The organism is Staphylococcus devriesei (assembly GCF_002902625.1).
Taxonomy (GTDB): Bacteria; Bacillota; Bacilli; order Staphylococcales; family Staphylococcaceae; genus Staphylococcus; species Staphylococcus devriesei.
Map to the genome: position 1 here is coordinate 1 of NZ_PPRG01000002.1, position 88,485 is coordinate 88,485.

Annotated in this window: 79 protein-coding genes and 5 pseudogenes; 21 read left to right on the top strand and 63 right to left on the bottom strand. The window is 32.9% G+C overall.

All coding sequences use genetic code 11. The features are described 5' to 3' along the window. The 7 genes and pseudogenes from CD147_RS00110 to CD147_RS00145 form a co-directional block, all read right to left on the bottom strand. Window positions 1-655 (bottom strand): mobile element-associated protein (locus CD147_RS00110; protein ID WP_103165435.1); only part of this gene is annotated, 655 nt, incomplete at its 3' end. Between the two features lie 123 nt (window positions 656-778). Beyond that, complete coding sequence (locus tag CD147_RS00115; protein WP_103165436.1) at window positions 779-1,087, bottom strand: hypothetical protein; 309 nt, start codon at window positions 1,085-1,087, stop codon at window positions 779-781. 10 nt (window positions 1,088-1,097) lie between these two features. Then, complete coding sequence (locus CD147_RS00120; RefSeq protein ID WP_103165437.1) at window positions 1,098-1,277, bottom strand: hypothetical protein; 180 nt, start codon at window positions 1,275-1,277, stop codon at window positions 1,098-1,100. Window positions 1,278-1,527: 250 nt separating this feature from the next. Then, window positions 1,528-1,724: pseudogene (locus CD147_RS00130) on the bottom strand (antA/AntB antirepressor family protein); the annotation flags it as partial. Window positions 1,725-2,003: 279 nt separating this feature from the next. After that, window positions 2,004-2,093: pseudogene (locus CD147_RS00135) on the bottom strand (antA/AntB antirepressor family protein); the annotation flags it as partial. Window positions 2,094-2,202: 109 nt separating this feature from the next. Next, on the bottom strand, window positions 2,203-2,469 hold the full coding sequence (locus CD147_RS00140) for a DUF771 domain-containing protein (protein ID WP_103165439.1): 267 nt from the start codon (window positions 2,467-2,469) through the stop codon (window positions 2,203-2,205). An 84-nt stretch (window positions 2,470-2,553) separates the two neighbouring features. Next, the gene (locus CD147_RS00145; RefSeq protein ID WP_103165440.1) at window positions 2,554-2,757 is read right to left on the bottom strand and encodes a helix-turn-helix transcriptional regulator; all 204 of its coding nucleotides are present in this window, start codon (window positions 2,755-2,757) and stop codon (window positions 2,554-2,556) included. A 121-nt stretch (window positions 2,758-2,878) separates the two neighbouring features. Between CD147_RS00145 and CD147_RS00150 the strand changes: the two genes are divergently transcribed. Then, entirely contained in the window at window positions 2,879-3,496 is a 618-nt protein-coding gene (locus CD147_RS00150) for a helix-turn-helix domain-containing protein (RefSeq protein ID WP_103165441.1), read from the top strand. A gap of 14 nt (window positions 3,497-3,510) precedes the next feature. Next, window positions 3,511-4,560, top strand: coding sequence for a site-specific integrase (locus tag CD147_RS00155; RefSeq protein ID WP_103165442.1), 1,050 nt, complete (start codon window positions 3,511-3,513; stop codon window positions 4,558-4,560). A 345-nt stretch (window positions 4,561-4,905) separates the two neighbouring features. On the opposite strand, the gene whiA is transcribed toward CD147_RS00155, so the two are convergent. The 19 genes and pseudogenes from whiA to fakB1 all read right to left on the bottom strand — a co-directional run bounded on the left by whiA (window position 4,906) and on the right by fakB1 (window position 28,494). Then, window positions 4,906-5,850, bottom strand: a complete 945-nt coding sequence (gene whiA / locus CD147_RS00160) for a DNA-binding protein WhiA (RefSeq protein ID WP_103165443.1) — start codon at window positions 5,848-5,850, stop codon at window positions 4,906-4,908. A gap of 135 nt (window positions 5,851-5,985) precedes the next feature. Continuing rightward, complete coding sequence (locus CD147_RS00165; RefSeq protein ID WP_103165444.1) at window positions 5,986-6,972, bottom strand: gluconeogenesis factor YvcK family protein; 987 nt, start codon at window positions 6,970-6,972, stop codon at window positions 5,986-5,988. Next, window positions 6,969-7,883 carry an RNase adapter RapZ gene (gene rapZ, locus CD147_RS00170; RefSeq protein ID WP_103165445.1) on the bottom strand — a complete coding sequence of 305 codons (915 nt, stop codon included), beginning with the start codon at window positions 7,881-7,883 and terminating at the stop codon, window positions 6,969-6,971. The genes CD147_RS00165 and rapZ overlap by 4 nt, the downstream gene beginning before the upstream one ends. Window positions 7,884-8,136: 253 nt before the next feature. Further along, a complete protein-coding gene (gene trxB / locus CD147_RS00175) occupies window positions 8,137-9,078 on the bottom strand; it encodes a thioredoxin-disulfide reductase (RefSeq protein WP_103165446.1) in 942 nt (313 codons plus the stop codon). Between the two features lie 63 nt (window positions 9,079-9,141). Then, window positions 9,142-10,581, bottom strand: coding sequence for a tetratricopeptide repeat protein (locus tag CD147_RS00180; protein WP_103165447.1), 1,440 nt, complete (start codon window positions 10,579-10,581; stop codon window positions 9,142-9,144). A 17-nt stretch (window positions 10,582-10,598) separates the two neighbouring features. After that, window positions 10,599-11,078 (bottom strand): acyltransferase, encoded by a 480-nt coding sequence (locus CD147_RS00185; protein ID WP_103165448.1) that lies wholly within the window; start codon window positions 11,076-11,078, stop codon window positions 10,599-10,601. Further along, entirely contained in the window at window positions 11,078-11,923 is an 846-nt protein-coding gene (gene lgt, locus CD147_RS00190) for a prolipoprotein diacylglyceryl transferase (RefSeq protein WP_103165449.1), read from the bottom strand. The genes CD147_RS00185 and lgt overlap by 1 nt, the downstream gene beginning before the upstream one ends. A gap of 3 nt (window positions 11,924-11,926) precedes the next feature. Next, complete coding sequence (gene hprK / locus CD147_RS00195) at window positions 11,927-12,862, bottom strand: HPr(Ser) kinase/phosphatase (RefSeq protein WP_103165450.1); 936 nt, start codon at window positions 12,860-12,862, stop codon at window positions 11,927-11,929. A 277-nt stretch (window positions 12,863-13,139) separates the two neighbouring features. After that, window positions 13,140-15,974, bottom strand: coding sequence for an excinuclease ABC subunit UvrA (gene uvrA, locus CD147_RS00200; RefSeq protein WP_103165451.1), 2,835 nt, complete (start codon window positions 15,972-15,974; stop codon window positions 13,140-13,142). A 6-nt stretch (window positions 15,975-15,980) separates the two neighbouring features. Further along, entirely contained in the window at window positions 15,981-17,966 is a 1,986-nt protein-coding gene (gene uvrB / locus CD147_RS00205) for an excinuclease ABC subunit UvrB (protein WP_103165452.1), read from the bottom strand. 289 nt (window positions 17,967-18,255) lie between these two features. Then, entirely contained in the window at window positions 18,256-18,483 is a 228-nt protein-coding gene (locus tag CD147_RS00210; RefSeq protein WP_103165453.1) for a CsbA family protein, read from the bottom strand. Window positions 18,484-18,488: 5 nt separating this feature from the next. Next, a complete protein-coding gene (locus CD147_RS00215) occupies window positions 18,489-19,130 on the bottom strand; it encodes a YfbR-like 5'-deoxynucleotidase (RefSeq protein ID WP_103165454.1) in 642 nt (213 codons plus the stop codon). 197 nt (window positions 19,131-19,327) lie between these two features. Further along, window positions 19,328-20,464 carry a CHAP domain-containing protein gene (locus tag CD147_RS00220; RefSeq protein WP_103165455.1) on the bottom strand — a complete coding sequence of 379 codons (1,137 nt, stop codon included), beginning with the start codon at window positions 20,462-20,464 and terminating at the stop codon, window positions 19,328-19,330. A gap of 262 nt (window positions 20,465-20,726) precedes the next feature. Beyond that, window positions 20,727-21,843, bottom strand: a protein-coding gene (gene prfB, locus CD147_RS00225) for a peptide chain release factor 2 (RefSeq protein WP_103165456.1) whose coding sequence is annotated in 2 segments (ribosomal slippage) — window positions 20,727-21,770 and window positions 21,772-21,843 — 1,116 coding nt in all. Because the reading frame shifts where the segments join, the coding sequence is not laid out codon by codon here. Between the two features lie 212 nt (window positions 21,844-22,055). Then, window positions 22,056-24,593, bottom strand: coding sequence for a preprotein translocase subunit SecA (gene secA / locus CD147_RS00230; RefSeq protein WP_103165457.1), 2,538 nt, complete (start codon window positions 24,591-24,593; stop codon window positions 22,056-22,058). Between the two features lie 310 nt (window positions 24,594-24,903). Continuing rightward, a complete protein-coding gene (hpf, locus tag CD147_RS00235; RefSeq protein ID WP_103165458.1) occupies window positions 24,904-25,482 on the bottom strand; it encodes a ribosome hibernation-promoting factor, HPF/YfiA family in 579 nt (192 codons plus the stop codon). A 62-nt stretch (window positions 25,483-25,544) separates the two neighbouring features. Further along, window positions 25,545-26,219 carry a ComF family protein gene (locus tag CD147_RS00240; protein WP_103165459.1) on the bottom strand — a complete coding sequence of 225 codons (675 nt, stop codon included), beginning with the start codon at window positions 26,217-26,219 and terminating at the stop codon, window positions 25,545-25,547. Beyond that, window positions 26,212-27,469 (bottom strand): annotated as a pseudogene (locus tag CD147_RS00245) (DEAD/DEAH box helicase family protein). The gene CD147_RS00240 and the pseudogene CD147_RS00245 overlap by 8 nt, the downstream one beginning before the upstream one ends. Before the next feature lie 158 nt (window positions 27,470-27,627). After that, a complete protein-coding gene (gene fakB1 / locus CD147_RS00250) occupies window positions 27,628-28,494 on the bottom strand; it encodes a fatty acid kinase binding subunit FakB1 (protein ID WP_103165460.1) in 867 nt (288 codons plus the stop codon). Window positions 28,495-28,638: 144 nt separating this feature from the next. On the opposite strand from fakB1, the gene CD147_RS00255 reads away from it, so the two are divergent. Then, window positions 28,639-29,280, top strand: coding sequence for a YigZ family protein (locus CD147_RS00255; RefSeq protein WP_103165461.1), 642 nt, complete (start codon window positions 28,639-28,641; stop codon window positions 29,278-29,280). Between the two features lie 82 nt (window positions 29,281-29,362). Here the strand turns inward: CD147_RS00255 and CD147_RS00260 are convergent, their stop codons facing one another. Then, window positions 29,363-30,442 carry a glycosyltransferase family 4 protein gene (locus CD147_RS00260; protein WP_103165462.1) on the bottom strand — a complete coding sequence of 360 codons (1,080 nt, stop codon included), beginning with the start codon at window positions 30,440-30,442 and terminating at the stop codon, window positions 29,363-29,365. 389 nt (window positions 30,443-30,831) lie between these two features. Here CD147_RS00260 and gdpS point away from each other — a divergent pair, with 389 nt between their 5' ends. From gdpS to pepT, 4 genes are all read left to right on the top strand, one after another. Further along, window positions 30,832-31,902 (top strand): GGDEF domain-containing protein GdpS, encoded by a 1,071-nt coding sequence (gdpS, locus tag CD147_RS00265; protein WP_103165463.1) that lies wholly within the window; start codon window positions 30,832-30,834, stop codon window positions 31,900-31,902. A 210-nt stretch (window positions 31,903-32,112) separates the two neighbouring features. Next, the gene (locus CD147_RS00270; protein WP_103165464.1) at window positions 32,113-32,874 is read left to right on the top strand and encodes a threonine/serine exporter family protein; all 762 of its coding nucleotides are present in this window, start codon (window positions 32,113-32,115) and stop codon (window positions 32,872-32,874) included. Between the two features lie 15 nt (window positions 32,875-32,889). After that, on the top strand, window positions 32,890-33,384 hold the full coding sequence (locus tag CD147_RS00275; protein WP_103165465.1) for a threonine/serine exporter family protein: 495 nt from the start codon (window positions 32,890-32,892) through the stop codon (window positions 33,382-33,384). A 14-nt stretch (window positions 33,385-33,398) separates the two neighbouring features. After that, window positions 33,399-34,628, top strand: coding sequence for a peptidase T (gene pepT, locus CD147_RS00280; RefSeq protein WP_103165466.1), 1,230 nt, complete (start codon window positions 33,399-33,401; stop codon window positions 34,626-34,628). A gap of 179 nt (window positions 34,629-34,807) precedes the next feature. On the opposite strand, the gene CD147_RS00285 is transcribed toward pepT, so the two are convergent. The 3 genes from CD147_RS00285 to CD147_RS00295 form a co-directional block, all read right to left on the bottom strand. Further along, a complete protein-coding gene (locus tag CD147_RS00285) occupies window positions 34,808-35,920 on the bottom strand; it encodes a glycerate kinase (protein WP_103165467.1) in 1,113 nt (370 codons plus the stop codon). 195 nt (window positions 35,921-36,115) lie between these two features. Continuing rightward, window positions 36,116-36,436 (bottom strand): bacillithiol system redox-active protein YtxJ, encoded by a 321-nt coding sequence (gene ytxJ, locus CD147_RS00290; RefSeq protein ID WP_103165468.1) that lies wholly within the window; start codon window positions 36,434-36,436, stop codon window positions 36,116-36,118. Window positions 36,437-36,571: 135 nt separating this feature from the next. Continuing rightward, window positions 36,572-37,444: an EMYY motif lipoprotein gene (locus tag CD147_RS00295; RefSeq protein ID WP_103165469.1), complete on the bottom strand. Its 873-nt coding sequence runs from the start codon at window positions 37,442-37,444 to the stop codon at window positions 36,572-36,574. Window positions 37,445-37,555: 111 nt separating this feature from the next. Here CD147_RS00295 and CD147_RS00300 point away from each other — a divergent pair. The 3 genes and pseudogenes from CD147_RS00300 (at window position 37,556) to CD147_RS00310 (ending at window position 39,449) form a co-directional block, all read left to right on the top strand. Continuing rightward, window positions 37,556-38,072, top strand: a pseudogene (locus CD147_RS00300) (GrpB family protein). Between the two features lie 106 nt (window positions 38,073-38,178). After that, window positions 38,179-39,102, top strand: a complete 924-nt coding sequence (gene murB / locus CD147_RS00305) for a UDP-N-acetylmuramate dehydrogenase (protein WP_103165470.1) — start codon at window positions 38,179-38,181, stop codon at window positions 39,100-39,102. Between the two features lie 31 nt (window positions 39,103-39,133). Further along, window positions 39,134-39,449 (top strand): annotated as a pseudogene (locus CD147_RS00310) (CHY zinc finger protein). Window positions 39,450-39,652: 203 nt separating this feature from the next. On the opposite strand, the gene CD147_RS00315 reads toward CD147_RS00310, so the two are convergent. The 7 genes from CD147_RS00315 to nrdI all read right to left on the bottom strand — a co-directional run bounded on the left by CD147_RS00315 (window position 39,653) and on the right by nrdI (window position 47,555). Next, the gene (locus tag CD147_RS00315) at window positions 39,653-40,699 is read right to left on the bottom strand and encodes a ferrated catecholamine ABC transporter substrate-binding lipoprotein SstD (protein ID WP_103165471.1); all 1,047 of its coding nucleotides are present in this window, start codon (window positions 40,697-40,699) and stop codon (window positions 39,653-39,655) included. A gap of 125 nt (window positions 40,700-40,824) precedes the next feature. After that, window positions 40,825-41,595 carry an iron ABC transporter ATP-binding protein gene (locus CD147_RS00320; RefSeq protein ID WP_103165472.1) on the bottom strand — a complete coding sequence of 257 codons (771 nt, stop codon included), beginning with the start codon at window positions 41,593-41,595 and terminating at the stop codon, window positions 40,825-40,827. Further along, on the bottom strand, window positions 41,592-42,551 hold the full coding sequence (locus CD147_RS00325; RefSeq protein WP_103165473.1) for an iron chelate uptake ABC transporter family permease subunit: 960 nt from the start codon (window positions 42,549-42,551) through the stop codon (window positions 41,592-41,594). The genes CD147_RS00320 and CD147_RS00325 overlap by 4 nt, the downstream gene beginning before the upstream one ends. Then, the gene (locus CD147_RS00330; RefSeq protein WP_103165474.1) at window positions 42,535-43,509 is read right to left on the bottom strand and encodes an ABC transporter permease; all 975 of its coding nucleotides are present in this window, start codon (window positions 43,507-43,509) and stop codon (window positions 42,535-42,537) included. The genes CD147_RS00325 and CD147_RS00330 overlap by 17 nt, the downstream gene beginning before the upstream one ends. A 409-nt stretch (window positions 43,510-43,918) precedes the next feature. Next, window positions 43,919-44,887 carry a class 1b ribonucleoside-diphosphate reductase subunit beta gene (gene nrdF, locus CD147_RS00335; protein ID WP_103165475.1) on the bottom strand — a complete coding sequence of 323 codons (969 nt, stop codon included), beginning with the start codon at window positions 44,885-44,887 and terminating at the stop codon, window positions 43,919-43,921. Between the two features lie 201 nt (window positions 44,888-45,088). Beyond that, entirely contained in the window at window positions 45,089-47,194 is a 2,106-nt protein-coding gene (gene nrdE, locus CD147_RS00340) for a class 1b ribonucleoside-diphosphate reductase subunit alpha (protein WP_103165476.1), read from the bottom strand. After that, entirely contained in the window at window positions 47,157-47,555 is a 399-nt protein-coding gene (nrdI, locus tag CD147_RS00345; protein WP_103165477.1) for a class Ib ribonucleoside-diphosphate reductase assembly flavoprotein NrdI, read from the bottom strand. Before nrdI ends, nrdE begins: the two co-directional genes overlap by 38 nt. Before the next feature lie 787 nt (window positions 47,556-48,342). Between nrdI and CD147_RS00350 the strand changes: the two genes are divergently transcribed. From CD147_RS00350 to CD147_RS00365, 4 genes are all read left to right on the top strand, one after another. Continuing rightward, entirely contained in the window at window positions 48,343-49,227 is an 885-nt protein-coding gene (locus CD147_RS00350; RefSeq protein ID WP_103165478.1) for a DMT family transporter, read from the top strand. A gap of 5 nt (window positions 49,228-49,232) precedes the next feature. After that, complete coding sequence (gene queF, locus CD147_RS00355; RefSeq protein ID WP_103165479.1) at window positions 49,233-49,733, top strand: preQ(1) synthase; 501 nt, start codon at window positions 49,233-49,235, stop codon at window positions 49,731-49,733. A gap of 311 nt (window positions 49,734-50,044) precedes the next feature. Continuing rightward, window positions 50,045-51,550 carry an S-Cys-Gly-3M3SH uptake peptide MFS transporter gene (locus CD147_RS00360; RefSeq protein ID WP_103165480.1) on the top strand — a complete coding sequence of 502 codons (1,506 nt, stop codon included), beginning with the start codon at window positions 50,045-50,047 and terminating at the stop codon, window positions 51,548-51,550. Between the two features lie 373 nt (window positions 51,551-51,923). Then, the gene (locus CD147_RS00365) at window positions 51,924-52,847 is read left to right on the top strand and encodes a diacylglycerol/lipid kinase family protein (RefSeq protein WP_103165481.1); all 924 of its coding nucleotides are present in this window, start codon (window positions 51,924-51,926) and stop codon (window positions 52,845-52,847) included. An 87-nt stretch (window positions 52,848-52,934) separates the two neighbouring features. Here CD147_RS00365 and CD147_RS00370 read toward each other — a convergent pair whose 3' ends face one another. The 7 genes from CD147_RS00370 to CD147_RS00400 form a co-directional block, all read right to left on the bottom strand. Then, entirely contained in the window at window positions 52,935-53,471 is a 537-nt protein-coding gene (locus tag CD147_RS00370) for a 5' nucleotidase, NT5C type (RefSeq protein WP_103165482.1), read from the bottom strand. Window positions 53,472-53,644: 173 nt separating this feature from the next. Next, window positions 53,645-54,700 (bottom strand): histidinol-phosphate transaminase, encoded by a 1,056-nt coding sequence (gene hisC / locus CD147_RS00375; RefSeq protein WP_103165483.1) that lies wholly within the window; start codon window positions 54,698-54,700, stop codon window positions 53,645-53,647. Window positions 54,701-54,827: 127 nt separating this feature from the next. Then, window positions 54,828-56,342, bottom strand: coding sequence for a peptide MFS transporter (locus CD147_RS00380; protein ID WP_103165484.1), 1,515 nt, complete (start codon window positions 56,340-56,342; stop codon window positions 54,828-54,830). Between the two features lie 225 nt (window positions 56,343-56,567). Continuing rightward, a complete protein-coding gene (locus CD147_RS00385; protein ID WP_103165485.1) occupies window positions 56,568-58,082 on the bottom strand; it encodes an ABC transporter permease/substrate-binding protein in 1,515 nt (504 codons plus the stop codon). Continuing rightward, entirely contained in the window at window positions 58,079-59,041 is a 963-nt protein-coding gene (locus tag CD147_RS00390) for an ABC transporter ATP-binding protein (RefSeq protein WP_103165486.1), read from the bottom strand. The genes CD147_RS00385 and CD147_RS00390 overlap by 4 nt, the downstream gene beginning before the upstream one ends. Window positions 59,042-59,225: 184 nt before the next feature. Further along, window positions 59,226-61,004, bottom strand: coding sequence for a DNA helicase RecQ (gene recQ / locus CD147_RS00395; protein WP_103165487.1), 1,779 nt, complete (start codon window positions 61,002-61,004; stop codon window positions 59,226-59,228). Window positions 61,005-61,017: 13 nt separating this feature from the next. Continuing rightward, the gene (locus CD147_RS00400; protein WP_103165488.1) at window positions 61,018-62,898 is read right to left on the bottom strand and encodes an ABC-F family ATP-binding cassette domain-containing protein; all 1,881 of its coding nucleotides are present in this window, start codon (window positions 62,896-62,898) and stop codon (window positions 61,018-61,020) included. A gap of 118 nt (window positions 62,899-63,016) precedes the next feature. Between CD147_RS00400 and CD147_RS00405 the strand changes: the two genes are divergently transcribed. Continuing rightward, the gene (locus CD147_RS00405) at window positions 63,017-63,835 is read left to right on the top strand and encodes a ZIP family metal transporter (protein WP_103165489.1); all 819 of its coding nucleotides are present in this window, start codon (window positions 63,017-63,019) and stop codon (window positions 63,833-63,835) included. A gap of 130 nt (window positions 63,836-63,965) precedes the next feature. Here CD147_RS00405 and ltaS read toward each other — a convergent pair whose 3' ends face one another. From ltaS to CD147_RS00440, 7 genes are all read right to left on the bottom strand, one after another. Further along, the gene (gene ltaS, locus CD147_RS00410; RefSeq protein ID WP_103165490.1) at window positions 63,966-65,903 is read right to left on the bottom strand and encodes a polyglycerol-phosphate lipoteichoic acid synthase LtaS; all 1,938 of its coding nucleotides are present in this window, start codon (window positions 65,901-65,903) and stop codon (window positions 63,966-63,968) included. 533 nt (window positions 65,904-66,436) lie between these two features. Then, a complete protein-coding gene (locus tag CD147_RS00415; protein WP_103165491.1) occupies window positions 66,437-67,441 on the bottom strand; it encodes a 5-oxoprolinase subunit C family protein in 1,005 nt (334 codons plus the stop codon). After that, window positions 67,438-68,145: a 5-oxoprolinase subunit B family protein gene (locus tag CD147_RS00420; RefSeq protein WP_103165492.1), complete on the bottom strand. Its 708-nt coding sequence runs from the start codon at window positions 68,143-68,145 to the stop codon at window positions 67,438-67,440. Before CD147_RS00420 ends, CD147_RS00415 begins: the two co-directional genes overlap by 4 nt. A 52-nt stretch (window positions 68,146-68,197) precedes the next feature. Continuing rightward, entirely contained in the window at window positions 68,198-68,404 is a 207-nt protein-coding gene (locus CD147_RS00425; protein WP_103165493.1) for a hypothetical protein, read from the bottom strand. Between the two features lie 108 nt (window positions 68,405-68,512). After that, window positions 68,513-69,121, bottom strand: a complete 609-nt coding sequence (locus CD147_RS00430; RefSeq protein ID WP_103165494.1) for an aminotransferase class IV — start codon at window positions 69,119-69,121, stop codon at window positions 68,513-68,515. Next, on the bottom strand, window positions 69,122-70,264 hold the full coding sequence (locus CD147_RS00435; protein WP_103165495.1) for an anthranilate synthase component I family protein: 1,143 nt from the start codon (window positions 70,262-70,264) through the stop codon (window positions 69,122-69,124). Then, window positions 70,248-70,841, bottom strand: coding sequence for an anthranilate synthase component II (locus tag CD147_RS00440; protein ID WP_103165496.1), 594 nt, complete (start codon window positions 70,839-70,841; stop codon window positions 70,248-70,250). The genes CD147_RS00435 and CD147_RS00440 overlap by 17 nt, the downstream gene beginning before the upstream one ends. A gap of 365 nt (window positions 70,842-71,206) precedes the next feature. Here CD147_RS00440 and queC point away from each other — a divergent pair, with 365 nt between their 5' ends. From queC to CD147_RS00460, 4 genes are all read left to right on the top strand, one after another. Beyond that, complete coding sequence (gene queC, locus CD147_RS00445) at window positions 71,207-71,878, top strand: 7-cyano-7-deazaguanine synthase QueC (protein ID WP_103165497.1); 672 nt, start codon at window positions 71,207-71,209, stop codon at window positions 71,876-71,878. Between the two features lies 1 nt (window position 71,879). Further along, a complete protein-coding gene (gene queD / locus CD147_RS00450) occupies window positions 71,880-72,299 on the top strand; it encodes a 6-carboxytetrahydropterin synthase QueD (RefSeq protein WP_103165498.1) in 420 nt (139 codons plus the stop codon). Beyond that, window positions 72,299-73,015 carry a 7-carboxy-7-deazaguanine synthase QueE gene (gene queE, locus CD147_RS00455; protein ID WP_103165499.1) on the top strand — a complete coding sequence of 239 codons (717 nt, stop codon included), beginning with the start codon at window positions 72,299-72,301 and terminating at the stop codon, window positions 73,013-73,015. The genes queD and queE overlap by 1 nt, the downstream gene beginning before the upstream one ends. 103 nt (window positions 73,016-73,118) lie before the next feature. After that, entirely contained in the window at window positions 73,119-73,730 is a 612-nt protein-coding gene (locus CD147_RS00460) for a hypothetical protein (RefSeq protein WP_103165500.1), read from the top strand. A gap of 390 nt (window positions 73,731-74,120) precedes the next feature. Here CD147_RS00460 and CD147_RS00465 read toward each other — a convergent pair whose 3' ends face one another. The 9 genes from CD147_RS00465 to norA all read right to left on the bottom strand — a co-directional run bounded on the left by CD147_RS00465 (window position 74,121) and on the right by norA (window position 84,209). After that, the gene (locus tag CD147_RS00465) at window positions 74,121-75,113 is read right to left on the bottom strand and encodes a glycosyltransferase family 2 protein (RefSeq protein ID WP_103165501.1); all 993 of its coding nucleotides are present in this window, start codon (window positions 75,111-75,113) and stop codon (window positions 74,121-74,123) included. A gap of 160 nt (window positions 75,114-75,273) precedes the next feature. After that, complete coding sequence (locus tag CD147_RS00470; protein WP_103165502.1) at window positions 75,274-76,113, bottom strand: aldo/keto reductase; 840 nt, start codon at window positions 76,111-76,113, stop codon at window positions 75,274-75,276. 98 nt (window positions 76,114-76,211) lie between these two features. Further along, window positions 76,212-77,588, bottom strand: a complete 1,377-nt coding sequence (locus CD147_RS00475) for a hemolysin family protein (protein ID WP_103165503.1) — start codon at window positions 77,586-77,588, stop codon at window positions 76,212-76,214. Between the two features lie 383 nt (window positions 77,589-77,971). After that, complete coding sequence (locus CD147_RS00480) at window positions 77,972-79,933, bottom strand: PTS fructose transporter subunit IIABC (protein ID WP_103165504.1); 1,962 nt, start codon at window positions 79,931-79,933, stop codon at window positions 77,972-77,974. Window positions 79,934-79,938: 5 nt separating this feature from the next. Further along, a complete protein-coding gene (gene pfkB, locus CD147_RS00485; RefSeq protein ID WP_103165505.1) occupies window positions 79,939-80,859 on the bottom strand; it encodes a 1-phosphofructokinase in 921 nt (306 codons plus the stop codon). After that, window positions 80,856-81,617: a DeoR/GlpR family DNA-binding transcription regulator gene (locus CD147_RS00490; RefSeq protein WP_103165506.1), complete on the bottom strand. Its 762-nt coding sequence runs from the start codon at window positions 81,615-81,617 to the stop codon at window positions 80,856-80,858. Before CD147_RS00490 ends, pfkB begins: the two co-directional genes overlap by 4 nt. Window positions 81,618-81,785: 168 nt before the next feature. After that, window positions 81,786-82,265 carry a Cys-tRNA(Pro) deacylase gene (ybaK, locus tag CD147_RS00495; RefSeq protein ID WP_103165507.1) on the bottom strand — a complete coding sequence of 160 codons (480 nt, stop codon included), beginning with the start codon at window positions 82,263-82,265 and terminating at the stop codon, window positions 81,786-81,788. A gap of 93 nt (window positions 82,266-82,358) precedes the next feature. Beyond that, window positions 82,359-82,844 (bottom strand): hypothetical protein, encoded by a 486-nt coding sequence (locus tag CD147_RS00500; RefSeq protein WP_103165508.1) that lies wholly within the window; start codon window positions 82,842-82,844, stop codon window positions 82,359-82,361. A gap of 192 nt (window positions 82,845-83,036) precedes the next feature. Further along, entirely contained in the window at window positions 83,037-84,209 is a 1,173-nt protein-coding gene (gene norA, locus CD147_RS00505) for a multidrug efflux MFS transporter NorA (RefSeq protein WP_103165509.1), read from the bottom strand. A gap of 429 nt (window positions 84,210-84,638) precedes the next feature. Between norA and CD147_RS00510 the strand changes: the two genes are divergently transcribed. Together CD147_RS00510 and CD147_RS00515 are read left to right on the top strand one after the other, a co-directional pair. After that, on the top strand, window positions 84,639-85,256 hold the full coding sequence (locus CD147_RS00510; RefSeq protein ID WP_103165510.1) for a DUF1361 domain-containing protein: 618 nt from the start codon (window positions 84,639-84,641) through the stop codon (window positions 85,254-85,256). Continuing rightward, a complete protein-coding gene (locus CD147_RS00515; RefSeq protein ID WP_103165511.1) occupies window positions 85,253-85,531 on the top strand; it encodes a hypothetical protein in 279 nt (92 codons plus the stop codon). The genes CD147_RS00510 and CD147_RS00515 overlap by 4 nt, the downstream gene beginning before the upstream one ends. A 91-nt stretch (window positions 85,532-85,622) precedes the next feature. On the opposite strand, the gene CD147_RS00520 is transcribed toward CD147_RS00515, so the two are convergent. From CD147_RS00520 to CD147_RS00530, 3 genes are all read right to left on the bottom strand, one after another. Next, on the bottom strand, window positions 85,623-86,996 hold the full coding sequence (locus CD147_RS00520; protein WP_103165512.1) for a cryptochrome/photolyase family protein: 1,374 nt from the start codon (window positions 86,994-86,996) through the stop codon (window positions 85,623-85,625). A 237-nt stretch (window positions 86,997-87,233) separates the two neighbouring features. Continuing rightward, a complete protein-coding gene (locus CD147_RS00525; RefSeq protein ID WP_103165513.1) occupies window positions 87,234-87,539 on the bottom strand; it encodes a hypothetical protein in 306 nt (101 codons plus the stop codon). Window positions 87,540-87,632: 93 nt separating this feature from the next. Beyond that, a partial coding sequence (locus CD147_RS00530; RefSeq protein WP_169926892.1) for a CobW family GTP-binding protein occupies window positions 87,633-88,485 on the bottom strand: 853 nt, incomplete at its 5' end.

An 88,485-nucleotide genomic window follows, 5' to 3' on the forward strand; every position in this document is an offset into this window, starting at 1 on the left:
AACTACGTTTCATAGGTGTTTTAACTATAATAGATTTATTCTTTTCTACATATAGTTTTGATAATTTAATCAATTGCTCTACTTTAATTATTGGAGCGTCATTATAAACTTTAAGAAAAACATTCTTTTTACTTTTAACAACTGGCAATGCCATAACCCTTGAAGGTTGATAACTTCCCTCATCAACTTTAAAACCAATTTCCTTAGCTATTAATTTTGAATACTTTCTATATTCATCTGGGCTTATTTTTTTATTTAAAGGGATAAACAAGCGTATTCTAGGGCTATCAGTATAATGATTAAATGTAGTATGCCAAAACCATGAAATGTTGCCTAGCGTGGTTTTAAATGCGTCATTTAGTCGTTTTAAATCATCAATTTCATCATAATCCAGTACTATAATATTTCTATATAAAATGTTTTTGTCTTTACGGTATCTTTGATGTATTTTACCATCAATATTAGTTTCATCTGCTACATCTCCATATAAAGCAACACCTCTTATATACTTGTTTGTATCATATTGAGGAATAGATAAAAGTTCTACTAAATCACTCCATTTACACTGAATAAACTTTATAAATGACGTAGCGTCTAAATTTTCATACCAAACCATACTAATTTGAGTGTCATTTTTAAAATTTAATTTTTCCATTATATCAACCTCTAATGTAACTTTAGGAAAAATATGTTATATTATATACAATATTAATATAAATATTTTTCCTAAAATCAATATTTTTTCTCTTATTTCTGTTATCTGAACTAGTTATTCAACCTATTTCAGATAACTTTTTTCTTTAATTCTTAGATAATTGTTTACTAGTTTTGTCGTTATAGTGGGCATGTCGTTTTGAATATTTTGTTCAAATTTTTTATCTAACTTTTTCTTTAATTCTTTTTTTGACATGTCACATTTTTTAATAGAAAGTGTTAAATGCTTAATATATATATTTAACTCTTCAATAGCATTATCCGCTTCTACTATATTTTCTAATTCACTTAGAGCATTTCTATGCAATTCACTTTCTATATATTTAAATAAATATTCGGTTAAAACTAATTTTTCCTTTAATTTATTTTCCATTCATAATCCCTCACTTAATTGTTTTACCTTTATTAAATAACATTGGTTCTAATTCTTTTTCATCATAATTAATCAGTGCAATTAAAGATCCTAAAAAATAAATTGTTAAACCTGTATGAAAATTAATATATCTAGTAACTAGATAAGTTAAAATAATAATTAATAAAAGTTGCATTGTTAATTTAATCATTTTTACACCCTTTCTTTAATTTTCTGTCTATCATAAATTTCTTTTGCCTCGATTAAACTTTCTAAAGTTTTGCAACAATATTTAATAACTTCTAGCTCTTTGCTATTAAATAAACTTAAGTCACATTGTCTATTCAAAATAATTTCTTCATTATGTGCTATTATCCAAAATATTGCTTTCATTAAATTTTGCTTATTAAAACCGATTTCCTTTTTTATTTAAACCACCTCTTTTATTAGCAACCCTTTCGTGACATCATAGCTATATATCTAGCAATATCTAAGGTTAATGCAAAATCGTCAAGTTGTCTGATAGCCTTATTATTTACAACCGTGCTTGTAAGTACACTTGTAAAATCTCTGTTTTCTCTAAAATGTTTTAAATTAATTTCTGCCCATACTTTAAAACGTTTTTAACTTCTAAATCTCTATAAAGCTTTCTCACACTTTTTTTAGTATCCAAAGTTAACCATGGTCTAAATAATTAATAGAGTCTCTTGAGCTGTTGCTCTTATTTGAGTAAGAGCTATATAATCAATATTTTCTTCTAAAACGTAATTAACCGTTTTTCGAACCTATCGTTATATCTTGTCTTAATTTCTAAAGCTCTATAAAGCTCTCTCACACTTATTGCAGTGTCGAGTGTTAGAATTTGGTTAACTTGTTCGTAAGTACGCGACCTTTTTTGACCATGTACTTTTTCAACTTACTCAATTTTGGGCGGGTTAAAATCAACGTCTTCTTCAAATCTATATTTCAACATTCGAGAAAACCAATCTTTATATTCTCTCTTAACCTCTAATGCTTGAGGAAGTTTCGACCAATTATCGTAATTTCTTTAGTAATATCTAAATTTAGTGCGTGGTCAGTCATGTTTTGATATCCGCCTTGGCTAAGACATTTTAGGGACACCCTTTATTCGTATTTTAGTAATCATGGTATTGATTAAAAATTTTATTAAAGTTTAATTTCAAATATTCACGCATAGGCTCCGCACAAAATAGCCATTTATTGTTATGTTCATCTGGATAATGTACAAAAGCTTTTAAATCTTCTTTAAATCTAGGGTTATAAAGTAAAATTTTAGTAGCTGTATTCCATGAAATTCCAATATGTTGTAAAAACATTTTACGTGTCCAAACTGTCCGATTTTCAAACTTTACGTTTTCATATTCATTATCTTTAGCATTCATATTTTTAACACCTCTTATTTCATATCTAAAAATACTTTAAATGTAATATTTTAAATTATTAACTGAAATCTGTAATTTCTGTAATTAAGGGTAAAAAATTTTTGATAATTCTATTTTAATTCCATTTTCTTCTAAAATACTTATATATTTCTGCATTTCCTTTCTAGTAAAATCTCGTTTACCATTTTCTTTATCAGCATATGTATTTATTGAAACTCCAATTTCCTTTGCCATAGATTTTTGAGTTATTCCTAAAGCACAACGGTAACCTTTAACTAAGTTAAACATTTCACTACTCACCTTTCTGTAATTTCTGTAATTAATATATACTGTAATTAATGAATATGTCAATAAATTTTGTGTAATTTCTGTAATTAGGTTAAAATTATTATGAGAAGGAGTGTATTAAATGAGAACGCAAAAAAATGTAGGAAACATTATAAGGAAAATTAGAATTATTAGCGGTCTAGATCAAAAAACATTTGCTAAGCGAATAAATACCACTGTTTCTGCCTTAAGCAATTGGGAAAATGGTCGGAATTATCCAAAAGAAGATTATTTAGTAAGAATTAATAGAGAATTTAATATACCTATAGATTTTATATTATATGAAACACACGAACGAGTTTTTAAAGTTATTGAACTTTTGAAAAATGATATAAATTTTGAAAAAAAATACAAATTCCTCTATAACGAAGAAATTAATGCTAATATTATTGAAATCGTCACGAATGAAATTAATGATTTTTCTAATCAACTGGGTAAAGGAACGTCAATATATATACCTGATGATAGTGATATATATGATTTAGTAAAAAAAGAATTATCTAAATACGATAAACTAAGTAAATATGAACATTTTGATGATAACGAGGCGATTGTATTTATATCTGAACATCTCTCTACTTTTATAAAAGAAAATTCAACTACTCTTAAAGAAAATGATATTTCTAATGATTTAGTAAACTATATAGAAAAAATTCTATATAAAGCATTACATGACATCCAAGAATATAACAACCAATGACAAAGGTGATGTATATGGCAAGTTACGAAAAACGAGGAAATAAATGGCGTTACATTATTTCATATAAAGATGAGGAAGGAAAGTTCAAAAAAATTCAACAAGGTGGGTTTAGAACTAAAAAAGAAGCACAAGTACATGCTAACGATTTAGAATACAATTTAAAGAACGGTTATAACATAAATAATAATGTAGTTTTTTCGGAATACTTTAAAACATGGTATGAATTGAATAAAAAAGGACACATTACAGATAAAACCTTAGAACGGTATAAAGTAGCATATAAAGACATAAAGCAATATTTTAATAATACATACATCAAGAATATTAAACGAAGTGACTACCAACGTTTTTTAAATAACTATGGTGAAAATCATGCTTATGATACTGCTAAAAAATTAAATAGTTATATCAAAAATTGTTTTGACTATGCTATTCATGAAGGTCTTATTTTACGTAATCCAACATTTAAAGCTAGTATAAAGGCATGTAACCCTACTAAATCTGAAGATACTAAATTTATTAGTGAAACTGAATTCAAACGCTTGAAACGTTATTTTGAAAATAAAGATACTACTTCAGCCTTAGTTATTTTAATGACTATGGCAACTGCTGGACGTTTCTCTGAAGTGGCTAATATTAAAGTTGAAGATTTGAATTTTAAAGATAACACTGTACACTTACGTGGAACTAAAACAAAAACATCAGATCGTATAGTAAGTGTAGATTTAATTACAATGCAACGAGTTAAACATTTTATGAACTCTCGACCTAAAAATATAAATGGTTATATATTTACAACATACGGCACACCTATAAGTAATCAGAAAACAAATAAAGCCCTTTTAATAGCTTGTAGAAAATGTAATACAAAACCTATTACCGTACATGCTCTACGTCATACTATGGCATCTATTTTAATTAGACATGGATATTCAATTTATTTTATAGCTAAAAGATTAGGTCATAAGTCTATAAAGACTACATATGAAATTTACGGTCATCTATTAGAAGAAACATATGAAGAAGAAAATGCAAAAGCTTTACAATTAATTAGTGAATTATAATGTATTAAATGGGGGAAATTGGGGAAATTTATTTCAAAAGTAATGAAAAGTTATTACAAACATATACCTATAAACACTGTTATTAAGCCATATTGATACATTATAAAACCATATTATAAACTCTTTTCTTCCTCTCGAGGGGGTTATGACACATTAATTAAATACTATGAGGAGAAAAAAGCCTGTTATGACGGTCTTTTTTCTATATCCACTATTAATAACACACTCTGTAGGGCTCATCTTAAGAGAATTAAAAAGACTCTAACTACAAACTACCATTATAATAATAAACACCCAAAATTTTTGAATTGATACGCAACAAATTTTTAGGTGTCTTCAATTTATCTATAATTCTACTTTCTCACCACTACGCAGTTTATCAGCAAGTTCATTTAGCTTTCTTAAGCGGTGGTTAACACCTGACTTCGAGATGGCACCCGTTGATAACATTTCTCCGAGCTCCTTTAACGAAATCTCTTGATGCTCAACGCGTAATTTAGCAATTTCTCTCAAACGATCTGGTAAGTTATCTAAACCAATTTCTTGATCAATCAATTGGATACTTTGAACTTGTTTCATTGCAGCACTAACTGTCTTATTTAAATTAGCCGTCTCACAATTAACTAAGCGATTAACCGAGTTTCTCATATCTCTAACAATACGTACGTCCTCAAATTTTAATAACGCTTGATAACCACCTATTAAACTTAAAAATTCAGAGATTTTTTCCGCTTCTTTTAAATAAGCGATACTTCCTTTTTTACGTTCCAAGTGTTTAGCATTTAAACCATAGCTATTCATTAGTTTGGTTAAACCTTCTGAGTGATTCTCATATTGTGAGAAAATTTCTAAATGGTATGAGGAGGTTTCTGGATTGTTAACTGAACCACCAGCTAAGAAAGCGCCGCGTAGATAGCTCCGGCGCATTTCATCATCCGTAATCATACTGGCATCAATGTCATGTACGAAAATTCCATTCTTTAAAATACCAAGTTGATCAAGTATTTCCCTCGCGCGTACCTTAGTTCGACAAATATAAATATTGTTCTTTTTAAGTTTCATTTTTTTACGCACTAATATTTCTACTTCGACATTAAATACACGTTTAATTAACGAATAAATTCGTCTTGCCGTTGTAGCATTCTCAGTTTGAACGTTAATTACAAATTGCTGATTAGATAGGCTGAGTGCACCGTTCATGCGTATTAATGCGCTAAGCTCTGCTTTAGCGTTACTTTCATCTACTTCAATACGCGTTAATTCATTTTTCATATCTGAGGCAAAACTCATCACACATTCCTCCTTCTCTAATCATTGTTATAAATACATGTAATTAACATCTCTAGTACTTTAATTTAGGTTAATCCTATTTTAAGAGACATATGATTAATATCTTATCATAATTTAATACATGATAAGTAATATTTATTTCTTGGGTTGAAATTGAATTGTACTTGTTAATTCAAGTGCTAAATCATAAATTAATCTTGCTAAAACTTTCGTATTATGACGGACTAAATGTTCATTAGATACTTCAACCAAATTGTTAGAAGTAATAATTTTAATATTATTATCGGTTAATTTATCCATGTTCATTTCTACAGGTTTCGCATTACGTTCTTCATAACGTTTTAAGACTTTATCATCATATTTATCACCACTGCATATTACAAAATCAATAAAGTCTTTTCCAGCATGGTCATGAAGAGCTTGAATATGATCTAACACATCATAGTCTGTTGTTTCACCAGGTTGAGTCATTATATTAGATATATATAACTTAGGTGCTTGAGAATTTAAAATTGCGTCAGACATCCCTTTCACACATAAATTAGAAATAACGCTTGTATATAAAGAGCCAGGGCCCAATACAATTAAATCAGCTTCTTCCAACGCATCAATTGCTTCTTCCATTGGTTCAACATTGGGTGGTTCTAAATACACACGCTCAATTTTTTTATTTTTTTTAGGAATTTTAGATTCGCCTCTCACAATTTCGCCATCTTCTAGTACTGCATTAAGCATTACATTGGTGTTTGTTGAAGGAATCACTTTGCCTTTAATATTTAATATTTTACTCAACTCTTTCACCGCATGACCGAAATCATCTTTAATATTAGTTAAGGCTGCTAATAATAAATTACCTAGCGAATGTCCTTCAATTTGATTCTCTTCAAAACGATATTGAAATAATTCCTCTAAAATAGGTTCAACGTCACTTAAAGCAGCAATTACATTTCTTATGTCTCCCGGAGCAGGTATATCCATTTCACTACGGATTTTACCCGTACTTCCTCCGTCGTCTGCCACTGTCACGATTGCTGTTATATCTATAGGGTATTCTCTTAACCCCCTAGCTAATACTGATAAGCCGGTTCCTCCGCCTATAAGCACAATTTTTAATTGTTTCATTTTTTCACGCCACTTTCGATATGCGCATCTCTATGATGGACATAAACATTATAATCAAAAATATCTTCTAACTCTTCGCCAATGCGTTTAGCTAAAGCTACTGAACGGTGTTGACCACCTGTACAACCAATCGCAATGACTAATTGAGATTTACCCTCTTTTTTATACCCTGGTATCATAAAACTTAATAAATCCATTAATTTTTCAAAAAATATCTCTGTCTCTCGCCATTTCATTACATAATTATAAACCGCTTCGTCCTCCCCCGTCATCGGTCGCAAGTCTTCTACATAATAAGGGTTAGGAAGGAATCTGACATCAAACACTAAGTCAGCGTCCATTTGAATACCGTGTTTGAATCCAAAACTTGTAACGTTAATACTAAATGATTTGAAGCTTTCATCTTTAAATTTTTTCTTAATTTTCTCTTTTAAATCTTTCACTTTTATATTCGTTGTATCGATAATGTAGTTTGCGATAGTACGTATATTTGAAAGCAACTGTCTTTCTTCAACGATAGAATCAATAAGTGATTGTTGACCATTTTCATTCAATGGATGTGCGCGACGTGTTTCTTTATATCTAGAGATTAATTTTTCAGTATCAGCTTCTAAAAACATCACATCTACAATGACGTCATTGCGACTTTTTATTACGTCTATTTCGTCTACTAAAGATTTAAATAACTCTTTACCACGTAAATCTATGGCAATTGCAACTTTTTGTAGAGACGGATTCCCTTGTTCCATTAATTCAACAAATTTAGGGAGTAATATAGGTGGTAAGTTATCTACGCAAAAGAAACCGATATCTTCTAAACATTGTATAACGACTGATTTCCCTGCTCCGGACAAGCCAGTTACTACTAATAATTCACTTTTACTCATTTCGTTTTCAGTTTGATTAATCATTTTGACACCGCCTAGTTAGTCTTAAAATTATTATCGTATATGTATCACTTTTTATTTACTTTCATAATATCATATGTTCAAATCAACGTAATTAGTTACTCTTCGTATTTATTTATTTTCATGAAAAAAAGCTAGAATAAATGAGATTGAGACATCCACCTTTTATACTTTGAAAGACCGATTAACAGTCTCTAAAAGCAAGGTTCCTTTGTCCTAACCTCTTTATTCTAGCTTGTATAACGTCTTATGCGTCTTATGCGTCTTGTTTATCTTTTAATTCTTCAATATAATCGATAGCACTTTGAGCAGCTATACTACCGTCACCCGTTGCAGTTACGATTTGACGTAAACCTTTGTCTCTAACATCACCAGCTGCAAAAATGCCTGGCACTGATGTACTCATGTTATCTTTTGTAAGAATATAACCCATATCATTAGTAATACCTAAGTTAGTAAATGGTGCAGTTAATGGTTTCATACCGATATAAATGAATACACCATCAGCGTCTAGCGTTTGTTCTGATGCATCTTTTGTTGAGACTAATGTAACTGAACCTACTTTACCATCTTTCTCATTGATTGATTTTAAAGTATGGCTCCAAATAAAATCAATTTTATCGTTTTTGAAAGCACGATCTTGTAAGATTTTTTGAGCTCTTAATTCGTCTCTTCTGTGTACGATAGTCACTTTTTCTGCGAATTTAGTAAGGAATGCCCCTTCCTCTACTGCAGAGTCGCCACCACCGATAACAAAGATATTTTTATTTTTAAAGAAGGCACCATCACATACTGCACAATAACTTACGCCTCGTCCGCCAAGTTCTTGTTCGCCAGGGACGCCAATTTTTTTATATTCAGCACCAGTTGAAATAATCACAGCACGAGCTGTTATTTCTTTATTTCCTAAGTTAATTACTTTATAGTCGCCTTTATCTTCAATTGACTTAATATCACCGTATTGATACTCAGCGCCAAACTTTTTAGCATGTTCAAACATTTTTGTAGATAAATCTGGGCCAGTAATCATTTCAAATCCAGGGAAGTTTTCAACTTCTTCGGTATTAGCCATTTGGCCACCAGGCATACCTCGTTCAATCATAACAGTGCTTAAATTTGCACGTGATGCATAAACTGCTGCAGTCATACCGGCTGGTCCTGCTCCAATAATCGCAACATCATAATCTATTTCAGTCATTTTTATGCCTCCTACGTTTTTAGTATCATGGGAATTATATATTATTCTTAAACATACTTAAATTTATATGCTCAATAGTTGGTCAATTGCATTATCTAATTTGTAACGCGAAATATTAAACAATTCCATAATCTTTTTCTTAGTGATATGACTATTATAATATCGATAATATAGGTACGTATGCGCTGCTACATATCTTTCAACTTCATTTAAATCAACATCATTAGCAATTAACGCTTCCCCTTTATCAATCCAACTAACGAATAGCTCTGTATCTTGAGGTAAGTCTTCCGCTTCATATAATTTAACCAAGCCCCGATGAATAAAATCGAGCTTATTTAAATGTAAGCCTTGAACTAAATAAGTTAAATATAGCTTTTCATAATCATTCATATTTTCTAATATAGACCATATTTCTTCAGTCATTAAAATTTCCTTGCCATTCAACTGATTTAATAAAAAGACTCCATACAACCTATAATGATTATCGTCATCTTGTAATAGAGGTAATATCCTTTGGTTAAATGTCGCTTTACTTTCTTCTAAAACCCATGGAGCGTAGCCAACTTCCACTTTAGAAATTTGCAATAATTTATCCCAAAACACTTTACTTTGCTCTTTATTTCCAAGGTAATAATAGTTAAAACTTAGAGCGTTAAACATTTGAAGTGATGCAAACTTACCTTTTTTATATAAGGGTAGTAAGATTTGTTGCGATGCTTCGTATTGTTTTAAATAACTTAGTACGATACCTAATTTAAAACTTTCATCATCATTCATAGGTACGACTTTACTTAATATTTTTAAATATTTGTGATACTTTTCAGTTTCATTCGTATTATATAGCAATAATGTATAATGACATAATGCATGAACATCAGAGTTATCCTCTGCTAATAATTCTTCAAACATTTCTTTCGCAATTGTATATTCGCTTAAATATAAATAGCACATTGCTAATAAGTTACGAATAACGCGATGTTTTTGAAGAGTTTCATCTTGATTCAGAATATAAGTACGGGCGTCTTTCAAACGTCCTTGAGAAAATAAATACTGGAACAGAAGTTGAATACTGAAAAGTTGCGCTTCTAACTTAATTTTTTCTTCACTCATATAAGAAACTTCGAAAGTTTTTTCAAGTTCCTCTCTGAACTCTTTATCTCCTGTTAAAATCACATAATTAATACCAAACAAGAATGCCTTGTTTGGCTCATTAAGATCGATGTTCAATTCACTTAATTGGTAAAAACTTTCTGCTACGTTGTCTTCATTAATAATGCTCTCATAAAACACTTTCTCAGCTTGTCTACCTAAATTAAGTTTATTCAAACAGTACGTATATTTTAATTTTATATCAAAATCATCTGGTGACAAATCAAGCACTTTTCTAAAGTATTCAGCTGCTTTACTGAAATCTTCTTGTCTATACTTTTGATCTGCCATTTTACGATAGAAATCTTCGTCAAATTTCATTGAGATAATTTTATCGCTATTTTGTGCCATGCTTTGTCACCTCTTTTCTATTTATAATGAATGTGCATTGGATTTCCGTATACAATCGTGTGATCTGGAATATCTTTAGAGACCACAGTGCCAGCTTTTACAACCACATTGCTACCAATTTTTATGCCTGGTAAGATAGTCGTATTTGCTCCAATTAAGGTTTGATCTCCTATACTTACTTTACCATAACGATACTCATCGACTAACACCTCATGGGTTAATATTGTAGTATTATAACCAATCACGCAATTATTGCCAATCGATATTAACTGTGGATGAAAGATATCAGGCATGACTTTGTAAGCTATTGCGGTGTGCTTACCTATTTTCATTTTTAAAAAGTTGATATATACCCAACGTTTGACACTTAAAAATGGTAAGAAACGACAAATTTCTATAATTAGTGTATTTTTTAGGACCTTCGAAAATCGCACAAAATGATAAATACGCCATAGTGGGTTAATTGACTGATTTCCCACTTTAGATAAACGTCTCATTATTTCGCATTCTCTTTCGTAGTCGACCATGATAATGGCCCGGCTGTCTTATAGATTGGCGGCGCATATTTCAAGCGACGATAAACCATTAAAACAAGTCCAATTAAAATAAAAATTACTGAGACTAGTTGGGCGACGCGAATATTACTAGTCAACATTAGGCTATCTGTTCGTAAACCTTCAATAAAGAAACGTCCTACTGAATACCAAATAAGGTAAAGCGTAAATGTTTCACCTACTCGAAGGTGTTTTCTTATAGTAATTAAAATAATAAAGCCTAAGATATCCCATACAGATTCATATAAGAACGTAGGGTGATAATAGATGCCTTCGATATACATATTATTGATAATAAAATCTGGAATATGTAAGTTTTCCAAGAATGTTCTTGAAACTGGTCCACCATGTGCTTCATGATTCATAAAATTGCCCCAACGCCCAATACCTTGAGCTAATATAATACTTGGTGCGACGATATCTCCAATCTGAAACGGATTTAGATTTTTAATTTTACATACTATAATGCCAGTTATAAATCCACCGATTAAACCTCCATGAATGGCTATGCCACCATGCCAAATTTTAGGTATCTCAGTCGGACTCTCCATATAATAGGGCCACTGGAATATAACAAAATAAATACGTGCTATAAGAAAACCAAATATAGCACTATAAAAAATAATATCGACGAGTGTGTCTTTATGTAAACCTACATATTTTAAACTTTCTTGAGCAATAAAATAACCGATAAGAATTCCTACGGCGATGATAATCCCATACCATTTTATTGATAAGGGACCTAGATTAAATGCAGTAGGATCAATATAATTTAAATTAAATACCATTAATTAGTTCTCCTTGCTTTGATGACCTTTTCTTAAAATTTCTTCATTTAGACGTTGATTAAATTCTTCAGCAGTATTAATACCCATGATATTTAAACGGTAATTCATGGCTGCGACTTCGATGATAACTGCTACATTTCGTCCTGGACGTACTGGGATTGTTTTTTTAGTAATTTCCGTATCAAGTATTTGTAATGTTTCTTCATGAAGCCCAACACGGTCATATAGTTTGTTTTTGTCCCAATTTTCCAAATTAATATTTAAACGAATTTGCTTCTGAGTTAAAATTGAGCCCGCACCAAATAGCGTCATTACATTAATAATACCTAAGCCTCGAATTTCAAGTAAATGTTCGATTAGTTTAGGAGGTGTGCCTATAAGTTCATCTTTTGTAATTTGACGAATTTCAACGTTATCATCGGCTACGAGACGATGTCCACGTTTCACTAATTCAAGTGCTGTTTCACTCTTACCAATTCCAGAGTCACCAGTAATTAATACGCCCACGCCATATACATCGACTAGTACGCCATGTAGAGATGTCGTCTTAGCTAATTCATGTTCTAAGAATGTTGTAAGACGACTCATCAGACTAGTCGTCGCATCTTTAGAGATGATGAGTGGCGTATCCATTTCTTGAGCCGCATCGATTAATTCTTGCGGTGGCTCTAATCCTCTTGTCACAATAATAGCAGGTGTTTCTGGACGACACAGTTTACGCATACGTCCTTGTCGTTCCTCATCAGGTAATAAATTGTAAAATGATAGTTCTGTAGTACCTAATAATTGTATGCGGTCTGCAGCATAGTGAGAAAAGTATCCTGCCATTTCCAAACCAGGTCTAGATATATCAGTGTTTTTTATAGATTTATGTAGTCCATTTTTACCGGTAAATAATTCTAGATTTAATAAATTAACTAATTTCTCAGTCGTTAACATGAGTTCACCTCAACAATTTCACTTGAATTCATTCATCTATTATCATATCAAAAATAAACTCATAATTTATATAAAAAAGGTGAATTCATTTTTAATTTGTTTTTCCGTTTCTTTACGCATATGAAAAATGCTCTTTTACCCGTAGAGACGGGACTACTTATTGTACATATTAAAAGCAGTCTAAAACACTAAATCGTTTCAGACTGCTTAACTAACATAACTTAACATTCGATATACTTGCTTCATATAAACGGGCTATTCGTATATTACAATTTAATTATTCGACCTTATCACGTTCTAATACTGTTTTTAAATAGTTACCAGTATATGATTCTTCTACATTTGCTATTTCTTCAGGCGTACCAGTAGCAACGATGGTACCGCCACCTTCGCCACCTTCAGGACCTAAATCAATAATATGGTCAGCTGTCTTAATGACATCTAAATTATGCTCAATAATAACTACTGTATCCCCATTTTCAACTAGTCGATTAAGCACTTTCAATAAACGACTTATGTCATCAACATGTAAACCAGTAGTAGGCTCATCTAGAATGTAAATTGAGCGACCAGTAGAACGTTTATACAATTCTGACGCTAATTTAACACGTTGGGCCTCACCACCGGATAACGTAGTGGCTTGTTGTCCTAAAGTAATATAACCTAATCCCACATCTACAAGTGTTTGTAGTTTGCGGTGAATTTTAGGAATATTTTCAAAGAAATAAGCTGCTTCTTCAACCGTCATATCTAAAACATCAGCAATATTTTTACCTTTATAAGTCACTTCTAACGTTTCGCGATTATAACGTTTTCCATCACATACTTCACATGGTACATAAACGTCTGGTAAAAAATGCATTTCAATTTTAATAATACCGTCGCCTTTACAAGCTTCACAACGCCCACCTTTAACATTAAAGCTAAAACGTCCTTTTTGATAACCACGAATCTTCGCTTCATTTGTTTGCGCAAAAACATCTCGAATATTATCAAAAACGCCTGTATAAGTTGCTGGGTTTGAACGAGGTGTTCTTCCGATTGGAGATTGATCAATATCGATTATTTTATCTAGTTGATCAATACCTTCTATGCTATCATAACTGCCAGGCTTAACTTTAGATTTATTTATTTTTTGAGCTAGTGATTTATATAATACTTCATTCACTAAAGAACTCTTACCTGAACCAGACACGCCCGTAACAACTGACATTACAGATAATGGTATATCCACATCAACATCTTTTAAGTTATTACTACGTGCGCCTTTAATACTAATCTTACGGTCTGTAACTTTACGACGATGTTCAGGTACATCGATGCGTTTTTTACCACTTAAATATTGACCAGTAAGTGAGTTTTTATCTTTCATTACTTTTGTAGGAGTGCCTGCTGACACAATTTCTCCCCCGTGGTCTCCTGCACCAGGCCCTATATCTACAAGGTAATCCGCTGCCCTCATCGTATCATCATCGTGTTCTACCACAATCAATGTGTTGCCAAGGTCTCTCATTTCTTTAAGCGTGCTAATTAATCGATCATTATCGCGTTGATGCAACCCAATTGATGGTTCATCTAGTACGTATAAAACGCCTGTTAGACGAGAACCAATTTGTGTTGCGAGACGAATACGTTGAGCTTCACCACCAGATAGCGTACCTGAAGCACGATTAAGTGTTAAATATTCTAGTCCAACATTATTTAAAAATGATAAGCGTGAACAAATTTCTTTTAAAATTTGATTCGCAATGGTCTTATCTTGTTCTGACAATTCGATATTCTCATAGTATTTCAAGGCGTTGCCAATAGAGTATTCAACAACTTCACCAATATTAAGTCCACCTACATATACCGATAATGCTTCTTTACTTAAGCGTTTACCGTGACACGTTTCACATGGAAGTTCTGTCATATACTTACTCATTACTTCACGTGTATATTCTGAAGGAGATTCATGATAACGGCGATCAATATTAGGTAGCACACCTTCAAACTTCATTTTTCTACGACGTGTGCCTCCGTTACGACTATGGAATGAGAATTCAATTTCTTTATCTCCAGAGCCGTTCATTAAGATATCTTTTTGTCTATCAGTTAATTTCTTATATGGTTTATCCATATTTATTTTATATACTTCGCATACACGTTTTAATAAAGTTGGGTAAAAATCTGAACTTGTAGGCTCCCATGGTTCAATAGCACCCTCATTTAAAGTTTTATTTTGGTCAGGAATAACTAAATCAAGGTCCACTGTCAATCGTTGTCCTAAACCATCACATGTAGGACATGCACCAAAAGGACTATTAAAGCTAAACATTCTTGGCTCTAACTCTCCAATTGAAAAGCCACAAATTGGGCAAGCATGATTTTCTGAGAATTTAAGATCTTCTCCTCCGATAACATCAACGGTGATATTACCTTCCGCTAATTCAAGACCTGTTTCAATTGAGTCGGCTAATCGAGTTTCAATACCAGATTTTACTACTAGACGATCAATAACCACTTCAATAGTATGATTTTTATTTTTATCTAATTCTGGTACTTCGTTAACATCAACGATTTCTCCATCGACTCTTAAACGTACATAACCTTTTTTACTGATGTCTTCAATTAATTTCTCATGGCTACCTTTTCTATGAGAAATAACCGGAGCTAAAATTTGAATTTTTGTACGTTCTTCTAATTCTAAAATGCGATCAACCATTTGTTGGACAGTTTGAGATTCAATTTCGATACCGTGGTGTGGACAATAAGCTTTACCAATACGCGCATAAAGTAAGCGAATATAATCATAAATCTCTGTAACAGTTGCCACTGTAGAGCGTGGATTTTTACTTGTTGTTTTCTGATCAATAGAAATTGCGGGAGATAACCCTTCAATAGTGTCTACATCAGGTTTGTCCATTTGTCCTAAAAATTGACGTGCATAAGCACTTAGCGATTCTACATAACGACGTTGTCCTTCAGCATATATCGTATCAAATGCTAAAGAAGACTTCCCTGAACCAGATAAACCTGTCATTACGATTAATTTATTTTTAGGAAGTTCAATATCTACGTCTTTTAAATTGTGCGCTCTTGCACCTTTTACTACGATACTTGGTCCTTTCATTCAGCTTCACCCTTCTGCTTTTAATTCAAATAACATATCTCGCAATTCTGTAGCTCGTTCGAAGTCTAAATCTTTCGCTGCTTGTTTCATTTCTTTTTCTATATTTTCAATCGTTTTTTGGCGTTCTTTTTTAGTCATTTTCTTAGGTACTTCAGTACGTTGTTTTTCATTTGTTTCATCATTTTCAACTGTAGCACTAATAACATCGTGAATTTTCTTGTTAATTGTTTTAGGTGTGATGCCATATTTTTCATTATGAGCCATTTGAATTTCACGACGTCTTTGCGTTTCGTCTATCGCGTATTGCATAGAATCAGTGATTTTATCCGCATACATAATCACTTCGCCTTTATCGTTACGCGCAGCACGACCGATTGTTTGAATAAGTGAACGGTTTGAACGTAAGAAACCTTCTTTATCTGCATCTAATATAACTACCAATGACACTTCAGGTATATCAATACCCTCTCTAAGTAGATTAATACCTACAATTGCATCATATGTACCCATACGTAAGTCACGAATGATTTCTATACGCTCTAGCGTTTTAATTTCAGAATGTAAGTAGTTAACTTTAATGCCTGCCTCTTTCATATAAGTCGTTAAATCTTCACTCATTTTTTTAGTTAACGTAGTTACAAGTACACGTTCATTTTTATCGATTCTATCTTGAATTTCACTTAACAAGTCATCAATTTGATTTTTCGTTGGTCGAACATCAATTTTAGGATCCAATAATCCAGTAGGACGAATGATTTGTTCAACCATCTCATCAGTATGTTCAAGTTCGTAAGGTCCTGGTGTTGCTGAGACATAAACGAGTTGTTTTGTTTTTTGTCCAAACTCTTCAAATTTAAGCGGACGGTTATCCATCGCACTTGGGAGACGGAATCCATGATCTACTAACACCTGTTTACGTGCTTGGTCACCATTAAACATCCCTCTAATTTGTGGTAATGTCACGTGTGATTCATCTATCATTACTAACCAATCATCGCCAAAGTAGTCTAATAGTGTATACGGCGTTGAACCAGGTGGTCTTAAAGTTAAGTGGACAGAATAGTTCTCAATTCCTGAACAGAATCCCATTTCACGCATCATTTCTAAATCATAATTAGTACGTTGTTCTAGTCGTTGTGCTTCTAGTAATTTATTCTCATCTCTTAACTCTTTAAGGCGTTCTTCTAACTCTTTTTCAATTCTTTCAATAGCAACTTTCATTTTTTCTTCTCGAGTTACGAAGTGAGATGCTGGGAAAATCGCAAAGTGTTCACGTTCTCTAATAACTTCTCCAGTAAGGTAATTGACTTCTCTAATACGGTCTATTTCATCGCCGAAAAATTCTACACGAATGCACATTTCTTCACGTGAAGCTGGGAATATCTCCACCACATCTCCACGCACTCTGAATGTCCCACGTTGGAAATCAATATCATTTCTTGAGTATTGTACATCGACTAATTTTCTAAGGAGCTCACTACGGTCCATTTCCATACCAACACGTACGCTCACAACTAAATCTTTATATTCTTCCGGATTACCTAAACCATAAATACAACTCACACTTGCAATAATAATGACATCATCACGTTCGAATAACGCACTCGTAGCTGAGTGTCGTAATTGGTCTATTTCATCATTAATAGAAGCGTCTTTCTCAATAAAAGTGTCAGTCGAAGGGACATAAGCTTCTGGTTGATAGTAATCATAGTAACTTACGAAATATTCAACTCTATTCTCAGGAAAGAATTCTTTAAATTCACTATATAATTGGCCTGCCAATGTTTTATTATGGGCAATAATCAATGTTGGTTTACCGACTTCTTTAATTACGTTACTCATGGTAAATGTTTTACCTGTACCTGTAGCGCCTAATAGCGTTTGATGACGTTTACCTTCTTTTACGCCTTCAACTATCTTTTCAATCGCTTGAGGTTGGTCCCCTTCTGGATCAAACTCAGAATTTAATTTAAATGGGTAGTGTTCTACCATTCTGACAAGCGCCTCCTCAATGTTAACTTTCTTACTTTATTTCCTATTATTTGAAAAGTATTCTTACTTACAGATATTTTAGCAAAAATCCAAATAAAAATACAAACGTTTGTTCGCTTACGTTTGTATTTCATGCCTTTAGTTATTTGGTTGTTTATACGTATTTTTTAAATTAAATTTCATTACATAGGTAGACTTATGTTATAGCTACATCTGTTTCACTCTATCATGTGTATTTACACTATAAATCAACTAATGAAGTAGTTCAATTGTTCTGTTTCTAACCTTATTAATCTTGTTGTTTATGAAATTTAAGACTATCAACAATGACATAACCTGCTAATAATGACACCACATCGATAAATATAATCCATTCATTATGAAAAAAACCTTTATAAACTGATGTAGCAATTAAAATTAGTGTTGCTATGACGCCTACCCATTTGCTTCTTGTGATTACACTAAATAAAACAACTAATACACAGGGAAAAAATGCGGCTAAAGCGTACCAGATCATCTATTTCACCCATTTCTTCGATTTAATATAGCCATCGTAGTTTCACGTAATTCTGCTCTAGGAATAAAGTTCTCAGTTAACATTTCAGGTATAACATAATCGATAAATTCTTGTACTGAACTTAAATGATCAAATTGCATAATTGTTTCTAAACTATGTTCGTATATTTCAAAAAATAGTGATTCTGGGTTACGTTTTTGAATCTCACCAAACGTTTCGTATAATAAGTCGATTTTGTCTGCTACAGATAAAATTTGTCCTTCTAATGAATCATCTTTTCCTTCTTGAAGTCGTTTACGATAAGTATCTTGGTAGGGTTCAGGTATCTCTTCATTTATAAACGTGTCCACCATTTCTTCTTCTACCTGAGAGAACAACATTTTCAACTCAGTTCTAGCATACTTTACTGGCGTTTTAATATCACCAGTAAATACTTCGGCAAAGTCATGGTTTAATGCTTTTTCATATAAACTTTTCCAATCAATTGTATTACCATTATGCTCTTCAACTGTCGCTAAATACTGTGCTATTTTTGTGACCTTGAAAGAATGTGCAGCTACATTATGTTCAAAATATTTAAATTTACCTGGTAACCGAATTAATTTTTCCAAATCTGAAAGTCTTTTAAAATATTGATGAACACCCATATTGCGATACCTCCATACTTTATTAACTAAAAATTATACTTTTATTTATTCTATCAATCAACAGTATCGTGAAAAATATCAATTTTAGTAATTATTTAGACACAATATCCATCGATATACTAAAAAAATGGTAATTTCTATCCTCTTTCGATAGAAATTACCATTTCAATTAGTACATATCTTAAGTTTTATTTAACCTAGTGAATAAAATTGTAGCCTGCTGTATTTCTAATTGTTCTATTCGTTACATGATTAAAATGGCCGTTCCAGTTCATTTCTGACACGTATACAGAACCATCACGATTAACACGTTCTACTACACCCACGTGACCATAATAACCAGCATTCGTTTGGAATACAGCGCCAACTTCAGCGCGATGATCGACTGCTAATCCAGCGTGTCTAGCTGAATGAGCCCAATTGTTTGCGTTACCCCAATAACTACCCACTGAACGTCCTAGTTGTTGACGACGATTAAATGCATAGTATATACAATTTCCATAGTAGTATTGATTACCTTGATTCTTAATTGATCTATAACTGTAAGAATGTGATACCGGTGTATTGCGGGATACCTTATATTGTTTCGAAACAGTATGCGTTGAATGGCTCATTGGTGGTCTGCTTGGTGTAACATGGGCTGCCTTACTTGTTGTAGATGCATGATACACATGACTTACCGCTGAGGTCCTTGACACACTTGGTGGTTTTGGTGCACTTGATTCACTTGACGTAACTGATGTGTGAGTCACATTTTGTTTGTTAAAGCTATTATCTACTGGTGCTTGAACAACATTTATTTTATGCACATCACTCGTAGCAAGTTGAGCACCTTCACCATGTTCATCTACATTAATCATTACGTTTTTCGCTACGGTATCATCCTTTACAGACTTTTCACCTTGTTTATCGGTAGCAGGAACAGTATATGTAGCACCATAATTTACTAAGCTACTGTCTAAACTAGCAGCACCCTTTTCACTTACTGCAATCAAATCTCCAGGATGAATTAATAATGTTAAACCTGGATTTAAAGCATATAATTGATTTAAAGTAAGATGATGTGCTGATGCAATTTTATTCAACGTATCACCAGGTTTTACTTCAATAATATCGTTATCTGGTAAGATAACTTGTGTGTTTGATTGGATTTGATTAGTAGTTATATTATTTAATGAACGAATTTCACTAGTTGTCGTAGCGAATTGATGAGCAAGTTCTTGCACTGAAATTGTATCTTTCACCACATGTGTTTGTTGTGCATGTGCTAACCCATTAAATCCGACAAATGATGCAATAGAAGCCAATGTTACAGTTAAAGTTTTATTTCTCATGCTGTCATTCCTTTGTTGATTGATATACTTGTTTTTTATACTGTACCATAACTCACATTATAAAAGCGCTTTGTTAAAGCCTTGTAATATAAAGGTCAAATAACTCGCAAGAATGATTTATTATTCGTCACTTTAGTAACAATAAACTTTGTGCTTTACATTTAAAATTAAATTATTACTTAATTATTAAGTAATTAAACGCACTCTTGCAAGTTAATGCCAATCATCTAACCAAATAGCTTATTGCTTTCTAACCATTAAGTTATACTTCACTATTATCCATAGTATGTCTTAAATAAGCTTCAATAAATGGCCCAATATCTCCGTCCATTACTGCATCAACTTTAGCCGTTTCTTCATTAGTACGATGATCTTTAACCATTGAATACGGATGGAATACATACGAACGAATTTGACTGCCCCAACCAATTTCTTTTTGTTCACCACGGATTTCAGCCATTTCACGTGCTTGTTCTTCTAATTTCAATTGATATAATTTGGCTTTTAACATTTTCATTGCCGCTTCACGGTTTTTAATTTGCGAACGTTCATTTTGGTTATTAACTACGATACCCGAAGGATGGTGTGTAATACGTATTGCAGATTCAGTTTTATTAATATGTTGACCACCTGCGCCTGATGCTCTAAATGTATCAACGGTAATATCGTCTGGATTAATCTCAATTTCAATTTCGTCATTATTAAATTCTGGAATAACATCACAAGAGGCAAATGATGTATGACGTCGTCCTGAGGAATCAAATGGCGATATTCTAACTAAACGATGTACGCCTTTCTCAGCTTTTAAATAGCCATAAGCATTATGCCCTTTAATTAACAATGTTACACTCTTAACGCCAGCTTCATCACCGGGTAAATAGTCCACCGTTTCAACCTTGAAACCTTTTTGTTCACCATAACGTTGATACATACGTAATAGCATACTCGCCCAATCTTGTGATTCTGTACCACCAGCCCCTGGGTGTAATTCAAGAATTGCATTATTCGCATCATGGGGTCCATCTAATAATAATTGCAACTCAAATTGGTCGACTTTGGCCTTGAAAGCGTCAATCTCCACTTCCAAATCACCTTTCATATCTTCATCAAATTCTTCTTGCAATAGCTCCCATGTCGCCATCATATCTTCGACTTCATGTTCTAAATCTCGGTAACCATTCACCACTGATTTTAACGCGTTATTTTTATCAATAACTTCTTGCGCCTTATTCTGGTCATCCCAGAAATTTGGCTCCGTCATCATTTCTTCGTATTCCTGAATATTTGTCTCTTTATTTTCTAAGTCAAAGAGACCCCCTAATTTGTGCTAGGTTTTTATTATATTCATCAATATTACGTTTAATTTCCGATAATTCCATCATTTATCTCTCCTATTCATTCGCTATACATGTTCTTATAATACACGATAATTTTACGACTTGTCATTTCGTTTGGAAAAGGCCACCCTCACTTGCGACTTTCAATTGTTAAGTTAAGCCCTCTCATAGGTGATAGCCCTTACCATGAAATACAGTAAAAGCAGGAGTGTGAACATACTTCACATCTCCCGCTTAATTTGAGGGTCTACCTATTATTCATCTTTACCGTGACAATTTTTATATTTCTTACCACTGCCACATGGACATGGGTCATTACGGCCTATTTTATCTCCTTTAACAACTGGTTGTTTTTTCGATTTTTCTTTGCCGTCTTCAGCAGAGACATGTTGCGCTTTACCAAAGTCAGTTGTTTTTTCACGTTCAATATCGTCATCTACTTGAATGACTGATTTAAGAATGAACTTAGAAGTATCTTCTTCAATATTTTGCATCATCATATCAAATAACTCGTGTCCTTCATTTTGATAATCACGAAGCGGATTTTGTTGAGCATATGAACGTAATTGAATACCTTGACGTAATTGATCCATTGTATCAATGTGATCCGTCCAGTGTGTATCGATTGAACGTAGTAAAATCATACGTTCAAACTCAGGCATTTGGTCACCAATTTTTTCTTTTTGACTAGCGTATACTTTTTCGATTTTAGCCCATATTACTTCAAAAATATCTTCAGAATCTTTACCTTTAATTTCGTCTTCTGTTAAATCGCCCTCTTGTAAGAAGACATCATTAATATAATTAATGAATGGTGCATAATCTGGATTATCGTCCTCTTCATTAATGTGATAGTTAATACCACGTTGCAACGTAGAGCGTAGCATCGCGTTAACCAATTGAGAGCTGTCTTCAGAATCAATAATATTATTACGTTCATTATAAATAATTTCACGTTGTTTACGTAAGACTTCATCATATTCCAAGATACGTTTACGCGCATCGAAGTTATTACCTTCTACACGTTTTTGCGCTGATTCAACAGCACGTGACACCATTTTAGATTCGATAGGTGTTGAATCATCCATACCTAAACGATTCATCATATTTTGAAGTCTTTCTGAACCGAATCGTACCATTAGTTCGTCTTGTAGCGATAAATAGAAACGACTGTCACCTTTATCACCTTGACGACCAGAACGACCACGTAATTGATCATCGATACGTCGTGATTCGTGACGTTCTGTACCGATAACGGCAAGACCACCAATTTCTTCTACGCCTTCACCCAATTTAATATCAGTACCACGACCAGCCATATTTGTAGCGATAGTTACGGCCCCTTTTTGGCCTGCATTTGCTACAATTTCAGCTTCACGCTCATGATTTTTAGCATTTAATACATCATGTCGAATACCACGTTTTTTAAGTAAATTAGAGATGTATTCACTTGTTTCTACAGCTACAGTACCTAAGAGTACAGGTTGACCTTGTTTATGTTTTTCAACAACATCTTCAACTACTGCATCAAATTTACCTTTTTGACTAATGTAAATTAAGTCTGATTTATCAACACGTTGTACCGGTTTGTTCGTTGGAATTTGAGTTACTGTCATATTATAAATATTACGGAATTCTTCTTCTTCCGTTTTGGCAGTACCAGTCATACCCGATAATTTATTGTACATACGGAAATAGTTTTGGAACGTAATAGAAGCCATTGTTTTAGATTCATTTTGAATTTTTACGCCTTCTTTAGCTTCAATTGCTTGGTGTAAACCTTCAGAGAAACGACGTCCTGGCATTGTACGTCCAGTAAATTGGTCAACAATTAATACTTCGCCATCTACCACCATGTAATCCACGTCACGTTGCAATGTGACATGTGCTTTTAAAGCAGTATTAATATGACTGATTACTTCAACATTTTGTACGTCATATAAATTTTCAATTTTAAACATACGCTCCGCTTTATCAGCGCCTTGTTCAGTTAAATGTACGGCTTTTGTTTTTTCATCATAATTATAATCGTCTTCTGCTTTAAGCATTTTCGCAAATACATTTGCTTGAGTATATAATGATGTCGATTTTTCAGCTTCCCCTGAAATAATCAATGGCGTTCTTGCTTCATCGATTAAAATTGAGTCAACTTCGTCGATAATTGCAAAATGTAAAGGTCTCATAACACGTTCTTCTGCATAGTTCACCATGTTATCTCTTAAATAATCGAAACCTAATTCATTATTTGTACTATAAGTGATATCTTGAGCATAGGCTTCACGTTTTTCATCTGTTGATTTACTGTTTAAGTTTAAACCAACTGTTAAACCTAGAAACTCGTATAATTCTGCCATTTCTTCACTTTGAGAACTAGAAAGATATTCATTGACTGTAATAACATGAACACCACGTCCAGCTAATGCATTTAGATATGTAGGCATGGTAGCTGTTAAAGTTTTACCTTCCCCGGTTCTCATTTCGGCAATATCACCTTTATGAATAGCAATACCACCCATAACTTGTACTCTATACGGTGTCATATTAAATACACGTTTTGATCCTTCACGTACTAAAGCATACGCTTGAGGTAAAATTTTATCTAGGTAATCATTCTGTTTTTTTACATCTTCAATTTCTTGAACTTCTTGTTGAAATTGTTTTGTTTTATTTTTTATTTCTTCATCCGTTAAGATAGCCATATCTTCCTCTAATGCGAGTACTTCATCGGCTATTTTACCCAGACGTTTTGTTTCTTTCTTATTGCCGTCAACAATTTTCGATAAAAATCCCATTACGTCCGCTCCTTTAGCTTAAAAACTGTTTGGCTTACAACAATTTATCATATCATTTATACTTTAGAATTTATACTCAAAAACTCATATAAACACTATTTTTAATTGCACGCAACTAGTATGACTTACTTTATCTCCCTAAGCCACTTTCTATTATCTTTGCTTTTTAAACATAAACTTCTAATTACCTCATTACATTAGCATAGCATTATATAAGCGTCCACGAATTACTATACTAAAATAGTTAGAACGACTAAGAGCGCCCATGTAATATGGACGCCCTAAGTAATTACTCAATATTATAAAACGACTATTCTGTTGTTTCAATTAATCCGTATTTTCCATCTTTACGTTTATAAACAATGCTTGTTCCATCAGTTTCACGGTCTGTAAAGATGTAAAAATCATGTCCCAGTAAATCCATTTGTAAGACTGCTTCTTCAGAATCCATTGGTTTTAAGTTAAATTGTTTAGAACGAATAATTTCAATATCGTTATCAGTTTCTTGATTATCTTCTGTTTGTGCAGTTGGTTCTATAGGAGTAACTTGTGCCTCAGAAATAAAGGCTTCTTGTTCACCTTGACCTTTATGTTTACGATTAACACGCGTTTTATATTTACGGACTTGACGTTCTAATTTACTAGTAACTAAATCGATTGCCGCATATAAATCGTCATGGCGTTCTTCCGCTCTTAAAGTAACATTTTTTAAAGGAATAGTTACTTCAATTTTAGTTGTAGAGTTTTGGTATGTTTTCACTTTTACGTGTGCTACTGCATTTGGCACGTCATTAAAGTAACGTTCAAGCTTACCAATTTTTTCCTCAATATAGTTGCGGATGGCATCTGAAATAGTGAGGTTATCTCCATGAATTTCAAATCTGATCATAGCTATCTCTCCTTTAACCTCTTGTATTATTAATTCTTAACTTTATAATACCATGTTTTTGCTTATCTTGAAAACGTAAACACTTTGAATTTTCTGATACTTTTTTCATATAGTTTTTCCCCTGCATGATGGATGGTCAAACCAGTCGTATAAATGTCATCGATTAACAATATTTCTTTACCAGCTAACTCTATATCTTCCTTTATAAAAAATGGATTAGTCGCTTTAGCTCTAGCTAATTTACCAAGGCTAGATTGTTTAGGTCGTAAAGATGTGCCTAAGACATTATGATATTTCACGCCCATTTTATCTAAGATGGTGGAAACGGGATTAAATGTCCTTTCCCTATCTCGTTCATTAGGAGATGGAATAGGTATGATTAGATCATAAGTTGTCTCAGGCAACCGAACCATAGTGGCTAGTAAATCTGCCAAGTAGTAATCTCGCATAATTTTATAATTATGAATAGTTTCTTTCATTATTCCAGTATATTTGTAACCACAGTAAAGCTGTGTCATTAAAGTAAATGTCTGTGCTAAAAACTGACAGTCTAAGCAGGTCTCTTCCGTTGATGTACGATAATTTAAACACCTTGAACATCGATATTCATTCATAACTAGCTCGCATTGTTTCCACTGTGACAAACAAGTGGTGCACAAACGAGGTTTCGGTTTATAAAAATTTAATATAGATAGAGTTTCATGAATAGGTTTTAAACATTGAAGACACTTAGTCATCTAACCACCCGCGCTTGATACCTAGTCGGTTCATATAAACGATATCTCTTTTCGCTAAAATCATCGCTAGAGTTACACCCTCATGTAAGAATAATACCAAGCCTGTAGGTGCTTCTTTCTTGCGACCTACTCTTCCGGCAATTTGGATTAGGGCAGTCTTTTCAAAGGTATCAGCATTAAGCACAATGACATCTAATCGCGCCATAGTAAATCCACGTTCTAAAATAGTCGTTGTAAATACAATGCGATGTTCCCCTCTACGTAGAGCTTCAACCTTATCGAAGCGTAACGCATCTTCACTAGAGACACATATTAGATCTGGAAAGAAATAATGATAGTGTTTATATACTCTTTCCATTATTTCTATATTACTGAAAAAGACTAAAGTAAAGCGTTGAGCTTCTAATTGCTGAGGTAGTATAGCTTTAAGTTTGCGTTGAACGCGATTAGGCTTCAACTTAAAATAAGAAAATTTAGGAATAGGTAAAGTGTGACGATGAAAGCGAGCGGGAAGTTGGATAATCTGATCGTTAGACAGTTGTTTGGTTAAACGTTGATTTGGCGTAGCCGTCATAAAGATGTAACTATGTTGAGGTTTAGCAGCAAGATGAATTGCATTAAATAGCTGAGGATTCATTGATAAGGGAAAAGCATCGACTTCATCTATAAAAACAACATCGAAATGATTTTTGAAGCGATAAAGTTGATGAATTGTGGCAATCACGAAATGACCATTATATTGTTGATGACTAGACTGATGTAAGATATCAATTTCTTCACACGTAAATGCTTGTTGCACCCGTATACTCGTTTCTATGACCACGTCTACTCTCGGAGAAACGACGGCAATATTATAGCCCAACTGACGCGCTATATGAATACCTTCAAATATCATCTCTGTTTTTCCTGCACCGGTAACCGCATATAATAATAAGTCTTTTTGAACTTTTATTGCTTGTACTACCTTGCCGGAAGCATACGTTTGTTGCTCAGATAACTCAAATGGTAATTTATACTCTTCCATTAGATATTTTACTTACGCTCTTTGTTATCTTGTACTGTGTAACATTGTCTATGCGTCCTAATTGAATACATCGTCGGCAATATATAATAGTTTGCTTTGAATATAGAGAATCATACTGGCACCAATAGTCTGGATCTTCATTACCACATTGAAGACAACGATAGCCATGAGAAGTAGTTAAAATACCTGAGGACACTGAGAGGATGTGTTCATCACTTAAAATCATAGAAGGAAAAACTAACTTTCCATAATGTTTTATTTTGTACCACGCCCTTTTCAAATTATTAATGAAGTTGGAGCGAGATTACGAAATCTATGACGTTACATTAGATTTCAATCTCGCTCCCAACAAGTACTCTTAAACTTATAAATACGGTTTATATATTAATTGATGATGATTTTTTTAGGGAAGTAACCTAAGCCTAAGCCTCCAGAACCTAAATGAGAAGCTACTACAGGACCAAACTCAGAATACTGAATATTCACATCAGGATATGTTTCTTTTAAATGATTGTAAAAGGCCTTACCTTCTTCAATTTTGTCACCATTAATTACAAAAACGGTCACTTCATCTAATCCTTTAATTTTATCAAAAATATTTTGTTCTAAAGAGTTAAATGCACGTTTTTTTGTTCTCACTTTTTCAAATGGATAGATTTTACCATCTTCTTCAAAGCGAAGAACTGGTTTCATTTTTAATAATGTACCTACCCAAGCTTGTGCTCCCGTAATACGTCCACTTTTTTGTAGATTCTTCAAATCGTCTACAAGTAGATATGCACCAGTATTTTCTCTAATTTCTAATAATTCCTCGATAATTACGTTAGGTGTAAATCCTTTTTCGACAAGCTCTAAAGCATATAATACATAACTACCTTCAATCATTGCAGCTAATCTACTATCGAACGTATAGACATTAACACCTTCAACCATTTCGCCCGCTTGTGTGGCTAATTGATAACTACCACTTATGCCGCTTGATAAGTTAATTACAATAATATCTGTATAGCCTTTATCTCTAAGTTGTTCGTAATTTTGAAGCCATTCACCAATTGCTGGTTGACTAGTAGTTGGGAATGTTTTTGATGAGGCCATTTTTTGATAAAAGTGTTCTATTGGGACATTATCGTTCTCGGTAAACGTTTTACCATCATCAAACGCTACACTTAATGGTGCAATAGGTATCTGGTATTTCTCAATCATCTCTTTTGGTAGATACCCAGTGGAATCTGCCATTACTGCGATTTTCATAGTAGTCCTCCTCAATTATACTCATCATCATTATAAATTATTTTAATTAAAAAAGAAATTCATAATCATATATTTAATCATTCAAAAATAAGCGTGTATAATAAGGGTCAAATAACTTTTATAGATATTCGAGGTGACTACTCATTGAGCGATTCTATCGTTACAATCAAACAAGAACATACTATTGAAAATGTAATTAGTAAATCCCGCTTCATCGCACATATTAAACCTGTATTTTCAGAAGATGAAGCCAAGCAATTTATTAGTCAAATTAAACAACAACATAAAGAAGCAACACATAATTGTTCAGCCTATACGATTGGCGATCAAATGAACATTCAAAAAGCTAATGACGATGGCGAGCCCAGCGGTACCGCGGGCGTACCTATGCTTGAAATTCTAAAAAAATTAGATGTGCATAATGTATGCGTAGTTGTAACACGTTATTTTGGCGGTATTAAATTAGGTGGGGGCGGCCTCATTCGTGCGTATAGTGGCGCTGTTAGAGATGTTATTTATGCAATTGGACGCGTAGAATTACGCGATGCCATTCCTACTACTGTGACGATTGGTTATGATTTAACTGGAAAATTAGAATACGAACTGGCATCAACCTCTTACTTTTTAAGAGATACGACTTACACCGACAAAGTAAGTTATCAAATTGACGTGGTACAAACCGACTATGAAGAATTTATCGAATTTTTAAATCGTATTACTGCCGGAAATTACGAATTACATGAAAGTGATATTAAAAAGCTGCCGTTTGATATTCCTACAAATTAAATCCGTTTTAATATAAATAACCTTGTGTACATTTAACTATCTTAAAGAATAGATAAAGCTACACAAGGTTATTTACTTTCTTTTATGATTTTTTATTATAATTTTCGCGTGGACGGGTTGAGTCATTCCTCTTAGTAATTAAATTAAGAATTGGGCGATAACTATCATCAATCAAACCTGTGAATTCCACAATGAGTTCTATTGTTATCACAATAAGAATAAACATGAGCAAGACACCTAATGGTTGTGATAAATACAATATAATACTTGATAAACTAAACATAATTGCGATTGAGTATATCAATAGTACTGTTTGTCGATGACTATACCCTAGTGCTAATAATCTATGGTGCAAATGTGATTTATCTGCTTGCATGATATGTTGCTTATTTTTCATCCGTCTAATCATCGCAAATAACGTATCTATAAATGGCACAGCTAGAATGACGATCGGGAAGAACAAGGAGATAAATGTAATGTTCTTAAAACCTAATAAGGATAAAAATCCTATTATAAAACCAATCATCAATGCCCCGCTATCACCCAAGAATATTTTTGCAGGATGAAAATTGAAAAATAAAAATCCTAGTAGTGAGCCAATCAGCACACTACAAATCATGATAATAAACACGTTGGCTTGTAAAACTGCGATAAATGCAATTGTGATAAGCCCAATAGCTGACACACCAGAAGCTAAGCCATCTAGTCCATCAATCAAATTAATTGCGTTTGTAATTGCCACAATCCAAATAATTGTAATTGGTATACTAAATATTCCGAAATGAATGGTTGGTCCCATCGGAAAAGATATAAAATCTATCGTTATATCATAAAACACAACGATTGAAGCGGCTACAATTTGGCCTAATAATTTTAGAATTGGTTTTAAATCATAAATATCATCAATCAAACCTATTAAATACATTACAATAGCACCGATAACCAGAGGTCGGACTTCTCTTTCTATTGGATGACCAAGCCATATCCCAATGAGAAACGAAAGTAAAATGACGGTGCCTCCTAGCACTGAAACGGGTTTTGTATGTATTTTTCTATAATTAGGTCGATCTACTAAATCTAGTTTAATAGAGACCTTAATTACAACAGGTGTTATTATTAAACTGATTACTAAAGTTACAGCAATGAGTAGTAATGTATACATCAGTTCACCTTCAATAAATCTCTCTTATTTTTTCACATTTGCTTTTTTAATCTTTTATATTATTTAAACAGTTATTTTCTCTTTTGAACATTGGACTATAGTACCAAGAGCTCATAAAAAGATTTAGCATTCAGTGTGATTCCTTATCTCATGTTTTTTATTATAGAATAGTTTACATTGTTTTAAGTAAAACTTCATTTAAATCTATAAATTGTAAATATTTCGTAAAGACAAGTTTATTTTTTCTATCATATCATTTCATTATTCTTTTGAATACGAAAGTCTATTTATCTACTAAAATTCTCCTTATTAAAAGATACAACTTAATGACAAATGGTAAGTTTTCACTTACAATAACTAATGGTTAAATTAAAGGAGTCGATTCCCATATGATTGAAGCAATTATTTATAATATTGCGGTCATGGTTGCAGGTATATACTTATTTCATAGGTTACAATACTCTGAAAACAAGATAATGATTTTTTCTAAAGGATACGTTACAGTTTTAATGACATTGGTAGCTTTATTATTAGCTGCATATCCTATTCCGTTTTATGATAAGTACCTTATTCACCTATCTTTTGTCCCGCTATTATTCTTGGGACGCTATACGAATATGGCGTACACTCTAATTGCAGCAATTATTGTCGCATTAGTCGATGTGTTTACATTCGGAAATTCAATTTTATACGGTGTAGTGCTTATAGTCATTGGTGTCATTGTCAGTATGGTAGGACCTTTTTTAAAACAGAATGATATTATGTCTCTAGTTATTTTAAATCTTATCAGTGTAATTATTCTGTTTATTTTATCTATCTTCAGTCCACTTTATGATTTATATGAAGTCGCTGTATTAGTTCCAATCTCATTCGTCTTAACCATTACTTCAGCGATTACATTTGTAGATATTTGGCATTTCTTCTCTCTTGTTACACGCTATGAAAATGAGGACAAATACGATTACCTCACTGGATTAAGAAATGTTAAAGAGTTTGATAGACATTTAAATCATATCTCCCAAGTTGCTGAAGAAAACAACGAAAGTCTAGCTTTACTTTTAATTGATATTGATGGCTTTAAAGATGTAAATGATACCTACTCACACAAATCTGGAGACGCTGTGCTAAAACAAATGTCTCAATTATTAAAAAACTATGTTCCTAAACAATTTGAGATTTTCCGAAATGGAGGCGAAGAATTCTCAGTCGTTATCCGAGATTATTCATTAGATCAAAGCGTTAAATTAGCTGAAAATATTAGAAATGGAGTTGAAAAATCATCTTTCCACTTACCTAATAAAGAAGTTATTAAACTGTCTGTTTCTATCGGGGTTGGGTATTTAACGCAAGATGATCATAAATCACAACGTAAAGTTTTTAAAGATGCGGATGATATGGTTCATGTGGCTAAGAACGAAGGTCGAAATCAAGTCATGTTTAACCCAATCATCAAGATATAAATTAAATCTTAACTGTCAATTTGTTATACTAGAAGTTAATTTACTTAGTGAATCTAAGGTATAACGTCTTGACAGTTTTGTTCATTTTAAGAACTGTTTAAGATATTATGTGAATGCATAACGTACTATTGCAAGTTGAGTGTTCAAGTTGTACACTTCAAATTGTCTAATAAATAAAAATCTTTGTTCAATTATTCGGGGGTGCCGTTTATGTCAGATTCAATCACTATTATCGATGAAAATAAAGTGATTGATGTTGTTTTGATAGCTGGAAGAATTTTACTAGAAGCTGGCGCAGAAACATATCGTGTTGAAGATACCATGAATCGCATTGCCCATAGTTATGGGCTCCATGATACATATAGTTTTGTAACTTCAACCGCTATTATCTTTTCATTAAATGATCGTACGAGTACAAGACTTATTAGAATTCGTGAACGTACCACAGATTTAGAGAAAATTGCGCTTACTAATAGTCTTTCGCGTAAAATTGCTAAAAATGAACTTACTATTGATGAAGCAAAATCAGAATTGATCCATTTACGTCGAGCTTCATTACAATATTCATTTTTATTAAACTTTTTTGCTGCAGCTATTGCTTGTGGGTTCTTCCTATTTATGTTTGGAGGCGTAGCTTCCGATTGCTGGATTGCGATTATCGCTGGAGGCGCCGCTTTTCTAACATTTAGCTTAGTACAACGTTTTATTCAAATTAAATTCTTTTCCGAGTTTGTGGCCTCCGCCGTCGTCATAACGATAGCTGCAACATTTACTCAATTAGGAATTGCTACTAATCAGAATATTATTACCATTTCGAGTGTAATGCCACTTGTACCAGGTATTTTAATTTGTAATGCTATTCGAGATTTAATGGCCGGAGAACTGTTAGCGGGCATGTCACGTGGTGTTGAAGCAGCACTTACATCATTCGCTATCGGTGCTGGCGTAGCCATTGTATTACTCATTATTTAAGAAAGGCTGTGCCAAATGTTATTTTATTTATTTCATTTTACTATCAGTTTCATTTCAACAGTACTTTTTTCAATTATATTCAATGCTCCAAAGCGTCTCCTAGCTGCTTGTGGCTTTGTGGGTGCCGTAGCATGGACAATTTATCAATTTACTGTAGATATGGATTTAGGAAAAGTAGGCGCCTCATTTTTAGGTAGTTTCATCCTTGGATTATTAAGCCACGTGATGAGTCGTCGTTACAAACGACCTGTTATTATTTTTATTGTACCAGGTATCATTCCTTTAGTGCCTGGTGGTACTGCTTATGAAGCAACACGCTTTTTAGTATCCAATGATTATACTCAAGCAGTTAATACATTTTTAGAAGTCACACTTATTTCTGGATCAATTGCGTTTGGTATTTTAGTAGCAGAAATCCTCTACTACATTTATACGCGTATCAAACAATATTATGATAAAATCAAAGGTAAAACATATAGAAAATCATATAATATGAATAATAGAGTTTAAGGGGATGTCTAGCTATGAAAGAACAAATTATAGACAGATTATCACGTTATGTGAAAATTGATACACAATCTAATCCTGAATCGTCAACTACACCTTCTACCGAGAAACAATGGGATTTATTGCGTTTATTACAACAAGAACTAATAGAATTAGGATTAGATACAGAGCTTGATGACAATGGCTACTTATTTGCAACGGTAGAAAGTAATATTGATACTGAAGTGCCAACTATCGGCTTCTTAGCACATGTGGACACATCACCTGATTTTAATGCGACAAATGTTAACCCTCAAATCGTTGAGAATTATGACGGTAAGCCTATTAATTTAGGGGATACTGGTCGCGTCTTAAGCCAAGAAACTTTTCCAGAATTAAAAAAATTAAAGGGTCATACGTTAATGATTACTGACGGTACATCATTACTAGGTGCAGATGATAAAGCTGGTGTCGTAGAGATTATGGAAGCCGTGGAATATTTAAAATCACATCCAGAAATAAAACATGGCCGCATTCGTATCGCATTCACGCCAGATGAAGAAATTGGACGCGGGCCACATAAATTTGACGTAGAACGCTTTGATGCTGACTTCGCCTATACAATGGATGGTAGCGAATTCGGTGAACTACAATACGAAAGTTTTAACGCTGCAGAAGCGAAGATTTCTACTCATGGCGTCAACGTGCACCCCGGTTCAGCTAAAAATATTATGGTTAACGCCCTTTCTTTAGGTCATCAATTTCATAGTTTATTGCCTGCTAGCGAAGTTCCTGAACGTACTGAAGGCTATGAAGGGTTCTATCATTTAATGAAATTTGAAGGTAACGTCGAAAAAGCAACGTTACAATATATTATTCGCGACCATGACAGAGATGCATTTGAGTCACGTAAGAAGAAATTACTAGAAATTCGTGATGATATTAATACACACTATGAAGATTTCCCAGTAAAAGTAGATATTGAAGATCAATATTATAATATGGCTGAAAAGATTGAACCACATCCATACATTATCGATATACCTAAAAAAGTATTTGCTGACTTAGATATTGAACCTAATACTGACCCAATCCGTGGCGGTACAGACGGTTCCCAACTATCATTCAAAGGCCTACCAACCCCTAATATCTTTACTGGCTGCGGTAATTTCCATGGACCTTTTGAATATGCATCAATTGATGTGATGGAAAAGGCAGTCCAAGTTATTATTGGCATTGCACAAGAAGTAACACATCATCAAAAATAAGCAAGAGTGACGACAGAAATACGATATAATTTTAAGATTCACTAGTACACTCTTTTTCGAAAATAAAACTATACAGCATAAAATAGGCTTGAAAGTGGCTAATTTCTAAACGAACCAACCACTTTCAAGCCTATAATTATAGATTTATATTTCGTTACTTTATTATTAAATATTAATCTTTATAATGTTGTTTTTAACAATTTAAGTGCTTGCACTGTAAAATGTCTGATTTGAATACCCATTTTAAAATCAGGATATGTAGCAGGCATTTCAATAAATGTATTAAACATTGCAGTAACGTTATAATTCTCAAAAACATCAAATTTATCTGCAGTAGCACAAATAGCAATTGAAGGCTTATTGTGTTTGTCAGTTAACTCTGCAATGGTTAACGTTGTGGTTTCAAGCAAGTTATCTTCTTCTTTTAAACCTTCACCAAAGATAATCAAATCTGCTTGCGATATTAAATCGTCTAAATGCGTAATTTGATCGACCATTTCATGACTAGTTAGTATTTCTGCTCCATATAAACCTTTTAATAGCGCAGCAATACCACCGCCGGCTCCTCCACGTTCAATAGGGCCTAAGGCAACTTGTAATTCGTTTTTAACTATTTCACTAAAGTACCATACTAAATTATCTAATTCGGCAGCTTTGTCTCGACTAATATGATGTTCTTCATATATTTTCATAATTTCACTATTTTTACCATAGAGTTTACTTGAGAAGTCTGACATGACTTGAATGTTAGCGTCTTTAAAACTTTGTGGAATATTTGATAAGTCTATATGTCTAATGTATTTAATAATTTTAGAACCTTCGCGTGCGTCTAAAATATTTCCTTCATCATCATAAAATCGAGCGCCTAACGCTTGTAACATGCCACTACCACCGTCAAAACTATCGATACCGCCCAATGAAATGACAATATTATCTGCCCCATTATTTAAAGCATCTACAACCATTTCGCCTAAACCATAACTTGAACGTTGCGCAATCGGTTTTTGACCTTTTAAGAATAAATTACCTTCAATGATAGTTAAACCTTGTTCGGTTTGTCCATAGACCGCTTCAATCTCGTTCATATCTGCATCATGCACATTAATTCTATACTTAGTGCCTGATTGCCATAAAAATACTGAATCCATTAATTCATGTCGTCCATTAAACAAAGGCACTTGTACGACATCTGCATCGTCTATTTGACTTGCTATCGCTTCTTCTACGAAACGGTTAGCTTGATAACTGGAAATAATACCATTAAATTCATCCATGGCTACTAATACTTTCATTCGTTAATCACCTCATGCCATTTTCTATTATTTTTATAAAGATGCTTTTAGACATTATTACTTTAACTTCACTTTCACATTATACATGGGTTAAGTCGTTTTTTCATAATAGGAACCTATCCTAAGATAGAATTGAAGGCTGAGACTACGCATTCGTGTCCCAGCCTTTGCTTACTCTTTTTTATTTAATTGTATTTACTCTTCAGCTTGAGCTAGCGAAGACACGTTAATATCGTTATGACTTGCATTCCACTTCGCTTCTCCCTCTATAAAGTAGAAAGCTTGAGGAGACTCATGTTTCACATTTGTTTTTTCAGCGATATAATCAGAAAGTTTTCTTTCTTCTTGAACGACTAAATAATAGCCATCCATATCTCTTTCATATAAGAATTTTTTAAATTGATCAAATGCAGCCGCTGAGATTGGACAAGTATCACTATGTTTTAATACAAATACATATTTATTGTCTTCTAGTACTTGTTCAAACTGGTCAATCGAACTCAGCTTTATAACCATTCTATTCACCTCTAAATTTATTTATGCCCCTATAGTTATTTAAGATTACTATAAACTACTTAATGGGTACAATTATACACACTTCATTCTCCAATGTTAACCAGAAATTTAATTTAAGTTTAGTTATATTCACTTTTACTTTTTTAATTTTTTAAAACTGTTGTAAAAGTCATTATCGTGCTCACTTAATTCTTTACCCGTTTTTGGCAATTTATCGACATCAATTTTGGAAAGTTGTTTCTCTATATTAACAGTTGTTTCACGTGTATCATAATAATTCAAAAGATTATAATACATTTCAATAGCATTTTTACGCGCGGCGTTAACATTAGAGTCGGTAATATTTGTCTGATTTAAATCTGTGATTTGTCGTTCAATTAACGGTTTAATACGTTGATTAATTGCTTTTTTAGAGTCCGCATGTTCATTTTCCAAATATTTTTGTGCGGTTTCTTTTAATTTTTTATTGTTATTTTCTATCTTTGAAGTTAATTGATTCGCATCATTTTGATTACTTGCTTTTTGAATTTTTGACTCTACTTGAGACCGATTTCTTTCGAATAATTTAGTATAATCTAGGATATCTTCATTTGCTTTAATTGATTGATTACATAAGTCTATAAATGATTTAAGCTCGTTAATTGATTGTCTTTCTTGTTTAACATTGTCTAAATACTTTGTTTTTAAATCTTTAACATCCTGATTATCGGCAGGTAATTTTTTAGCCTCTTTTTCATAAGCTTCAAATGCTGGCATTAGATGATGATTCACATCTTTTTGTAGTGCTTTGAACTCTTTTTTATTTTTATCCGTCGTATCTGTCTTACTTAATTGATCTAGCTGTTTCAAATGAATCTTGTCCATAACCGTTTTAACGCTTTTCTTCTTAGCTTCCGCTTCATCTAACTGTTTCTCAAACTCTTTCACGTTAGCATGGTGTTGGTTACTACAAGAAGATAATGTTAACACACAAATGATTATTATCGAAAGAATTGCTAATTTTTTCATCTTTGCACTCCTATCAACACGTATTATACCTAAACCTATTTATATTGAAAATAATTTATGCTATAGTATTTCAGAATTTGTAAAATATCCTAATATTTGAAGGAGACTTATATGTACACGACTGTTCAATCTTTTGTACAAGCACCATCTACTACAGATTATCATGAATTATATCAAACTACTAAAACATTATTATTCGACTTGCTAGACTCCCCCTGTTCAATTCACACAACATATTGGCGGTACAAAGCATTTCAACTATGTCACAGAACCTATTTTAGATATTTTGGTTGGTGTAAATAACCTTCATGATATTACCTCCTTAGATGGAAAACGATTAAATTATGTCGGTTTTTATCGTTTACATCATCCTTATAAGAAAAAAGTCATGATGGCAAAATTTAATAATTTGATTGAACTAAAACAAACGATTCGTTTACACATTGTTCAAATGAACACACCTTTATTTGAACAATATTTAACTGTAGACAAGTCACTTGCTAACGTTCCACGTATTGCTCTTCATTTTTCAGAAAAAAAGAAACAAATTATTAACCACGTGAATACTATAAGAAATTACGAAAATCAAAAGCAGCAATACTTTGAAAAATTATACAAACAATTATAGAGTTTAATATTTGTTTAAATTAATTCGCGCTTACCTTCTTTCGCAAATCAGTTATAAAGTTGCTATAATATAGAATAGATTACAGAAGAGAAGAAAGGATGTACTTATGTTAAAACAAGAAGACATCTTACAAGATTTAAAAACCTTAATACCTGAAAGCATTATTAAAGTGAATGAACCATTAAAGCGATATACATATACTGAGACAGGGGGCAATGCAGATTTCTATTTATCTCCTACTCAGAATGAACAAGTTCAAACTATTGTGCGCTATGCTCAAGATAAAAAAATACCTGTAACGTATTTAGGTAATGGTTCTAACATTATCATCCGTGAAGGTGGTATTCGTGGAATTGTCATTAGTTTACTGTCATTAAAACATATCAATGTATCAGATGATGCCATTATTGCAGGAAGTGGTGCTGCAATTATTGATGTATCACGTGCTGCAAGAGACCATGTACTAACTGGTTTAGAATTCGCTTGTGGTATTCCTGGCTCGGTCGGAGGCGCAGTTTATATGAATGCTGGCGCTTATGGTGGAGAGATTAAAGATTGTATTGATTACGCATTATGTGTTAATGAACAAGGTGATTTAATCCAATTAACTAGTAATGAATTAGAACTAGACTATAGAAATAGTATTGTGCAACAACAACATTTAGTCGTTCTGGAAGCGGCCTTTACTTTAACACCTGGAAATCTTGAAGAAATCCAAGCTAAAATGGGCGATTTAACTGAACGCCGTGAAACGAAACAACCACTTGAATATCCATCATGTGGCAGTGTCTTTCAACGTCCTCCAGGTCATTTCGCTGGAAAATTAATTCAAGATTCAAACTTGCAAGGTTATCGTATAGGTGGCGTAGAAGTATCTAAGAAACATGCTGGTTTCATGGTGAACGTAGATAATGGCACAGCCACAGATTATGAAGATTTAATTCATCACGTCCAAAAAGTGGTAAAAGAAAAATTTGATGTAGAACTTCATCGCGAGGTTCGTATTATTGGTGAACATCCTGAACAATAAGGTTCGAGTAGTGAATAAGGAGACGATGTAGATGCCAAAAGTTTATGGTTCCATTGTAGATGACAAAACGCGTTGCATACATTACCATACTTTTTTAGATGTCGTTGCCATTAAAATTTAAATGTTGCAATAAATACTATCCTTGTTATCAATGCCATGATGAACACGAATCACATCAAATTGTAAGATGGCCTGAAAAAGATTTTCACGAGAAGGCAATTTTGTGCGGTGTATGTAAACATGAATTGTCTATTCATGATTACATGATGACTGAACGATGTCCAAATTGTCATGCCCATTTTAATAATCGATGTAAGTTTCATTATCATTTGTATTTTGAAATATGATTAAAATTAAAGGGAGTGATTGGCGTTGTCTACCGCAATTATAGGTGGCATTATGGTCGTAATACTAATAGCAATTGTTGATTATTTTTCTAAAAAGAAAAAATAGTATGTTTATATTTAAAAAGGCTTGTAGGAGATTTCGATTTCGAAATTCCCTACAAGCCTTTAATTTTGAATTAAATTCTAACTCGTTTATTTATATATTATTTGTCTAATACTTCTTCTAATTCGTCAATTTGTTTCATTGTAGTAGTTGTTGAACCTGAAGAGAAGTACCATAATTTTGGATCTAATTCATAAACTTTATCATCTTTCACTGCTTTAACATTTTTAAGTACATCGTTACCTAATGTATCTTTAGCTGTTGATTGGCCACCTACTACTGAACCACGGTCCATAGCAAGAATAACACCAGGGTTATGTTCATTAATGTATTCGTTAGTAACGTTTTGACCATGAGGGCTATCACTAACATCTTTATCAGCTGGTGTGAAACCTAAAGTATCAAACACTAAGCCACCAAAACGGCCACCAGGACCAAATGTAGATAATTCACCTTCATTAACTAATAAATACATTACTTTTTTGTCGAATTTCTTAGTTTTATCTTTCATATCAGCGATGTCTTCATCTAAATCTTTATTAAGTTCTTTCGCTTTATCTTCTTTGTCGTAGATTTTACCTAAGTTTTCAGTGTTTTTCTTCATGTCTTTAACTAAGTTCTTTTGGTCTGCGCCCACGTATACAACTTTAGCGTCTGGTGCTGCTTTTTTAAATTCATCTAAATTCTTCTGATTAGCTGTTCTTCCTGAAATAAAGATTACTTCAGGTTTAGCTTCTGCTACTTTATCAAAGTTAACTTGTTTTAAGTTACCTGTATTAATATATTTATCATCTTTAAAGTCACTTAGGAAGTCTGGTAAAGATGAGTTATTTTCACCTTTAGGTAATCCTTTAACTTTGTCTGCTACACCTAGTTCTTTAAGAACGTCTAATGCACCGTAGTCTAATACAACTGCATTTTTAGGATTTTTTGGAATTTCTACAGTATTGCTAACTTTTTTGGCATCGCTGCCGTCTCGTTCTTGACCGCTTGCTTCAAAATCGTTTTTGATTTTTACAGTTTTAGTTTCTTTAGCGTTGTCACTTTCACTCTTAGAGCCTGAATCATTACTACTGTTCGATCCGTTACTACATGCTGCTAAAACTAAAACTAAAGTTAATAATAAAAATAAGACAGTTTTCTTCATTCCTATCACTCCTTAAAAAATTTAACCGTGCTGCTAAGTTTCATCTGGACTTTCTCTACTCTATTCCTTCGAATAGCATCACCCCTTTAAAGTAATGCGATTAAATGATTTAGTTATTAGTCTAATCAAAAAGTAGTTTCATCATAATAAAGACAAATACGTTGTCCTCTAATTTCTTCGACATGGACATCCATTTCATATAACTCTTTTAAAATTTCTGATTGAATGACATGATCTCTCGTATCTGCTTTAATGATTGCTCCGTCTTTTAAAGCTATAATGTCATCTGAATAACAGGAAGCAAAATTAATATCATGTAAGACTATTACAATCGTCTTGTTGAGTTCCTTACACAACTTACGTAACGTTTGCATAATTTGGACAGAGTGCTTCATATCCAAGTTATTTAACGGCTCATCCAATAGAATATAATCTGTGTCTTGAGCTATGGTCATAGCTATATAAGCTCGTTGTCTTTGACCACCAGAAAGTGTTTTAATATTTCTACTTCTAATATCTTGAAGTTGTAACAAATCTAACGCATATTCTACTTGTTTATAGTCTTCGTCTTTCATTCGACCTTTTGAATATGGAAAACGACCAAAGCTAACTAATTGTTCTACTGTAATATTCATTTCAGTATGATTCGTTTGTTTTAAAATACTTAATTTTTTAGCTAATTCATCACTTTTATAATCGAGTACTGGCTTATCTTCAATTTTGATAATTCCATTTTCATATTCAAAAAGACGACTCACTGCCGAAAGCAAGGTGCTTTTCCCGGCACCATTAGGCCCTATAAGAGAAGTTAAATTTCCTTTTTGAATATCTACGTTAATATTCTTTAAAATAGGTTTATCTTGTATCGACTTATCTAAATTTTTTATTTCAATCAATTTGCACTTCTCCTTTTAACAAGTAAGTAAATGAAATAGCTTCCGCCAATTAAATCAATGATTAAACTAAATTCTGTTGTGGCTTCAAATAAGTTTTCAACTACCCACTGTGCTGTAAATAAACTAATCCAACTGATTAAAATTGTTGCTGGTAAAATGTATTTATGTTCATAGGTTTTCATCAATTCATGTGCTAAGTTAACAGTTAAAAGCCCTAAAAATGTTACAGGACCAACTAATGCCGTGGAAATTGACACAAGCAACGCGACAATAATAAGCAGTAAACGTGTCATTTTTCCATAAGACACACCAAGATTAATTGCTTGTGCTTTTCCAAGTAATAAAACATCTAAATACGGACGGAGTATAATGGTTATAATGATTAATAAAATTAAAAGAATACTAGATAAAAACACCAATCGTGAATTAGATGCTTCAAAACTCGCGAACATAGCACTTTGAACCGCTAAGAATGACTCCGGATCCATGATAAGTTGAATGAAACTTGTGATACTGCGAAAGAATGTTCCAAGTACCACACCAATAAGCAATATAAAATAAACTGAAAAATTACCTAGTTTAAACATGCCTTCAAAAAGCAAAAGTGCGAATAATACCATTGCGACTAACGTAGTTAAAAAGTTTAAATACGCATTTGTGACAATAGCAGCTTGCGTTCCGACTAAAAAGACAGGCAATACTTTAACGAATAAATAGACTGAATCTAGTCCCATAATAGATGGCGTCAATAGTCTATTGGTAGTTATAGCTTGGAATACAACTACTGAAGTACCTATGGCTCCGCCTACAATTAATATTAAAAATAGCTTTCTTAATCGACTTTGAAATTGATATTCAAAAATTTCGAAATCTAAGCCTACTAATAAATAAAAAATTGCCATACAAACTGTCGCAAAAATTAATATACCTATTTTCATATTAGAACTTATTTGCATATTCTTTTCTGCCTTTCATTAGTAAGATTAGGAAAATAACTGTTCCGAACACACCAATTGTTAAACCGATATTTATTTCATACGGATAAACAATTAATCTACCTATAATATCAGCTATTAATACAAAGATAGACCCAAGCATAAGGGTATGAGGTAATGCGTGTTTCAAATGGTCTCCTCTAAAGATAGAAATAATATTAGGAACAATTAGCCCTAAGAATGGTAATGTCCCAACCGTAACCACTACTAACGCAGTAAGTGCAGCAGTAATAAATAATGCTATATTAATGATTTTTTCATAACTTACACCTAAATTATGACTAAAGTCTTTTCCCATTCCTGCAATTGTAAAATGATTTGCGAATACAAATGCTACAATTAGAATTGGGATAACGAGATAAAGCACTTCATAACGCCCACTAGTGATAATCGCAAAATTCCCGTTTAGCCAGTTCCCAATACTTTGTAAAGCATTTGTTCTTAGTGCGATAAAAGTTGTGAAACTAGATACTATACCACCAATCATAATGCCTAATAAAGGTACAAAAATAACTTCTTTAACACGAATAAAGTTAATTAATATAACAAATAAAAATGTCCCAGCCAAGCTTAGTGCTACTGCGAACAGTAGTTTAATTAGTATATGTCCGTGAGGAAAGAAGACGAGCGATAGTAGAATGCCTAACTTTGCCCACTCTACCGTTCCTGCAGTGGTAGGACTTACAAACTTATTTTGCATCATTTGTTGCATAATTAGTCCAGCTAATGCAAGTGAACTTCCTGAAAGAAGGATACTAACTGTTCTAGGAATACGACTCGAGAACAAAATGTTTCTTTGTTCTTCGTTTAAATGGAATATATCTGCGAGGGAAAGTTGGCTTACCCCTACAAATAAGGAGATAATTGATAAAATCACTAACAAGATGAGTAGAATATAGCCTTTAAACAAAAACTTCATTAGTAATTCCCCACAATTTGTAATATGTATTTAAAAAATAATATCCTTTAAACGATAATGATTATCATTGTCGTCACTACTAATATTAAAGATTACTATTACGAATTTCAATAGGTTTCCAGATATTTTTAAAATTATATTAAATTAAATGCTATGTTTTTTGGTAAAACAACTTTAATTATCATAAAGACTAATATTTTTAAAAGGTGTAACGGTTAAAATGAGAAATTGGAATCTCGGAGTTCGTTCTAAAAAAGGGTTGATATTGAAATCTAGAGAGAAACGCTATAATTAGCTAAATATAAAGGAGATGTGGTTTTACAGTCTCTTCCTTTTAATTAATTCTTGCCAAAATTAAAAGAACTAGGACATTCCATAAGAATGCCCCAGTCCTACTTTAAGAAATATTTTATTTATCAAAAATGAAATCTTCATCTTGTAACGCTTCTACATTAAGCGCTAATGTGTAACCATCACCCTTAACTGAGAAGAAGTCATGGTTTTTAGTTGTAGTATCTAACGCATTTTCAATAATTGGATTGAATTCTTTTTCTTCAAAGTATGGTTCAAATCCAAGATTAGATAGTGCTTTGTTCCCATTATATTGAACATAGTTAAGCACATCTTCAGTTAAGCCAATATCATCATATAGCATATGAGTGTAAGAAACTTCATTGCTATATAATTCTTCTAATAATTTATACATTTCCTTATCAGCTTTTTGTTTTTCATTCTCAGAAAGTTCATTACGTAAACTTTGAGCATCTAAGCCAGTAAATACGCCATGGATAGATTCATCAAGTAAAATCTTTCTAATAATTTCACCAGATGTAGTCATTTTACCTTGTCCAGCAAGGTATAGAGGATAATAGAAACCTGAGTAGAATAAAAATGTTTCTAGGAACACACTAGATACTCTGGCAATGTATTGATCAAAGATAGAAGCTTCTTTACCCCATAATTTATGATAGTTTTCAATAATTTTATCAGATTTATATTTTAAATGAGGCTCTTCAATTACCCATGTATCTAATAAATAATCTGTCTCGCTAGATGGCAATAACGTTGTAAAAATATGTGAGTAACTCTTGGCATGAATTTGTTCCATCATAGCCATGAAAGAATAAACTGCTTTTTTACGTAAATCAGTAGTATGTAACATGATTAACGGCATGCCATCGTCTGCTTGATGCGTATCTAAACCTGTTAATCCTGCTAATGCACGTTTAAATGTATTTTTCTCATCATCAGTTAATGTCTTCCAACTCGCAATATCCTTTGATACTTTAAATTCTGTTTCTACCCACATTTGGGAGATGTTTTGACGCCAGAACATGTTTGTCATATCTTCTTGAGTGTTCCAATTGACGGCCTTCATTAAAAATTCCTCCTTTATTATTAAAAACCTAAATTACATTAATTAAGAGGACAAGGTACGGGCTTAAGACTAGGGGCTATTAACACTATGCATACTAGAAAGCCGTTGAAAACGACTCTTTACTAGCAACCTACTGACTGAGCCTTAAGCGCTATACCTTCTATCCTCTTTTATTTCTATCTTTAGATGGATTTATTTATATTAAATTGAACAACTTGTACATTCTTCTACACTTAATAATTTATTACGAGTATAGTATAAAGATTTCAGTCCTCTATGGTGAGCATATACGTATAATCTAGATAATTCGCGTGTGGAAATTTCAGAGTTAACGTATAGGATAGTTGAAATTCCTTGATCCACATGTGTTTGAATCGTAGCAATCAAATCAATAAGTTTCATTTGATCTGTGTTAAATGCTGATTTGTAATACCACATTGTTTCAGGTGATAAGAATGGCATTGGATAAAATGTTTCAGCATTACCATAAGTACGACGTTCAATTTGGTCTACAATTGGCATCACTGAACTTGTCGCATTTTGCACATAAGAAATACTTTGAGTCGGTGCAATTGCAAGTCTATAAGCATGGTATAAACCATGCTCTTCTACTGATTGTTGTAATGCTTTCCAATCTTCAGCAGTAGGAATCTCGATATTCTCAAATAAGCGTTTAACTTTTTCATATTGAGGTTTGAATTCTTGCGATGTATAAAATTCGAAATATTTACCATTAGCATAATCCGATTTATCAAAATCTTGATACACTTCTCCACGTTCTTTTGCAATTTCCATTGAGCGTTCAATAGAATAATAATTCATCATCATGAAGAAGATATTAGCAAAATCTTTTGCTTCTTCTGACTCATAGCCAATTTTATTTTTAGCTAGATAACCGTGTAAATTCATTACTCCTAGGCCAACTGAATGTAATTCACTGTTCGCTTTTCTTACGCCAGGTGCATTTTGGATATTAGCTTCATCGCTTACCACTGTTAATGCATCCATACCAATGTGTACTGAATCTTTAAACTTACCAGTTTCCATTACATTAACAATATTTAGTGAACCTAAGTTACAAGAAATATCACGTTTAATTTCATCTTCAATACCATAGTCATTAATTACCGAAGTTTCTTGTAATTGGAAAATTTCAGTACATAAATTACTCATTTTAATTTGACCGATATTTGAATTGGCATGAACTTTATTCGCATTATCTTTAAACATTAGATATGGATAACCTGATTGCAATTGAGTTTGAGCAATCGTATTGAGCATTTCTCTAGCGTCTTTTTTCTTTTTAACAATGTTAGGATTAGCAACCATATCATCGTAATATTTCTCTAGATCGATATCATCTAAAGTCACACCGTACTCTTGTTTTACAGTATGAGGCGCAAACATATAGAAGTCTTTACCTTCTTTAGCTAAATCAAAGAATTTTGAAGGTACAATTAAACCAGTTGAAATAGTAGATAAACGTAAATCTTCATCAGCATTTACTTTTTTAGTATCTAAGAATTCTTCAACATCATAATGGAAGATATTTAAATAGACTGCTCCTGCGCCAGGACGTTGTCCTAATTGGTCAGCGTAACTGAAACCACCTTCAAGTGCCTTAGCTACTGGTAATACGCCTTTAGCAACACCTTTAATTCCTTTAATTGCTTCTCCACGTGCGCGCAATTTAGAAAGATTGATTGCTACACCGCCACCAATTTTACTTAGTTGTTTCGCCGTTGAATCGATAAAGTTAATTGAGTTTAAGCTATCATCGACTTCTAATAAGAAACATGACACTAATTCACCACGGCGTGCACGTCCAGCATTTAGGAATGTTGGTGTAGCTGGTTGATAGCGTTGTTCAACCATAGCTAAAATAAACTGTTTAGCTTGTTGCTTATTACCGCTAGCCAAATACAATGCTACTATCGCTACATGTTGATTGTAGTCTTCTAAAAATTGAGTTTTATCATTAGTTTTTAATGCATAATCTTTATAAAATTTACTTGCTGACATGTAGCTAGCAAACTCAAAGTTAATAGATTTAGCAAATTCTGTAATTTCAATTAAGTCCTCTTCACTATATATTTCGAAGACATTAAAATAAAAATTATTGTCTACTAAATAGTGTAAACGTTCAATCTCATTGTCGAAATAAATTGTTTTATCATGAATTTCTTCTAGATAGACTTTTAATGCTTCTTGATCTTTTTCTAAATTAAAGAAACCATTATCTTTACGCTTTGTAACTTCATTATTCAACTCAATATGATTGTATTTTTTCTCGTCCATAATCTTCATTAAAATGCCCCACCTTATTTTTAAATTCAATAACATCTTTGTTGGTACCTTGTACTTCAAACTTCATTAATAAAGGCACGTCATACGATTCAGAAATCGTTTGCCCTGCTTTAGCAAAGTTCTGACCCCAATTACGATTACCACTCGCTGCTACGGCACGTAAGTTGAGATGATTAACTTCTAGAAATGATTGCACTTCCTGAGGCACCTCGCCAAATCCGATTGTTCCAGTCACTAAAATATAAGGCTCATTAATAATGTCCTTACAATTATCTTTAGTAATTTCCATTACATCTGTCAGTTCACTTCGTTTTATAAATCTACGTACATTTCCAGAAAAAGAAAAATAAACTACCTTCATTGGAACGCCTTCCTTCGTCAATCTATATAATTAATTAAAAAGAAGTTCTCTTAGATACATAAGAAAACTGTCCAAAATGAATACGATATATTTTTCGACATTTATAATTTAGTCGACAAGCTAATAGTTCATTTAGTTAAAATAATTACTTGGATTATTTAACCACTACATATAGTGTTTAAACTAAAATATCTTATCATTTATTTTACGTAGCTCGTTCGTATTAATAGCGTTAATTTAAGGAAAATCTTAGTTGAAAGAGTGTGAAATTTCCTTTAAATTGAATTATTTATATCACTCTCAAAACATCTATAAACACAACATATTGTGTTCGATTTCTAAAACCAACACTATATTCTGTGTTTTATTATACAGAATTGCTCCTGCAATTAAAAGTCACTATTTAGTGACAAAAGTTCGTGAAAATCGTAGAACGTGCGTCACGACGAACTTAAATTCATCCAAAATTTTTATTTTATAATTCCGAGCAATTTTACTTGCATTTTAAAAAATAATGGTAACTATTGAGTTATCAACGTTCTTAAAGGTTATCATTTTATTCTGACAATATATTTTGCACCGTTATTTAAAAACTTTTCATTTTTAAATTAAAAACACGAATATAATTCGTTGCTTTGATATGAAAAGATAAGTTTATATTTATATAGAACGTTTGTTCGTATTAAAATCATAATATAACTCCCTTCTTATTGCAAGTACTTATGCAAGAGCAAATGAAGTGTGCTACTATATATACGGTAATTTTTTAAAAATGAGGCGATAAACCTTGAATTCAAAAGTTAAAGGAATCATTGCTATTCTTATTTCGGCTATAGGTTTTAGTTTTATGTCTGTCTTTTTTAGATTAGCTGGAGACTTGCCTGTATTTCAAAAATCTTTAGCTAGAAATTTCGTTGCAATGTTTATTCCATTATTTTTTATATTTAAATATAAACAGCCTATGTTCGGAAAATTAAGCAGCCAACCACTCTTAATTACACGCTCGACATTAGGGCTTATAGGTGTGTTATTGAATATTTACGCTATCGATCATATGGTGTTAAGTGATGCCGATACTTTAATGAAACTTAATCCCTTTTGGACTATTCTACTCAGTTTAATTTTTCTCAATGAAAAGGTTCGTAAATATCAAATCATCGCAATGATAGTAGCTATATTTGGTATGCTTTTCATCGTTAAACCAGAATTTTCATCAACTATGATCACCTCTCTATCAGGGTTATTTTCAGGTATCTTCGCCGCTTCAGCTTATACTTGTGTGCGGGCATTAAGCACTAGAGAAGCACCTTATACAATCGTGTTTTATTTTTCATTATTTTCTGTAGTCGTTTTAATTCCTTTTTCAATCGTGACATTCGAACCAATGTCTTCAATTCAAATGATTTATCTACTAGGTGCCGGTCTTTCAGCCGCAGTTGGACAAATTGGCATCACTTTAGCTTATAGTTTCGCCCCTGCAAAAGATATTTCTATCTTTACGTATGCGTCTATTATCTTTACAGCTATATTTGGCTTTATTTTATTCGGAGAAACGCCTGATTTCTATGCATTAATGGGTTATGTCATTATTATCGGTGCTAGTTACTACATGTTTGAAAAGGCGCGACGCCAACGTGTATTACCAGAACAATATAACAATACTAAGGAGTGAGTATATTGACTCAAGGAAGACAAAAAGAAGATTTACAAGATATTACGTTATTAGGCAATCAAAACAATAAATACGAATTTGACTATACACCCGAAGTACTGGAAACTTTTGAGAATAAACATCAAGGACGCGATTACTTTGTAAAGTTTAATTGCCCAGAATTTACTTCTCTCTGCCCTATTACAGGTCAACCAGATTTTGCAACAATTTATATTTCATATATTCCAAATATAAAAATGGTTGAGTCTAAATCATTAAAACTTTATTTATTTAGTTTTAGAAATCATGGTGATTTTCACGAAGATTGTATGAATATAATAATGAATGATTTGATTCAGTTGATGGATCCTCATTATATTGAAGTTTGGGGTAAATTCACTCCACGTGGTGGTATTTCCATCGATCCATACACAAATTATGGCCGCCCAAATTCTAAATATGAAAAAATGGCTGAACATCGTTTAATGAACCATGACATGTATCCAGAAAAAATTGATAATCGTTAAGTAAAAATTTGTTATTCCACTAAATTGTTTGACAATTTAGTGGAATTTTTTTATTTTTTGGTTAATTTCCTTAAATTTACTATTGCCTATTAAAGAATTAAAGCGTATTTTATTAATATCCCTAATTTTCTATAAGAATATAGTAAATATAAATAACAAACTTTATTCTTAATAGATAGATTAATATTTAAAAACAGACTGAAAATTCTAAAAATTTCTATTTTTACGAAATCATTTTATTATTTATGATTCCTAAAAGCTGTATTTTAGTAAGATTTAGTCATTAAGTGAAAGAAAGGGTTGGGAAACTTATGACAACAAACAATACTCATGAACAAGCAGTTCAATCAATTCCTCAGAGAGGATTTTTCGGGCATCCTAGAGGATTAGGTGTTCTTTTCTTTGTAGAGTTCTGGGAAAGATTTAGTTACTATGGCATGCGTGCTATGCTTATCTTCTACATGTACTTTGCAATTAAAGATGGTGGTTTAGGTATCGATCAAACGACTGCAATGTCAATCATGTCAGTTTATGGTGCACTTATCTACATGTCATCAATTCCTGGCGCATGGGTTGCAGATAGACTTGTAGGAACACGTGGCGCTACGCTTATAGGTGCAATACTAATCATCCTAGGTCACATTTGTTTAAGCTTACCTTTTGCAATGTTCGGCTTATTCTCTTCAATGTTCTTTATCATTATTGGTTCAGGTTTAATGAAACCTAATATTTCAAATGTCGTTGGTCGTTTGTACCCTGAAAATGATACACGTATGGATGCTGGATTTGTTATTTTCTACATGTCAGTTAACCTAGGTGCCTTAATCTCACCTATCATCCTACAACATTTCATTAATATTAAAAACTTCCACGCTGGTTTCTCAATTGCCGCTATCGGTATGGCATTAGGACTTGTTTGGTATATGCTTTTCAATAAGAAAAATTTAGGTAGTGTGGGCATGAAACCTACCAATCCACTAACTTCTGAAGAAAAAAGAAGATACGGATTAATCGTCGGTAGCGTAGTTGCTATTATCATCGTCGTATTATTAGTTACATATTACACTCAAACTTTATCATTCAATTTAATTAGCAACACTGTATTAGTACTCGGTATCGCTTTGCCTATCATCTACTTTACAACTATGATTCGTAGTAAAGAAGTGACTGATGTAGAACGTTCTCGTGTTAAAGCGTTCATTCCATTATTTATTCTCGGAATGTTGTTCTGGGCTATTCAAGAACAAGGTTCTAACGTATTAAATATTTACGGATTAGAACGTTCTGACATGCAAATGAACTTATTTGGTTGGAAGACAGGTTTTGGAGAAGCATGGTTCCAATCAATTAATCCACTATTCATTCTATTGTTTGCCCCAGTTGTTTCAATGATTTGGTTAAAGATGGGTAAAAAACAACCAAGTTTACCAGTTAAATTTGGTCTCGGAACATTATTAGCCGGTGCTTCTTACATTTTAATTGGACTTATCGGTATGAGTTATGGTGATACACACTTCTCAGTTAACTGGGTTATCTTATCTTATGTCGTTTGTGTAATCGGCGAATTATGTTTATCACCTACTGGTAATAGTGCCGCCGTTAAATTAGCACCTAAAGCATTTAACGCTCAAATGATGAGTATTTGGTTATTAACAAATGCATCAGCTCAAGCATTAAACGGCACGTTAGTTAAATTAATTAAACCATTAGGTCAAACTAATTACTTTATTTTCTTAGGTTCTGTTGCTATTGTCATTACAATCATCATTTTAGCTTTCACTCCTAAGATTTCTAAAGCTATGAAAGGTATTCATTAATCTATTCCATCATTAAAAGAAGCTGAGCCATTACTATAAAATGGTTCAGCTTCTTTTAGCAGTAGTTGTCTGAGATGAAATTAAGATATTAATGGTTTGTGTGTGTTAGGAAACTAATAAAAAGTGGCACTACTTCTCTTTCCTACGATTAGTCAACCTTACCGGAGCAGGACTACGAAATCTTTGAAATTGCATTGCATTATATTTCTGTCCCGCTCCCTAGATTTCTATCATCGCTCCATTTTCTTTGTATGATAAGCTAAATAATGGCATGATAGATACTTAAGGAACTCTTAATTTTTAAATTTATCATTAGAAAGAAGATATCTAGGGTAAAAAGTAAAAGTTAAAAAATGAAAGTAGGCATGAAGAGATGGATCAAAAATTCAATCATGGCGTTCTCTTTTACCATGAACATAGTGGTATTAAAAATATATATGAAGGTTTAGGAGAAGTTACTAAATCTCTTACTACAATATGTAAGCACTTATCTATTCAGTTAAGTGAAAATGAAGGCGACATTATTAAATACTGTGAAAAAATTAAAAACCACGATTATAGTAGCGATGTCGACGTTGTATTTATACTTGGCGGAGACGGTACTGTAAACGAACTCGTGAACGGTGTAATGAAACATGATTTAAACGTCCCTATTGGCGTTATCCCTGGGGGTACATTTAATGACTTTTCTAAAACATTAAATCTAGACCCTGATTTTAAAAAAGCGAGTGAACAATTAAAGTCTTCTCATATAGAGTCTTATGACGTAATGAAAGTTAATGATAGCTATGTGTTAAACTTTGTCGGTTTAGGTTTAATTGTACAAAATGCTGAAAATGTTCAAGAAGGCCGTAAAGATATTTTTGGTAAATTAAGCTACATTGGTTCTACCGTTAAAACATTAATGAATCCTGAGTATTTTGACTATACGTTAAATGTGGATGGTAAAGAATATAGTGGCAACATTTCTATGTTAGTTATTGCGAATGGACCTAACATCGGTGGTGGGCGTATTCCTCTAATGGATTTATCTCCACAAGATGGAAAAGTTAATACCTTTATCTTTGATAGACAGAGTTTTACTATCTTAAATGATGTCTTTAAAAAGCGAGATAGTATGGATTGGAATGAAATAACTAATGGCATTGACCACATTGAAGGCTCACATATCACACTTTCTACAGAACCTTCAATGAAAGTAGACATCGATGGAGAAATCGGTTTACAAACACCGATAACTATTGAAGTACTTCCTAAAGCACTTCAGATTCTTACTTTTCCTGTAGATGAAGCGTAAACTAAAATAACCAAAAGATGCAAAAAGCGATTAAGGTTGATAACACGGAAACTCGTGTAATATTGTAACCTTAATCGCTTTCTTTATTTATTCTTCGCCTAAAAATAAAGCTTCTACATCTTTCCACCCATTCACACGTTGGAAACGTTCTTCGTTAATATTGTGAGAAGCAGTGAAGATAATGGGTTCACCTTCAAATATCTGTAATTGGCGTGGATTATCATCAATTAAATAGTCCGTTTTCACCACATTTTTACGGCCACAAAATATAAAGTGTTGTGGATCTAAAAATGGGAAAAATTCTAATAACCATTCATATTTATCATGAAATGATGTAGGCACATCCATTGCTGCTGTTGCGATATATACATCATAATGTTGTGTTAATTTCTCAACCACTTCTTGCGCGTGTGGCATCACTGTTAAATTTCTAAAAAAGCCAGGCGCTCTTAAAATATCACGTACAAGTCCATCGTGTTCTGGTATAACATGTTTTAATTTTTGACCGTTTAGTGATTCTACTGTAATACCTAATTCTGTTTTTATATTTACCACTTCAATAATCGCACCCAACGTATCTGCTAATACTTCATCCATATCTATTGCAATAGATTTTCTAGACATATTATCTCTCCCTTAATCATCACCTATATATTGTTAAAGTATAGCAAAAAAATGAAGAGTGGAACACAGAAGTAAAGTGACCATTCGATTATAATCAATACAACCGATGCGCCCCTAATTCCAAACTCTTCCACTCTTTACTTATATACTAGACAATTTATTTAGTGTCTCGTTTAATAGTTAAAATTCTTTAATACTTCAATCATCTTATCATTTTGTTCTGGGAAACCAACCGTAATACGTAAACCGTTTGGGAACGGACGTGTAATACACCCTACATTTAATAGCTCTTCATATAATTCTTTGTGTTTATCTGTTACGATAAACACAAAGTTTGTTTGACTTGGTAAAAAGTGTTCGCTTTGCGCAATATCATAAAATTTTTGACGCTCTTGCGCATTTTTTACCGTAATCTCTTTTAAGTATGCTTGGTCCTCTAAAGCCGCAAGTGCTGCATATTCTGAAAGACGCGTAATATTAAATGGTGGACGGATGATGTTCCACTTTTCAATAGCAGCATTTGTCGCTACTACATAACCAATACGTAAGCCTGCTAACCCGTATGCTTTTGAAAATGTTCTTAATAAGAATGCATTATCGAAACGTTCTTGTAATTTCAGCGTATCTGGATAATCATCTGCCGTTACAAATTCAAAATATGCCTCATCAATTAATACGGGTACATGACTAGGCACACGTTCTAAAAAGCGTTCTAACTCTTCATGGCTAAAATAAGTTCCGGTTGGATTATTTGGATTACATAACCACACTAATGCCGTATCATTATCCACTTGTTTTAGGATTTCTTCTAAATCAAAGCCATAGTCTTTCAGTGGAACTTGAACGACCTCTGCAGACTCAACAATTGCATTATGATAGTATTGACCAAATGTACCTTCGCTAGTCACAATTTTATCTCCAGGTGTTAACACTGCTCTCGAAATCATTAAAATGACTTCATCTAAACCAGCACCGAATAAAATTCTAGAAGCATCTACATTCAAGTGCTCACTAATCGCTTTACGTAATAAAGGTGACCCAGTTTCTGGATAATAAAATAATTCGTCTAAATGATCTTTAATCGCTGTTTTAACTTTTGGCGAAGGGCCGTATAGATTTTCATTGGAAGCAAGTTTATATAACTCACCTTCAATACCATGTTTTTCTTTAAGTGCTGGTGGTGACAAGCCTGGTTGATATGCTGATAATTGATTTAACTGTTGTTTCATTTACAACCTCTCCTTCTCTTAAATATTAAACATTTAATTAAATGATATTGTACTTGCTCTCCTATGTGAAAATGCCTACCTTCTAGCTCGTTGTGATGATAATCAATACTCTTAATACTATCTTACTCTAATGAACACCATTCATTGCTTTTTTAACCATTGGTGAAATAGCAACGAGTAGAATACCAATCACTAAAGTAAACAATCCTGAATATAAAAAGAATTGCTTCTCGCTAATCATTTTAAATAATACTACAATTTGACTGTTCAAACTTTGAGCTGTCGCGTTACTGAGCATCCATAGTGCCATCATTTGTGCAGAGAATTTTGCAGGAGCTAATTTCGAAGTCACTGACAACCCCACTGGTGAAATACATAATTCGCCAATTGTAATAAGTAAGAAACTTACAATCAACCATAATGGATGAATTAAATGGGTATTGCCACTTAATGGGATAATCATTACTAAATATGAGAAACCAGCAAATATAGCACCTAGCGCAAATTTATACACTGTACTAGGATTATGTTTCCCTAATTTAGTCCATAGATTAGCAAATAAAGGCGCTAACAGAATGATAAACACAGGATTAATAGACTGGAACCAGGCAGCCGGAATATGGAAGTTAATCAATCCATGTGTGAGTTTACCTAAACTTAACTGTGTTTTTTGGTCGGCAAAGTTAGCTAAAATCGTTGACCCTTGTTCTTGAATCATCCAAAAAGCTACAGACGTAATAAATAATGGTATGTAACTATAGATTCTTGAACGTTCCTCTTTGCGTGTCTTCTGACTTGATAACATATAGATAAAAATTCCAATGGGCAACACGATGCCTACAAACGTTATAATCACACTAAAGCTTCCTAAGTTAAGATTCCCAAAAAGATGTAAAACCACTAGTACTATTATAAATACTGCAATAACTATTCCTGTAATCATCGATAACGATTTAATTTCATCTTTTCTTAATGGATTTGGCACACTTAAACCGGCAAGTCCTAGACTTTTCTTATTCGTAATTAGATATGTAACTAGTCCAATGAACATACCAATTGCCGCTATCGCAAAACCAAAGTGAAAGCCAAGTCGTGTTTGTAAATAGCCAGTTATAAATGGAGATAAAAAGCTTCCTAAGTTAATCCCCATATAAAAGATAGTAAACGCTGCATCTAAACGTCTATCATTATGATCATATAACTCTCCTACGGTTGTAGAGATGTTTGGTTTTAGTAAACCAGTACCTGCTATTAATAGTAATAATGCAATCATCACTACTGTCAGGTTTCCAGGTATAGTCAACATAATATGACCAAACATAATTAATATACCGCCATAAAAGAGCGCATGACGTGTACCTATGATTCTATCTGCTATCCATCCTCCGATGGTACCAGACATATAAATAAGCGCTCCATATAGTGAGACGATTTGCAACGCTGTAGCTTGAGGTAAACCGAAACCACCTTTACTCACTGAGTAATATAGGTAGAAAGCTAAAATGGCTTTCATACCGTAATAACTGAATCGCTCCCAAAATTCAGTAAAAAATAGTGTACTTAGGCCTCTGGGATGTCCAAAAAAGCCTTTCTGCGGTACGCTTTTAACAATTTCTTGTCTCGAATAATTCTTCGTATTCATTTCTCCACCCCTTAAAAAATACATATATTATTATGTATTTAAATTCTAGTTTAAATAAAATCGTTTCAGATTACAACTCTATCTATATCTTTTTCAATTAATAGTTGTCTAAAAATAGCGAAAATTGATAGAAATTTAGGGTGCGAAATAGATGTTTACTACCAAACTAAAAGCTAGGACATTTTCGTATTAATGTCCTAGCTTCTATTCCAAATTATTTAGTTTTTACTTTACTAAGCCTTCTTTTTCTAAATATTGCTTAGCCACTTTATATGGATCTTCATTTTTCACAGTAACTTTATAGTTCATTTCTTGCATTTCTTCATCTGAGATTTTATTTTCCAATTTGTTTAATGGTTTTTTAATTTCCGGATGATCTTTCAAGAATTTTTCTTTAAACATTGGAGCGCCTTGGTATGGTGGGAAGACATGTTTATCATCGTCAAGCACAACCATATCATATTGTTTTAATTCGGCATCTGTTGAATAGGCATCTATTAAATTAATATTACCTTTCTCAACAGCTGTGTAACGTAACTTAGGTTCCATTTGTTTAATATTCGATAAATCTAAGTCATAAGCCTTGGCAACCGCTTTATATCCATCAGGACGATCTTTAAATTCCATCGTAAAACCTGGCTTAATTTTATCTTCAACCTTTTGTAAATCGCCAATCGTTTTAATATTATACTTTTTAGCAAAATCTTTTTTCACTGCTAAAGCATACGTATTATTATATTTCATCGGTTTCAACATCGTCATATCATATTTCTTTTCAAGACTTTGTTTTGCTTGATTATAAACTGCTGCTTCTTTCTTAGATTTAAGCTCTTCTTTCGTTAATTCGCCTAATACAGTCCCTGTAAATTCTAAGTAACCGTCAATATCGTCTGATTTCAATGCGTTAAAGAGAAATGAGGTTTTACCCATGCCATCTTTTACTTCTACCGTGTTATCTGTTTCTTCTTCAATCAGTATCTTATACATATTTGTAATAATTGATGGTTCCGAACCTAACTTACCAGCCATTGTAATCGTGTCACCCTTTTTCCCGAAAAGTGGTACTACAATAGCCAATAAAATAATTAATATAATAACACCAGTAGTAATTAGTATCTTCTTATAAGATAATTTCTCAACATAGCGTAAAATTAAATCAAAGACGATAGCTAATAAGGCAGCAGGAATGGCTCCAATGAGAATAAGAGATGTATTATTTCGATCAATACCGAGTAAAATTAAGTCTCCTAAACCACCTGCACCAATTAATGCGGCTAATGTAGCTGTCCCAATAATTAATACCATCGCTGTGCGAATCCCAGCCATAATGACTGGCATCGCTATAGGTAATTCAACTTTAGTTAAACGACGTATCGGTTTCATACCTATACCTTTTGCCGCTTCAATGAGTGAGGGATCTACTTCTTGAATACCTGTGTATGTATTTCTTAGAATTGGTAATAACGCATAGACAACTAATGCAATAACTGCTGGAACTCTTCCAATACCAAAAATAGGAATCATTAACCCTAGTAATGCTAATGATGGGATAGTTTGCAGTATTGCTGCGATATTCATTACAATTTCAGATAATTTCTTAGTCTTAGTTAAGGCAATACCTAAAGGCACTGCGATTAAAATGGCTATAAATAACGCTATAAATGAAATTTGGATATGTTCAAATATCGTTCGAAGTACTTCGCCTTTACGATCACTAAGTGTGGTTAACAATTCATTCATGCTTTAACCTCCTTATCAGTCTCGGATAAATATTTAAAGATATCTTCACGCTTTAATAATGACTGAGTTGAGGTTTTAGTATCTTCAACAATCACAGCTTCATGTTGTGCCATTAATGAATAGAGGTTAGAAAGCTTAGTATTATTTTTTACTACTGGATAATTATGTTGAGTACTGTTTTCTGTCACAGGTGTAACGATATCTAAATCTTTTAATTGTAAATGGTCTTTATCTTGAATTAAATGACTTCCCATAAATGTCTCTACAAACTCGTTGTTAGGATGTTCACGGAAACCTTGAGGTGTGTCAATTTGTTCTACGTGGCCTTTATTAAGTAAGCAAATGCGGTCTCCTAATTTCATTGCTTCCTGAATATCATGCGTTACAAATATAATTGTCTTTTTAATTTTAGTTTGTAAGTCTAATAAATCGTCTTGGAGTTTTTCACGACTAATAGGATCAAGCGCGCTAAAAGGCTCATCCATCAATATAACCGGTGGGTCGGCAGCCAAAGCTCGGATAACACCTACCCTTTGTCGTTGCCCTCCTGATAATTCATCTGGTTTACGGTCGCGATATTTTTCTGGTTCTAATCCGACCATATCGAGCAATTCATCTACACGTTGATTTATATCACTATCTTTCCACTTTTTCATTTGTGGAACTTGGGCAATATTCTCTTTAATCGACATATGTGGAAATAATGCAATCTGTTGTAATACATATCCTATGTCCCACCGCATTTCATAAACTGGGTAATCACTGATTGGCTTATCTTTAAAATAGATGTACCCCTCACTTAATGGGATGAGACGATTAATCATTTTTAACGTTGTCGTTTTACCACAACCTGATGGGCCTATAAATACGAAAAATTCTCCTTCATTTATTTTAAAACTCATATTCTCGACGGCTATACTCTTACCGTAATACTTTGATACATTTTTAAATTCAATCATCTAGTCACCTTCATTTATCCTGCCTATACAGACTTTTCCATTTATATACCCTATTAAAGCATATTTAAAGATAAATTCACATTTAATTGATTTTATTAATAGGATTAATTCTGATATTTAAAAATAAAAATAAAAAAAAGTAAGACTCAATACAATAGTATGTATTAAATCTTACCTTTATAGTCTAAATATTTGTCTTATATGTTTGGATTTTCTCTAGGAATTTTGGACAGTAGTGTTTTAACTTATAGCTACCTACGCCATCAATAGAAATCATTTCTTGTTTTGATTCAGGCTTACGTTTGGCAAACTCTTCTAATGTATAATCTGAAAAGATACTGACCGGCGCAATGTTTAATTTCTCACTTAGTTTACGTCGTACTTCAACAAGCTCGCTATACAACGCACGATCCACGCCTTCAAGTGTGTTGATATAAACTTTTTCTTTCGACTTTTGCTTGAACGGTGAGGTGTATACTTTTTTATCGTTACTAAGTAACTGCTTAACACTCTCATCACACGTTAAGATTTCTTCATACTCGTTTAAAAAACCTTTGAAGCGCAACTCATCAATTAAATGGCTTAATTCTGATGTCGTATAGTCTTTCATCAAACCGTGTGTCGTCAATTTGTCATAATCGTTATATTTTATATAATCACTTATTTCACCACGTAACACTTGAATAATAACGCTATAACTTTCTTGTTGACGCATGCGAGCGATACAACTAATAATCATTTTTGCTTCTTTAGTCATATCGTATGTTTTATTTTGTTGAATACAACTACTACATTGACCACACTCTTCTAATTTTTCATTTGGTTCAAAATAGTGCACAATCGTCGCTTCTAAACATTTTTTAGTTTTTGTATATTGAAGCATTTTAGTGAGCTTTTCACCCATTTTCTCTTTGTAATCATCATCTGCTTGTGACACTGTAATAAAATATTCATGTAGTCCTTTATCTCGTTCACTAAATAATAAAATACATTCACTGTCTAACCCATCACGACCTGCACGTCCTGCTTCTTGATAATAAGATTCAAGGTCTCCTGGCATATTATAATGAATGACGTATCTTACATTTGATTTATCAATCCCCATACCAAATGCATTTGTTGCTATAACAACCTTGATACGATCATAAACAAAATCATTTTGAGCTGTCTCACGTTCTTTATTCGACAGGCCAGCATGATAAATTGCAGTTTTAACATTAACGGAATCTAATGCTTCTTGTAACTCTTCAACTTGTTTACGTGTAGAACAATAAATAATCCCGGCTTGTTCCTTATGTTTCTGTACGTAATCAATCACAAATTTTTGACGCTGATAAGTTGGATTTACTTTAAAAATAAGGTTTCGACGTTTCGTACTCGTCTTCACTTCATCATGTTTATCAATATTTAACTTGCCCATAATATCTTGTTGGACTTCAGCGGTTGCTGTGGCTGTCAAAGCGACAATTGTAAAATCTTGTGGTAAAGCAAACACTTTATGAATGACACTTTGATAACTTGGTCTAAAATCATGTCCCCACTTAGAAATACAATGTGCTTCATCAAACGCAATAAGATGGATATTAATTTTACTCAATAAATTTAAAAAATATTTGTTATCGAAACGTTCAGGCGCAACATATAAAAACTGAATCTCCCCTGAGAGTAAGTCGCTTTCAATATCTTTTTGTTGTTTTTTACTCAAGCTACTATTTAGATAAGTCGCTTTAATTCCCATCGCCTTCAATTGATCTACTTGGTCTTTCATCAAAGAAATTAAAGGACTTATTACAATAGTGGTCCCACCTAGCATTAAACCAGGTACTTGATAACATATCGATTTACCTCCTCCTGTAGGTAAGACCCCTAAGACATTACGATGTTCCATTATTTTAGTTATAATTTCTTTTTGTCCAGGTCTAAACGTGTCATAACCAAAATAATGCGATAATGTTGCTTCCATACACACATTCCCCTTATTGCTCTTTTAGTTCTTCCAGTTCACTCCATCTCGTGATGTCTATATCATATGTTTGTTCCAGTTGTTCTTTTTCTTCATTTAATTCTTTAATTTTTGCATAATCAGCGCTTGCTTCTATCATTTCTTCCTCGATTTGTTCTAAGCGTTGTTCAGTCGTTTCAATTCGAGTCATTAGTGTTTCATACTCACGCTTTTCTTTATAAGATAAACCAGATTTTTTACGTGTCGGTGCTTTAGTTTTAGGTTGTTGCGCTTGTTTTTCACGCATTTGTTGTTTATCTTGCTCTTTTTTATAAGCTTCATAATCTTCAAATGCACCTACGATACGTTCCATTTTGCCATCGTGAATATACCAATATTCTTGCGCCACTTTGTTTAAGAAATAGCGATCATGGCTCACCGTAATAACCGCACCACCGAATGTGCTAATATAATCTTCTAAAATAGTTAACGTTTCTGTGTCTAAATCATTTGTAGGTTCATCAAGTAATAATACATTGGGTTGGTGAACTAACAATCTTAATAAATAGAGACGTTTCTGTTCGCCACCAGATAACTTATAAATTTTCTTTCCATGTGTTGAACTAGGGAATAGAAAACGTTCTAATAATTGCGTAACTGAAATTGACGTCCCATCTTTCTCTTTCGCAACTTCACTTTCTTCTCTTAAGTAATCAATCATTCGAATATCTCTATCAAGCGTATCCTCAGTTTGCTTAAAGTAAGCCACTTTAACCGTTTGTCCCGTCTTTAGTACACCTGTATAGTCAGTATCTTCGCCACTTAAAATATTGAGCAATGTAGTTTTACCAGCGCCATTGGGCCCTACAATTCCAATACGTTGGCCACTTTGAATAATTTCAGTAATATCTTCAAATAATGTTTTCTGATTAATTACTTTAGTTAAATGTTCAAATTCAAAAACTTGTTTGCCTAATCTTGAATACGCAAGATTCAATTGTCCCTTATCTTGAGTTTGTTGAGATTGAACTTCAGACTCTAAATTATTAAAACGATTAATTCGAGCTTGTTGTTTAGTTGTTCTAGCTTTTGCTCCTGCTCGCATCCATGCTAGTTCTTGTTTATATAAAGCCTTTTGCTTTTCTTGTTGTTTTTGTTCAATCATTTCGTTCTCTGCTCTCATAGCAATATAATCTTCGTAATTACCCGGATATGAGGTTAGCTTACCTCTATCTAATTCAATTATCCGACTTGCTACTTCATTTAAAAAGTAACGATCATGGGTTACGAATAATACAGTGTGAGGATATTGCTTAACATAATTGATTAACCAATTAATTGACTCGAAATCAAGATGGTTCGTAGGCTCATCTAATAAGAGTAAATCCGGTTGCTCAATAAGTGTTTTAGCTAACACTATACGCTTTTGTTGCCCACCAGAGAGTTCGCTTATCTTCTTGGTCGTATCATTGATGCCTAATTTAGATAGAATTGTTTTAATTTCAGCATTATAATCCCATGCATTATGTTGATCCATAGCTTCTTGTGCTTCCATCATTTTTTGAAAATGATGGTCATCTTGTTGTAGCGCATATGTATTTACTGCTTCTTCATACGCTTTAATAACACGTAATGTTGTCGTCTCTGAACTTAATACGGCTTGAAATACTGTCATCTCACCGTCTAAGTCTTGTTTCTGAGAAGAATAACGAATGCGGTACTGGTTAGGATGGGTAATATCTGCAGTGTAGTCATCGTCAATATTACCAATCACTTTTAGCAAAGTACTCTTCCCTGTACCATTAATGCCGACTAGTCCTATTTTCTCGTGTTCAGAAATAGAGAGACTTAAATCATCAAAAATGATTTTATCTGCATACGATTTATTCAAATGCTCAATTTTATACGCTTCCATTCTTCTACTTCCTTTTTGTATCGAAATATCGAAATTTCAAAATATTTCTGATAAGCTTAAATCAGTTCTATATATTATACACCTTTTTAAGGCTAAATGATACAAGGAGAATAGAGATATGATAGACTTTTTTGAACATTTACCCCCTTATTTACAGACACTTATTGCCGGCATAATAACCTGGCTTTTAACTGCTTTAGGTGCGGCAGGAGTATTTGTATTTAAATCTGTAAATGAAAAGATTTTAACTTCTATGCAAGGTTTTGCTGCAGGCATTATGATTGCTGCCAGTTTCTGGTCTTTATTACAACCCTCTCTTGAATATAGTAAAGATGGCCCACTCCCTGCTTGGTTACCCACAGCTACCGGCTTTTTATTCGGCGGTATTTTTATTCGAGTGCTTGATTCAGTTATTCCACATATCCACCAAAAAATTGGTGATAAGAGTCAATATCGAGAAGGCGTTAAAACATCCTTAAACAAGAATACTTTACTCGTTTTAGCTATTACACTACACAATATTCCTGAAGGTTTATCTATTGGTGTAGCGTTCGGTGGTATCGCAACTGGAAATAATCAGGCAACATTTCTTGGTGCCTTGGGCTTAGCTATTGGTATTGGCATACAAAACATTCCTGAGGGTGCAGCCTTATCTATGCCAATTAGAGCTGCCGGCGCTTCTCGTTGGAAAGCCTTTAATTACGGACAAGCTTCAGCGATTGTCGAGCCTATCTTTGCGACAATTGGGGCAGCATTAATTATATTTATCACACCCGTCTTGCCTTATGCTTTAGCATTTGCTGCCGGTGCTATGATATTTGTGGTCGTTGAAGAGCTTATTCCAGATTCACAATCAGGGGACAATACAGATTTAGCCACTTTAAGTTTAATGCTAGGTTTTACTATTATGATGATTTTAGATGTAGCACTTGGCTAAAATAAAAATTTGAGTTAATCATATTTCAATTTCAACAAATCAATTTTAAACTTCTAAAACGTAAAACTCCCTTCAAAGTTTTCATCTCTAACTGTCAACTTTGAAGGGAGTTTCCTATTGTTTTATTATTCTATTTTTGATTGCCGTGAGGGCCAGTTTTATATTCATATTTAGATGGATTTACTTTTTTGAAATCAGGATTGTTGTAGAATCTGAATAAGTCACCATTTAAAACATTGTCACTCATTTCTAAATCTTTTTCCACCTGTTTTTTATTCTTTTCAAGATCTTTTGGCGGCGTTTCTAATAATTCATTTGTTTTATTAGAATACGCTTTGCCATTAACGTATTTGTATCCTTTAGTAATGAAATCACCATTACGGAATGGGACCAAATCGTTATGATCTTTAGATAACATGTCTGTACCAAACATCAAATAATTTTTAGAGTCAATGCCTGCTAAATGTAAAATCGTTGGCATAACATCCATCTGTCCAGCGTAAGTTTTATCTACGGTACCTTCTTTACCAGGAATTTTTAGCCAGAAACCAGTACGGTTTAAGTCCATAAATTTAGCTGGGGTAATCTTTTCACCTAGTAATTTTTCCATTGCATTATTATGATTTTCAGAAATACCATAATGGTCACCGTAAATCATTATAACTGAATCATCATATAGACCTTTTTTCTTAAGATCAGTCACATATTCTTCTAATGCTTGGTCAAGATAATGTGCAGTTTGAATATAACCGTCCACTGTTGAATCACCAGTATTTGGTTTGTCAATATCAGCATCTTTTGCATCTAATGTGAAAGGATAATGGTTAGTTAATGTAATCATGTGTGAATAGAATGGCTCTTTCATCTTAGATTGATAATCGGCAGACGCTTTAAAGAATGGTTTATCTTTTAATCCTAAGTTAACGATATTATCATCTGACATGTCGTAGTAAGTCGCGTCATAGAATTTATCAATACCAAATTGTTTGTAAATTTGGTCACGATTCCAGAATGTTTTATAGTCACCATGCATAACATTAGATGTGTACCCTTGTTTTTGATCTAAGATGGCAGGTAATGATTGATACGTATTGTCACCTTTTAATGAGTAAGCAGAGCCTTGTGGTAAACCATAAAGGCTGTTATCCATTGTAAATTCGGCATCTGATGTTTTACCTTGCCCAGTTTGGTGGAAGAAGTTTGGATAATATCTGAACTCTTCGTTACCAGTTGATAGTTTATTTAAGAAAGGTGTGACTTCTTTACCATTTACTTTTTTATTAATTAAGAAAGTTTGGAAACTTTCTAAATGTATTTTAATAATATTTTTCTTCTTACCTGCACCATAATATTCTGGATTAGGTGTTGTATTTTTCTGTTTCGTATAATTTAATACTTTAGTTAAATCATCTTCTGAAGCTAATGCTTTCTGTTGATTATTTTGAATTGTTTTAACGCCATCATAGACTGTGAAATTGTAAGGGCCTAAGTATTTAACCAAGTATTTATGGTCAAATGTGCGTGTCAATAATTCAGGACGATCTGTTTCAGCAAATGCTAAATTCAAGAAGAATAAAGCTACAGATGCCGCCATTACCACTGGCACAAACTTTTTACTAAACACTCGTTTATCTAACCAGCTACTTTTGAAAATTAAAACAAATAGATAAACAATAGTATCTAAGAAATAAACAAAGTCATACCATTTGAAAGATGCGCCTAAAGCACCTCCCATTGATTCAACGTTGCTCGCTTGATTAAGCGTACTAAATGTTAAAAAGTCTGAGAAAAATCTAAAATAAACTACATTCGCATATAGTAAAAAGGTAAGTAAAAATCCCCCAATAAAGATAAACCAATATGCTTTTTTACCTTTGAAAAATAGGAATACACTTAAAATAAGTGCAATTAAACTATATGGATTCATCAGTAGGATTAAGTTTTGAACTAGTCCTTTAACACCCAAAGAAAAATCAACATAGTATGAAAAATACGTCTTAAGTGTAACTGTGATTACAGTTAATAAGAAGAACGCAAAAAGACTTATTTTCTTTTTGTGTAAACTCATGTATGTTTCCTCCGTTTATAGTTATTCAACTTTGAAAAAATGTTAAAGACTTTATAGACTTGAACACTTACTCAAATATGACCGTTATGCAAGTACTAACTAATAATTTTTTATTTTTCTATTAAAATTTGCTCGAGAAGTAATTACACACATAAACATAGGATGAACTATTATTCTTGAACAATTGTTTAATTTAATCATTAAACTAGAGCTAGTGCTATCTTATGTATGATAAATTGAATACTATTCTTTTCGATTACTAATTAATTATTAAGAAATAATTAAAATTGTAATGTTACTGTAATAATTTCTCATAGTTCAATATATAAATATATAGTATTTTTACTCATTTATCAAGAAAAAGCACTATCTATAACTGAATAATTGTATTATTAACTTTATTATAAGCTCATCGAACTTTATCATTTGATTAATATATTATATCTTGTTGTAACTACGATTTAATCGGACTATAGTCCCACGATAGAAATTTATAGTTACTCAACACTTTCAATATCTTCTTTGATATTTTACTATTTCATCATTTCTAATTGCATTCTAAACTCAATTCCATGAAATAATTGGTTCGTCCAGTTACTAAATTTAACTAAATTCTTTTCAGCAGTTTCAATATCAATGAATTGGAACTTTAATCGAGAGCCTTGAGGTTTTTGCGCCAACTTAGTTAAATGGTAGCTTGCTATAGTGCCAATCTGCGGATAGCTTCCAATAGTATAATGATCATTTAATAACACAATAGGCGTGCCATCACGCTTAACTTGAATCGTTCCTTTTTTTACTGGTTGATGAGCTGGCATATCTTCGTAATAAGCTTTAATCTTTTCACCATCTAATAACATGCCCACACGGTTAGATTTATTAGTAACTTTATAATCGCCTCTTATAAAATGAGCTTTCGTTTCATCATCAAAATCTTCAGTACCTTTGTTCTCTATAACATGAAAGACATCTGAAATATAATTGAATGATAAAGCGTAGCCATCAATTCCCCAATCAGTAGTATGTTTATCCGCCAAGTTCTTAAATAATTTGTGATGACGTTTTGTGTAATCACGTTTCATTTCAACTACATCACCATTATTTAATTTACGTCCATGAAAACCACCAATTCCAACTTTTAAATCTGTTGAAGTAGAGTCGAGCCAAGTGTCTAATTTGAATCCCCCACCTACAGCAAGATAGACACGAGACGTTTTATTTGTTTCTTCGAACGATAAAACGTCCCCTTCTTCTAATAAGTATAATTTATATGGCTTTATTTTCATATTTTGAGTAGAAGCTTTAAAATTACTTCCCGTTAGTGCGATTAACGTCGGTTCAGTAAATCGAATTCTAGCCATAATATGAGTCATTTCGAGTGTGGCTTCGTTCTTATCATTCGCTACCAATCGATTAGCAATTTCGTGACCTAACGTATCTAACGCACCACATGGAATCACTCCAGTGTATGCATACCCATGACGTCCGAAATCTTGAAAGCTACTAAATAATCCTGCTCTTTCTATTATGATAGTCATGATTTATAATCTCCTAATTCAATATCTTTTCGCCCCTGAGGTTTAAAAGTAACACTATCCCCTAATTTTAATAAGTTGAATTCTTCTTTATCAGGTGAAAATAATTCTAAAGGTGTGTAGCCTATAACTAACCAATCATTATATGTATCAGTTGTTACGATACCACATTTTTTCCCTTCGATAATCACCGAGCCGGCAGGAACTAACTTTTTCTCATCACATGTATGGTTAACATATAGCTTGTCATTCATACCAGTTAAATATGGAAACCCTGGTAAATAACCCATCATAGAGACAAAATAAGACGTTTCCGAATGTAATTGAATAAATGCTTCTTTCGTTAGTTGATAGTAGTCTAGAAGTTGTTCTAAATCAGGTCCAAATTCATCACCATAGATGATTGGGATGTTGTAAGTCGTACTATCTTCTTTAACTGTATCTTGGTTGCGTAATTCTTGATAAATTGAATGGATTAAATCCTTCATATATTGAAAAGGTGACGTAATATGATGATGTTTAATCATGTCTCTAGCATTATAAGTAATCATCATATCTGATTCAGTTGGCACAATTTCAGTAATAAATGGTAAATCTTTGTTTAATAAGTGAGAACGTAAAGCGATTAAATCTCTTGTGACATTTTTAGAAACATCTTTCTCCATCGAAATAATTATTGCTTTGTCTCCTTGGCTATAAATCTTCATAACGCCACCTCATAAATTCCTTTATTTTAATACATCTACAAACTTAAACTGTTTAGTGATGATAAAATATATTTAAAAATTCAACAACATACGGCATTGTTGAGCTAATTAAGGCATATACTAATACACATTGACTAAGTACGATAAAAGTCGTAATGATACGTGCTTTTATCACCTTATCTTTCTTCAAACATCCTTTTGCTAGACGCTTACCTAAATAATTCACTGTAATGATAATAATTAACCATAGTATCGCCATAACCCGCTCCGTTAGTTGTTTGTTTTAAGTAAGACTAAGACAACAATATATTACGCCCTTAAGGAATCGATCAATAGTGCCTCAACCTTCTATTCTTCCAACTATATTTTAAAGATAAATAGCTACATCGGCAACCTCTCGCAAACTATTTAACAGATAAACACGAATGTCACCCTTCTTTAGTTTACTAATTAACTCATCTTTACTATAGTCCTTGATTTCTAATTTCCCTTGTTTTATAAGGCTTTCACGCATGCATCCTAGCAAGAAATCGTTTTGATAACTTGGCGTATAATAATGTCCTTGTTCTTCAATCATAATATTTCCAATATCAAATTCGAGAATTTTCCCTTCATTATTATACAACAACACTAAATCTGTAACATGACTATGTTCTAAATGTTGACGTGCACTCGTTTTATTTATAATAAACGATTGTGGAGACGTTGTATTCATAAGCTTTAATTTAGCTGTAAAGCTTGTTTTTTCAGTTAATAGTTTTATAACATGTGTGAAATTTCCATTTTCATCTAACATGACTTTTAATCGATATACTTCATCACTGTATTGATGCTTGATTTGTTCAACATATTGAATCCATTGTTCTTTTGAAAATGAATATCCTAGACGTTGAGATGAACGTTGTAATCGATTCGTATGATATTCAAATCTTGGTATCACTCCATGATCAAGACGCATTGTTTCAAATAATACCATTTATAGCATCTCCAATATCTTTGTTTTATCACGAAATTCTTGCACTTCATTTTCAGGAATTGAATCAATAGTGATACCAGCGCCTACGCCATAAAGCACTCTGTTATTGCGATATTCCAATGTGCGAATCGGAATATTAAATATCATTTTTTGATCAGGTAATAAAAGTCCAATAGTACCACAGTATATATGCCGAGGTCCGATTTCAAGTTGTTTTATATAAGACATAGTATTTAACTTAGGAGCCCCAGTAATAGAACCACAAGGGAATAGCGCTTGTAAGATAGTATCCAAAGAAGTTGATGTAGGTAATTGGCCAGTAACCATACTCGTCATTTGATAAACCGTTTTATATGTTTCTATAAAGAAAGGTCTATAGACTTTTACCGTCCCACTGTGAGAAATTCTTGAAATATCGTTACGCAATAAATCTACAATCATGACATTTTCAGCACGGTCTTTTAAAGAGTGTTGTAATGCATTATAATTCTCGATATCTTCTTGAACATCATTACCACGAGGCATCGTCCCTTTCATCGGCTTACTTACAATAACATTTGCTTTATTATCAAAGTCTCCTTTTTGGAAAAAGAGTTCGGGCGAAACGGAAGCAACATTCACTTCTTCAGTTTCTAATAATGCCGTATACCCCCCATTATTCGTTTGAGTTAAATAATCGTATAGTGCTGATATCGGATAGTGGATATCACTTTCTAAGCGCGTCGTATAATTAACCTGATACGTTTCTCCTTCCACAATGGCTGCTTGTACTTGTTTTATTTTCTCAATCATTTGTAAATCACTTTCTTGAAACTGAAAATGATGTTGCGGCACATAATTTGTTATATGTTTTTTATTAGGAATATAAGTCATATGTTGCTCAAAGCTATAGGCCACCGCAATTAAACCGTTATGTTCATTATGTATTTGCATATCCTCATTAAAATAAGGTGCCGCTTCATACGTAAGATACAAAGCGACGTAGCGCCCACTACTTTGTTCTTTTTGTGCAAAATAAATAACATCTTCAACTTGTTCAAGTGAATTTGCTACAGCTTTTGCATAATAGTTATTAAATCCAAGTTGGTAAGTGTGGTAGTCATCAGGAGACGTATAATATCGATAATTAAACGTAATATTCATTTACTTGCCCCACTTTCATTATAAAATGTCGTAATTGTTCATGCCCGTATTCACTAAGTATCGATTCGGGATGATATTGCACACCATAAATAGGAAAGGTTTCATGTTCAACTGCCATAATAATATCTTCGGTATTACGTGCCGTTACGCGTAACAAGGTGGGCAAGCTGTTACTTTCTGCCATTAGAGAATGATATCGCATCACTTTAAAATTTTGCGGTAAATCTTTGAAGATTCCCATTTCATTATGTATTAAAGGGGTCGTATGACCGTGAACTGGTTTCTTTCCATGAATAATCTTACCACCATAGTATTCATATATAAGTTGGAATCCTAGACATACTCCTAAAATAGGAACTTTCGTAGCATACTCATCCATAATTTCACTTAATATCGGATAGTCGCTCGGCTTACCAGGCCCTGGAGAAATAACAATGGCCTCAATGTCTAGCGCATTTAACTCTTCTATAGTAATACCATCTACATCAAAGACGTGAACTGGCTTCTCCGTCTCGGTTTTTATGTAATCTATTAAATTATATGTAAACGAATCTTTATTATCTATAACTATAATCATTCTAGGACGCTCCAAATCTCATTTAATTACATCTTCTCTAACAATATTATAATAATTATTAATTTAAAAATGTAAGGGTTTACCTTTTTAAATAACTGATATAACACTTGATTTTATAGGGTTATTGTATTACTCTAACAAACGTACAAAATTAATCGAAAGAGGTTCCTAGCTGAAACCCTCTATAAAAAACTAGACACCTATTGAAATTTGTAAATTATTTATGTCGTACATCTATAGTACAACTTATTACAATATTTCCAAGTCTATCTTTTTTATAGAGATAGGCTTTTTTATTTTGAAAATAGCTAGGTCAAATATCGGCATAGTTCTATAAATCAACCTTTTTCAAAAGGAGAATAACAATGACAAATAGTGCCTTAAATAAGGATAAAGCACTCGTAGTATTTAGTGGTGGACAGGATAGCACAACATGTCTATTTTACGCTAAAAAACATTTTAAAGAAGTAGAACTTGTAACATTTAATTATGGACAACGTCATGATACAGAAATTGAAGTTGCGACTAAAATAGCTAAAGAGCAAGATTTAAAACATCATGTTTTAGATATGTCATTATTATCACAATTAACACCAAATGCTTTAACACAACATGACATGGATATCGAAACGGGCGACGATGGTATTCCTAACACTTTCGTACCTGCACGCAACTTACTATTCTTATCATTTGCCGGAGCTTTAGCTTATCAACTTAATGCAAAACATATTATTACCGGCGTTTGTGAAACAGATTTTTCAGGCTATCCAGATTGTCGTGATAGTTTCATTAAATCAATGAATGTCACACTTAGTCTATCTATGGATAAGGACTTTGTGATTCATACTCCACTTATGTGGTTAGACAAAGCGCAAACTTGGGAATTGAGTGATGAATTAGGCGTATTAGACTATATTCGTCATCATACTTTAACATGTTACAACGGCATCATTGGTGATGGCTGTGGAGAATGCCCTGCTTGTAAGTTACGCCAACGTGGTCTTGAAAATTATTTAGAAACTAAAGGAGCGAATTAAGATGATGCAACAACTATACCCTTCTGTAAGCCATCCTTATATTTTCGAATTAAATAAAGACTTTAATTTTTCAGCTGCTCACTATATTCCAAGTGAAGATGCAGGAAAATGTATGCGTACGCATGGTCACACTTATTTCGTAAATTTAACGATTGCAGGAGATACACTTGATCACAACGGTTTCTTGATTAATTTTAGTGAATTAAAAAAATTAATTCATGATCAATTCGACCATTACCTATTAAATGACCTTTCACATTTCAAAGGTAAAAGTCCTTCAACTGAAATCGTTGCACAAACAATCTACGAAATCGTCCAATCACATTTACAATCTTACAATAATCAACCTCAATGTGTTCAAGTTTATTTACGAGAAACGCCTACTAGTTACGTCGTGTATCGTCCTAAGGAGTATAAATAATGGCGTCTAAAATTCCAGTACTCGAAATATTTGGCCCTACCATTCAAGGTGAAGGTCGTGTCATTGGACGTAAAACAATGTTTGTCAGAACGGCAGGATGTGACTATAGATGTAGCTGGTGTGACTCAGCTTTCACATGGGATGGCAGCGCGAAAGACGACATCCAACTCATGACTGCTGAAGACATTTATCATCAATTACGTGAAGTTGGTGGCGATCAGTTCGACCATGTTACGATTTCAGGAGGTAATCCGGCCTTAATCAAAGGGATTCAAGATTTAGTAGATTTATTTGAAGAAAAGAATATTTATACCGCGTTAGAAACGCAAGGAAGTAAATTCCAACCTTGGATGACTCAGATTAATGACTTAACAATAAGTCCTAAGCCACCAAGTTCTAACATGAAACCTAACTTAGAAATATTAGATTCCGTTATAGAACAATGCGTCCAAGATTCACTTAATTTAAAAGTTGTTATTTTTAATGATGACGATTATGAATTTGCTAAAATGATTCATCATCGTTACCCACATCTGCCTTTCTACTTACAGGTTGGGAATCCTTACTTAGATGATAGCGTGGCTAATCATACTGAAAAATTGTTAGCTCGATATGAATCATTGGTAGATACAGTGATGCAAAGTAGCGATATGAATCATGTATATGTGCTACCTCAATTACACACGTTATTATGGAGTAATAAAAAAGGAGTTTAACTGTATATTATAATAAAAAAATATTTGTTAAGTGTTTTGAAATGATTAAGTTTGTTTTAATTGCTATAATATTCTAATGAACTAAGTGTGATAGGAGTACAGCATGATTATATATGTATTAATAAATATTGCCGTTGTACTAGGCATTCTCGGGTTTGACCTATATCGACAACGTTTCAAGCAACTTAAGTTTAGCTCCGTACTAATCGCTATTACAATTAATGCTTTTATTAACATTATGGTAATAGAGAAATTTAATTTTATAACTATGTCTTCACTCGCGTTTTTTATATGTTGGTTAGGATTGCAATACTATTTAAATATTAAAAACGATTCATTTATCATTTCAGAATATAAATCAATTGCTCTTATTTTCGCGATTATTATTAGTTGTTCTTTGTTTATTACTTTTGGTTTTAGTGATAAATCTGTCTATATGTCTGTCCCTTATCTTACTCCTTCTATCTTTATTTTAGGAGCTAGCATTATATTTTTAGGCACCTTCACTAATAATGAACTTGAGAACTTTAAAATGATTAAGAAAATTAAGCATCCTATTATTATAGGACATTTAATTATTATTATTTCTATTGTACTTTTAACAATTTTAACGCCATTTTGGTATGTTTTTTTAACCATTTATTTCTTGTTTAGTATTTATGTCGTATGGCAATTAAAACCAAAGCGCATTAATCATAAATACCATATTAAATAAGAGTATGACATCATAATTTTAACGATGTCATACTCTTATTTTAGTTCGATAATATGAGTTAAGTCATATTACGCTTTCTATATGAACCCTTATTAATTTAGTGATATTTATTAAATCACATGAAAGTGTCTTATTTTTTAAAGTGCTTTCATGCGAAATTGCACGTAACTAACGTAGTATTGTTGGCGAGACTCCTGAGGGAATAGGATGAACGTCGAGACCGTGGCTCAACATGACAGTAACCGTCTGAAATAAAGAGGCGTTCGAGTCTCACTTCCTTCATCTCTAGTCAATCTTGTCGGAGTGAAACAACGAAATCTTTGAAATTTCATTAGATTTCTGTTTCGCTTCCCTATTTTTTAGGTTTTCTATTATTAACCTTTTTAACAACTAATCAATAAATTTTTTATTTTCTTGATCTACTGTTTTAAAATCTTGATTAGGTTCTTCTAAATTCGAAGCTTGTACAATATATTTAGGACGTTCTTTCACTTCATAATAAATACGACCAATATATTCTCCTACGACGCCGATAGACATTAACTGAATTCCACCTAATAGTAACACTGCTGCTATCGTAGTAAAATAACCTGGGTTATTAATGCCATTTACCATGATACCTATCAATAAATAAAGAATATATATAATACTTAAACTAAAAATAAACATTCCAAGGTAAATCATGGCACGTAAGGGTTTATTATTAAAGGAAATTAATCCATCAATACCATAGTTTAATAGTTTAGTAAATGTCCATTTGGATTGCCCTGCTTCGCGTTCCACATTTTTATAAGTAAATATTTTCGTATTATATCCAATCCACTCAAATAACCCTTTAGAAAAACGGTTATACTCTTTTAACGATGCCATTGCCTTAACGGCACGTTGACTCAATAGCCTAAAATCGCCTACACCATCAACAAATTTAATATCTTCTACAAAGCTATTAATCAATTTGTAATACAATTTAGTCATCGTTTTTCGCGCAAAATTCTCGCCTGTACGATCACGTTTTGCGATGACTTGATCATAGCCTTGTTGATATTCTTGAATCATTTGAGGAATAAACTCAGGTGGATGTTGTAAATCTCCGTCTATCATCACCACAGCATCGCAATCGACACTATGTTGAAAACCAGCAATCATTGCTGATTCTTTTCCGAAATTTCGACTGAAAGAAATATATTTTACATGTTGGTCGACAGTAGCTAAACTTTGAATATGTTCAATCGTATTATCTTTACTACCATCATCTACGAATAAGAGATCATAGTCGTAGGCCTTAATTTTGCTATCTTTCATTAAAATTTCAGTCAATTTGTCGTAAGTCTTCCTTACAACTTCACCTTCGTTAAAACAAGGCACAATGACTCTGATTTTCATTCAATTACATCCTTTTCTACATTCTCACTATTATTTTATCAATAAATTTAATAACTATTCTACTTAAAACTATAGAATTAACAAATAATTAATATTTACTAAATAAATATATCACAATATATTTTAAATAATCACTATAATTCACAAGTATTAATAATAATTATTTTAAATCCCCAATGTTCACTTTATCTGGATCCTTACCTTGGCGGGCATTACGATTTAAACTATCTATTTCAGCTATTTCTGTTAACTCTAAATTAAAATCTAGGATATCGAAATTTTCACGAATACGAGACGGCGTTTTAGATTTAGGAATCACAACACGATTATGTGCAAGATGCCAACGTAACACGATTTGAGCTGGCGTTTTTTCATAACGTTCAGCTAACTTTGTGATCACTGGATTATCTAGCAATCCTCGATTACGCATCAAGGGCATCCAAGCGGTAACCACGATGTCATGTTTATCGCAATAATCTTGCATCTCTTGTTGATTAAAGTAAGGATGAACTTCAATTTGATTAACTTGAGGAATAATGTCTGTAGCATACATTAATTTTTCAAGATGATGCTCTTTAAAATTACATACGCCGATTGCTTTAACCTTACCTTCATGGTAAAGCTGTTCTAATGCTTTATATGATTCAATATATAAATTATCTTTCTCACAAGGCCAGTGAATTAAATATAAATCGATATAGTCTAGACCTAAACGTTCAAGGGAAGCATTAAAATAAGCTAGAGTATTGTTATACCCTTGAAAGTCATTCCATAACTTAGATGTGATAAATAAATCTTCTCGAGGTATGTCACTATTTTTCAAAGCTTTACCTAACGCTTGCTCATTACCATAAAAGTAAGCCGTATCAAATGCGCGATATCCCGCTTCTATTGCAGTTTGGACGGCGATTTCCATTTCTTCATCCGTGATTTTATATACGCCTAGCCCAACATTAGGCATAGGATATCCGTTATTTAAAATTTGAGTATCATTTACCATATTTTTCTCTCCTTATTAAAAGTTAGTTCTTCTAAAACGCTATTTATACGTACAAAAAACAAAGGCACTGAGGTTAAAGTACCCAAGTGCCCTTAATATTATTCATTCGAGTCGTTTTTATGTTTATTGTCGTTATCGTCTTCTTCATCTTCATTAGTAAATGTTGGTCTTGTTTCAATAAATTGATGTTTAAGAACAACCCAAACTAATTGATGATTATCCATTTCAGACACAATCCAACGATCATATTTAGTATCAATATGGTCTTCTACTTGTAAGTTTGTATTGTGTGCTTGTAACCAACCACCAATTGTATCTATATCTTCAGAATCTTCAAATTCGATTCCAAATTGTTCATTTAAATCATCTAATAAAACACGTCCATTAATTTGGTACGTATCTTCATCTAATTTAACGATATCGTTGACTTCATCATCGTCAAATTCATCACGAATTTCACCAACGATTTCTTCTAAAATGTCTTCCATTGTTAAAATGCCGGCAGTACCGCCATATTCGTCAATGATTAAACTGATGTGAACGTGTTCGCGTTGCATTCTGACTAATGCATCACTAATACGTGTTGTTTCAGAAATCATTGGCAATTCATGTATATAGTTGCCAACTTTAATCGGTATACCTGAAGCATATTCGGTTAAAAATTCTTTAACATTAATAAACCCTTTAATATGGTCTTTATCGCCATCTTCAGTAATTGGATAACGTGTGAACTGGTGTTCTTTAATTGTATCGAGTAATTCGTCAACGTTAAATGGTTCGTTTAGCGTTACCATTTGTGTACGTGGCACCATGATGTCTTTAGCATGTCTTTCATCAAATGAGAAAATATTTTGCATATAATTAAGTTCTGTTTGGTTAATTTCCCCACCGTTATAACTATTATTAATGATAATTTTAATCTCTTCTTCTGACATGGCATCAGTTTGAGCATCAGGATCAACGCCTAGTACTCTAATAATTACACGTGCTGAGCCATTCATTAACCAAATTAATGGTTTCATAACATTACCGAAGTAATATAATGGTCGTGCATAAGCGAGCGCTAGCTTTTCAGTATGTTGAATAGCAAGTGATTTAGGTGCTAATTCACCTAACACTACGTGTAAATATGTTACTACGATGAAAGAAATCACAAATGAGATAGTTGTCGTTAAAGCTGCAGGTAGATGTAACAAGTCAAAGATAGGATGTAATAACTTTTCAAAGGTAGGTTCACCTAACCAACCTAATCCTAAAGAAGTTACTGTGATACCTAGCTGACAAGCAGATAAGTAATAATCCAGATTGGCAATCATTTTCTTAACGATTTTAGCTCCGCCGTTACCTTCTTCAGCTAATTGTTCAATTCGTGTCGAACGAACCTTTACTAACGCAAATTCCGAACCTACGAATACTGTAGTTAAAGCAATTAATAAAAAGAATATTACTAAGTTTATTATGGTCGCTGTTTCCAATTAATTCCCTATTTCTAGGGATTCACCTCCAAATATATTGTGCCCCATATGGGTAACACGGATTTAATTCGTAATGCTTACTAACGATATAAATGCATGTTATGGCCTTCCCATTGCGACACCCCCGAAAAAATGTATTACTTTTATTTTATCATACATTAATTATAAATAGTTGAATGTAACTCTTTTAATTTAGAAGTTACAAATTAACATTTAAAACTAAGAAAGCGTATTAGTCAAGTAAGGTACAAATACATTTTAGATTATAATACGTTCCTTATACTACCCATTTCATGTAATATAATAACTCATTTTCTTTAAATCAAAAGAGAGAGGTAAGACACTTTAATATTAATGTCCTACCTCTCTAATACGAACTTTAATTATTCATCCATAGCTTCTGAAGCTTGTATTTCTTCTTTAGTAACTTTAGGTTTCAAGAAACCGTATAGAAGTGCTGGTACAATTGTACCTACGACTAATGCAAGTAACGTTTGTAAAATATGGCTAAAGTCAGTAGCAAGTATTACTATAATACCTCCGTGAGGCGCATTAATACTTGAGCCTAGGCCTAATGCGATGGCACCACCAATACCTGAACCTACCATCATTGAAGGAATCACACGAAGTGGATCGGCTGCTGCGAATGGAATCGCACCTTCTGTAATAAATGATAATCCCATTACATAGTTAGGAACGATTGAACCGCGTTGTTCTTTTGTAAATTTACGTTTGAAGATTAGCATAGCCGTCGCAATGGCTAATGATGGAATCATACCACCTATCATAGCTGCAGTAATTGGAGCGGCATTACCTTCAGTTAAAGCTGCTGTCGCAAATACATAAGCTGCTTTATTGAAAGGTCCACCCATATCAATCGCCATCATAGCTCCGATAACTAAACCTAATAACATAATGTTAGAGCCTGATAAACTGTTTAAGCCATTTAATAATAGATTATTCAACCATGCTGCTGGTGGGTTAAATGCGTAAATCATTAATAATCCTGTAATGGTTACACTTAATAATGGATATATTAATGTTGGTTTTAATCCTTCAAGTGCTTGCGGTAAACCACGTGTAATATATTTAATGCCTTGTGTTAAGTAACCTGCTAAGAAACCTGCAATAATACCACCAATAAATCCTGAACCGCCTGAAATAGCTAACATACCGCCTACTAGACCAGCTGCGAAACCTGGTTTATCAGCAATACTACGTGCAATGAAACCAGATAAAATTGGGATAATTAATGCAAAGGCGCTTTTATTACCAATATTCCATAACTGTTCTGCAAAAGCGTTATGTTCAGAACTTTTAGGGTCAAATGAGTTAGCACCGAATAAGAAGACGATAGCCATTAAGATACCACCAGCAATAACGAGTGGCAACATATTTGAAACACCGTTCATCAAGTGTTTGTAGAATGCTTTACCGAAACTTTGTTTTTCATTACTTTGGCTACCTGTTGATTTTGTGTGTTCACCACGTGCTATAAATGGTTTACGACTCGTATCAAGTGCAGTGTTAATTAATTCTTCAGGGCGTTTAATCCCGTCTGCCACTGGCACTTCTACTACGTTTTTACCATCGAAACGATCAGTTTCAACGTGAACATCCGCAGCTACTATAACGCCTGTAGCACGTTCAATATCTTGTTGCGTTAGATGATTTTTAATACCACCAGAGCCATTGGTTTCAACTTTCATTTTAACGCCCATTTTATCTGCTTGTTTTTTCAAGGCATCACGTGCCATATACGTATGAGCAATGCCTGTTGGACAAGCAGTTACCGCAAGCACATAAGGCTCATCTGAATTTGTGGCGTCCGTAGAACCAGTAGCTACATCACCTGTGGCGCTAGCTTCTTGTTCTTCTTCCTTAGTAGCTTCATCATCAGCATTATCGATAATTTGAAGTACTTCTTCAGGAGAATTAGCATGTAATAAGCTTTCTCTCACTTTATCATCCATTAAGATACCAGATAATTTAGCTAAAGCATCTAAATGAGTTTGAGCGCCACCCTCTGGAGCAGCAATCATAAAGAATAAATGAGCAGGTTGTCCATCTAAACTTTGATAGTCAACGCCTTCTTTAGATTTACCAAATGCGATAGCTGGTGACTTCACTGCAGCGACTTTCGCATGTGGAATTGCAATACCTTCTCCAATACCTGTTGTACTTTGTGATTCACGATTATGAATCGCTTCTTTAAATTGTGCAATATCGCTTAATTTACCTGCTTTATCTAATTGGTAAACCAATTCATCAATAACGCCATTTTTATCAGAAGCTGATAAATCCATAGCGATTGTATCTTTAGTTAATAATTCTGTTATTCTCATTTATTTCACTCCCCATCAAGTACTGTAATCGTTACTTGTGATTTAATTTCTTCTATATCTTCATGCGTCGCTAAATCCTCAGTGAAAGCCGTTGCCGTACCTGAAGCTACCGCTTGGCTAAATGCGTCTTCAAGTGATAATCCTGCTTCAAGTCCAGCTACCATTCCAGCAACTGTGCTATCTCCTGAACCTACTGTATTAATCACTTTGCCTTGTGGATTTTGAGCTTTAATACTACGTTGTGCATCGATATAAATAGCGCCTTCTCCACCTAATGATATAATGACGGATTGTGCACCTTCCTTTAAAATTCGGCGACCATATGTGACCACATCTTGATCCGTTTGAACTTTTATATTAAACATTTCTTCTAATTCATCTTTATTAGGTTTAATAAATAGTGGTTGATATTTTAATACTGTATTAACCAAGTCCTTTTCCGCATCGACAACTAGTCGAGCACCTGTTTGATGCGTAATTTCTGCAATTTGTGCATAAGCATCACTCGGAATACTTTTCGGAACACTACCGGCTACAATTACATTATCGTTATCAGTCGTTTGTTTAATCTTATTAAGTAACGCCTCAAATTGGGATGCTGTCACGCTTGGTCCAGGTGCATTAATTTCAGTTTCATCACCAGACTTAAGCTTAACGTTAATCCTTGTATCTTCATCTACCTTAACAAAATCAGTTTTAATATGACTTTGTTCTAATGCATTAGTAATAAAATCGCCAGGAAAGCCCCCAACAAATCCTAATGCAGTAGATTGCACACCTAATTCGTTTAATACACGTGAAACGTTGATACCTTTTCCGCCTGCAAATTTGTATGTAGCGGTCGCTCTATTTAACCCTTTAAGTTCAAACCCATCAGTAAACATGATGTAATCGATGGATGGATTGAATGTCACTGTATATATCATGACTGTCCTCCTAAAAATTGATATTTTTCTTGATATTTATTGAAAAGTTTATGAGTCGTTGCTTGTTTTGAGGTGATGATTTCTACGTGATTATCACCCATGGGTACATGTGCAAAATAGACTTCATCTAATTTTGTATGATCTAGTAACACATACGAACGATTAGCTTGCACAATTGTTTTCTCTTTAATCAAAGCTTCTTTTTCATCTGGTGTTGTCAAACCATAATTTAAATCTAATCCATTCATTCCTAGAAAAGCTTTATCAAAACAATAACGATTCATTGTAGTCAGTGCACTCGCCCCTACCGTCGCAAATGTAGTTTCTTTAACTTGACCGCCTATCATAAGCGTTTTTATTCCTTGGGCAAGCAATTTTTCAACATGTGTTAAACCATTTGTAACGACTACGACATCTCGAGCTTCAATAAATGGAATCATTTCAATGGTTGAGGAACCTGCATCCATAAAAATACAATCATGGTCTTGGATTAATTGTGCTGCTTTTTTACCAATTGCCTTCTTTTCTTTCAAATTCTTTGTTAGTTTATCTGACAAGATTGGCTCGCTATGACGATTGCCATTCAATGTTGCTCCACCGTGTACCCGTTGAAGACGTCCTAGTTGTTGAAGTTTTGATAAGTCTCTTCTGATAGTTGAAGCACTACATCCTGTTCGTTCTATTAATTCTTGAAGCGTTAAAAACTCCTTACGTTTTAATTCTTGCAGAATCAAATCATAACGTTTTTCTGAAATCATATAACCACCCCACTTCACTCCGTATTATAATGTGTACGCTTACATTTTTCAATCATAAATTATCAAAAACAATCAAAAACAATCAATTTTTAGAAAAAGGAGCGAGACAGAAACCTTTATAAAATTCCAAAGGTCCTATGTCCCGCTCCGTCAAAATGAGTTGTCCCCTTATTTTTGAATAATATCTGCTATTTGTGCTTGAGTAATATCAATTAAATCATTAACGTCCAATACAATTTGCATACCACGTTGACCGCCACTTACTATAATCTTATTAAGTGCTAAAGCTGAATCATTAAGGGTGGTTTTAAATAAATGTTTCATCCCCACTGGCGAACACCCACCTCTAATATAACCCGTAACTTGTTTTAAATTATCTAGAGGCATTAATTGTAATTTCTTTTCATTTACCACTTGGGCTGCCGCTTTCATATCAAGTGTTTCATCTACAGGAATAACAAACACATAATGATCGTGGTTCGCATTTTCGAGCACCAATGTTTTATAAACTTCTTTTACATCGGCGCCAACCATTTTCGCTACTGTGGTGCCATCCATATGTCCATTACCTACTTCATACGTATTTACTTCGTATTTAATCTTCGCTCTATCAAGCATACGCATAGCATTGGTTTTCTTATGTTTCATACGCTATCACCTCATTAATTTATATAGATAAGTTTACTACTAAACTATCTTAAATGAAAAAAGCGCTCTTTTCTCATTTAAGAAAAGGCGCTATCAGTTTCCCCTATTATACGTTGCATCAATTTTACCAATTTTATCAACCGCTATTTCAGTTTGTTGATTACTTTGATTGGAATGAATAGAAAATGTTACATCTTGGCTTGTTTCATCTGTTTGATCTAATGCTACTATTTTTCCATAACGTTGTTCAGCATAATTTTGAGCAAACGCTTTACATTCTACAGTTGAATACGTATGTTGATGCTTCTCATTAGTTGCTTGTTCCGTAGTTTGTAATTGATTGTATTGCACTCCCGCTTTACGTTCATTGTTATCTTTTTCAGAAGCTTTAGCCGTGTGAGTAGTGTTGATATTTAATGTATTTTCAATTGCTGATACGTTACCCATCTTTGAAAATGTAGAAATCGTTTGATGTACTTTGGCCAAAGCGTTTTGATTTGTGGCAATAAATAATAAGAAAGCTAAACAAATTGATAAAATTACAGCTATCATACCTAAAAGTATGTTTTTTAAATACATCTCCTTACCCACATTTCCTCTTAATTTTTATTTATCTTAACATACAAATAGAGTAAAAATAATTAGGTAGACTGCAATTTAAAATAACTGTAATCTTTGTAACAGTTATATTACCGAACGACTTTATATTGTTACAAATTATCAATTTAAATGTAAAAAAAGTATTTCTTTGTTAACTTTTTAAGTGTTTATTTATTGTGATGAATGTTTATGACGTCGACTGGCTTGCATCGCCTTTTCAACAAAAATAATTATAATACCAAAAATCATTACAATAATAGCCATATATAGTGGAAACTCTAAATTAATATCGAAGAGCATACCAGCGACAAGTGGGCCTACAAAGTTACCCATACTAGTGAATGTGGAGTTTAGTCCTCCCGCGAAACCTTGGCGGTTGCCCGCAATATTTGAGAAATAATTAGTTAGTGCCGGGCGAATCAAGTCAAATCCTATAAAGACGATAAAACTAATTAACATGATAGACCAATAGCTATTAGATACAATGAGCAGTCCTAGAACTATCGCCGAATAGAGTAGTGACCAAATAATGAATGTTAATTCAGTCATATATTTCATAAATTTATCAAAGAAGAAGACTTGGAATACCGCACCTGCTACACCACCACCGACAATAGCGATTGAAATGTCACGAGGTGTGTAATGCGCTTTTTCTGAAGTGTATAATGAGAACAACGTTTCAAATGATGATAATCCAAAAGCTAAAACAAGTGTCAAAATGATAGGTGTAATAAATACTTTCCAATTTATCTTAGAAAATTGTTCCGTTTCGAACATTTGGAAACCTTCTGTTGTTTCTTTACGTGGGTTATGAATTAATAGTAAAGACATAATGAATGCTAATACCCCTAGCACACCTGCAAAATAGAAGGGCGCCCGATGAGAAAATTCTGCTAAAAATCCTCCGATACCCGGGCCGAGTATAAAGCCTGAGTTAATAATCGCTGACATATAACCGAAATTCTTCGCTTTATCTTTAGCAGGCGAAATATCGGCAATCATGCCTGTTACACCCGGCATAACCATTCCTGCACTGAAACCACCTAAGATTCTTGAAATAATAAGAATAGAAAAACTATGTCCAACTGCAAATAAGAATTCTGAAATTGCGAATAAACTTAAGCCAATACAGATGATTAATTTTTTACCTAATTTATCTGCAAGCGTACCACCAAATGGAGATATGAGCATTTGTGATAACGCAAAGACTGCTACTAAAACGCCTAGATCACTACCTTTTAATCCTAAATCTTTTAAATATACCGGTAATACTGGAATAACTAGCCCAATCCCTACGAAGATTAAGAAAATATTAAAGTAGAGTGTAAATAATTGTTTTTTCATGGTCACACCTCTTTTCATTAATTGAGAGTTTGTTAACAGAAATCTAGGGAGTGACGACGGAAATCTTATATATTTTCAAATATTCCGTAGTTCGCCCTAGCAATGTTAATGAGTGATGAGAAAAGTAAGATTTTAACCCATCTTTATCATACAATATCGTGACATTGTATACTATTTCTTCTCTATATTACAATAGTAAATTTTAAATACTAAGTAATTAATTTTACTACTTTTACGGTATTTTTATGAAATGTGTTCAACTTAAAATTATATTTTCTTAATTTAAAATTCATTTTGTGAGTCGTATTTAGTTTAGCTTTAAAATATATTGTTAAATTATTTGATTACAATCTTGGGAACGTTTATTATTAAAAATTGACTAACTTAAATGAGCCTTATAATTAATAAATTAAGAAAGTAGTGTTTAACATGACCGCACGTTATATTGCGAGAATATATTTTATTATTCTTTTTATAATTTCGTTATTTGAAACACGGGTCTTTAATTTTATGAGTTTAAATCTATTCCTAGCGTACGTGCCTTTCGAATTGTGTTTACTCTTAAGATTATTTAGACCTAGAAAAACGTTTGAGTGGCCGTTATTTATTGTGTTTAGTTTGATTTTTATCTTATTAGTTCCAAATACATTCTATATGTTGACGGATTTAATTCATTTAAATCAATTTACTTTTGATTTTTATATGCGACTCAATATAATGGAATGGATTTATTTCACTTATTTATTACTTGGTGTCTTTTTAGCCATCTATTGTATGATTCTTATTTACATCGAATTATTACATTTCACTTCGAAAATGTGGTTTAATCGTTCATTAATAATTATCCTTATGTTTTTAAATGGTTTAGGCATTTATATGGGCCGTTTCTTAAGATTCCACACTATACATTTAATCACTGAACCATTTAAAATTGTTCACCAAGTCATTTCATCAATGAATACACACACTATTACGTTTATTTTGTTGATGGTTCTGTTACAAGCTGTCATCATTGTCTTTGTGAAGGGAGTGCGCGTTGCAAAATGATGTTAAATATTCTAATGCTTTTAATTATATTAGTAGCTTTGCAACTGATTATCGGTCATTTCTTTCATGTGATTGGATTTAGTTTATTACACAGTATTATTCTGACATTATTGCCACTTGGTATTGGACTATTCCTTATACAAGTCTTCTACTACGAACGTCGTTATCCAAATTGGAACGTTCCATTAAACGTTAAACTCAGATTAAAATATATGTATATCATTACTTTCTTCGAATATATAGCCGTATATATTTGTCTATTTGTTTTTAAGTAGACTATAGATTAGATGAGTATAAAGAAATAAAGCTCGAGTAGTTTAGGCGCTTCCTAATAAAGGCCCTTGACTACTCGAGCTTTTGCTATGCTTAAATACTCTTAAACGTCTCCATAACATGTTCTCTAGCGTTTTTATGATTCACGATTGGTTTAGGATAATCTGTTCCCAACTTTATACCTTCTTCTTCTAGTTGGGTTTTATTTTTGAGTGGATCATGTATCAATTTAGCTGAAATGTCATCAAAGAGAGGTATAAACTTCTTAATATATAAAGCATCTTTATCAAAACGTTCACTTTGACGAATTGGGTTAAACATTCTAAAGTATGGTACCGCATCTGTGCCTGTTGAGGCTGACCATTGCCAACCATGAACGTTTGATGCAGAATCGAAATCGATTAATTTCTTTCTAAAATAGTCTTCTCCCCATGTCCAATCTATAAATAAATCTTTTGTTAAAAACTGAGACACTACCATTCTCATACGGTTATGCATAAAACCTGTGTTATTTAACTCCGCCATGGCTGCATCTACTAACGGAAAGCCAGTTTGCTCTTCACACCAACGTTGGAAATTTTCATTATCATTAAACCACTTAATTTGACGATATTTTTCATTGAAAGCTTCGTGCGCCGTATTAGGGTATTGAGTCATTAAGACGTAATAAAATTCACGGAACATTAGCTCTCTAATAAATTTTTCAATATTACTTTCATCTTCTTCATAACTTTCTAATAGTTGAGTTATAATTTGGTTAATATCAATAAGCCCATAAGCTAATACAATACTGAGTTGGCTCGTTAATACTTCCGGTAAATACTCACGATTAGTGTCATAATTTTGTATGTCATTATCTAAATATTCGTTCCAGTTTTTTGTTGCTTGGCTTTCTGACAGACCTTCTTGGGCAAATTCTTTATCAAGGGTCTGTTGCGACTTGATGGCAATCTTTGCAATATCATTCAATTTATAATCATATGCAGCATGTTGACGTAGTTTAGCGCGATGCGCTTTATAGAAACTAGTAAACACCTTATAAGGTTCGCCTTGTTTATTCATTGTCAAACTAGGCTTGAAATAATGATTCGCTCTTAAGGTGGTCACAGAGACATCATATTTTTCAAATGCCTTCTTCAAATGACGTATGTCATAAGCTTCTTGATGATAGCTCATAATATCTCCCGCTACCACAATTTCAGATAACCCTTTATCCTTAGAAAAATCTCCTAGTTGACTATAATCAATTAAAAATGGCTCAATATCATGTTTGTATAGTTCTTTTAAAAACTTATCTAGCGTTCCATAATAATAGCGTTCTTTTAATTCTGTACCATCTTCTTCAAATAATTCTTGAGGGATAATAAGATAACATTTATCAATATTATATTGTTGTTGACTTATATATTCAAATAACGGGTTATTATTCACCCGAAAAACTCGATTAAGGATTACGCCAATGTTCATTGTTTCACTCCTGAGACTAAAGTTTATATACTTTACCCCTTTTCCCGAAAAGTAATAGTGTTAAATGAACAGAAAGGAGCGGTTAGGATAAAATTGTTTAGTATTTGAGTATAACCGAGCGATAAGCAAAAAAGATATTATACTTTGATCTATAATTAGGTAGTAGTTGACTGAAAGTGGAAAAAGTATAGTTTCACTATCTAGCTTCGTCTACTCAATCCTATTAAAGTTTGACCATTAAATAATTAAACCGAGTGTTTCACGATTAAGACCGAATACATATAATAAAATAAAGAATGTGGCAGCACTTAATATAGTTAAAATAAGTGTTAAAATCAATGTCCGTTTAAAACGATTCACGAATGCTACAAAGAGTATCCCTAAATTATAAGCGAAGAACAGACCAAATAATGCCATAGAGATTTTTATATTCGTAAAGAAAATATTAATTAATAATACAATAATTGCAAAAATAACATACGGAATAGTAATCCATTTAAATTCAAATCGAATTTGCTTCGTACGTTTATCTTCATTATTCATGCGCAAACCCTCCTACTATTAATATAAAATATCACACTCGCATATTATTTATGTGACAAACTTCTGAACTATTCAGCCATATCATCACTTGTTTTAAGTGAATTGAATCATCTCCAATTGATTACGTAAACGCGCTGTATCAAGTTCTTCACCAATTAACACAATCGTTAATGGTACCTCTTTATTTATAATGCCGTAATCTGGTAATCCCATAGCATATTGAAATTCATAAATTGCTTCAGGAAGATCTCTAAATTTCACAAAGCCTTTCAGACGTAAAACATTATCCGGCAAGCGCATAATAAATTGATAAAACAACTGACGGTCGATAGGAGAAGTAAACGTATATTGCATAGATTGAATGCCATGGTGATGCACATGTGAATGATGATGATCGAATGCTTTTGAATAATGATGTTTATGTAATTGTTCAATATCTATTTGACTATATGTCGTAGCTATTCTTAGAGCATTCGGATTAAGCTTACTCAACTCATTATGTATATTTTGAAGACCTGAGTCATCAATTAAATCTACTTTATTAATAATCATTGCATCACTACATTTCAGTTGTTCTTCCATCAAATGCGAAGTTGAGTGACTATAATCTTCTTTTTTTGAAAATCGTTGTGCATCTACTATTCCAATAATTTGTGGTACTTTCACTTGTTTAACTACTGCTGGGTCTTGGCAAGCAGCAAATATTTCAAGCGGGTGTGCAATGCCTGTAGCTTCTATAATGATATGATTCGTCTGACCTTGTGCTATAATTACTTTTAATTGTTGAACTAAATCTTCATTTAAGTCGCAACATACGCATCCATTAACAAGCGATTTAATAGAAACATTCTCTCCTATTACTAAACTATCTACATCAAAATTTCCAAATTCGTTCATTACGATTGTTATTTTCTCATCTTGTTTTAATAATTGGTCTATATAATGT

What these genes read in the sequence shown, in the direction of transcription:
- CD147_RS00145 (WP_103165440.1), bottom strand. Translation starts at nt 2,757, where the DNA reads ATGTTTAACTTAGTTAAAGGTTACCGTTGTGCTTTAGGAATAACTCAA.
- CD147_RS00220 (WP_103165455.1), bottom strand. Translation starts at nt 20,464, where the DNA reads ATGAGAAATAAAACTTTAACTGTAACATTGGCTTCTATTGCATCATTT.
- gdpS (WP_103165463.1), top strand. Translation starts at nt 30,832, where the DNA reads ATGATTGAAGCAATTATTTATAATATTGCGGTCATGGTTGCAGGTATA.
- CD147_RS00430 (WP_103165494.1), bottom strand. Translation starts at nt 69,121, where the DNA reads ATGGTATTATTTGAAACAATGCGTCTTGATCATGGAGTGATACCAAGA.
- pepT (WP_103165466.1), top strand. Translation starts at nt 33,399, where the DNA reads ATGAAAGAACAAATTATAGACAGATTATCACGTTATGTGAAAATTGAT.
- CD147_RS00420 (WP_103165492.1), bottom strand. Translation starts at nt 68,145, where the DNA reads ATGAAGATTTATAGCCAAGGAGACAAAGCAATAATTATTTCGATGGAG.
- CD147_RS00120 (WP_103165437.1), bottom strand. Translation starts at nt 1,277, where the DNA reads ATGATTAAATTAACAATGCAACTTTTATTAATTATTATTTTAACTTAT.
- CD147_RS00515 (WP_103165511.1), top strand. Translation starts at nt 85,253, where the DNA reads ATGATGTTAAATATTCTAATGCTTTTAATTATATTAGTAGCTTTGCAA.
- CD147_RS00440 (WP_103165496.1), bottom strand. Translation starts at nt 70,841, where the DNA reads ATGATTATAGTTATAGATAATAAAGATTCGTTTACATATAATTTAATA.
- ltaS (WP_103165490.1), bottom strand. Translation starts at nt 65,903, where the DNA reads ATGAGTTTACACAAAAAGAAAATAAGTCTTTTTGCGTTCTTCTTATTA.
- CD147_RS00270 (WP_103165464.1), top strand. Translation starts at nt 32,113, where the DNA reads ATGTCAGATTCAATCACTATTATCGATGAAAATAAAGTGATTGATGTT.
- CD147_RS00415 (WP_103165491.1), bottom strand. Translation starts at nt 67,441, where the DNA reads ATGACTATCATAATAGAAAGAGCAGGATTATTTAGTAGCTTTCAAGAT.
- CD147_RS00470 (WP_103165502.1), bottom strand. Translation starts at nt 76,113, where the DNA reads ATGGTAAATGATACTCAAATTTTAAATAACGGATATCCTATGCCTAAT.
- murB (WP_103165470.1), top strand. Translation starts at nt 38,179, where the DNA reads ATGTTAAAACAAGAAGACATCTTACAAGATTTAAAAACCTTAATACCT.
- CD147_RS00490 (WP_103165506.1), bottom strand. Translation starts at nt 81,617, where the DNA reads ATGATTTCAGAAAAACGTTATGATTTGATTCTGCAAGAATTAAAACGT.
- CD147_RS00500 (WP_103165508.1), bottom strand. Translation starts at nt 82,844, where the DNA reads ATGTATTTAAAAAACATACTTTTAGGTATGATAGCTGTAATTTTATCA.
- CD147_RS00325 (WP_103165473.1), bottom strand. Translation starts at nt 42,551, where the DNA reads ATGCAAATAAGTTCTAATATGAAAATAGGTATATTAATTTTTGCGACA.
- CD147_RS00525 (WP_103165513.1), bottom strand. Translation starts at nt 87,539, where the DNA reads ATGAATAATGAAGATAAACGTACGAAGCAAATTCGATTTGAATTTAAA.
- nrdI (WP_103165477.1), bottom strand. Translation starts at nt 47,555, where the DNA reads ATGAAGGTAGTTTATTTTTCTTTTTCTGGAAATGTACGTAGATTTATA.
- CD147_RS00210 (WP_103165453.1), bottom strand. Translation starts at nt 18,483, where the DNA reads ATGATCTGGTACGCTTTAGCCGCATTTTTTCCCTGTGTATTAGTTGTT.
- hprK (WP_103165450.1), bottom strand. Translation starts at nt 12,862, where the DNA reads ATGTTAACGACTGAGAAATTAGTTAATTTATTAAATCTAGAATTATTT.
- trxB (WP_103165446.1), bottom strand. Translation starts at nt 9,078, where the DNA reads ATGACTGAAATAGATTATGATGTTGCGATTATTGGAGCAGGACCAGCC.
- lgt (WP_103165449.1), bottom strand. Translation starts at nt 11,923, where the DNA reads ATGGTATTTAATTTAAATTATATTGATCCTACTGCATTTAATCTAGGT.
- uvrB (WP_103165452.1), bottom strand. Translation starts at nt 17,966, where the DNA reads ATGGTAGAACACTACCCATTTAAATTAAATTCTGAGTTTGATCCAGAA.
- CD147_RS00380 (WP_103165484.1), bottom strand. Translation starts at nt 56,342, where the DNA reads ATGAATACGAAGAATTATTCGAGACAAGAAATTGTTAAAAGCGTACCG.
- CD147_RS00365 (WP_103165481.1), top strand. Translation starts at nt 51,924, where the DNA reads ATGGATCAAAAATTCAATCATGGCGTTCTCTTTTACCATGAACATAGT.
- CD147_RS00465 (WP_103165501.1), bottom strand. Translation starts at nt 75,113, where the DNA reads ATGAAAATCAGAGTCATTGTGCCTTGTTTTAACGAAGGTGAAGTTGTA.
- CD147_RS00435 (WP_103165495.1), bottom strand. Translation starts at nt 70,264, where the DNA reads ATGAATATTACGTTTAATTATCGATATTATACGTCTCCTGATGACTAC.
- fakB1 (WP_103165460.1), bottom strand. Translation starts at nt 28,494, where the DNA reads ATGAAAATCGCAGTAATGGCAGATTCCACTGGGTATCTACCAAAAGAG.
- CD147_RS00480 (WP_103165504.1), bottom strand. Translation starts at nt 79,933, where the DNA reads ATGAGAATAACAGAATTATTAACTAAAGATACAATCGCTATGGATTTA.
- whiA (WP_103165443.1), bottom strand. Translation starts at nt 5,850, where the DNA reads ATGAGTTTTGCCTCAGATATGAAAAATGAATTAACGCGTATTGAAGTA.
- CD147_RS00180 (WP_103165447.1), bottom strand. Translation starts at nt 10,581, where the DNA reads ATGGCACAAAATAGCGATAAAATTATCTCAATGAAATTTGACGAAGAT.
- hpf (WP_103165458.1), bottom strand. Translation starts at nt 25,482, where the DNA reads ATGATCAGATTTGAAATTCATGGAGATAACCTCACTATTTCAGATGCC.
- uvrA (WP_103165451.1), bottom strand. Translation starts at nt 15,974, where the DNA reads ATGAAAGGACCAAGTATCGTAGTAAAAGGTGCAAGAGCGCACAATTTA.
- CD147_RS00155 (WP_103165442.1), top strand. Translation starts at nt 3,511, where the DNA reads ATGGCAAGTTACGAAAAACGAGGAAATAAATGGCGTTACATTATTTCA.
- CD147_RS00425 (WP_103165493.1), bottom strand. Translation starts at nt 68,404, where the DNA reads ATGGCGATACTATGGTTAATTATTATCATTACAGTGAATTATTTAGGT.
- CD147_RS00275 (WP_103165465.1), top strand. Translation starts at nt 32,890, where the DNA reads ATGTTATTTTATTTATTTCATTTTACTATCAGTTTCATTTCAACAGTA.
- nrdE (WP_103165476.1), bottom strand. Translation starts at nt 47,194, where the DNA reads ATGAAGATTATGGACGAGAAAAAATACAATCATATTGAGTTGAATAAT.
- CD147_RS00330 (WP_103165474.1), bottom strand. Translation starts at nt 43,509, where the DNA reads ATGAAGTTTTTGTTTAAAGGCTATATTCTACTCATCTTGTTAGTGATT.
- hisC (WP_103165483.1), bottom strand. Translation starts at nt 54,700, where the DNA reads ATGAAACAACAGTTAAATCAATTATCAGCATATCAACCAGGCTTGTCA.
- CD147_RS00215 (WP_103165454.1), bottom strand. Translation starts at nt 19,130, where the DNA reads ATGGGTGTTCATCAATATTTTAAAAGACTTTCAGATTTGGAAAAATTA.
- pfkB (WP_103165505.1), bottom strand. Translation starts at nt 80,859, where the DNA reads ATGATATATACAGTGACATTCAATCCATCCATCGATTACATCATGTTT.
- CD147_RS00295 (WP_103165469.1), bottom strand. Translation starts at nt 37,444, where the DNA reads ATGAAAAAATTAGCAATTCTTTCGATAATAATCATTTGTGTGTTAACA.
- CD147_RS00115 (WP_103165436.1), bottom strand. Translation starts at nt 1,087, where the DNA reads ATGGAAAATAAATTAAAGGAAAAATTAGTTTTAACCGAATATTTATTT.
- CD147_RS00240 (WP_103165459.1), bottom strand. Translation starts at nt 26,219, where the DNA reads ATGACTAAGTGTCTTCAATGTTTAAAACCTATTCATGAAACTCTATCT.
- CD147_RS00285 (WP_103165467.1), bottom strand. Translation starts at nt 35,920, where the DNA reads ATGAAAGTATTAGTAGCCATGGATGAATTTAATGGTATTATTTCCAGT.
- CD147_RS00385 (WP_103165485.1), bottom strand. Translation starts at nt 58,082, where the DNA reads ATGAATGAATTGTTAACCACACTTAGTGATCGTAAAGGCGAAGTACTT.
- CD147_RS00520 (WP_103165512.1), bottom strand. Translation starts at nt 86,996, where the DNA reads ATGAACATTGGCGTAATCCTTAATCGAGTTTTTCGGGTGAATAATAAC.
- secA (WP_103165457.1), bottom strand. Translation starts at nt 24,593, where the DNA reads ATGGGATTTTTATCGAAAATTGTTGACGGCAATAAGAAAGAAACAAAA.
- CD147_RS00400 (WP_103165488.1), bottom strand. Translation starts at nt 62,898, where the DNA reads ATGGAAGCGTATAAAATTGAGCATTTGAATAAATCGTATGCAGATAAA.
- recQ (WP_103165487.1), bottom strand. Translation starts at nt 61,004, where the DNA reads ATGGAAGCAACATTATCGCATTATTTTGGTTATGACACGTTTAGACCT.
- queC (WP_103165497.1), top strand. Translation starts at nt 71,207, where the DNA reads ATGACAAATAGTGCCTTAAATAAGGATAAAGCACTCGTAGTATTTAGT.
- CD147_RS00460 (WP_103165500.1), top strand. Translation starts at nt 73,119, where the DNA reads ATGATTATATATGTATTAATAAATATTGCCGTTGTACTAGGCATTCTC.
- nrdF (WP_103165475.1), bottom strand. Translation starts at nt 44,887, where the DNA reads ATGAAGGCCGTCAATTGGAACACTCAAGAAGATATGACAAACATGTTC.
- CD147_RS00370 (WP_103165482.1), bottom strand. Translation starts at nt 53,471, where the DNA reads ATGTCTAGAAAATCTATTGCAATAGATATGGATGAAGTATTAGCAGAT.
- queE (WP_103165499.1), top strand. Translation starts at nt 72,299, where the DNA reads ATGGCGTCTAAAATTCCAGTACTCGAAATATTTGGCCCTACCATTCAA.
- queD (WP_103165498.1), top strand. Translation starts at nt 71,880, where the DNA reads ATGATGCAACAACTATACCCTTCTGTAAGCCATCCTTATATTTTCGAA.
- CD147_RS00510 (WP_103165510.1), top strand. Translation starts at nt 84,639, where the DNA reads ATGACCGCACGTTATATTGCGAGAATATATTTTATTATTCTTTTTATA.
- CD147_RS00315 (WP_103165471.1), bottom strand. Translation starts at nt 40,699, where the DNA reads ATGAAGAAAACTGTCTTATTTTTATTATTAACTTTAGTTTTAGTTTTA.
- CD147_RS00140 (WP_103165439.1), bottom strand. Translation starts at nt 2,469, where the DNA reads ATGAATGCTAAAGATAATGAATATGAAAACGTAAAGTTTGAAAATCGG.
- CD147_RS00165 (WP_103165444.1), bottom strand. Translation starts at nt 6,972, where the DNA reads ATGAAACAATTAAAAATTGTGCTTATAGGCGGAGGAACCGGCTTATCA.
- rapZ (WP_103165445.1), bottom strand. Translation starts at nt 7,883, where the DNA reads ATGATTAATCAAACTGAAAACGAAATGAGTAAAAGTGAATTATTAGTA.
- CD147_RS00260 (WP_103165462.1), bottom strand. Translation starts at nt 30,442, where the DNA reads ATGTATACATTACTACTCATTGCTGTAACTTTAGTAATCAGTTTAATA.
- norA (WP_103165509.1), bottom strand. Translation starts at nt 84,209, where the DNA reads ATGAAAAAACAATTATTTACACTCTACTTTAATATTTTCTTAATCTTC.
- ytxJ (WP_103165468.1), bottom strand. Translation starts at nt 36,436, where the DNA reads ATGGTTATAAAGCTGAGTTCGATTGACCAGTTTGAACAAGTACTAGAA.
- CD147_RS00185 (WP_103165448.1), bottom strand. Translation starts at nt 11,078, where the DNA reads ATGAGACGTTTATCTAAAGTGGGAAATCAGTCAATTAACCCACTATGG.
- CD147_RS00360 (WP_103165480.1), top strand. Translation starts at nt 50,045, where the DNA reads ATGACAACAAACAATACTCATGAACAAGCAGTTCAATCAATTCCTCAG.
- CD147_RS00150 (WP_103165441.1), top strand. Translation starts at nt 2,879, where the DNA reads ATGAGAACGCAAAAAAATGTAGGAAACATTATAAGGAAAATTAGAATT.
- CD147_RS00390 (WP_103165486.1), bottom strand. Translation starts at nt 59,041, where the DNA reads ATGATTGAATTTAAAAATGTATCAAAGTATTACGGTAAGAGTATAGCC.
- ybaK (WP_103165507.1), bottom strand. Translation starts at nt 82,265, where the DNA reads ATGAAACATAAGAAAACCAATGCTATGCGTATGCTTGATAGAGCGAAG.
- CD147_RS00405 (WP_103165489.1), top strand. Translation starts at nt 63,017, where the DNA reads ATGATAGACTTTTTTGAACATTTACCCCCTTATTTACAGACACTTATT.